We start from the raw sequence: 112,070 nt of genomic DNA on the forward strand, positions 1-112,070 counted from the left end.
CAGAGCCCTCGCTCTTCACGCCGCCTGCGCCGCCTTCTTGCGCAGGAGCATGCCGTAGAGGTCGCGAGGATCGTCGGGGTCGGCGATCATGTCGAGATCCTCGCTGAACTTCAGGCTCTTCGGCAGGGCCTTCAGCTGGCCGAGCACATAGCGCAGCGCCGAAAAATCCTCGATCGCGAAACCGACAGAATCGAAAAGCGTGATCGCGCGTCCGTCTTCGCGGCCCCGGATCGCGCCGGTCATCACCTGCCACAATTCCTTCACCGGATAGTCGGCGGCAAGCTGCTGGATCTCGCCCTCGATCCGGGTCTGAGGAGGATATTCCACGAAAATATCGGACCTTAGCAGGATATCCTTATGCAGCTCGGTCTTGCCCGGGCAATCGCCGCCGACCGCGTTGATATGAACGCCCGAACCGACCATGTTGTCGCTGAGGATCGTCGCATATTGCTTGTCGGCGGTGACGGTCGTGATGATCTGCGCCCCGAGGATCGCCTCTTCGGCACTCTTGCAGGAAACGACCTTCAGTTTCGATCCCGCAAGGTTCGCCGCGCATTTCTTCGTCGCCGCCGGGTCGATATCGTAAAGGCGAACCTCGGCGACCCCGCAGATGGCCTGGAAGGCCAGGGCCTGGAATTCCGCCTGCGCGCCATTGCCGATCAGCGCCATCACGGTTGATCCTTCGGGCGCCAGCCATTTCGCGGCGAGCGCCGACATCGCGGCGGTGCGGAGCGCGGTCAGGATCGTCATTTCGGTCAGCAGGACCGGGTAGCCGGTGTTGACGTCGGCCAGAAGCCCAAAGGCGGTAACGGTTTGCAGGCCTTCCTTCATGTTCTTCGGATGGCCGTTCACATATTTGAACCCATACATCTCGCCGTCCGAGGTCGGCATCAGCTCGATCACGCCGACGTCGGAATGGGAGGCGACGCGCGGGGTCTTGTCGAACAGGGGCCAGCGGCGGAAATCGGCCTCGATCTCATCCGCTATATCTTTCATCACCCGCTCGACGCCTAGGTGAAGAACGAGCCGCATCATGTTGTCCACGCTGACAAACGGGACGATGTTCAAATTCTGCTTCATCATTTCAGTAGCTCCGCGTCGGCCGGTCGAAGACCTTGCGGCCCATGAGAGAGCCCACAAGCTCAACCATCAGTTTGGCGGTCCGGCCGCGTTCGTCGAGGAACGGGTTCAGCTCGACCAGGTCGAGCGACGTGACGAGAGCGCTTTCGTGCAAGAGCTCCATCACCAGATGCGCTTCGCGGAAGGTGGTGCCGCCGGGAACCGTCGTGCCGACGGCGGGCGCGATCGACGGGTCGAGGAAATCGACGTCGAGCGAGACATGCAGCAGGCCGTTCTCGGCCCGAACCCGCTCCAGGAATTCGCGCAAGGGCGCGACGATGCCGCGCTCGTCAAGGACGCGCATGTCGCAGATCACCATGTCGGTCTTCAGAAGCGAGGCATGTTCGGCCGGATCGACCGAACGGATGCCATAAAGGCAGATATGGTCCTCGGGCACCGGATCGGGGAAGGGCGGGAAGGCGTCGAAGCCGCTGTGGCCGGCGATATAGGCTACGGGCGTTCCATGCAGGTTGCCGGACTGGGTGGTCAGCGGCGTGTGAATGTCGGAATGGGCGTCGAGCCAGAGGACGAAGAGCGGGCGGCCCTCGGACCGGGCATGGCGCGCAGCGCCCGAGACCGAGCCGAGCGCCAGCGAATGGTCGCCGCCGAGGATGATCGGGAAGGCGCCGGTCGCCAGCGCCTCGGCGGTGCGGTCGGCGAGCGCTGCGGTCCAGCCCACGGTTTCGGCAAGCGAATGGACGGCGGGGTTCGGGCAGGAGACCGGCGCGAGCGTCGGCAGCGCCACATCGCCCCAGTCGGCGACCGTGTGGCCGAGGTCGGTAATCGAGGCGCCGAGCCCTGCGACGCGGTAGGCGGCGGGGCCCATCAGGCAGCCCGCGCGTTTCTGGCCGCTGTCGATGGGTGCGCCGATGAGAATGCAGTTCGTCATGGTCGGTCCTTGGTCATTTTCGCCATGATGCCGCCCTCTTGCGTCAGCCTGAAAGCGATTTATTGTCGGTTTGCGCGAGGCTTTGATCGAAATGGCGGGAAGAATGACCGATTTGGACGATACCGACCAGCGGCTGGTGGCGGAGTTGCGCCGGGACGGGCGTGCCGCGCTTTCCGATCTTGCCGACCGTCTGGGGCTGGCGCGTGCGACGGTCAGGGCGCGGCTCGAACGACTGCAGGCGCGCGGCGAGATCATCGGCTTCACCGTGCTGACGCGCGGCGATGTCAGCGCTTCGCCGGTGCGCGGGCTGATGATGATCGCGATCGAGGGGCGCGGGCAGGAGCGGATCACCGCGCGCATCCTTGGCCTGCCTGAGGTTCAGGCGGTCCATTCGACCAATGGCCGCTGGGATCTCGTGTGCGAACTGGGGACGAGGACTCTGGAGGAGCTGGATGCGCTGATACTCAAGGTGCGCGGCTATGAGGGTGTGCTGGCGAGCGAGACCAACCTGCTTCTGTCGACCAAACGGCCCGGTCGGCGTTAGCCCCGCCGCGTGGCGGCCCGGACCCAGATCGCCGCGAGGCTGAGCGAGAGGAGCGCGTTCCAGGACGCCATCGACAGGCCGAATAGCGACCAGGCGACCTCGTCGCAGCGAATGAGCGGCGCGTTGAGGATCTGGTTCATCAGATCGTCCGCTGACAGGCCGCCGACATCGCCCGACGTGCAGGTCGTCGGCCCGAGCCAGAAGCCGCGCTCGACGCCCGTATGATAGATGCCGACCCCGGCGGTGGCGAGGGCCGCAACAGCGCCGAGCCAGGCGAGTTCCGCGCGCCGCGTGGAAAGGCAAAGCGCACCGATCACGATGGCGGCGGCATGCGGCCAGCGCTGCCACAGGCAAAGCTTGCAGGGGGCATAGCCAAACGCCTGAAAGATGAAGGCTCCGGCCAGAAGGGCAAGCGATCCGCCTGCGGCGAGAAGGACGAGACGGTTCCGGGTCATAGGTATTTCACCAAGGCAAATCCACCGACGAGCAGCAGCATGAACAAGCTGAACAGGAGCCCCAGCCGAGCCTCGATGAAGGTCCGTATCGGCGCCCCAAACCGCCACAGAAGACCCGCGACAACAAAGAACCGCAGGCCGCGGGCGATGACAGAGGCGAGGATGAACACCGGAAGTGACAGCCCCGTCCAGCCCGACATGATGGTGATGACCTTGAAAGGAAAGGGCGTCACCCCCGCGATCAGCACGGCCCAGGCGCCATAGGCGTTGAAACGTTCGGCGAAAAGGTCCGCAGCCTCCGCCTTGCCGTAGAACGTCAGGATCGGCTGGCCGATCGTCTCCCACAGCACGGCGCCGATGAAATAGCCGAAAAGCCCGCCGAGGACCGACGTTACCAGCGCGATCGTGGCGATCAGCCAGGCGCGGGATGGCCGCGCGATGATCATGGGGATCATCAGGACATCCGGCGGGATGGGGAAGAACGAGCTCTCGACGAAGGAAACCGTGCCAAGCGCCCAAAGCGCCTTGGGGTGGTCCGCAAGGCGGATCGTCCAGTCATACAAAGCTCTGATCATTCTTCCTGTCCGGAACTGCCGGTGTCCTTAGGCCACGGCGCAAATGCGCCGTCAAGACGACTGGTCCTTTCGCGCCCGCCATAGTTCGGGCTATCCTTGAGCAGAAAGGGCGCCCATAGGTGCGCCAAGGGGGTCTCATGAAGTGGCAGGGTCGGCGCGGCAGCGACAATATCGAGGACCGGCGGCGCATGTCGGCCGGTGGCGCCATCGGCGGTGGCGGGCTGGGCCTCGTGGTCGTGGCGCTGCTGGTGTGGGCGCTTGGCGGCGATCCGATCGCGGTCCTGCAGCAGGGGATGGGCGCCCAGCAGATCGGCGGCACCGGCGGCGGAGAGGTCACCGAAGCCGACGAGCGGGCCGCCCAGTTCGTTTCGGTGACGCTTGCCGATACCGAGGCAATCTGGAGCCAGATATTCGAACAGGAGCTGGGCAGGGCCTATCGGCCGGTGACGCTCGTCCTCTTCAAGGGCGGCACCCAGTCGGGCTGCGGCGGCGCCTCGGCGATGACCGGGCCGTTCTATTGCCCGCTCGACAAGAAGGTCTATCTCGACACCGATTTCTTCGCGACCCTCTCGCAGCGGCTTGGCGCCAAGGGCGATTTCGCCGCCGCCTATGTCGTGGCACACGAGATCGGGCATGCGGTGCAGGATCAGCTTGGCATCCTTGCGAAGACCACGCAGATCCGCAAGCAATCGAGCGAGGCCGACAGCAATGCGATTTCGGTGCGGGTCGAGCTGCAGGCCGACTGTTTCTCGGGCGTCTGGGCGCGTTACGCGGCCGATCAGCTTGGCACGCTTGAACAGGGCGATATTCAGGAGGCGGTGAATGCCGCAGCGCAGATCGGCGACGATACGCTGCAACGGAACGCGGGTCAGCGCCCGATGCCCGACAGCTTTACCCATGGCACATCGGACCAGCGTCAGAAGTGGCTTGCGACCGGATATCAGCAGGGCACGATCCGCGCCTGCGATACATTTTCGGCGAGCGCGCCCTGAACCTTGAATGGCGCTTGAAAGCGTGATCCGGGACGGCTAAGGGTCGTTCCGGTGGCCCGAGTGGCGGAATGGTAGACGCAGCGGATTCAAAATCCGTCGCCGCAAGGTATGCGAGTTCGAGTCTCGCCTCGGGCACCAGATTTCCAGCGAATCGCCAAGGCCGATGATGGCGACAAAGCAGGTGCGGTGTGCTCACGATCTCGAGACGCGCGATCGCCATCGTTGCCGCGGACCGTCTGCCTTTCGGCAGCCCGTCATCCCTATTGTTGGGGTTTTGGCGACTATATACCGCGTCTCCGTCGTGCGGTATGCGATAGTGTGCAGCGAGCGGGCTTTTCGGCGGGGATTTGTCCGCCTGGTGGAAATAATACCTGTCCCCATGTGACGCTACGTCAGGGATGGATGGGAGTGTCTGCCCAAATTCCGCCACAATTAGAGTGGAATAAATAACCTATTCGTAAGTATAAATTCTCTATTCTCTTTCAGACGACCCTTCGGGGATTTTGTAACTGGCCCGTGTGATTGATGGCCGCTTTTGTTGGAACCGCGACATTGCCTTGTCTGACCTCAGGTACATTCATCACGACACTCAGGGGCGAAAAGCCGGTGGAACAGCTTGTTCCCGGTGACCGTGTCGTGACCCGCGATGACGGATTGCAGACCGTACGCTCGGTGCGCCGTCGCGATTTCGATTATGGCCAGCTTGCCTCTGCGCCGCACATGCAGCCGGTGCTCGTCACGGTTGGCGCCGTCTCGCGCGGGTTGCCGGAACGGGAGCTGCTGGTCAGCCCGTCGCTGCGCATCCTGACCCAGACCGCAGGCCGCGACCACCTGGTGGCGGCAAGCGAGATGACTGACGGCCATGCGATCCGCAGCTGCTCGGTCCTCGGCGTGCGCTATGTCCATGTCGGCTTCGACCGCGACGAGGTGATCCTCGCCAACGGTATCTGGCTCGAGGCCTTTCAGCTGGCCGACCGGCAGGGCGATGTACCGCCGTCGGCGCAAACGGAGGAATATCTGGCGCTGTTTGCCCCGGGGCAGGACAGCGAAACGGTCGTGGCGCGTCAGGATTGGATCTGACGCGCGGGGATGGAACGGTGGTCCGATTTTGGGCGGCCGGTAACGAGTAAGGTCGAGGAGTTGCGAATGATGACGGTTCTGGTACTTCTGTCCTGCGGTCTTCTGGGGCTGTCGTACCCGGTGTTTGCGGCTCTGCCGCAACGTTGCCGCGTCGCGGATCGGTCTTCGATCTGACGGTTCCGATGCCGGGCGGTGTGCCCGGTGTCCTGGGTGATATTGAGTAGAGGGTTAAAGGTCGATGAAGCACACTTTCTTTCAGACTGAGCGAGACAAGGCGGATCAGATTTCCGACCTCACCGAGACGCGCCTTGAGGGCGCGGCGGGCGAGGAGCGGTTGGTCGGGGCCAAGGGACGCGACGGTCAGGCGAGCGATGTCGCCGACTATTCCGACGCCGCCCCCTGCTTCACGCCGGAAAGCGAGATTCTGACCGACCGCGGGCCGGTTGCCGCGAAGCTTCTGAAAGTCGGCGACCGGGTCATGACCCGCGATCACGGCCTTCAGACGGTGCGCCGGATCGGCCGTCGCCAGTTCGGATGGCGCGCGCTTGGCCTGATCCCCCTCCTGCGTCCGGTTGTGATCGAGGCAGGCGCGCTCGGCCATGGCCTGCCCGCGCGTCAGATCGCCCTGTCGCCAGAGCATGGTATCGCGAGCGCCAGCGCCAACGGTCTTGGCATCCAGATCGTTCAGGCGAAGCGCTATGTCGGCATCGCGGGTGTCGAACGGGGCGCCTTCCACAATGTGACCTACATCCAGATCGCGCTCGACCAGCCCGCCCTCGTGAACGTTTCCGGGCTTTGGTGCGAGACTCGGGCGGCTGCGGATACTGCAATCGGGGCCGTCGCGAAGGCGATCGTCGACGCCTGCGCGGCGCCCGCAACCGCCACCAAGAACAAGGGCGCGGTCGGCTTCGCCGCCTGAAGGCTCTTGGCCACTACATCCTGTGTTCCGCCGGTAACGCCAGACAGCTATCTGGCGTTATTTGGTTTTTTCATGCACGACGCGTCTGAAAGCTGATATTGCAATGCGACCTATTCGTTGATCGGTATTCAGGTGTGCAGTAAGGGCGGACTTGCGGCTAAATGCAGCCGTAAGCAGCCTTAGAAATAGCCAATTTGGACGGCATTAACCTTTCCGAAGGGCGGAGAGCGGCGGTTGTTCGCGACATGCTCGGACGGAAGCGGACATAGACGACTGACAGTAATACCTCATGGCGACGATCCTCGGCACTGCCGGAAATGACACGACGCTTACAGGCACCGGTGCGAGCGATCTCGTCAGCCTGTACGGCGGCAGTGACTCCTTCATCGCGAACGCCGGCAGTGACACCGTCTTTGCCGGAACCGGCGACGACACCATATTCGGTGGCTCGGGCGCGGATTCGCTTCTTGGCGAGGCCGGCAATGACAACCTGTTTGGCGGCAGCGGCGCGGACTCGATCTATGGCGGGTTCGGCAACGATTCCATAGATGCGGGCAGCAACAATGACCTGGTCTTTGGTGGTGCGGGCGCCGATACGATCCTCGGCGGCGCCGGGCTCGATACGATCATCGCCGGCGATGGCGCGGATTCTGTGGACGCGGGCGACGGCGCAGACCGCGTGGAGGCTGGCGCGGGCGGCGACACGGTCCTGGGGGGCCTTGGCGACGACACGATCCTGGGCGGCGGCGGTTCGGATTCGATCTCTGGCGGCGACGGGAATGATGTGCTCTACGGCGACGCCCCTTCGGTCGCGAGCGCCACCAACGAAGCACTGCAATGGAGCCTTGCGGGGGCAGACGAATCCAGCATTACCAATGGCTTCGTCCAGGACACCGGCCTCATGGATGTCCGGGTCAGCTTTGCCACCACGGGCCTCGCCTCGACCCAGACCGTAGAATCGAGCGACACGGTCTTCATCGGCGGCGGCGAGCCGATGAGCACGACGTCGAACCTGAGCCTGACCGGCACCGGCACCGGCACGACCTCGACGACCTACATCGACTTCGCCGCCTCTGCCGGCAGCGGCGTGACCGACGCGGTCAGCGATGTGCAGTTCCGGCTGAACGACATCGACGCCAGCACCGGCAACTGGCAGGACATCGTCACCGTCAATGCCTATGACGCGGACGGCAACCTGATCCCTGTCACGATCACGCTCAGCGGCAATGATTCGCTGTCGGGCAACACGATCACCGCCGCGAATACCGCCGACAGCGCCAATTCGGCCCAGGGCTCGGCGCTGGTCAATATCGCCGGACCGGTCGCACGGATAGAGATCATCTATGCAAACGTCGGCACGTCGAGCCAGGCCCTCTGGGTCAGCGATGTCCATTTCACCACCATCCCGCAGACCGGCGGCGCCGACACGATCGACGCCGGTATCGGCGATGATCAGGTCTTTGGTGGCGTCGGCGCGGATTCCCTGCTTGGCGGCGATGGCAATGACTCGCTCTTCGGCGGCGACGGCGATGACACGCTGAGCGGTGGCGCAGGCACCGACTCGCTTACCGGTGGCCTCGGCTCGGACCTGTTCACGGGCGTCGGGATTGGCGACGTCATCGACGGATCGGAAGACACGCCCTCGAACGAGGTGGATGTCCTTGATCTGTTTGGCTCGGGCTGGACGAAGGCCAATACCAACATCCTTTATGCCGGCGGCAATGACGAAGCGGGCACCGTCCAGTTCCTGGACAATCTCGGCAATGTCGTCGGTTCCCTGACCTTCTCGAACATCGAGAAGATCATTCCCTGTTTCGCCGCCGGAACCCTGATCGAGACGGTTCGCGGCGCGGTCGCGATAGAGGACATTGTCGCGGGCGACCTCGTTCTGACGCGCGACAGCGGCTATCAGCCGGTCCTGTGGATCGGCAGCAGGAGCCTTACGGCGCTGGACCTGGTGATCAAGCCGCAGCTTGCGCCCATCCGGATCGAGGCGGGGGCGCTCGGGCGGGTCGCACCGGAGCGGGCGCTCGTCGTCTCGCCGCAGCATCGCCTCCTGGTCAGCGGCAGCCGTGCCGAACTGATCGCGGGCGAGACCGAGGTTCTTGTCGCCGCGAGCCATCTTTGCGGCATGCCCGGGATCGAGAGGATGGCGCCCGATCTGGGCGTGACCTACTTCCACATGCTGTTCCGGCAGCACGAGATTGTCCTGTCCGAAGGTCTCTGGACCGAGAGCTTCCAGCCGGGCGCAGCCACGCTCGCGGGCATAGACGATGCGCAGCGCCGCGAGATTTTCGCGCTGTTCCCAGAGCTTGCGGGCGATGCCGTCTGGGAGGCCTACGGGCCAGCGCGCGCCAGCCTCAGGGAGCATGAGGCGCGGGCGCTTGCCGCCGCCTGACCGCTACAACGTCGGCGCCTGCCAGCTGTTCCAGTCTTCGGGCGTATCGAGGTCGGTCAGGGCATGGCGGTCGGGCAGCAGCACGAGCTGGACCGGCAGCCCTTCCAGTACCTTCCGCGCGCCATGGTCGCCGGTCAGAACCGCAAGGTCGGCAAAAAGGCGGCGTGGCAGGATGACGGGATGGCCGGGCGTTCCATCCGCACTCGCGCCACGGGCCGGGTGCGCGGGGTCGAGCGCGAAGGCCTCGGCCACGCGGGCGATATCCTCTCCGGTCACCTCCGGCATGTCCGGCAGAAGGATCATCAACCCTTCCGACATGGCCGCCGCCCGTGCGCCCGCGCGGATCGAGGCCGACATGCCGTCGTGGTAATCCGAGATGGCAATCACCTCGGCGCCCGTGCCGCGCAGGACCGCCGCGCGCGGGGCGGAAAATGGCCCGCCGTCGGGAATCGTCGCCACCACATGGGAGGCCACGCCGCGCGCAAGGCGCACCGTGCGGGCAAGCATGGTCTCGGGACCGATACGTTCCATGAGCTTGTCGCGCCCCCGCATCCGGGATGACGCCCCGGCCGCGGGAACGAGGATTGTGAGCGTCGCAGCCATTGTCCGATTGAAGGACGATGCGCGCGTTTCGTCAAGAACGAGGTGAATGCCCCTCAGCCCCGCATCCGCGCCCCGTCGGCGTCCCACAGCGGCTGGGTCACCAGGCGCGCCTTGCGGCGTTCGCCGAGGATCTCGATCTCACCTTCCAGCCCCTCGCGGATCCGCTCGACCGGCACGAAGGCCTGCGCGACCGATTGGCCGGTCCAGTGCGAATAGCCCCCCGATGTGCAAAAGCCCACGACCTTGTCGCCGACCCACAGCGGCTCGTAGCCCACGACATCTGCGTCAACCGCGTCGATGACGAAATTGCACAGCCTGCGCTTGGAGCCAGCGGCTTTTTCCGCCATGGCCGGGGCTTTGCCGATCCATTCCACCGGCTTGTTCCAGCGGATGAAGCGGTCGATGCCGGTTTCACCGGGGAAATAGTCCGGGCTGAATTCGCGCGTCCAGGAGCCGAACCATTTGTCGAGGCGCAAGGACATCATCGCCCGCATGCCGAACGGCTTCAGCCCAAGGTCCTGCCCGGCGGTCCACAGAGTGTGCCAGAGCGAACGTTCCTTCATGAAGTCGCAGAAGATCTCGTAGCCGAGATCACCGGTGTAGCTGACGCGCTGCACGAGGCAATCGACCATGCCGACCGTGATCTGGCGCGCGTCCATGAACCTGAACGCCTCGCCCGAGACATCGGCACGGGTCACGCGCTGCAGAAGCTCGCGTGCCTTCGGTCCGGCGATCTGGAAGCCGGTGATCCGGTCGGACATGTTCTCGACCGCGACGCCCGGTTCGAGGTTCTTTTCGAACCAGCGCAGGTGCTGGTCCTGCGCGCCGTACGACCCGGTGATCTGGAATTCGGTTTCAGAGATGCAGGTCACGGTGAAATCGCCGATGATCTTGCCCTTCGGGCTCAGCATCGGGGTCAGCGACAGGCGACCGGGCTTCGGAATCGCGCCCGCCATGATCCGGTCGAGCCAGGCGCGGGCGTTGGGGCCCTTCACCCGGAACTTGCCGAAATTCTGCACCTCGTTGATGCCCACCGCCTCGCGCACGGCGAAGACCTCGCGGCGCGTCGCCTCCCAGGCGTTCGATCGCTTGAAGGTCGGGGTCTCGTAGCGCGGCTCGCCCTCGGCCGCGAAGTAGTTCGGAACCTCAAGCCCGTATTGCTGGCCCCAGACCGCGCCCATCCGGTCGAAAATGTCGTACATGGGCGTCGTGCGGAAGGGGCGGGCGGCGGGGCGTTCCTCGTTCGGGTAGCTGACCGAGAAGCGCATCTGGTAGTTTTCGATCACCTTGGGGACGGTGTAGCCCGGCGTCGTCCATTTGCCGAAGCGCGCTACGTCGAAGCCGCGCGGGTCGCATTCCGTCTCGCCATGGATCATCCATTCGGCCAGCGACTTGCCCATGCCGCCGCCCTGGCTGAAGCCTGCCATCACCGCGCAGGCCGACCAGTAGTTCCTGAGGCCGGGGACCGGCCCGATCAGCGGGTTGCCGTCGGGCGCGAAGGTGAAGGGGCCGTGGATCACCCGCTTCACGCCGGTCCGTTCGAGGACCGGGAAGCGGCGGTAGGCGAAGGCGACTGAATCTTCGATCTTGTCGAACTGCTCGTTCAGAAGCTCGTGTCCGAAAGTCCACGGCGTGCCATCGACCGACCATGGCTCGCAGGGTTTTTCGTAGAAGCCGATGCAAAGCCCGCGGCCTTCCTGCCGCAGATAGCTTTCGCCGCCCGGGTCCATCACATGGGGGAATTCGCGACCCGATTTCAGGATATCCATGATCTCGGGGATGTCGTCGGTCACCAGATACTGGTGCGCCATCGGCAGAAGCGGCAGATAGACGCCCGCCATTGCCCCCACCTCGCGTGCCCAGAGGCCGCCCGCGTTCACCACATGCTCGGCGTGGATCGTACCCTTTTCGGTCACCACGTCCCATGTGCCGTCAGGGCGCGGGTTGGTTTCCAGCACCTTGTTGTGCTCGACGACCTCGGCGCCCTGCATCTTTGCGGCGCGGGCATAGGCGTGGGTAGTGCCCGACGGGTCAAGGTGGCCGTCCAGCGGATCGTAAAGCGCGCCGATGATGCCATCGGTATTCACCATCCCGTCGGTGAATTTCGCCACCTCTTCCGGGCCGAGGATCTCGGTATGCAGGCCCATGTAGCGGTGCTTCGCGCGCTCGGCCTTCAGCATCTCGAACCGCGCCATATTGTCGGCCAGAGTGATGCCGCCCACATGGTGCAGGCCGCAGGACATGCCGGTGATCTTCTCCAGCTCCTTGTAAAGCTGGATCGTATAGCCCTGCAGCGCCGCCATGTTCGTGTCGCCGTTCAGGGTGTGGAACCCGCCTGCCGCATGCCAGGTCGAGCCGGAGGTCAGCGTCGACCGCTCGATCAGCATCACGTCTTTCCAGCCGTATTTCGTCAGATGGTAGAGAACCGAACAGCCGACGACTCCGCCCCCGATGACGACGACCTGAACCTGTTCCTTCATGATGTGCTCCCGCTGGACCCTTGGGTCATCTTTGCGGCTCTTCGATCCGGGTCATGTCACTTTTCGACAAAATATGTCGCATACGAAAGGCGGCATCCGTCAACCGCGCCATCGGTGACCAAGGACAGCGCCGGAGGGCGTGCCTACAACCAAGGTTGATTGAGGGCGTCGCGAGCCGGGCGTAGCGCTTGGCGAGCACCTCCCTGCATGATCGGATGCACTCTTGTCCCGTCTGAACCCTGGCCCGTTGCTGGGCCTCTACTTTCTGCTGCTCGCGCTTCTTGTCTGGGCGCGCCCCCTCTTGCCGGTCGACGAGACCCGCTATCTAGCCGTGGCGTGGGAGATGCATCTGTCGGGCGACCCCTTTCACCTCACGCGGAACTTCGCGCCCTATGCCGACAAGCCGCCGCTTCTCTTCTGGCTGATCAACCTCGTCTGGATGGTCACGGGCGTGAACGAATTTGCCGCGCGGCTGGTGGGCCCGGCCTTCGCCGTGGCGATGATCGGCGTGACGGCGGCTTTCGCCGCGCGGCTCTGGCGCAGCCAGCCTTCGGTTCCGCGTGACAGCGCCATCATCCTCGGCAGCATGCTGGGTTTTCTGCTGTTCGGCGGCGCGACGATGTTCGACACGATGCTCGGGCTTGCCGTCCTTCTGTCGCTCGGCCAGCTCTGGCGGATCGGCGTCGAGGGGCAGGTTGGCTGGCGACCGTGGGCGGGGCTGGGCCTGGCCCTGGCGTTCGGTTTCTACGCCAAGGGACCGGTCATCTTCCTGCATCTCGCCGCGCCGCTTCTCTTCTACCGGTGGTGGGCGGTCGAACGGCCCGGTGCGCGCGCCTTCGGTCGCGGGCTCGCCGTGGCGCTTCTCATCGTCGTTTCCGCAGCTCTGCTCTGGCTCATACCGGCACTTGTGACGGCAAGCCCGGACATGCGCTATGAATTGCTCTGGCGTCAGTCTGCCGAACGGCTGGGCGGCGGGCTCGCGCATGATCGTCCGATCTGGTTCTTTCTGCCGGTCCTGCCGGTCCTGCTTTACCCGTGGAGCCTGTCGCGTCCGTTCTGGAGGGGACTGGCAACTGCCGCGACAGCCCGCGATCCGGGGCTCCGGCTCTGCCTTGTCTGGCTTGCCGGGGCGTTCGTGCTTTTTTCGCTCACGGCCAGCAAGCAGGCGCACTATCTGCTGCCGGAACTGCCTGCGGCCGCCCTGCTGACCGCGCACGCGCTGGCGTCCGGGCGCAGACCGGTCGCTTCGCTGGCCTCATGGCTCTGCCTGACCTGCGGTCTGGCGGTTCTGGCGGTAGCACTCCTTGACCTGTCAGGCGCTGCCGCCGCACCTTTGTTGCCCGCGCTCCTGCCCTCCCGCCTCTGGGCGCTGGGGGCGCTCTTGCTGATGGCGCTTGGCCCGCTGTCGGCGCGGCTGGGATTCGTGCCGGGGCAGGCGAGCCTAGGGCTCGGCCTTGTCGCGATCCTCTATCTGGCGGCGCAGTCCGGCGGGCTTTTCGACGCCTATGACGGCGCGGCCCTGCGGCTGGCGCTTGTGCAGACAGGTGGGGGTCCCTGGGCCGTGACAGGCCGAAAGTACGAGGCGCAGCTGAATTTCACCGCGCGTCTTGCAGAGCCCGTTCCGTCACTTGCAGACAGGAGGGCGATCGAAGACTGGGCCGCCGCAACGCCGGCGGGCGTGCTCTTCGGGCCGGTTGACCATGTCTCCATCGATGTCGCGCCAGAGCGCCGGGCGCGATATGGAGGCGACGAGTTCGGCATCTGGTCCGCCCGTGCCATCGCGGCCGCGAAAGCGGCTAGGGTGTCTGCGCCCGCCGCCGCGGCATCCTTTGCAGCAGCCGCAATGCCTTCCTCTCGCTGAACCTGTAAAAACCATCGAGCGCGAAGCCGAGGCCGAAGCAGATGACGAGGACGAGGATCGAGGAGACGAAGGGGCCGAGCCGGTCATAAGCCGGGCTCGCGACCTTGAAGGCCCAGACGACGCCATTGTGGACGAGATAGACGAAGAGCGTCGCCGAGGCCGCCCGCCGGAGGAAGCGGTTGGCACGGGCGGGCAGGCTGATGGCGATCGGCAGGCAGAGAAGCGCGGTGCCGAGCGCCATCATCGTGAGGAAGCCGGGCTGGCGCACCGGGAAGACCGCGAGCGCGAGCACGAGAAGCACGACGGAATAAAGACGCTGCCGGTCGTCGCGCGCCGCCTGCATCGCCCAGCCGATGAAGAGGAACGGCAGGCAAAGCGGTAGCGTCCGCTCGTTCAGCGGCAGGGCGCGCAGTGCCGCCTCGCAGTCCGTGCCGTTGCAGCCGAGTAGCACGAGTTGCATCAGCGCCGAGGCACCGGTGGCGATGAAACCGGCTATCAGCCCGAAATTGAAACTGTCGCGTGTGATGGCCCGGCGCACGAATGGCAGAAGGCCGAGCATCGCGGCGAACAGCGCGATCTGGGCATAGAGGCTGATGAACCAATAGGGCGCGATAAGGGGCGGCGGATCGTGCGGCAAGTTATTTGCCACAAGCAAGTACATCTCCGGCGGCACGTCATGGCGCAGCTGATGATAGACGAGAAGGATCGCGAAATAGATAGGCAGGATCGGCCAGAGCATGTTGCGCAGGACATCCGCCGCTGCCCCCCGGCTGATCGCGCCGCTCTGGAAACGGGCGAGCGAATAGCCCGCGAGCAGGATCAGAAGCCAGGTGCCACCCTGGATCGGCCAGAGATTGAGGTGGAAGAGAATGACGCAGGCAATCGCTCCAAGCCGCGTGATCACCGCCGGGTCGGCGGGCTGCGGGGCAGGGCGGCCGTGCGCCGCCCGGGCCAGCGCCATCCTGTCAAGCTCCGCCACGCTCATCCGGTCCCAGTCGGGCGGCACATGGCCGAGCCGGTCCTCGATGGCGAGCGTGAGGTGAAGATAGGCAAGGGAATCGCCCCCGAGGCTGGCGAACGTGTCCTCCGGCGCAATCCGGCGGCGCCGTGTGGCGGCAGCGTAGTCGGCGGCGAGGGAGGCGTCACGGCTTGCCGCAGGCGTTGCGGCCGGTCTGGCTTCGGCGGCAACCGCCGCCAGCCGCTCGATCTCGCGGTAGTCGGTCTTGCCGTTGCCGAGGCGCGGAAGCGATTGCACCGACCCTACGAAGATATCGGCAAGGGGCAGGCCGCACCGCGCGGCGATCAGTGCCGCGATATCGTCACCCTCTTCCGGGCGGTCGGTCATCACCGCGAGCCGGTCGCCAAGGCCCACGGCCCGGCCGCTGAGGCCCGCACCGTCGATCATCGCGTCGATCTGGTCGAGGTTGAGACGCAGACCGTAGAGCTTCACGAACCGCTTCACGCGGCCAACAAGACGGATCAAGCCGTCGCCGTTCCATTCCGCGATGTCGCCGGTCCGCAAATCGCTGATAGTGCGGCCATCCGCCAGCGCCTCGCGCCGTTCGGCATAGCCCATCATGACGTTCGGGCCTTGGTAGACCAGTTCGCCCTTCCGCCCGGCGCCGGTGATCTCGGCGCCGCCCTCGTCCTCGATCCGGAACCGGCCGCCGGGGATGGCGCGGCCGATGGTGTCGGGCGCGGCGATCGCCTCGGCGGGCGGCAGGTAGGCCATGCGGGGTGCGGCCTCGGTCTGGCCGTACATGACGACGAAGTCCCAGCCCGCGCGCCGCCCGGCCCCAGCCCAGGCGCGGACCTTCTCGGGCGCGAACCGCCCGCCCGCCTGGGTGACGAAGCGCAGGCCCGGCAAGTCCGACAGGTCGCTGCCGCGTGCCTCGAGGAGGTCCAGCTGATGCGGCACGAAGGCAAGGTTGGTGATGCCGCCCTCGCGGCACAGACGTTCGAACCCGGGGTCCGACGCCCCGGCCGTATCGAGCCTGAGGCTTGCGCCGGCCACGAGGTGGCTGTGCAGGACGGAAAGCCCGTAGGAATAATGCAAGGGCAGTGTCGTCAGCCCACGGTCGGCGGGGCGGAGCGAGAGATAGTCGGCGATGGCGCGCGCGTTGCTGTCGATGTTCTCTTCCGACAACCGCACGAGCTTGGGGTCGCCGGTGCTGCCGGAGGTGGACAGAAGCAGGCGCAGATCGGGATGCGGGTGCGCGGGTTCGTCGCTGCCGGGATCAAGGGTGATGGCGCCCTCGCGAAGCCTCACAACCATATTGGGCCGGTAGGCCCGGGCCAGGGCGGTCCCGTCGCCGATCTCGCCCGGCGCGGCCAGAAGCACCGCGTGGCCGCCCGAAAGCGCGCCGAGATAGGCGGCGATCATCTCTGTGTCAGGCGCGATCTCGATCCCGATCAGCAGGCGGCAGCCGATATCCCCCGCGCGGCGCTCGTACCTTGCCTGCCAGAGGTCGGCGCGCGCGGCGAGGTTTTCGTAGGTGACAGGCGCGCCGGAGGCACCGAGCAATGCAGTGGCCCGGCCATGGCGGCGCAGTTCGTGAAAGAATGCCATAGGAAACCCGCAAGACCGGTCAGGACGCACCGCCAATCTAGCGGCGCACCCCGCCGGGGCGGAGCGCACGAGACCGGCTGATCACCTCATAGAGACAATCACGCCAAAAGCGAGTCACTTCTCCGGAATCAGGCCCTTCGGTGCGAAGCGCAACACCAGCAGCAGGATCAGCCCCATGGTGATCGTCCGCATCTGCGCGGCGGAATCGATCAGATAATGCTTCAGCTCGGATCCTTCCGGCATGCCCGCGGTGATCGTGTACATCAGCGCATTGCCCCAGGGATCGACCTTGATCCAGAGGAACCAGATCAGGAAGGCGCCGAGGATCGCGCCCCAGTTGTTGCCCGATCCGCCGACGATCACCATCAGCCAGATGGTGAAGGTGAAGCGCAGGGGCGTGTAGCTGCCGGGGGTGAGCTGGCCGTCGAGCGTGACCAGCATCGCGCCTGCGATGCCGCAGATCGCCGAGCCGAGGATGAATATCTGCAGATGGCGGCGGGTCACATCCTTGCCCATCGCCCGCGCGGCGGTTTCATTGTCGCGGATCGCGCGCATCATCCGGCCCCAGGGGCTTTTCAGTGCCAGTTCCGAGGCGACGAGGATCAGCGCCAGAACGGCGAGGAAGAGCGAACCGTAGAGAAGCTTCACCAGGATGGTCGAGGCTGTCACGGTGCTCGTGCCGAGGGTCGCCGCCAGCTCCTGAAACCAGCTTGCGCCCTGAAGCTTGATCTCTTCGGGGACCGGCCAGGGGCGGGGAATCGTGATGACGTTCTTGACCCCGCGATCCAGCCAGTCTTCGTTCTTCAAGATCGCCACGATGATTTCGCCGATGCCAAGCGTGGCAATGGCGAGGTAATCGGAGCGCAAACCCAGCGCGGTCTTGCCGATCACCCAGGCCGCACCTGCCGCGAAAAGTCCGCCCACCGGCCAGGAGATGAGCGCTGGCAGTGCAAGCCCGCCGATATTGCCATAGGTAGCGGGGTTGTTCGCTTCGATGAAGATGACGGCAGGATCAAGGACGGACCGGTAGAGGAAGAAGCCGACGATTGCGATCGCGATGATGGCGAGGGTGCGGGTGCGCCCTTTGGTGCGGCCATAGGCATAGACCGCGGCGGCCACCGCGCCAGCACCAAGTGCAAGTCCGGCCATCAGCCGGTAAAGGCCCGGGCCGGTCCATATTTCCGGTACGACCGGGGATGATACCAGCACCGGCGCAAGCCCGCCGATGGCGACGAAACCGACGATCCCGGTATTGAAAAGGCCCGCATAGCCCCACTGGATATTCACCCCCAGGGCCATGATCGCAGAGATCAGGCACAAGTTCAGGATGACGAGCGAGGAGTTCCAGGTGCCCGCGAAGATCGTATAGCTGCCCGACGGGCCGATCTTCCACTCGACCACCGCCTCAAGCACGAAGAAGACCGCGATAATGGCGAAGAGGGCGATGTTGCGCAGGTTCAGGCTCATACCGCTTTCCCCTTGAAGATGCCGGTCGGTTTGAAGAGGAGGACAAGGATCAGGATCGCGAAGGAGACCGAGAATTTGTAATCGGTCGACAGGATCTGCAGAAGCCCGTCCGGGGCGAGGCCCTCAGGCATCACGTACCCCGCGACCTTCTTCCAGGCATAGGTCACGCCCACTTCCGAGAAGGCGACGAGGAAGCCGCCCGCGATCGCGCCAAGGGGATTGCCGAGCCCGCCCACCACGGCGGCGGCGAAGATCGGCAAGAGAAGCGAGAAATAGTTGAAGGCCTTGTAAGCCTTGTCGAGCCCGTAGAGCGTGCCCGCGATCACCGCGAGCGCCGAAGCGATGATCCAGGTGATCGCCACGACCCTCTCGGGGTTGATGCCCGACAGAAGCGCCAGATCCTCATTGTCCGAATAGGCGCGCATCGACTTGCCGGTGCGGGTGCTGTTGAGGAACCAGAAGAGCGCCGCCACGACCAGCGCCGCCGTGACCATCGTCAGAAGTTGGGTCGAGCGCAGTGCCAGACCTTCGGCCAAGCCGGTCGCCTGCTTGAAACTGTTGGCCTCGATCACGAACTTGGTGCCGTCGACGAAGCGGATCTCCTCGACCCCGATCACGAAACGGGTGATGCCCGACATGACGAACATCACCCCCATCGAGGCGATGACGACGATCACGGGTTTCGCCCGCACCTGCCGGTAATAGCGATAGACCACCCGGTCGGTGGCGAGCGCCAAGGCAGCCGTCACCGCGATGCCGAAGGGCAGGGCAAGAAGCGCGGTCGGCAGGATGCCAAAACTCACGCCGTGTGACTGCAGCCACCAGGTGCCGAGAATGGTGATCGCGGTGCCGAAGGCCATCGTATCGCCAAGCGCGAAGTTCGAAAACCTGAGGACGCCATAGACCAGCGTCGCCCCGAGCGCCCCGAGCGCCAGCTGCGCGCCGTAGGCCGCCGCCGGAATGATGACGAAATTCAGCAGCGCGACGATTGCGTTGAGGAAATCCATGTCTCAGCCCCCCAGGAAGGTGCGACGCACTTCGGGGTCGGCCATCAGGGCCTTGCCGGTGTCGGTATAGCGGTTGGCGCCTTGGACGAGCACATAGCCCTGATCGGCGATCTCGAGCGCCTGGCGGGCGTTCTGTTCGACCATGAGGATGGAAATCCCGGTGCGGGCGACCTCGATGATCCGGTCGAAAAGTTCGTCCATCACGATGGGCGAGACGCCTGCGGTGGGTTCGTCCAGCATCAGAAGTTTCGGCTGGGTCATCAGCGCGCGGCCGACCGCGACCTGCTGGCGCTGGCCGCCGGACAGCTCGCCCGCCGCCTGCCGGCGCTTGTCCCTCAGGATCGGGAAGAGGTCGTAGACCTGTTCCATCGTCGCCTTGAAATCGTCCTTGCGGATGAAGGCGCCCATTTCGAGGTTTTCCTCGACCGACATGGACGGAAAGACATTGTTGACCTGCGGCACGAAGCCCATGCCCTTGGCCACCCGGTCCTGCGGGGAAAGCTGCGTGATATCCTCGCCGTCAAGCCTCACATGGCCGCCGCGCAGCTTCAGCATGCCGAAGACCGCCTTCATCGCGGTGGATTTGCCCGCGCCGTTGGGTCCGACGATCACCGCGATCTGGCCCTTTTCGACCCTCAAGGTGCAATCGTGAAGGATGTCGGCGGCGCCGTAGCCGCCTGTCATGTTCTCTGCCGCAAGAAAGCTCATGCAGCACCTCCCTGACCGGCTTCGTCGCCAAGGCCGGGCTGGGCGCCGTGATGCTCGTGCTTCGCGGCCTCCGCTGCAGCCTCCGCCTTGACCTTGTTCTTCAGTCCGCGCCCCAGATAGGCCTCGATCACCGCCTCGTTCTCCATGATATGGGCGGCCGAGCCCGTGGCCAGCACCTTGCCCTCGGCCATCACGATCACCGGGTCGCAGAGGCGGCCGATGAAATCCATGTCATGCTCGATCACGCAGAACGTATAGCCGCGTTCCTTGTTCAGCCGCACGATCGCGTCGCCGATCGTGTTGAGAAGCGTGCGGTTCACGCCCGCGCCGACCTCGTCGAGGAAGACGATCTTGGCCTCGACCATCATCGTGCGGCCCAGTTCCAGAAGCTTTTTCTGGCCACCGGACAGGTTGCCCGCGCGTTCGTCGGCGAGATGGGAAATCGTCAGGAAGTCAAGGACTTCGTCGGCTTTCCTCGCAAGCGCGCGCTCTTCGTCGCGGATGCGGGCGCGGTGGAACCAGCTGTTCCAGAGCGTCTCGCCCGACTGGCCACCCGGAACCATCATCAGGTTCTCGCGCACCGTCATCGAGGAAAATTCATGCGCAATCTGGAAGGTGCGCAGAAGGCCCTTGTGGAAAAGCTCGTGCGGCGGCAGGCCGGTGATGTCCTCGCCGTCCATCAGGACGCGGCCGGAGGTCGGCGCATGAACCCCGGCGATCACGTTGAAGAGCGTGGATTTGCCCGCGCCGTTCGGGCCGATCAGCCCGGTGATCGAGCCTTTGGCGATTTCGATTGAGGCACCGTCAACGGCGTGAAACCCGCCGAAATGCTTGTGCAGGTCCTCGACCACTATCATGCGCTTCCCCCGGGGTGCCCGCCTTTGGGGCCTGTCGCCCCGGCAGGTCGTTATGCACAAAGGCGGCCCGGATGCACCGGGCCGCCCCATGGATCAAGAACGATCAGCGATATTTCACCGTTTCGATCTTGTTGTCCTTCACCTCGATCTCGCGGTAGTTGCCGGCCGATTCACCCGGTCCGATCAGTTCCACCGCCGAGCCGCCGACATAGTCGATGTCGCCGCCTGCGTTGATGATCTCGAGCGCCTTCTTCAGTTCGCCCGGGTAGATCTTTTCGCCCGGCGCGTTGGCCAGATCCATGATCTTCGGCGCGTAGTCGGCCGAGTTGGTCGAGTTGGCCGCAGCCATGGCGAGGAGCATGAGCGCCGCTGCATCATAGCTTTCGGGCGTGTAGGGCGAGGAGACGTCGAACGCGCCGCCCGACATGTCGCCGAGCGTTTTGAGGCCCGGCGAGTCGTTGCCCGGAACCTGGCCGAACGAGCCGTTCAGACCTTCAGGCACGTTCTGGGTGAGTGTGTCGGAGATCATGCCGCCCGGCAGTTCGAAGAGCGAGAAGGCCCCGGTGTCGACGGCGGCACGCAGGATGCCCGAACCGCCCTGGTCGACATAACCGGCGACGACGAGGATATCGCCGCCCGCAGCAGCAAGTGCGGCGACCTCGGCCGAGTAGTCGGCCTTGCCGTCTTCATGCGCCGCATTGATGGTGATCGTGCCGCCCTGCGCCTCGAAGCCTTTCTGGATCGCTTCGGCAAGACCCTTGCCGTAGTCGGAGTTGGAGTAGGTCAGCGCAGCCGACTTGATGCCGCGCTCGGCCATGATCATGCCGGCAATCTCGCCTTCGCGCGCGTCCGAGGGCGCGGTGCGGAAGAAGAGGCCATTGTCCTCTGCCGTCGAAAGCGCGGGCGAGGTCGCCGAGGGCGAGATCATCGCGATGCCGTTCGGAACGGCGACGTTGGACAGGACGGCGCCGGTCACACCCGAGCAGTCGGCGCCGACAAGACCGGCGACCTTGTCCGAAGTGACAAGCTTTTCGGCGGCAGCGGTGGCGGCGGCACTGTCGATGCAGGTCGAATCGGCGCGGATGCTGGTAACGGTCGAACCACCCATGAAGAGGCCCGAATCCGACACTTCCTTCATCGCGGCTTCGGCAGCCGTCGCCATCGAACCGGTCAGCGATTCAATCGGGCCGGTGAAGCCGAGGAGAACGCCGATCTTGACCTCGTCCGCCGAAGCCACACCGGCAAAAAGTGCGCTCGCCGCCGTGGCAGCAAGAAGTTTTTTCATTTGATCACTCCCATATTGGACCAATGTCCTGCGTCAGAACCTAATCCGGGATTCCCGAAAAGCAATCGGAATATCCCCCGGAACTCCCCTCCCTTGGCGGCACCTTGCAGTGCGCTTCCGGCGTTTTTTATTTTGAACTTAAAATATATACACGGCGAAATCAAGCATGAAGATTGCCGGTCTAACTCAGATGGACAGACGGGTGGCGCCAGGTTTGCCGAAGCTGCCACGCTCGCGGTAGGGCGTGGTCTGGTAATGCGCGCGGTAGCATTTCGAGAAATGCGATGGGCTGGCAAAACCGCAAGCAAGCGCCACGTTGATGACGCTCATGTCGGTCTGCATCAGCAGGTTGCGGGCCTTTTGCAGGCGCAGCTCCATGTAATAGCGCTTGGGCGAGCGGTTCAGGTAGCGGCGGAACAGCCGTTCGAGTTGCCGCGTCGACATGCCGACATCGTCGGCAAGCGTCGCCGGGCTGATCGGGTCCTCGATATTGGCCTCCATGATCTGGATGACCTGGCTAAGCTTGGGGTGACGCACGCCGATCCGGGTCGGGACCGACAGGCGCTGGGTGTCCTGATCGGTGCGGATCGAACTGTAGATCAGCTGGTCGGCGACCGAATTTGCGAGGTCCTCGCCATGGTCCTGGGCGATGATCTTCAGCATCAGGTCGAGCGAGGAAGTGCCGCCTGCGGTCGTCATCCGGTTGCCGTCGATCACGAAGACCGACTTGGTCAGCTTGACCTCCTCGAATTCCTCTATGAAGGCATCCTGGTTTTCCCAGTGGATTGTCGCCCTCTTGCCGTCAAGAAGCCCGGCCTTGGCCATCGTGTAGCTGCCGGTGCAGATGCCGCCGATGCTGACGCCGCGCCGCGCCTCGCGGCGCAGCCAGTTGAGCACCGGCTTGGTCGTCGCCTTCTGCACGTCGATGCCGCCGCAGACCAGAAGCGCATCCTCGCGGTCGATCTCCTCGAGCCCCATGTCGAGATGGAACGAGGCGCCGTTCGAACAGGAGACGTCGCGCCCGTTCTCGCCCGCGAGGCGCCAGCTGTAGGCCGCGGTGCCGAGCATGCGGTTGGCAAGGCGCAAAGGCTCGATTGCGCCCGCGAAGGAGATCATGGTGAAGCGATCGAGAAGCAGGAAGACGAAGCGACGCGTCGGCACGCCGTCACTTGTTTCCTTCTTGGCGCGGGACGTGGCCACCTGCATAATGCGACCTGTTTGTGTCGTTTCGCGCACCTAACACCTGAACGGGTCCGCGCGCAAGGATGTTTCGCGGCGTTTTATGGTCGGTTTTCGATTATTTTATGCGGCTATCTGTTTGCGTCTCTTCCTGCCCCTCTCTATAAGGCAAGGCCGTTATCGCTAAAGCATGTCGAGGATTGAGATGACGAAGGGCTGGACCAAATCCGACTGGCGCACGAAGCCCCGGGTGCAGATGCCCGATTACCTGGATCAGGCCGCGCTGACCTCGGTCGAGGCGACGCTGTCGCAGATGCCGCCGCTGGTCTTCGCGGGCGAGGCGCGCAAGCTGAAGCGCGCGCTTGGCGAGGTGGCGGCGGGCCGGGCGTTCCTGTTGCAGGGCGGCGATTGCGCCGAAAGCTTCTCGGAGTTTTCCGCCGACAATATCCGCGACACGTTCAAGGTCATCCTGCAGATGGCGATCGTGCTGACCTGGGGCGCGAAAGTGCCGGTCATCAAGATCGGCCGGGTCGCGGGCCAGTTCGCCAAGCCGCGCTCGGCGCCCACCGAAGTGATGGGTGGCGTGGAACTGCCCTCCTACCGGGGCGACATTATCAACGGTTTCGATTTCACCGAGGCGGCGCGGGTGCCCGACCCGTCGCGCATGCTTCAGGCCTATACCCAGGCCGCCGCTTCGCTGAACCTTCTGCGCGCTTTCTCGACCGGGGGTTATGCCGATATCCACCGGGTGCAGAGCTGGATTTCCTCCTTCACCGATGAGGCGGACGCCAAACGCTATCGCGAGATCGCGGTGCGCATCCAGGATGCGATGGATTTCATGGCCGCCGCCGGTGTGACGTCGGAAACCGCGCACGAGCTTGGCACGGTCGATTTCTACACCAGCCACGAGGCGCTGCTTCTGGAATATGAAGAGGCGCTGTGCCGGATCGATTCGACGACCGGCCTGCCGGTCGCGGGCTCGGGTCACATGATCTGGATCGGCGACCGCACGCGGCAGCCCGACGGGGCGCATGTCGAATTCTGCCGGGGCGTGCAGAACCCGGTCGGGCTGAAATGCGGGCCCTCGACCACGGCGGACGATCTGAAAGTGCTGATGGCCAAGCTGAACCCGGACAACGAGGCCGGGCGCCTGACGCTGATCGCGCGGTTCGGCGCGGGCAAGGTTGGCGACCACCTGCCGCGCCTCATCCGCGCGGTGCAGGAGGAGGGCGCGACTGTCGTCTGGTCCTGCGACCCGATGCACGGCAACACGATCAAGTCGGCCTCGGGCTACAAGACCCGGCCGTTCGAAAGCGTGCTGCGCGAGGTGCGGGAATTCTTCGGCGTGCACAAGGCCGAGGGCACGATCCCGGGCGGGGTGCATTTCGAGATGACCGGCAAGGATGTGACCGAATGCACCGGCGGGGTGCGGGCGGTGACCGACGAGGATCTGTCGGACCGCTATCACACCGCCTGCGACCCGCGCCTCAATGCCAGCCAGTCGCTGGAACTGGCCTTCCTTGTCGCCGAGGAACTGCAGGACCGCCGCGCCATGGCCCGCGCCGCCGGAATGTAAGGCGGGCATCCTCCTCCAGCACTTTGTGCACGCGTCGGGTCATCGTCGCGAGGAGTGCATGAAATGCTCGACGAGCCGCTCCGGCGAGAGGCGGCTATTCGCCCGACGTCACCAGCCGCAGATGGCTCCGGTCGCGCCCCGTCCGGGGCACATAGGGGATCTGGCTTTCGGCAAAACCGCGGGCAAGGGCCGGGGCGGGGCCGGGACGCTCGGTCGGGCGCCCTTCGACGATCGGCGTGACCCGCGCTGCCGAAATGTCGAACCGGCGCGGCGCGCGGCCGACAGAGCCTTCAGCGACCAGACAGCCAAGCGCGCGGCTGATGTCGCCAAGATCGCTTTGCAAGGGCAGAAGCACGAGCCGCGCCGTCAGCGGCGGCCGGCCGAAGCCGCTTTCGCCGGTCAGGTCCAGTTCGGCGATCTGCGGCAGGCGGAAGACGCCTTCGATCACCTCGGCCAGTTCGGCCCGCCCTCCCGGCGTGAAGAGCGCCGAGAAGGGCATGCCGCGCACTTCCATCCCCATCAGTTCGCTGAGCGCCATCCCCGAGAGGCGGAAGCGCGCCACCTGTGGCGCGATCCGTTCAAGGATGAAGGCCCGTTCCAGCGCGCGTTCGATGCCGCGCGGGTCGATCTCGGACCGCAAGGGCACCTTGCGGCCATTGCGCAGTGCCTCCCAATAGGCCCTCACTTCGGAAATCGGGGCGTACTGCATCTCGGTCCTGACATGCGCGAAGGGAACGATATTTTCCTGATCCATGACCAATCCATGTGCCGTGCGGTGTCTCGAATGATCCGGTCCGCGTTGCCCAGGAAGTCAGGCTTTGTTAACCCTAGGACCGGAAAGCTTACTCAAGTGTTAATCTACACAATTTTAGCGAGCATGGGGGCGCGAAAGTGTTAAATGGTTAAGGGCACGCTCAATTCGATGACCGGCTTTGCCGCGCGGCGCGGCGAAGGGGCAGGCGCAGGCTGGACCTGGGATATCCGGTCGGTGAACGGCAAGGGGTTCGATCTGCGCCCGCGCCTGCCGGACGGGATCGAGGGGCTGGAGGCGGCGGTGCGCGCGGCGGTATCGGCCCGCGTGGCGCGCGGCAATGTCAGCGTCACCCTGCGCCTGGCGCAGGAAGTCTCGGCCGACAGCTACCGGGTGAATGAGCCCGCGCTGCATGCGGCGCTTTTCGCGCTTGGCCGTGCGGAGGCAGCGGCGCGCGCCGCGGGGTTCGAGACGCGCCCGATGTCACCGGCAGAGATACTGGGGCTGAAAGGCGTTCTCGACACCAACGGCGGCGCGGACGATCAGTCGGCCCTGCTTCCCGCGCTGCTCGCCGATCTTGGCCTTGCCCTTGATGACTTCATCGCCATGCGCGCAGAGGAAGGCGCGGCGCTCGCCAGCGTTATCTCGGGTCAGACCGAGCGGATCGCGGCGCTGGTTGCCGAGGCGGCACAGGCGGCCGAGGCGCGGCGCGCGCAGATGGAAGCGACCCTCAGTGACAATCTGGCGCGTGTCCTTTCGGGCGCGGGCGAGGCCGACCCGAACCGCGTCGCGCAGGAACTGGCGCTATTGGTGGTGAAGGCCGACGTGACCGAGGAACTGGACCGGCTATCGGCGCATGTCGCGGCGGCGCGCAAGCTTCTGGCCGGGGGCGGGGCGGTCGGCAAGAGGTTCGATTTCCTCATGCAGGAATTCATGCGCGAGGCCAATACGCTCTGCTCCAAGTCCGGCAATGTAGAGCTGACGCGGATCGGGCTTGACCTCAAGACGGTCATCGACCAGATGCGCGAGCAGGTTCAGAACGTGGAATGACGATGCGACGCCAGATGCAAAGGCGGGGACTCCTGCTTATCCTCTCCTCGCCGTCGGGCGCGGGCAAGTCGACCCTGTCGAAACGGCTGATGGCCTGGGACCCGACGCTGAGATTTTCGGTCTCCGCCACCACCCGCGCGGCACGGCCGGGCGAGGTGGACGGGAAAGACTATTATTTCAAGAGCCGGGCGGAGTTCGAGGCGCTGGTCGCCGAGAACCAGATGCTGGAACATGCCGAGGTCTTCGGCAATCTCTACGGCTCGCCGCGCGCCCCGGTGGAACAGGCGATGCGCGAGGGGCGCGACACGCTCTTTGACATCGACTGGCAGGGCGGCCAGCAGATCCGGCAGGCGATGGCGGGCGACGTCGTGTCGATCTTCATCCTGCCGCCGTCGATTGCGGAACTGGAACGCCGCCTGCGCACGCGCGGGCAGGACAGCGACGAGGTGATCCGCGGCAGGATGGCGAAAAGCGAGGCCGAGATCAGCCATTGGGCCGAATATGACTATGTGCTGGTCAATGACGATCTGGACCGGGCCGAGGCAGAGTTGAAGATGATCGTCGCTGCCGAGCGTCTGCGCCGCGACCGCCAGCCGGGTCTGTCGGATTTCGTGCGCGGCCTGAACAGGGAGTTTGGCGCCAGATGATCTATGAACTGGACGGTATCCGCCCCGAGATCGGTCGCGATGTCTGGATCGCGCCGGGCGCCCATGTGATGGGCAAGGTGGCGCTGGAGGACGAGGTCGGCATCTGGTTCGGCGTCACCATGCGCGGCGACAATGAGCTGATCCGCATCGGGCGCGGTTCGAATGTGCAGGAAAACTGTGTGCTGCACACCGACATGGGTTTTCCGCTGACGGTCGGCGCCGATTGCACCATCGGCCACAAGGCGATGCTGCATGGCTGCACCATCGGTGACGGCACACTGATCGGCATGGGCGCCACGATCCTCAATGGCGCGGTGATCGGGTCTGGTTGCCTGATCGGGGCGGGCGCGCTGGTGACCGAGGGCAAGCATATCCCCGACGGCAGCCTGGTGATGGGGGCGCCGGGCCGGGTGGTGCGCGAACTGGACGCGGAGGCGCGGGCACGGCTTCTGAAATCGGCCGAAGGCTACCGCGCCAATGCTCGCCGCTTCGCGGCGGGCTTGCGCGAAGTCTGACGGGCGTGACCCGGGGCCGCTCGTCGAGCCCTTGCGTGCTCTCCTCGCTGTGCTGCGACCTATCCGCCCGACGGTGTCAGGCGGGTGATCCCGGTCGCCGCCGCCCGCGCGAGCGCGGGGTCGAGCGACATGGGCACATAATCGCCGCGCCGCCACAGCTCGCTCAGGTCGTCGTAGTGGCGTGACAGCGGATGGCCCGACTGGCCGGTCGAGATGACGAAGACCGAACTGTCGGGATCGGCGAAATCATAGACGCCGCGATAGACCGGGCCGTTGACGTTCAGGAACGGATCGGCCGGGTCGAGGCCCGTCATGCCGCGCATCAGCGTATGATCGCCGCCCGAGGTCGACTGCCGCAGGTTGACGATCCAGGAGAGGAACGGCGCGAGGCCGAGCGTCGGGTGATCCTGCCGCGCCTCGTGCGCATCGCCCCAGCGCCAGCTTTCGATCTTCGGCCCGAAGCGGTCCTTCAGCTCCAGAAGCGCATCGTCAAGCGCCAGCCGTGCGATGTCGGTGCAGCTTTCGACCGGGGCAGACTGCATGATGTCGCACCAGTGCGCCGCCCCGCCCACATCCTTGTAGACCCGTTCGATGAAAAGCGGCTCCACCCGCCGGAAGGCATCGGCCAGGGGGCCAAGCTCGTCGCGGATGAGCCGCATCTGCAGGGCCTGCGACCAGGCGGCATAGATCAGGGGTTCGGGCAGATGTTCGTTCATGTCGCCGTCCCAGGCGGCAAGCAGGTCGAGCGCCTTCTGGCGCAGCCGTTCGGGCGTGCCCTCGGGCGCCGCCTCGCCGGTGAACCACAGGTCGCGGCCGATGAGCGGCAGGATGGTGCGGGCATCGGTGGCGTTGGTGTCGAGCTGGGCAGCAATGAAGCTTTCGCGGGTATGGACCTCGCGTTCCTGCATCAGCCGCGACCAGCGCTGCACGCGCTGGCTGTCGCCCCAGTCGAAGGAGACATGGTCGGGGAAGGGCAGGTCGACGAGCTTGCTGTTGGTGGTGCCGACGATGCCGCCCGCCGGGTCGATGAAGCGGGGATTGTCGTCGGCCGGGCGGATACCGGCCCAGCGATTGGCCAGGCGCCATCCGGGCGAGGGCAGGCGACCCTGTGACTGACTTTGCGGATCGCGCACGGGCAGCGCGCCGAAAAGCGCCATGCCGACGCGGGTCCTGTCGGCCAGCGTCACGGTCAGGGCCGGCGCGATCTGGCGTGCCCCCGCCTCCATCCCCTGGTCGATCGTCCTTGACTGCATGAGCGCGATGGCCGCGCTCATCGTCGTGTCAGCCCCGGACAGACCGGTCCAGGCCAGCGCCATGACATGGCCCTTCGGCGTCACCGACTGCAGATCGTAATGGCTGCCGGGCAGCACCGGGCCATTTGCCGACCAGCGCAGCGTCAGCGTCACCGGCGCCGCGTCCTTGACGGTGACGATGGTCTTCTTCGTGTCGAACGGCGCCCAGCCCTCGGGCGTGCGGTAGCGCGCGGCATCGGCGGGGTCCAGTTCTTCGACGAACAGGTCCTGATCGTCCGCGTAGGAGGCGGCTATCCCCCAGCCGAAAGCCTCGTTCCGTCCGGCGAGGATGGCGGGAATGCCGGGAATGGTCGCGCCGATGACGCCGCCCGAGGCAAGTTCGAGCCGCGCGAGGTAGAAGGGCGCGGGCGCGGTGAAGGCCATGTGGGGATCGTTGGCCAGAAGCGCACCCCCCGCCGCCGACCGGGCGGGGGCCGCCGCCCAGGCGTTCGAGGCGCCCGCCATGTCGCGTGGCCGCATCGCCTGAAGCGGATCGCGCGCATCATCGTCACCCGCATAGCGCAGCGCGGGGTCCGGCAGAAGCCCGGGCGCAAGCGCCGCATAGGGCGGTAGGGCCGCGACCGGCGTACCGGGGACGGCGGGCAGCAGATCGTCCGCCCAGTCGGCGGACAGAAGCGAGAGCCGCGCGCGCAGGACCTCGTTTTGCAGCTGCGAGCTTTCCTGAAAGGCGAAAAGCTTCATCAGCGCGATGGAATCGGCAGGCTGCCAGACGGCAATCTCGGCGGGAAAGAGGAACAGCTCCGGCGCGCCGCGTCCGCGCGCCTCGCGGTTCACCGTCTCGATCCAGGCATTCACGCCGCGCGCATAGGCATCGAGCGCCCCCCGCGTCGCCTCGTCCTGCGCCACGACGGATTTCACCGAAAGCCCGTAGAGATCGAGCCGCCGCATCAGTTCGTCGCTTTTCACCGTCCGCTCGCCGAACACTTCGGAAAGCCGCCCCTGCACCGTCCAGCGCGCCACCAGCATCTGCCAGAGCCGGTCCTGCGCATGAACATAGCCGAGGGCAAAGAAGACATCCGTGTCCGTCGCACCGAAGATATGCGGCACATCCGCCGTATCGCGCACGATCTCGACCTGCGCCGTGATCCCGGCGACGGTGCGCGCCTCGTCATAGTCGGGCAGCGAGCGCGCGGCGAAATAATAGCCGCCTGTCGCGGCGAGGATCACCGCGAGGATCATCAGGGCGACAAGGCGGACGAGCCAGCGGAAGACAGAAACCATGGAAACCGGCCGGTTTGAGTGCGGCGCCCGAACCGGCGGGGTTGACGGAAGGGGCAGGGCGGTTAACTACGGCCTTTGAGGCCGATGCGCAATCGGGCGCGGCCAATGGATGGGAAGGACGGCGCGCAATGGCCAAGGTTGCATTCCTCGGGCTCGGGGTCATGGGCTTTCCGATGGCGGGGCATCTTGTCGCCAAGGGCCATGAGGTGACGGTCTGGAACCGCACCGCCGCGAAGGCAGAGGCATGGGTTGCAAAGCACGGTGGGCGCGCGGCCCACACGGCGCGCGCGGCGGCTCAGGGCGCGGATTTCGTGATGGCCTGCGTCGGCAATGACGATGACCTGCGCGCGGTCTGCACCGGCGCGGACGGCGCCTTTGCCGGAATGGCCGGGGGCGCGATCTTCGTTGATCACACCACCGTATCCGCCGCCGTGACACGGGAGCTTGCGGGCGAGGCTGCCGCGCTTGGCCTCGGCTTCGTCGATGCCCCGGTCTCCGGCGGGCAGGCCGGCGCGGAAAACGGCGTCCTTTCGGTGATGTGCGGCGGCGAGGAAGCCGCTTATGCGGCCGCCGAGCCGGTGGTAGCGGCTTACGCCCGCATCTGCCGCCGTCTCGGCCCCTCGGGGGCGGGCCAGCTTGCGAAGATGGTCAACCAGATCTGTATCGCCGGTCTCGTCCAGGGCCTCTCCGAGGGCCTGCACTTCGCCGAAAAGGCCGGGCTCGACATCGAGGAACTGGTCGAGGTGATCAGCCAGGGCGCGGCAGGCAGCTGGCAGATGGTCAACCGCCACAAGACGATGAAACAAGGCAAGTTCGACTATGGCTTCGCCGTCGACTGGATGCGCAAGGACCTCGGCATCTGCCTGCGCACCGCCGAGGAAAACGGCGCCAGCCTGCCGGTCACCGCGCTCATCGACCAGTTCTACAAGGATGTGCAGAAACTGGGTGGCGGGCGCTGGGACACATCCAGCCTGATCGCGCGGCTTCGCGCCATCGGCTGACCCCGTCCAATACCGTCTGCTCCGCTTCCGTCGACAAATATCCTCGGGAGAGCGCGAGAGGGCAGACAGCCCTCTCGCTCTGCCGTTCAGGGAATGATCCGGGTATATTTCGTGCCCTTGAGCGAGACGCCCGCGATGATGCCTGCCTGGCCGAAGACATAGGCAATGACCGGGGCGGTCGCCGTCGCGGTGCTGAGACCGGCACTCTTGCCGCCGTCGGGGAAGGCATATTGCACATCCGCGCCGGCCGTCCAGCCGGGCGAGGCGCGGAAATTCGCCAGCGCGTCCGGCGTCATGAACAAGAGCACATGCGCATATTGCTGCGCGCCCGCCTGCAGGCCCCAGCTCGCCTGGGCGGCCGTATAGTAATCCACCGTCACGTCATTGATGCGCAGCGCGCCGCGCCCGTAGGCGCCGCCGAAGATGAAGCCTGCTTCGGTCACGAGCGGCATGTAGAGGATACCGAGCGCCCTGCCCATGTTTGCGGCCGCATCGGGGAAATTCGCGCGCATATAGTCGCGCGTCGCATCGACACGCGCGTCGATCGTTGCGCCGCCCCTGCTGCCCACGCCATTGCCGCAGGAAGCGAGGCCCAGGGCCGCGCCGCCCAGTACGAGTTCGCGTCGGGAAAAATTCATCATGCTCGTGCCCACCTGTTGTCATTGTCCCGCGCTGCTTCCTTCAGGGGCGCCGCGCTGGATGTGCGAAAAGTATAAGCTACCGCAAGCGGCCTGTCACCCCGGGCCGGATACCCGGTTCAGCCACCGGCCAACATCCGCGCGGCCGCGGGCGCAAAATAAGTGAGGATGCCGTCGCAGCCCGCGCGGCGGAAAGCAAGAAGGCTTTCGAGGATGACCTCCTCCTTCACCCAGCCGTTCCCGATCGCGCCCTTCAGCATCGCATATTCGCCCGACACCTGATAGGCGAAGGTCGGCGCGCCGAAGGCGTCCTTCACCTCGCGGCAGATATCGAGGTAGGGCATGCCGGGTTTGACCATCACCATGTCCGCGCCCTCGTCAAGGTCGCGCCCGACAAGCCGCAGTGCCTCTGCGCGGTTGGCCGGGTCCATCTGATAGGTCTTCTTGTCACCCTTGAGCGCGCCCGATGCCCCCACCGCGTCGCGGAACGGGCCGTAGAAGGCGGAGGCATATTTCGCGGCGTAGGAGAGGATCGCCACATCCTTGTGACCGGCCGTCTCCAGCGCCATGCGGATTGCGCCGATCCTTCCATCCATCATGTCGGAGGGCCCGAGGATGTCGGCGCCGCTCTCGGCCTGCGCCAGCGCCATGCGCACCAGCGCCTCGACCGTCTCGTCATTCAGGATCACGCCATCCTTCACCAAACCGTCGTGGCCGTTGGCATTGTAGGGATCAAGCGCCACATCGGTCATCACCGCGACCTCCGGCACCGCCGCCTTGATCGCCCGGATCGCCCGGTTGGTCAGGTTGCCCGGGTTCCAGGCCTCCTTGCAGGCTTCGGTCTTCAGTGCGGGGTCGGTGTAGGGAAAGAGACAGACAGCGGGAATGCCAAGCCGCGCCGCTTCCTCCGCTGCGCGTACCGCGCCGTCGACACTCAGACGGCGGACGCCGGGCATGGAGGGCACCTCGACATCGGCGCCGGGCACATCGGTGATGAACAAGGGCCAGATGAAATCGGCCGCCGACAGCCGGGTTTCCGAGACGAGGGCGCGCAAGGCGCCCGTCCGGCGCAGGCGGCGGAAGCGATGGGTCATCTGAAGACCGGTCACGGGCGGTTCTCCTTAGGAAGGGCTGCGGCTTTCCCTTTCCGCTGCCACGCTTTTTCCGCGATCACAAGGGTGGAAACCGTCGCAGGGCGCGGCTAGCATGCCGGGACGGGGCAGGACCCGGCGATTTGGAACGGAGATTCGCTTGAAACTGACGCAGCTTCTGCTCGATCTCATCGACCTGCGTTCATTCTCCAATCTCTGGTACTGGATCGCCCTCGCCGTCACCTGGTCCACCGCTTCGCACTGGGTCCTGGGAATTCCGTTCGACATGGTGATCCGGGCACGGCGGCAAGGCGGCGCAGCGATGGAAGATCTGATGGCGCTCGCCCGGATCAACACAAACCGCATCCAGTTCATCGTGAGAGAGGCCGGGACAGTGCTCGCGGCGCTCGCCGCCTGCGTTCACACGATGCTTGCCCTTCTCGGTTTCTGGTACGGGGTCGAGTTCTGTCAGGCGGTGTTCCTTCTGCTCTTTCCCATCACCATCGTCGGCATCTTCACTGCCCGTACCGCCCGGCGCATCCGCGACGAGGCGGGAGACGGCGAGCAGCTATGCCACCGGCTGCACTGGCACCGGATTCTCGTGCAGGCGATCGGCGTTCTGACGATCACCGTCACGGCGACCTGGGGGATGCTGGTCAATTTCAACGTCTCGCCGCTTGGCTGATGGCGCGGGGCCTGCGACGGCTTGACACGACCGTCCGGGCGGCTAGGTCAGGCGCATGACGACCACCGGCCAGATCATCCTTTCCGGCGCGCCCGAAGGTTTCGACGCCCGCCTTGTCGCCCGCGAGCTTGACCGCGGCGCGACCGTCCTGTTCGTTGCCCGCGACGACAAGCGGATGGAGGCGATGCGGGCCGCCCTTGCCTTCTTCGCGCCCTCAGCCCCGGTCATGACCTTTCCGGCCTGGGATTGCCTGCCCTATGACCGGGTCTCGCCCAATGCCGATATTGCCGCCGCGCGCATGGCCGCACTCGCGACGCTCGCACGCGGGCTTGCGGCGCCGGTCGTTCTGCTGACGACGCTCAATGCCGCGACCCAACGCCTGCCGGCCCGCGCGGTCGTGCGCGAGGCCGCTTTCGCGGCCAAGGTCGGCAGCCGGATCGACGAGGCGGGGCTGCGGTCCTACCTCGTCCGCATGGGCTTTTCCCAGACCTCGACGGTGTCGGAGCCCGGTGATTACGCGGTGCGCGGCGGCATCATCGATATCTATCCGCCGGGGCAGGGCGGGCCGGTCAGGCTCGACCTTTTCGGCGATGTGCTCGACGGCGCCCGGCGCTTCGATGCCGCGAGCCAGCGCACCATCGAAAAGCTGGACCGGGTTGAGCTGGCGCCGGTCTCCGAGGTCATCCTTGACGAGGCGGCGATCACCCGCTTCCGCCAGAATTACCGGATCGAGTTCGGCGCGGCGGGCACCGACGATCCTTTGTACGAGGCAGTAAGCGCGGGCCGAAAGCACTCGGGGATGGAACATTGGCTGCCCTATTTCCACGAACGCCTGGAGACTTTGTTCGACTATCTCCCCGGCGCTTCGGTGATGATGGACGATCAGCTGACGCCCGCGCGGCTTTCCCGCTGGGAGGGGATAGAGGACCAGTATGACAGCCGCGCCGAGGCGCTCAAGCGCAAGGACCGGGTCGACACGATCTACAAGCCCTGTCCGCCGCATCTGCTCTATCTGGATGACAAGGGGTGGGAGGCCGCCATCGCGGGCCACCGCACCATCCAGCTCGTCGCGCTGCCGCAACCGACCGGACCGGGCGTTCTGGACGCGGGTGGCAGGATCGGCCGCAATTTCGCGCCCGAGCGGCAGCTGGAAAATGTGAGCCTCTTCGGTGCGCTGTCCGATCATCTGAAGGTACGGTTGAAGGAGGGGCAGGTCATCGTCGCCTCCTATTCCGAGGGGGCGCGCGAGCGTCTGAAGGGCCTGCTGGAGGACGAAGGCGTCAAGGGCGCGCATCTTGTCCGTGACATCCGCGAGGTGCCCGACGGAAAGGGTGCGCTGCATCTGGCCGTATGGGCGCTGGAACACGGGTTCGAGGCCTCTGGCCTCACGGTGATTTCCGAACAGGACGTGCTGGGCGACAGGCTGATCCGGGGCGCGAAGAAGCGGCGGCGGGCGGAGAATTTCCTGACCGAGGCGCAATCGCTGTCGCCCGGCGATCTGGTTGTCCATGTCGAACATGGTGTCGGGCGCTACAAGGGCCTTGAAACCATCACGGCGCTCGGCGCGCCGCACGAATGCGTGCACCTCGAATATGCCGAAGGCGCGCGGCTTTACCTGCCGGTCGAGAATATCGAGCTTCTGAGCCGCTATGGCCATGAGGAGGGACTGCTCGACAAGCTGGGCGGCGGGGCCTGGCAGGCCAAGAAAGCGAAGCTCAAGGAGCGTATCCGCCAGATCGCCGAACGGCTGATGCGGGTCGCGGCCGAACGCGCGCTTCGTCATGCGCCGATCCTAGAGGCGCCGCACCACGAATGGGACACGTTCGCCGCGCGCTTCCCCTACCAGGAAACCGACGACCAGCTTGCGGCCATCGGCGACGTGATCGCCGACCTTGAGGCCGGATCGCCGATGGACCGGCTGATCGTCGGCGACGTGGGTTTCGGCAAGACCGAGGTCGCGATGCGCGCGGCTTTCGTCGCGGCCATGTCGGGCGTGCAGGTGGCGGTCATCGCGCCGACGACATTGCTCGCCCGCCAGCATTTCAAGACCTTCGCCGAACGGTTCCGGGGGACGGCGATCACCGTCAGGCCGCTCTCTCGCTTCGTTTCGGCGAAGGATGCCGCCCTGACCCGCGACGGGCTGGCCGACGGCACGGTCGATATCGTCATCGGCACACATGCGGTGCTGGCGAAGGCGGTGAAGTTCCGCAATCTCGGGCTTCTGGTGATCGACGAGGAGCAGCATTTCGGCGTTCAACACAAGGAACGGCTGAAGGAAATGCGGTCGGAAATCCACGTCCTGACCCTGACCGCGACGCCCATTCCCCGTACCTTGCAACTGTCGCTCACCGGTGTGCGCGACCTCTCGATCATCGGAACGCCGCCCGTCGACCGGCTGGCGATCCGCACCTATGTCAGCGAGTTTGACGCGGTGACGGTGCGCGAGGCACTTCTGCGCGAACGCTACAGGGGCGGGCAGTCGTTCTATGTGGTGCCGCGCATCGCCGATCTGCCTGAAATCGAGGATTTCCTTAAGAACCACGTGCCGGAGGTCAGCTATATCGTCGCCCACGGCCAGCTGGCGGCAGGCGACCTCGACGAACGGATGAACGAATTCTACGACGGCAAGTATGACGTGCTGCTGGCCACGACCATCGTCGAGTCCGGCCTCGACATCCCGACCGCGAACACGATGATCGTCCACCGGGCCGACATGTTCGGCCTCTCGCAGCTTTACCAGATCAGGGGAAGGGTCGGGCGCGCCAAGACCCGCGCCTATGCCTACCTCACGACCAAGCCCCGCGCGCCGCTGACGCCCGCCGCGCAGAAGCGGCTGAGGCTGCTCGGCTCGCTCGACAGCCTAGGGGCGGGTTTCTCGCTTGCGTCGCAGGATCTTGACCTTAGGGGCGCAGGCAACCTGCTGGGCGAGGAACAGTCCGGCCATATCCGCGAGGTGGGATATGAACTCTATCAGGCGATGCTGGAAGAAACGATCGCCAAGCTCAAGTCGGGCGCGTTGCAGGGGGCGGATGCCGACGACGGCCAGTGGGCGCCGCAGATCAACCTCGGCGTGCCGGTGCTGATCCCCGAAGACTATGTGCCCGACCTCGACGTGCGCCTCGGCCTTTACCGGCGCCTGTCGCATCTGACCACGAAGGCCGAGCTTGAGGGGTTCGCGGCCGAACTGATCGACCGGTTCGGCGCCCTGCCGCGCGAGGTGAACACGCTTCTGCTGGTGGTGCGGATCAAGGGCACCTGCAAGCGGGCGGGCATTGCCAAGCTTGACGCCGGGCCGAAGGGCGTCACGGTGCAGTTCCATAATGACAAGTTCGCCAATCCGGCGGGGTTGGTGGAATTCCTGCAGGCGCAGGGCGGCGCGGCGCGGGTCAAGGACAACAAGATCGTTGTAACGGGTGATTTCCCGCGCGAGGGCGAGCGGATCAAGGCCGCCTTCGGTGTGGCGCGCGATCTGGCGGAAAAGGTTGCAGCAAAGGCCAAGGCGGGCTGACGGGGCCGCTCATCGGGCCTTGCAGCCCTCATTGCGGTCGGGCGCCTACTGCGCCGCGAGCGACGGCTTCGCCGCTTCGGGCTCGGGCCGGTCCTTGCCATCAAGCCGGTCGGCATCGCGCAGTTCGGGGAACCATTTCGCCCAGAGCCCGGTGACGACAAGCGTGCCGACGCCCCCGAAGATCGCCGCGCCCACCGGGCCGAGCAGGCGGGCCGCGACGCCGCTTTCGAACTCGCCCAGCTCGTTCGAGGCGGAGATAAAGAGGCCCGACACGGCAGAGACCCGGCCGCGCATATGGTCTGGAGTGACGATCTGTACGAGCGTCTGGCGAACATAGACCGAGATCATGTCGGCGGCGCCAAGGACGGCGAGGGCCGCGACCGACAGGATCATGGACCGTGAAACCGCGAAGACCAGCGTCGCTATGCCGAAAAGCGCCACCGCCCACAGCATCCGTCGTCCGGCATGGCGTACCATCGGCCGCCGCACCAGCAGGTAGGCGGCGACCGCCGCCCCGAGCGCCGGGCCGGAGCGGAGAAGCCCGAATCCCTCCGGGCCGACATGCAGCACGTCGGCGGCAAAGGCGGGCAGAAGTGCTACAACGCTACCCAGAAGCACCGCGAAGAGGTCAAGCGACATGGCGCCGAGGATGATCTTGTTGGTCCAGACATAGACGAGCCCCTCGCGGATCTGGCGAAGCGCGCCGCCCGCCTGCCGGACTGGGGTGGTCGAGAGGCGGATCGCAAGGCAGATGGCGATGCCGGTCAGATACAGGCAGGCGACGATCACGTAGGCAACGGTTGGCGAAGCCTGGGCGATGATCAGCCCGCCGATCCAGGGGCCGAGGATCACTGCGAACTGCCAGGCCAGCGAACTGAGCGAGATCGCGCGCGGCATCTCGGCGCGCGGCACCAGCATCGGTTTCATCGCGGTCGAGGCCGGTTGCAGGAAGGCGCGCGCGGCACCGAAGAGCGCGATGCTGGCGAAGATCGGCAGGAAGGTTTCGTCGCCGCGGAGCGCAAAGAGGCCAAGGAGGATCGCGGTCACAGTCTCGACCCCGAGCGCGCCGATCACGATCGCCCGGCGGCTCATCCGGTCGGCGAGCGATCCGCCGATGAGTGCCAGGCAGAAGAGCGGCAGGAACTGCGCGAGCCCCGCCATGCCCACGAGGAAAGCGCTTTCCTTCACGCCCATCGTGCGGCGGGCAATATCGTAGATCTGCCAGGCGATGGTCACCGCCTGGATCTGACCGCCGATGTTGACGAAGATCATCGCCCAGAAGAAGCGCGCGAAATCGGGGTAACGGGCGAGGAAACGCAACGGGCTCGATGACATGGGGGCGCCTTCAGGATGCGCGGCACTCTGGCGCCGGGCCGCGTCGGGCGCAAGGGGCAAACGCCCTGTTCCGCCCCGGTGCGACGGGATCAGCCCTCTTCCTCTTCCTCCGAAACGATCATCACCAGTTCGCCCGCCGCCTCAAGGTCACGGATCGCGATGACGACGGCGGTCTGCGCCGCCTCGACGTCCTTCTCCTTCAGGCGGCCGAGCGCTGCCATCTCCTCGCGCAGGCCTCCGGCCATGCGCTGGGACATGTTCGCGAGCAGGAACTCGGCGGCCTCCGCCGCCTCGCCCTTCGCCCCGGCAAGCGCCTTGATCAGCACCTCCTGCTCGACCTCCTTGATGATCTTCGGCACATCGCGGGTCAGGATGCGCGCAGGGATATGGGCAAAGGTGAAGATGGTCTTGCGCACTTCCGCCGCCAGCACGCTGTCCTCTTCCTCCAGCGCCTGCAGGACATCGTCGCGCGTCGCGGCGGGCGAGACATTGAGGATCGCGCCCACCCGGTCGGCGGGGCTTTTCTCGAAAGCGGGGGTCCTGACCACCTCGATCTGGCCAAGGATCGCATGACCGATCCGCTTCACCGTCTCAGGCTCGATATCGGCGGTTCTCGACATGGAAAAGGCAATGCGCCGCGCCCGGTCGCCGGGCAGCAGCCCGAGAAGTTCGGCCGCGCGCGGCACGGCGATCTTCGACAGGATCACGGCGGCCACTTCGGTGCTTTCCTCGGCGACGATGGGCAGAAGGCGCTCGACCTCCACCCCCCTGATCTTTTCCCAGGGGTCGAGCTTCGAGGCACCGCCCGCCAGCCGTCTCATGCGACCGGCCGCGGCATCGGAGATATGCCCGTCCAGCACCTTCAGCGCGCCGTCAAGGCCGCCGGGGAAGGAAAGGCCCATCCTTTCCAGCGTATCGCAAAACTCCTCGACCACGGCGGCGAGCGTGTCGCGGTCGATGGCGCGCATCGCCGCCATCTGTTCGGTCAGCGCCGCCTGCTGATCCTCGGGCATCGCGGCGAGCGGCACGCTTGCGCCCTGCGCGATCAGCAGCCGCACGATCACCGCCGCCTTCTGGCGACCGGTCAGCGCATGCGCGGGCTGAAAGACCGCACTGTCCGAGAGGGGCGCGGAACGCGGGATCGGGGCGACGGCGGGCATGGCGACCTCGGGGGCAGGGGACATGCTCCAGCGTCGCAAGTCAGGGTAAAGCCCGGGTTAAGCGCCGCCCAGATTCTCAGCTGTCGAGCACGACGCAGCGCGCTTCCTTGGCGTCCCAGACCTGGCCCTCGGCGCAGCTGATCTCGGCCGATTGCTGGCGGGCATGGGTGCAGCCCTCGGCCAGTGCGAAGGCCGGGCCGAGCCCGCCCAACAGGGCCACGAAAACGGCGATGGTGCGCATTCCTGCCTCCCTCAGTAGCTGTAGGTTACGCCGGTGGCGATCGCCTCACGCAGCGAGCGTTCCGGCCAGGTCCCGGCGCCGCCGCGCGCGACGATCTCGTCAAGCTCAAGGCTCGCCAGTTCCATCTCTCTCATCTCGACAAAGGCCTGCCCCATGTACGACCGCGCCAGAAGATTGTCGGGGTTCTGCGCAAGTGCCGCCTGATAATAGCTCATGCCTTCCTCGACATGGCCCGCCTTGCGGCTGGCGAAGCCGAGATAGGTGAGCACCCGGTCGGTCCGCCCTTCGGTCATCGCCGACAGGACGACGAGCGCATCGTCGGGGCGGCCCGCATAGGCCAGTTCCCGCGCGCCTTCGAAAAGCGTGTCATTGTCCAGAAGGCCCGACTGCGCATCGACGCATGTCTGGGTCTTTTCGTCCCAGACCTCGGACTTCTTGCATTTGGTCGAGGTCTCGGTCGGTTTCGGCTCCGACCCGCTGTCCGATCCGGCCGCAAGCGCCAAGCCCGGCAACATCAGTCCCATGGCGAGCGCGAGCGGCGCGAGAATGGTCATGCTTGCCTCCCTCAAGGCTGTCCTTGCGGGATTTGGCCAGTCTTGGCGGCGTCTGGCAAATCACAAAGCCATGAGGGGGCAGGGTCGGCGGTCAGCCGCCGAAGACCCGGGCGAAGATCGTGTCGACATGCTTGGTGTGATAGCCGAGGTCGAACTTTTCCTCGATCTCGGCGGGGGAGAGGGCGGCGGTCACCTCGGCGTCGGCAAGAAGTTCGGTCTTGAAATCCGCGCCCTTCTCCCAAACCTTCATCGCGTTCCTTTGCACCAGCCGGTAGGCATCCTCGCGGGAAACACCGGCCTGGGTCAACGCCAAGAGGACGCGCTGCGACATCACAAGGCCTTTGAACTTGTTCATGTTTTTCAGCATGTTCTCGGGGTAGATCACCAGTTTCTCGACCACACCCGCCAGCCGGTTCAGCGCGAAATCGAGCGTGACAGTGGCGTCGGGGCCGATGCCGCGCTCGACGCTTGAATGGCTGATGTCGCGCTCGTGCCAGAGCGCCACATTCTCCATCGCCGGAACCACGGCCATGCGGACAAGGCGCGCAAGGCCAGTAAGATTCTCCGTCAGCACAGGATTGCGCTTGTGCGGCATGGCCGAGGAGCCCTTCTGGCCCGGAGAGAAATATTCCTCGGCCTCCAGCACTTCGGTGCGCTGCATGTGGCGGATCTCGATGGCCACATTTTCAATGGAACTGGCGATGACGCCAAGGGTCGCGAAGAACATCGCATGGCGGTCGCGCGGGATGACCTGGGTCGAAATCGGTTCGGGGCGGAGGCCGAGCTTCTCGCAGACATGCTCCTCGACCGCCGGGTCGATGTTGGCGAACGTGCCTACCGCGCCCGAAATGGCGCCGGTCGCCACTTCCCAGCGCGCCTTTTCCAACCGGTTCTTGTTGCGGTCCATCTCGGCATAGAACCGCGCGAATGTCAGGCCCATGGTCGTCGGTTCGGCATGGATGCCGTGCGACCGGCCGATTCGCACCGTGTCCTTGTGCTCATAGGCGCGTTTCTTCAGCGCGGCGAGCAGGCGGTCCATGTCGGCAAGCAGGATGTCGGCGGCGCGGACGAGCTGGATGTTGAACGTCGTGTCGAGTACGTCGGACGAGGTCATGCCCTGATGGACAAAGCGCGCCTCCTCGGCGCCGATATGCTCGGCCAGATGGGTGAGGAAGGCGATCACGTCATGCTTGGTCACCGCCTCGATCTCGTCGATGCGGGCCACGTCGAATTCCACGTCCTTCGCCCGCCAGACCGCCGCGGCATTGGCCTCGGGGATCACGCCCAGTGCCGCCTGCGCGTCGCAGGCATGGGCCTCGATCTCGTACCAGATGCGGAACTTGGTTTCCGGCGACCAGATGGCAACCATTTCGGGGCGGGCGTACCGGGGGATCATCGCGGCCTCTTGATTGTTCGGAAATTCGCGGCTGTCCTAGACTGCATGACGCGGGGTGACAATGGGCGAGGCGTGATGAAACGGTTGATTGCGGCGGTTCTTCTGTCTGCCGTCCCTTTGGGGGCGGTGGCGGAAGACTGGACGCTCCTCAAGGGCAGCGATGTGACCAATGCCCTCAATGCCCGGCATCTGGTCTATGAGAGCGGCGCGACGCAGGACTTCGGCGAGGACGGCAGCACACGCTATACCGGCGGCGGGCCGACGATGGGGCAATGGCGGGTCAGGGACGACCAGTATTGTTCGGTCTGGCCGCCGGCCGGCACCTGGACCTGTTACGATGTCGAGCGGAGCGCCGACGGCAAGTCCCTGCGCTTCACGGGTCCCGGCGGTGATCAGTCAGTCGGGCTATACGACAGGTGAAGATGCGCGTGCAGCTATCTGATTTCGAAGGATTATGGCGGATCGAACGGCAGATCGACGACCGGCTGGGCGGAAAGCCGGGCCGGTTTTCCGGGACCGCGAGCTTCACGCCGGATGGCCCGCTTCTGCGCTATCGCGAGACCGGGCTTCTGACCTATGGCGATGCCGCTCCGTTTCAGGCGATGCGCGACTACATCTGGTCGGCGGATGCCGAGGGGATCGTCGTCGCCCACGGCGACGGGCGGCCGTTCCATCGGTTCGATACGGCCCACCCCATGCCCGAGGCCGACCATCTCTGCGCCCCGGACCTCTACCGCGTGCGCTATGATTTCACCCGCTGGCCCGACTGGCAGGCGGAATGGCACGTCAGCGGCCCGCGCAAGGACTACCGGATGGTGTCGCGGTACTGCCGGGCCTGACGCTCACGCCTCGCCCGTCAGTCGGGGGTCGAACGGATAGGACGTCAGGTTTTCGCAGCCTGTTTCAGTGATCAGCACCTGATCCTCGAGCTTGATCGAAAAATCGCCGCCCTCGGGCGAAACCAAAGCCTCGACGCAGAGGACCATCCCCGGCTCCAGCGCCACCTCGAAGGCGCCATCGACCCAACCGTCGGGGTAGGGGACGAAGGGCCATTCGTCGCACAGCCCGACCCCGTGCATCTTGCAGGAATATTTCTGCTTCCAGTATCGGGCGTCCAGCTGGTGGCCGCCATGCGTCAGCTCGCGAATCGTGACGCCCGGTTTCAGCCGCGCCTGATGGTCGCGGATATGGTCGAGCCCGTGGTTCATCGCGCTGATCATCGCATTGGTCGGGCGCCGGTCGCCGATCCACCAGCTGCGGGAGATGTCGATACAGATGCCATAGGCGCCGATCAGGTCGGTGTCGAAGGCGACGATTTCGTTGTTCTGAACAATCCGTGGCCCGCATTCCTGAAACCAGGGATTCGTCCTCGGCCCCGAGGCGAGCAGGCGCGTCTCGATCCATTCGCCGCCGCGCTTGATATTGCCGCGATGCAGTTCCGCCCAGATATCGTCCTCGCTGACATTGCCATTGGGCACTTCTGTGCGGGCAAAATCCTCCATCCCGGCGATTGCCGCCTCGCAGGCATGGTGGGCACACTTCATCGCGAGGATCTCGTCCGGCCCCTTGATCGAGCGCGCCCGCTCGGTCAGCTCCTCGCCCTCCATCACCTCGAACCCGGCGCGTTCCAGCGCGCGAAGTCCGTGGATCATGATCTTGTCGACCGCGATCCTGCGGTTCGCGCCCGCATGCGCCGCCATGACCTCCCGGACCTGAGAAACGAAAGCCGCCGCGTCCCGTTCCGTCCCGTCGCCGCACACATTGTAGAAGAACGAGGCGCCCGAGCGCAGTTCCTTCACCAGCGGGTTGAAGGTCACGAGGAAGGGGGAGTTCTTGTATTCCCAGACGACCATATGACCGTCGGCGCAGACCATGCAGGCGCGAAACGGGTTGTGGCTGTTCCAGAGCTGCATGTTGGTCGTATCGGTCGCATAGCGGATGTTCAGAGGGTCGAACATCAGGACGGCGCCATAGTCGCGTGCGACCAGCGCATCGACCAGCCGCCGCCAGCGGTATTCCCGCATCCGCTCGAGGTTCGGAAGGGTCAGCCCCGCCGCCTCCCACTCGCGGAAGGCAAGCTGCGTCGGCCCGATCTCGACCCGGTCATTGTCATTGGGCGTGCCGTCACCAAGCCGGTCCCCCCTGGCGGGGTCGATCTTGCGGCGGGTCCGGGCGTAGGGTTCGGTCATCGCTCTCTCCCTCTTTCCCGGCAGTTGGCGGTAAGAAACGCATGAATTGCCGTCCATTTACGACGAACGCAGCCGCATTCTTGCTTTGCCGCCCGATCGCGAGGCTTCGCAGAACGTGCCCAGCCGGTGCGCGCTGCGGCTTAGCCGTTGTACCAGAGCCAGCCGCCGACGGCCGCACTGGTGAGAAGCATGGCTATCGCCACCCGCTGAACGAACTTCAAGATCGCCCACGTCAGACGGGACACGCCGCTCGGGCGGCCCGTGTTCCATGCCGAAGCGGCTGCCGCAGTGCTTTCGTGGCGTTCGGCCGGGGCTCCAGTCTCCTCTACAATCACCGCGATGGCGCCATCGGGAAACTGACCAGATGGCGGTTTATGCCGCACGGTAAATGCATATTGCTCGTTGCAAGACCCGCTTTTCCCGTCTTCGAGCATCTGGACTTCGATGATATGCCCCAAGAGCAGAACCGTCATCATGGTTATGACGCTATTTGGATCGAGCGTGGTCGCGTCACAGACGAAGGCCTTGCCGCAGAAGATATCCGCGCCCACCATGATTGTGGCGGTGCGCTGCCTGCCTGTTACGTCCTCGCCAGCATCGTAGAATTCGGGCCGCGTAACCAGAGTGACGGGGAAAGGCACTGCTTTGGTGAGGTCTGGGATCTTATTTGGCGTGACCAATATATCGGATTGGCACCAGTGGATCGCCGTGGGTGCAGCTCTGACCTCGCTCAGGATCGTTTGAACAGTCGCGTGAAGCATGTAGATCTTGTCTCGGACATCGACCGGCCCAGCGCCTGTCGGGACGCCATATCGTTCGGTCATTTCCCGTAATTCAGGCGTAAGATGTGTCTTTCCGTCGCCGACCGTGATGAAAATGTTGCACGTGTGCTTTGCGACCCGAAGGGCAGCATCAGGGAGCGTATTATGGGTGAACGAAGCCTCAAGCACACTCTTGAACCCGTCAGGTGCGAGCGGCGTCCGGTTGAACGAGATCAGGACATACATGCGATCGGTACGGAAGGTAACGTAACCCTCTCCACTCGCATTGGTTTGGACCAAACTTGCGCCGAATGCAGCAGCCTTTGCGTTGAGCGCTTCCAGAAGGTTTGCATAGAAAGGCGCTGCATAGGGCTGGTCGTAGAGGATTGCAGCTTCAACCAGCGGGAGATGTTTCGTCATATCCGGTCTCGTATCTTGTCCGTCTGGTCGATCTGGAATTCGATTGCGGCATCACTAAGGCTGAGCGGCGGATTTCTCGGTGGCGCGGTGCGAACCATTTTGGAAACAATGAACGCTGTTCTGCAGTCGCTACTGCCAGGGGAGTTGCTGCTGACGGATGAAAGCTCGATCCTGCCGGACGACGCGACGCGCCGCCACCCGGGTTGGTACCGGATGAATGGTTGCTATTGGTGCAGCCGTGCGTGTCAGACGACTTGACGCGGGCTGCCCGCTGCCGTGAGACCGAAACATGAGCGCAGCTTCTGTGTAGTTAGTCGCTCATCAAGAAAACATCGGGCGATATGTCGCCCGATGTACCCGCAAGCAGATCGGGGATCTCTGCCCCTTAGATCAATTGCCCAAGCGGCGCGACAGATCCGAGAGGAAACCATCGCGCTTCGCGATATCGACGACACTTGGCAGTTCACAGGGACGGCGCGTCGCCTCGGCCCAGCGGCTCACATCCTGGCTGTCCAGAAGCGCCTTCCAGGCCAGAAGCTGCGAGAGCGTCGCCTCCTGCCCGGGCATGGTCATCGAACGGTGATGGCTTTTCATGATTCCGCCCCTCCGGTCCCATTCATCCACATTCCGGTTACCGAAGGATTTAGACCGGAATGCGAAACGTTCGGGACGCTTTGTCGTTCAAATGGCGGCGAATGAAAAGGGGCGCCCGACGGCGCCCCTTCCGGTTGAGTGATGCAGCGATCCATGAAGATCAGCAGGAATAATACATCGCATATTCGACGGGGTGGGGCGTATGCTCGTAGGCATAGACCTCTTCCCATTTCAGCGCCATGTAGCCTTCCAGCTGGTCGCGGGTGAAGACGTCGCCTGCGAGAAGGAAGTCCATGTCCTTTTCCAGCTCCTCGAGCGCCTCGCGCAAGCTGCCGCAGACGGTCGGGATCTCGGCCAGTTCCTCGGGCGGCAGATCGTAAAGGTCCTTGTCGGACGCAGGACCCGGGTCGATCTTGTTCTTGATCCCGTCAAGACCGGCCATCAGCAGGGCCGCGAAAGCCAGATAGGGGTTGGCCGCCGGATCGGGGAAGCGGGCCTCGACGCGCTTGGCCTTCGGGCTTTCGGTCCACGGAATACGGACGCAGCCCGACCGGTTGCGGGCCGAATAGGCGCGCAGCACCGGCGCCTCGAAACCCGGGATCAGGCGCTTGTAGCTGTTGGTCGAGGGGTTCGTCAGCGCGTTGAGCGCCTTGGCATGCTTCAGGATGCCGCCGATGAACCACAGCGCTTCCTGGCTGAGGTCGGCGTACTTGTCGCCCGCGAACAGCGGCTTGCCGCCCTTCCAGATCGACATGTTCACATGCATGCCCGAGCCGTTGTCGCCCTTCATCGGCTTCGGCATGAAGGTCACCGACTTGCCGTAGGCGTGCGCCACATTGTGGATCACATACTTGTATTTCTGGATATTGTCGGCCTGCTCGACGAGGCCGCCGAAGATCAGGCCAAGCTCGTGCTGGGCGGTCGCCACCTCGTGGTGGTGCTTGTCGACCTTCATGCCCATCCGCTTCATGGTCGAGAGCATCTCGCCGCGGATGTCTTGGGCCGCGTCGACCGGATTGACCGGAAAATAGCCGCCCTTGTGGGCCGCGCGGTGCGCCTGGTTGCCGCTTTCGTACTCCGTGTCGGTGTTCCAGGCGGCGTCATGGGCGTCGATCTGGTAGGCGACCTTCTGCGGCGTGACCGAATAGCGCACGTCGTCAAACAGGAAGAATTCGGCTTCCGGGCCGAAATAGGCAGCGTCTCCGATACCGGAGGCCTTGAGGTAGGCCTCGGCCTTGGCGGCGGTGCCGCGCGGGTCGCGGCTGTAGGGCTCGCCGGTGTCGGGCTCGACCACGTTGCAATGCACGCACATGGTCTTTTCGGCATAGAACGGGTCGATATAGACCGAACCTGCGTCGGGGATCAGCTTCATGTCGGACTGGTCGATCGACTTCCAGCCGGCAATCGAGGAGCCGTCGAACATGAAGCCTTCCTCGAAGAAATCCTCGTCGACGAGATCGACGTCCAGCGTCACATGCTGCAGCTTGCCTTTGGGGTCGGTGAAGCGGATGTCCACATAGGCCACCTCTTCATCCTTCATCAGCTTCAGAGCATCCTTCACCTTGCTCATGGTTCATCCTTTCGGGGCGGTTGAGGGGGAGGCCCCGGGTCAAGCCCGGGGCGCGGGGTTCAGATCGCGTCCTCGCCGGTCTCGCCGGTGCGGATGCGGATGACCTGTTCGACGGGGGTGACGAAGATCTTGCCGTCGCCGATCTTGTCGGTGCGCGCGGCCGAGATGATCGCTTCGATCGCCTGCTCGACCATGTCGTCGGCCAGGACGACCTCGACCTTCACCTTGGGCAGGAAGTCGACGACATATTCGGCGCCGCGATACAGCTCGGTATGGCCCTTCTGGCGGCCGAAGCCCTTGACCTCGGTCACCGACAGGCCCTGCACGCCCACTTCCTGAAGCGCTTCCTTCACCTCGTCGAGCTTGAAGGGCTTGATGATGGCTTCGATCTTCTTCATGGGCGACTCCTTACCCTCGTCTCGGCGCCAGTCAGCACTTCCCGATTGCCGGGACAATTGGTTAGGGTCGCGGGGCAGGGCGCTCGCCGGGGATTCTGGCGGTTGTGCCCAAAATTTGTGCAATGAGCCCGAAATCCGGGCGCTTTGTTAATCCGAAGGGCCGGACCATGACCGAACTCCTGACCGCCGCGCAGATGCGGGCCATCGAACAGGCGGCGATCGCCTCGGGCGAGGTCACGGGGCTGGAACTGATGGAACGCGCCGGCCGGGGCGTCGTGGAGGCGATCTTCGAGGAATGGCCGGAGCTTCAGAAGACCTCGCACCGGGCGGTTGTCCTGTGCGGGCCGGGCAACAATGGCGGCGACGGGTTCGTGGTGGCGCGGCTGTTGAAGGAGTGGGGCTGGGAGGTGGAAGTGTTTCTCTACGGCGACGCAGAGAAGCTGCCGCCGGACGCGCGGACGAATTACGAGCGGTGGTGCGAGTTGGGGTCAGTCACGATGACGGGTTTTCCGCAAGTCACAGCAGACGCGACGGAAAAACTCTGGCCCAGTATCACGGGGCGTGGGTTCGATGGACCAACTCCTAAGCCGGACGTCGTGATTGATGCTCTCTTCGGGACCGGGTTGTCTCGCCCGATATCCGGACTTGGTCCGGTATTTGATGTCCGCTCCGAGTGCTGGCCCATGGAATACGGGGGAACGACGCGTTGGGTTGCGGTGGATATTCCTAGCGGATTGTGCGCCGATAGCGGCAGGTGTCTTGGCCTTGAAAATGAAGTTCTTCGACGCGATCAACTTCTTTGTGTTGATTTGACCGTGACTTTTCACCTTGAGAAACAAGGTCACCGACTGTTCAAGGGGCCTGGCGCTTCAGGGCGGTTAGTCGTGGCGTCTATTGGCTTGCGGGATTTGGACGTTGATGATCTGGACGATCTCACTGAGGGAGCAGGCGTCGGCTCAACGACATATCTAACAGACCCTCTTCACGGCTTAGCCAAGGTTGAATCACACAAATACACCCACGGCCACGCCCTGATCCTCTCCGGCCCGCCCGGCCAGACCGGGGCCGCGCGCCTCGCGGCGAGGGGCGCGCTCCGGATCGGGTCAGGATTGGTCACGATCGGCGCGATGCCCGAGGCGATCCCTGAACATGCGGCCCAACTGACTGCGATCATGCTCAGGCCGGTCGCCGAGGCCGGGGCTTTGGTCGGCGTTCTGGAGGACAGGCGGATCAATGCGCTCTGCCTCGGCCCGGGCCTTGGTCTCGACGAGCGGGCGCGGGGGCTGGTGGCTGCGGCGCTGGGTGTTTCGCCGAACGCCCCCCCACCCCCATCCCCTCCCCACGAGGGGGAGGGGAGGCACGACGGCCGGCCGTCGTGCCCAGGTGGCGCAGTGAAGGCGCTTCCCCTCCCCCTCGTGGGGAGGGGAGAGGGGCGGGGGGCGCGTCGGATCGTTCTTGATGCGGACGCACTGACGCTTATCGCGCGGGACCCCGCGCTCTTCGCCGCGCTGCACGAAGACTGCATTGTCACCCCCCATGCGGGCGAGTTCGCCAGGCTCTTCCCCGACCTCGCCGCGAAACTGGCCGCCCCCGCCACCAAAGGCCCGGCCTACTCCAAGGTCGACGCCACGCGTGAAGCGGCGAAGCGGGCAGGGTGCGTCGTGCTCTACAAGGGGCCGGATACGGTGATCGCCGACCCGCAAGGCCGGTGCAGCATCAACTCCGCCCATTACGACCGCGCCGCGCCGTGGCTGGCGACGGCCGGGTCGGGAGATGTGCTGGCAGGCTTCATCACCGGGCTTCTGGCGCGCGGCTTCGCGCCCATGGCCGCCGCCGAAACCGCCGCCTGGCTGCATGTGGAATGCGCGCTGTCCTTTGGCCCGGGCCTCATCGCCGAGGACCTGCCGGAGGAATTGCCGAAAGTGTTCCGGAAGCTCGGGCTCTGAGCGTTATGCTCAGGCCTCGACCTCGACATCCGCCTCGACCGCGTCGCAGCAAAGCTCCACGCCCTCGGCATAGACCACCTGCGGCGTGTCGAAGAGCACCTCGTAGAGGCGCAGGCTCTTCACCTCGGTCATCGCCACGAACTCGCCGTCGACCAGCCGCTCGGCCGGGACAATGGCGCGGTCGGCGCCGTAAAGCGCACCCGCCCGCCAGTCGCGGATCAGGATGCGGGTCTGGGCCGGAAGGGTCAGGTCCTGTTCGGGACGGTCATGGCCAAGCGCGGAGGCGGAGATGCGCACCGCAGGGCCGGAATAACGGTGGACGCGGACGGCACGCACGATACGCATGCCGTCCCGCGTCACCACCCGATCGCCGGGCTCGACGAAATCGATCGGCAGAAAGCCATCCAATGTGGCCAGGACCGTTCCCGAAGCGATTCCCTTCGGGCCCGTACCCCTTTGCGCCGCCGCCGCAACGCCCAAGGCCATACTGGTTTCCTCCTGCATCGAGCCTCCCTCGTCAGACCTCTCATTCTCGTAAGGATTGTGGCGGAAGTTCGTCCTTCGCGTGCGGAAAGGTGGGCGGTTGCAAAATACTTTTCCGCTCGCATCCCCGAAACCTTCTTGATAGAAGGGCGCGGATTTCAGGGGCCGTCCCTCAGGGCGTGCGGCCCTTGGGGATATTGCGGGTGTGGCGGAATTGGCAGACGCACCGGATTTAGGTTCCGGCGCCTCACGGCGTGGGGGTTCAAGTCCCTCCACCCGCACCAGGATGGATATGAAGGACGAAAAGATGCAGGTCACCGAGACCCTGAAGGACGGACTGAAGCGCGGCTACACCATCACCGTCACGGCGGCGGAACTGGATGCGAAAGTGACCGAGAAGCTTCTGGAGGCGCAGCCGGAAGTCGAGATCAAGGGCTTCCGTAAGGGCAAGGTGCCGATGGCGATGCTGCGCAAGCAGTTCGGCCAGCGCATCATGGGCGATGCGATGCAGGATGCGATCGATGGTGCGATGAAGGGCCATTTCGATGCGTCCGGCGACCGCCCCGCGATGCAGCCCAAGGTCGAGATGAAGAATGGCGAGACCTGGAAAGAAGGCCAGGATGTCGTGGTCGAGATGACCTACGAGGCGCTGCCGGAGATCCCGGATGTGGACCTCTCGAAGGTCAAGCTCGAGAAGCTCGTCGTGAAGGCCGAGGACAAGGCCGTGACCGAGGCGCTGGAAAACCTCGCCAAGTCCGCCCAGAACTTCGAGGATAAGAAGAAGGGCACCAAGGCCAAGGACGGCGATCAGGTGGTGATCGACTTCAAGGGCTCGGTCGACGGCGACTATTTCGAAGGCGGCTCGGGCGAGGATTATCCGCTGGTCCTCGGCTCCAAGTCGTTCATCCCCGGCTTCGAGGAACAACTTGTCGGTGCCAAGGCGGGCGACGAGGTGAAGGTCGAAGTGACTTTCCCTGAAAGCTATGGCGCGAGCCATCTCGCCGGCAAGGCCGCGATCTTCGAATGCACGGTCAAGGCGGTCAAGGGCGCGAAAGCGGCCGAGATCGACGACGAGCTTGCCAAGAAATTCGGCGCCGAAAGCCTTGAGGCGCTGAAGGGCCAGATCGCCGAGCGTCTGGAAGCCGAGTACAAGGGTGCCGCCCGCGCCGTGATGAAGCGCGCGCTTCTCGACCAGCTTGACGGCCTGGTGAAGTTCGACCTGCCGCCGACCCTGGTCGAGGCCGAAGCCCACCAGATCGCCCACCAGCTCTGGCATGACGAGAACCCCGACCATCATGGCCATGACCATGGTGCGATCGAGGCGACCGACGAGCACAAGAAGCTCGCCGAGCGCCGGGTGCGCCTTGGCCTTCTGCTCGCCGAGGTTGGCCGCAAGGAGAAGGTCGAGGTTTCCGACGCCGAGATGACGCAGGCCGTCCTCAATCAGGCCCGGCAATATCCGGGCCAGGAACGCGCCTTCTTCGAATATGTGCAGAAGAATCCGCAGATGCAGCAGCAGCTGCGCGCGCCGATCTTCGAGGACAAGGTCGTCGACCTGATCTTCGCGGGTGCCAAGGTGACCGAGAAGGAAGTCTCGAAGGACAAGCTTCAGAAGGCCGTCGAGGCGCTGGACGAAATGTAAGCGCGGGCGCGCCGGATTGCCTGCGTGAGGGCCGCCCGCGAGGGCGGCCTTTTTGCATGGCGAGGAGCGCCGCCAGGCCGCGAGGAGCCGCTCCTCCGCCCGGGGACACGGGCGTCCTTGCTGGTGCGGACGGATGCACGGACCCGGCGGCTTGACTTCGCCGCACGAAACCTGTCCGGTCGGCGAGGCAACAGCAGGGCGGGCGGATGCGCAAGGACCATATGGATGCGTTCGGGGCGGTTTCGCTCACGCTCTTCGGCGTCTTCCTGGCCTTCAACCAGATCATCATCAAACTCGTGAACCAGGGCATACAGCCGGTCTTCTTCGCCGGGCTGCGCTCGGCGCTGGCGATCCTGTGCCTCTGGGCATGGCTTGTCTGGAAAGGCCGTCCGCCCCGGTTCGAGCGGCGCTACCTGCTGCCCGGTATCGCGGTCGGGCTGGCCTTTGCGGGCGAGTTCCTGTGCCTCTTCCTCGCGCTCGACCTGACAACGGTCACGCGCACGTCGATCATCCTCTATTCGATGCCGGTCTGGCTGGCGATTGCGGCGCATTTCTTCCTGCCCGGCGAACGGATCACGGCCCTGAAGGCGTTCGGGCTCACGCTCGCCTTTGCGGGCGTCGCCTGGGCGATCCTCGACCGGTCGTCCGCGAAGGGGCAGGCGAGCCTAGTGGGCGATCTCTGTGCGCTTTTCGCCGCCTGGGGATGGGCGGCAATCGCGCTCATCGCGCGCGGCACGCGGCTGAGGGAAATGCGCCCCGAGATGCAGCTGTTCTGGCAGGTCACGATCTCTGCCCCGGTCCTGATCCTTGCCGCGCCGCTCTTCGGTCCGCTCCTGCGGGACTTCCAGCCGATCCATCTTGCCGGGCTGATCTTTCAGGCCGCGGCCGTCGTCTCGGCGGGGTTCGTCTTCTGGCTCTGGCTTCTGTCGATCTATCCGGCGGCGTCGGTCGCGAGCTTTTCCTTCCTCACGCCGATCTTCGGCGTGGCGCTTGGCTGGCTTCTCCTCGGCGAGCATGTCGGGCCTGTGACCGTCGCAGCCGCCGCGCTGGTCGCCCTAGGCATCATCCTGATCAATCGCCCGCAGCGGCGCTGACGCCTGCGTCATCGCCCTAAATGACGCGACCTCACTTCTCTTGAGACCCATCCCGGCTCATATGGTTCAGAAGCGCCGATTCCAGATCGCGGTTCAGTTCTTTCACACGCGCGATATAGTCGGGGTTCTTGTCCATCGGCACGCCGGGGCGCCAGACGCTTGCCAGTTCGCGGACCGACGCGCGGTCGAGATCGAAGAAGAGCTTCTGCACCTCATTGGCCTCATATTCCGACAGACCCATGTTCTCGAGCACATAGCGCGCGACGCGCAGGCTGGAATCGAAATATTCCCGCACGATGTCATTGGCACCGGCCTGATAGAGCTGGAAGACATGTTCACGGTCATGGGCGCGGGCGATGATATGGATGTCGGGCCTGAGGCGCCGGGCGTACTTCGTCAGTTGCAGCGCCTTCTTCGGATCGTCGAAGCAGATGACAAGAACCTTGGCCGTATCGAACCCCGCCGCCTTCAGAAGGTCGGGCCGCGTCGGATCGCCGACGAAGCCCTTGAAGCCGAAGGTCCGCATCACCTCGATGGTTTTCAGATCGGGGTCGAGCACCGTGGTGCGGAAGCCCGACTGCGTGACCATCCGGTTCACCACCTGGCCGAACCGCCCGACACCGGCGATGATGATCGGCTGCTGGTCGTCGATCTCGTCGGCCTCAGTCGCGGCGTGATCCTCCAGCCGCCGGGTGAAGCGGTCATAGGCCAGGAAGAAGAGCGGGGTCAGAAGCATCGACAGCGTGATGACCAGAACCAGCGTCTGCGCCGTTGGCACCGGCAGGATACGCTGTGCCACCGCGAAGGAGGTCAGGACGAAGCCGAACTCCCCCGCCTGGGCGATCGAGAGGGTGAAGAGCCAGCGGTTGCGACCCTTGATCGAGAAGAGCCAGCCGAGCGCATAGAGGATCGCGCCTTTGAAGAACATGAGCGCGAGGGTCAGGAGCAAGACCTTCAGCGGCTTGTCGAGAAGAAGGTCGAGGTCCATGCCGCTGCCGACCGTGACGAAGAAGAGGCCCAGGAGCAGCCCCTTGAAGGGCGCGATGTCGGATTCCAGCTCATGCCGGAACTCGGAATTGGCGAGGATGACGCCCGCAAGGAAGGTGCCGAGCGCGGGCGAGAGGCCGACGAGCGTCATGAGTGCCGCGATGGCGACCACGATCAGCAGCGCGAAGGCGGTCTGGATTTCGCGCAGCCGCGCGGAATGGACGAAGCGGTAGGCGGGGCGGACCAGGAAATGCCCGGCGAGCACCACGATGGCGACGGCGGCGAGGGTAACGAGCGTCACGCCCCAGCCGGGCAGGTCCTGCAGGAAGCTCATCGCCGAATGGTCGCCCTGCATCGCCTCGGCGATGGCGCGCGCCGCAGGAAGGGCGAGCAGCGGCAGAAGCGCGAGGATCGGGATGACCGCGATATCCTGCATGAGAAGCACCGCAAAGGCACCGCGCCCGCCGGAAGTTTGCATGAGCTGCTTTTCGGTAAGCGTCTGCAGCACGATCGCGGTCGAGGAGAGTGAGAGGACGAGGCCCGAGGTGAGCGCCACTTGCCAGCTCAGATGCAGCGCGAGCCCGATGGAAAAGATCACTGCCGTCGTCAACACGATCTGCAGCCCGCCAAGGCCCAGAAGCTTCTTGCGCATGTTCCACAGCGCGCGCGGGTCAAGCTCCAGCCCGATGAGGAACAGCATCAGGACGACGCCGAACTCCGCCACATGCTGAAGATCGTCGCTTTCGGAACCCACAAGCCCGAAGACCGGGCCGATAAGGATGCCCGCCGCCAGGTAGCCCAGCACCGAGCCGAGCCCGAGCCGCGAGGCGACCGGAACCGCCACGACCATCGCGAGAAGATAAAGCGTCGCCTGAAACAGCAACGGGGCCATCCTTGATCTGACAGCGCCGTCAGGTCGGCAACGGCGCGTCCGGTTTGAACTGGTCCATGACGATCTGGCTTTGCACGCGCGCAACTGTCGGATGCGCCAGAAGAACCTGATGAATCAGTCTGTTCAGATCGGCGAGGCTTTCGCAATAGACCCGGAGGAGATAGTCGGCCTCGCCGGTCAGGGTCCAGGCGCTGACGATCTCGGGCTGCAGCGCGGTCAGGCGTGCGAAGGCCGCCGTCGTCTCGGCGCCATGGCGGGCCATCTGCACCTGCACGAAGGCCTGAACCGCAAGGCCCAGCCGCGCAGGGTTGAGCCGGGCCGCGTAGGAGGTGATGAGCCCCTCGGCCTCCAGCCGTTGCCGCCGCCGCCCGGCCTGGCTGGCGGAAAGGTTCAACTCCTCGCCGAGTTCCTGCGCGGTCAGATGGGCGTTGCGCTGCAACAGCGACAGAAGGCGCTTGTCGGTCTCGTCAATTGCAATGCGGGTTTCATGCATGATTTCGGATGATAACGGAATATTCGGGCGTCATCATGTGAAATATCCGTGACTATGCGCAAAGACCGCGCGCTTCATGCGTCATACTGTCGCTGATACGCGCACAGGAGAGTTTCATGGGTCCCTTCCCGCATTCCGCCCCGAAATCGGTGATCTCTGCCGCCAACCCGGCGGGGACCGACGGTTTCGAGTTCGTCGAATTCGCCCATCCCGATCCGCAGGCCCTGCGAGAGATTTTCACCCGGATGGGCTATGCGCTGACCGGTCGGCACAAGACCAGGGATATCGAGCTGTGGCAGCAGGGCGACATCACCTATCTGCTGAACGCCGAACCGGGCACCCATGGCACCGATTTCGTCGCCGAACACGGCCCCTGCGCCCCCTCGATGGGCTGGCGCGTCGTCGATGCAGGGAAGGCCTTCGCCCATGCGGTTTCCAAGGGTGCGGAACCCTATGAAGGTCCGGGCAAGGTCATGGACGTGCCCGCGATCCGCGGCATCGGCGGCTCGCTCATCTACTTCATCGACCGCTATTATGAAACCTCGCCCTACAACGAGGAATTCGACTGGCTGGCGCAATCGAAACCCCGGGGTGTCGGTTTCTATTACCTCGATCACCTCACCCACAATGTCCACAAGGGCAATATGGACAAGTGGTTCCGCTTCTACGGCGATCTCTTCGGCTTCAAGGAAATCCGCTTCTTCGATATCGAGGGCAAGTTCACCGGGCTTCTCAGCCGGGCGCTGACCTCGCCCTGCGGCCGCATCCGCATTCCAATCAACGAGGACCGGGGCGAAAAGGGCCAGATCGTCGAATATCTCAAGCGCTACAACGGCGAGGGCATCCAGCATATCGCGGTCGGGACCGAGGATATCTATGGCGCGACCGACGCGATCCATGACCGGGGCCTGCGCTTCATGCCGAAGCCGCCGCTGAGCTATTACGAGATGAGCCGCGCGCGGGTGCATGACCACGACGAACCGCTCGACAAGCTGGAAAGGCACGGGATCCTGATCGACGGCGAAGGCGTGGTCGATGGCGGCGAAACGCGGATCCTTTTGCAGATCTTCTCGAAGACCGTGATCGGGCCGATCTTTTTTGAATTCATCCAGAGGAAGGGCGACGACGGCTTCGGCGAGGGCAATTTCAAGGCTTTGTTCGAATCGATCGAGGCCGACCAGATCGCGCGCGGTGTGCTGAAGGGCAGCGACGCCGCCTGATCACGGCCAGATAAGATGCGCTGCCTTCGACCCCGAGGGCGGCGCATCACCCCTTGTCCATGATCCTCAGGACAAGCGTCTTGCCCTTCTTCACATAACGCAGTTCCGTGTCGCCGATCGCGGCAACCTGGCCGCCATCCAGCCGGTCGCCGACCTTCACCTTGACATAGCGCCCGCTTGGCAGCCGCACCAGCGCGCGGCGTGCCGCAGACGAGCCATAGACGCCGATCAGGTTGATATCGCCAAGGTCGATGGCATTAGCGAAGGTGGATTTCTTGGCAACCGTCCGGGTCGTCGGCAGCGTGGCGATGCCCTCGGTTGGTTCGGGTTCATCAATATCTGCGGTGGCGGGCGCACTTGCCGGTTCGGGTTCCGCACCGGCCTGCGCTTCGGCCAGGGCGGCCTCGACCGCACCCGAATCGACCGGTGCCGGGGCTGGCGTGGTCTCTGCCAGCCGGGCCGCTGCCGCGGCCGACACGGCGGCGGCGCTGCGCTCTGCGGGTTTGCGGGAACTTGCGACAGCAAGCGGGCTGGCCGACGCCAGCGCCTTTTCTGCCGCTTCGGCCTCGGCCCGGGCGGCTGACGCCGCAGCCTCGGCGATTGCCTCGTCGGCGCTGCGCTTGGCTTCGGCGGCTGCGACGATCCTGTCGGGCCGGGCAGATGGCTTCCGCGCGGCATGGCGCGGATCGACGGGCGGAGAGAGCGGCGGCAGCGCGGTCTGGTCGTCGGGCACGGGCGATGCATCCGGCGTATTCTCGGGCGTGGCTGGCGTTGTCTCCTCGACGGGTGGCGTGGGCACGACGAGCGTGGCTGGGCGCGCGCGCGGTGCCTTGCCGACGACACGCGGATCGGGCGGCGCGACGGTTTCGGGCGCTGCCGTCGGGTCGGCCGGCGTCTCGGTCTCGGGCGCGGGCTGCGGCTGCGCGGCGGCACTGATGCTTTCGGGGCGGGCGGCAGGCAGACGGGGCGGGCGCCCGGCGAAGAGCGTGAAGCCGCCGGGTGTCGCGACGCCTTCCGGTGTCGCGATGATGCTGCCATCGGCACTGTAGCGCAGCAGCGTGCCGAAGGGCGGCGGCACCGGTTGCGGTGGCAGGGCCGAATCGCCGGTGAGCGCCGCCGTGTCAGCCGGATCGGCCTTGGCGCGCGCGACCGATGTATCTGCGCCAAGGTCGGCCGCGCCGCTCGTATCGGCGGCTCCGCTGCCCGTCGGGGCCGGTGCCGCATCACTGATCGCGGGTCTGGGCAAATCGGGCACCGCGCGCGGCACGGGGGCAGGCGCTGGGGCCGGGTCGGTGCCGGTCGCCACCGCCGGGGCGGTCTTCGAAACGGCACCGGCCGCCACTTCCGGAGCGCCGGCACCTTCGACCGCCGCCGGTTCGCGCAGGAAAAGCGCCCAGGCGCCGAGTGCGGTCACTGCTACAGCCGCGGCCAGTCCGGCGGGCAGTGCCCAGTTTGGAAGGCCCGCGCGCGCTGCGCCGGGGCGCGCGGGCGTCAGGCCCAGATCGGGGGTGCCGCCGCTGCGCTTCTCGACGACAAGCCGCGCAACCCGCGCCGTCGAACTTTCGGCCTCCGGCAGGGACGCGGCACCGCCAAGTCGCGGTACGATCGTCGCGAGGCGGCTTCCCGCGCCGTCCTGAGGCTCGCCGCCGGCTTCGGCAGGGTCGCGGTGGCTATGGAAGATGAGTACGGGGGTTGCAGGCTCCTCGGTGGCGTCAGTACCGTTTTCCGCTTCCGCTTCCGCTTCCGCTTCCGCTTCCGCTTCCGCTTCCGCTTCCGCTTCCGCTTCCGCTTCCGCGTCGTCCTCCGCTACCGTCGGACCATCGCCGCCATCGGACGGGACGGGGTCTGTCCCGATTTCCGCGTCCGAAGGCGCATCCGGCAGCACCGGTTCGTCCACTGTCGCCGGTACGACGAGGGGCTCGGGGTCCGGCGACGGAGCGATGGCCTCGTCCTCCTCCCCCTCCATGACCGCGATGAATGGCGCCTCGTCCTCCGCCGGATCGGTGGCCGTCGCGTTCGCGGTGTCAGCCTCGTCGTCCAGATGCGGACCGGTGAGCGGGGCGCCTGCATCGATGCCGGCCGCCTCTGCGACCGGAGCGTCGGCCTCCGGCTCTTCTGCTGGCGGCTCCTCGGGGCCGGTCTCAGGCGCGATTGCGGCGGATGACTGATCGGCGATCACGCGGACCGGATCCTGATCGCGGTCGAGCCGGATGCCGTCGGGCAGATGGTTCGATATGACCGAGGTCGGTCCGAAGAAGGGCTCGCCTGCGAACCGGTCGGGCTCGGGTGCGGCCACGAAGGCCACCGGGTTGAAGCCTGCCGCCTCGGCAAAGGCCTCGGCCTCGTCGAGCGTCACGCCCGCGACCACGGCCACCCGCGCCCGGTTGCCCGAACGTGAGAAATCGAAGACCAGTTCGCTCAGCGGATAGGGGGTGCGCCCGTCGAGTGCCGCCCGGATCTCGGCCCGCCGCGTCGCCTGGTCGGGGCCGGTCACCTGACAGTCGAAATAGAGAATCTGCGAATTGGGCAGGATGAGTTTGGAGGTGAAGCCTTCGGGCGCGCGGTCCTGCGCCATCCCTCTCAGCATCGCCAGACGGGCGTCGAAATCCTCGGCCTCGAAAGCGGCCTCGCCCAACCGGACCCAACCATCCGGGCCGCGCTCCAGAAGCGCCACCGCCTCGTTCGTCAGGTCGAGAGCGAAACGTGGTTTCATTGCCCGCACTTAACATGGCCAGGGCAGCCACCCCAGCAACCCTTTCCTCACCTTCGGTCCTAGAGCAGAATTTCGCCTATTGGAAGATCAAGCGCCAAGGAATGGCTTGCGACAGACGTCATACATCCGAAAGTTGACGCGCACCTTTGGAGGATTCCCATGCGTATGATGACCGCCCTCGCCACTGTCGCCTGCCTCGCGACCCCGCTTCTGGCCGAGGAGCAGAGACCGATGATCACCGTGACCGGCGAGGGCGCGGTCGAGGTTGCGCCCGACATGGCGACGATCTCGCTTGGCGTGATGGTCACCGGCGAGACGGCGAAGGCCGCGCTCGACGCCAACAGCGCCGCCCTTGCCACGGTGATCGGCCAACTGAAGGCGTCGGGCATCGCCGACAAGGACATCCAGACCTCGAACCTGTCGCTGGGACCCGTCTATGACTACTCGTCCTCGGGCGGCGCGCAGAATGTGACCGGCTATTCCGCTTCGAACATGGTGACGGTCCAGGTGCGCGATATCACGAGCGTCGGTGCGGTGCTGGATGCGTCGGTGACCGACGGCGCGAATACGCTGAACGGCATCACCTTCGGCCTGCAGGAACCGGCGCCGCACATGGACGAGGCGCGCGCGCGGGCGGTCGCCGAGGCCCGGCGAAAAGCGGAACTGCTGGCGACGGCGGCGGGCACGAGCCTTGGGCCTGTCATCTCCATCAGCGAAAGCGGCAGCTACATGCCACCGATCCCGATGGCGGGCATGGCGTTCGAGAAATCGGACGCGGTGCCGGTCCAGGCCGGGCAACTGGCGATCACTGCGGCGGTTTCGGTGACTTACGCGCTTGGGCAATGACGGGGAAGGGCGCCGGTTTCCCGGCGCCCGCTCCTTCAGCCCGTCGCCTTCGCAAGCGCCTGATCCAGATCGGCGATGATGTCGTCGGCATCCTCGATCCCGATCGACACACGCACCACATTCGGCGCCGCCCCCGCCGCGACCTGCTGTTCGGGCGTGAGCTGGCGGTGGGTGGTCGAGGCGGAATGGATGACGAGCGAGCGGGTATCGCCGAGGTTCGCGACATGGCTGAAAAGCGCGAGATTATCGACAAGCTTCACGCAGGCCTCGTAGCCGCCCTTGACCGCGAAGGTGAAAAGCGCGCCCGCGCCCTTCGGCGTGATCTTCCTGGCCCGCTTGTAATAGGGCGAGGATTTCAGACCCGCGTAGGTCACGAATTCGACGCGGGGATCTTTCTCAAGCCATTCAGCGACTTGTCTGGCGTTCTTGACGTGCCGCTCCATGCGCAGCGACAGGGTCTCGATCCCCATCAGCGTGTAATGCGCGCCCTGCGGGTTCATGGTCATGCCGAGGTCGCGCAGCCCGACGGCGATGGAATGGAAGGTGAAGGCGAGCCCGCCGAGTGTCGGGTGGAAGGTCAGGCCGTGGTAGGCGGGCTCGGGCTGGCTGAGCGAGGGGAACTTGTCGGAGGCCGACCAGTCGAACTTGCCCGAATCCACCACGATGCCGCCCGTCACCGTGCCGTTGCCGGTGAGGTACTTGGTCGCCGAATGAACGACCAGCGTCGCGCCCATCTCGATCGGGCGGCAGAGCCAGGGGGTGGCGGTCGTATTGTCGACGATCAGCGGGATGCCCTTCTGGTCGGCGATTTTCGCAAGAGCCGGAATGTCGGAGACATAGCCGCCGGGGTTGGCGATCGTCTCGCAGAAGATCGCGCGGGTGTTCTTGTCGCAGGCCTTGCGCACGGCAGCCAGATCGTCGGTATCGACGAACTTGGCCGACCAGCCGAACCGCTTGATCGTCTGGCTGAACTGCGTGATCGTCCCGCCGTAAAGCCTTGATGAGGCAACGATATTCTTTCCAGGACCCATCAGCGGGAACAAAGCCATGATCTGCGCCGCATGGCCCGAGGAACAGCAGATCGCGCCCGCACCGCCTTCCAGCGCGCAGACCCGCTCGGCCAGGGCCGAAACGGTCGGATTGGTCAGGCGGGAATAGATATAGCCCACTTCCTGCAGGTTGAAGAGCCGCGCGGCATGGTCTGCATCTTTGAAGACATAGGCCGTCGTCTGATAGATCGGTACCTGCCGCGCCCCGGTTGCAGGATCGGGTTTGGCGCCCGCATGTATCTGCAACGTATCGAACCCCAAGCTCTTCGTCATCCGGCCCTCCTTCGGCAATGTTCGGGGCGACGTTAGGGCAAGTGTGGCGTGCAGGCAATCGGGCGGGCCGCTCATCCGGCCTTGCGGCCCTCTTCGCTGGGCCGTCCCCGCCGAAGAGCGCCCGCCCGGGCGCGATGAGGTGCCGGTCAGCGCGCGGGCGGGCGCCCGTAATAATGGCTCACCACATGCTCGGCCTCTGCGAAGAACAGCCAGCGCTGGACGAGGGTGCCGGTCAGGTGACTTGCGAAGGCCGTGACGGTCGTGACCGGGCCAGGCGGCAGGAGGGCGAGGAGCAGAGCAGGCAGCAGGCACGCGAGGACGAGCGCGATCAGCCGGAGTTTCCGGGCGTGCTTGCGGCCGACATGGAAGATCATCTCGCGCGTCACATAGCTTGCCGCAGTATGGGCCGCGAAAGGGCGTACCTGCCCCGTCAGGCCGGTGGCGGCGTTGATGCCCGATCCCGCAGCGGCGAAGCGCCGGTCGCCCACGCGCCAGGCAACAACCATGACCATCGCGAGGGCGAGGCAGATGAGCGCCGCACCCCATCCCCAGCCCGCGAGGATCGCGCCACCGGCGAGCGCAAAGGCGGCATAGGTGACCGGTGTCGTCCAGTGGTTCCAGCGAGGCACGGTTTTCAGTTGCGCGTAGATCATCGCGGTTGACAGGATCGTCGCGGCGGCAAGCAGCGCGGCGGCAGCGCCGAGAAGACCCGGTCCCGCGCCGCCCATCCGGCCGAGCGCGACGGGCGCGCTGAGGATCAGCGCGCCGGTGGCACACCAGGCCTCGCGCGACAGCCAGCTGGTGCGCCATTGGGTAAAGGCGCGCAGCGCCCGCGCGGGCCTTCCCAGATGGAAGGTCGAGGCGAGGAGGCCGGCAACGGCCAACGAGCCGCCCAGCAGAGAGGCGGCAAGCGCGCCAGGGCCGGTGCCGCCTGCGAGACCGAGGTTCAGGAGGAACAGAAAGCCGAAGCCCGCGCCGGACAGCGTGGTGAAGAGGATGACGGAGGCAGCCGGATGCATCAGAGCCGCTCCAGCAGCCTGTCGAGCCATCCGGCGAAGCCGCTGGCCCTGATGTCGAGAAGCGGCGCGAGCGGCGCGGCATCCGCCCCGCCCTTGGGCCGTGGCGGCAGATAGCGGTTGACCGGCTTCGTGCCAAGGTCCGGCATCAGTTCATAGCCGCCGCGCGCCGCGACAAGCTGGCTGACCGCGCTCGCCGGGTCGCCAAGATCGCCGAAATGGCGCGCGCCGGTCGGGCAGGTGCGGACGCAGGCGGGCACACGGTCTTCTTCCGGCAGAGTGTCGTTGTAAATGCGGTCGACGCACAATGTGCATTTCTTCATCACCCCTGCCTGGGCATCGAGCTCGCGCGCACCGTAGGGGCAGGCCCAGGCACAGAGACCGCAACCGATGCAGGCATCCTCGTTCACCAGCACGATTCCATCCTCGGCCCGCTTGTAAGAGGCGCCGGTGGGGCAGACGGTGACGCAGGGGGCGGTTTCGCAGTGCAGGCACGATCGCGGGAAGTTGACGATCTGGGCGGGACCCTCGGCGGGCGCAACCTCATAGCTATGAACGCGGTTGAGGAACGTCCCGCAAGGGTCTGATCCGTAAGCATCATCATCCGACAAGGGCGCGCCGTAGCCCTGATCGTTCCAGCCCTTGCAGGCGGTGACGCAGGCCTGACAGCCGACGCAGGTGTCAAGGTCGATGACGAGGCCGAGTTTCTTTTGCGGAGGCGGCGGAAGAGAGGTCATGCCGCTCCTTTCCCGTCAGATGCCAAGGATTTTCGAAAATCCTTGGCAAAATCCTTCGAAGGATTTTGCCCGGGCAGAACCGGAAACTGCGGCTCGGCCATGTCCTTCGGCTCCACCCGCTCGACCCGCACCCGCAGGTCGAACCAAGCGGCCTGGCCAGTCACGGGGTCGGAATTCGACCAGCGCCGCCCGTCGCCGCGGTCTGGAAGAAGTTCGTCTATCAGGTGATTGAGAAGAAAGCCTTTTGTCGCCTCTGTCGCATCCTCGGACAGGGCCCATGCCCCCTTGCGCTTGCCGATCGCGTTCCAGGTCCAGACCGTATGATCATTCAGCGCCGCCATATGGGCGACCGGGACCACGATTTCGCCGGACGGCGAGGTCACCCGCGCCCAGTCTCCATCCTGAAAGCCCTGGGCCGACCAGACCGAAGTCGGCAGGTACAGGGGATTATGACCATGGATCTGGCGGAGCCAGGCATTCTGCGAGCCCCAGGAATGATACATCGCCATCGGTCTTTGGGTGATGGCGTGAAGGGGAAAGCTCGCGTCCCTTTCGGCGGCGGGATACCAGGTCGGAAGCGGATCCATCGTCGCGCGGATGCGGGTGCGCAGATGGTCGGGCGGCTGGCGCTCGTGATAACCTTCGGCGGCGAGTTGAAAGCGCCGCATCGGTTCGCAATACAGCTGGAAGAGGTAGGGTTGCGGCACATCGTAGAAGCCCATCCTCACAGCCCAATCCTGATAGGCCTTGTTCCAGGGCTTGAAGAAACGCGCCTCATGAGGAATTTCGGCTGCGTGGAAGCCGCCGCTCGCGATATAGGCGTTCAACTGGTTGGGGTTGGCTGCGCCGCGCCCCACCGCCCCGCCGTCGCCGCGCCAGCCGATCAAGGCGCCGATGCCGGGGCGGCGTTCGTGGCGCACGATATAATCGGCATAATCGCGGTACTTCGGCCGCCCGTCCTCGGTCACGAAGCCGGGCAGGCCAAGCCGCCCGCCGAGGTCGATCAGCACCGACTGGAAGCCGCGCACGTCCCTGTCCGGTTCGCTGACCGGCCAGCGGATCGCGTCGGCGGCATGGTCGGCCTCCGAAATCGGCCGGTCGAGAAGCGAGATGCAGTCGTGGCGTTCCAGATAGGTCGTGTCGGGCAGGACAAGGTCGGCATAGGCCACCATCTCGCTCGCGTAGGCGTCGGAATAGATGATACGCGGGATCTTGTAGTCGCCGTTGCCGTCCCTGGCGGTCAGCATCGCCATGGTCTCGGCCGTGTTCATCGACGAATTCCAGGCCATGTTGGCCATGTAAAGCATCAATGTGTCGATCGGATAGGGATCGCCCGCTACCGCGTTCGAGATGACCATATGCATCATGCCATGGCAGGACAGCGGGTTTTCCCAGGTGAAGCCCTTGTCGATGCGGGCGGGCGTCTGGTCGTCGAGCTTCAGCGCCAGATGTTCGGGGCCCTGCGGAAAGCCCAGGTGCGGGCCATCGAGCGGGCGGCCGGGCATGAAATAGCTGTGCGGCGTGGGATGGGCATGGGCGGGCTTGGGGTAGGGCGGCTTGAAGCGGAAGCCGCCCGGCACCTCGACGGACCCCAGAAGGATCTGCAGGACATGCAGCGCGCGCGCCGTCTGAAAGCCGTTGGCATGGGCCGAAATGCCGCGCATCGCATGGAAGCTGACGGGGCGGCCGACCATCCTTTCGTGCCGCTCGCCGCGGAAGTCGGTCCAGGGCTGGTCGATGGTGACGGGATGGTTGAAGGCGGCGTCGGCGATCTCGGCGGCAAGCGCGCGAATGCGCGGGGCGGGAATGCCGCAGCGCTCGGCCACCGCCTCCGGCGCATGTTCGGGGGCAAGGTAGCGTTCCGCCATATGCTGAAAGACGGTCCGGCAACCTTTCCAGGTGGCGCCCAGATCAGGCCGCGCGCCCGGCTGGTCGTAGGGCGCGGGCTGGCCGGTCGCGCGGTCGATGACGATGGGCTTTCCCAGTTCGTCGCGGATCAGAAGGCCTTTCTCCTCGCCCTCGGTCTCGTCGATCAGGCAGGGGGCGTTCGTGTAACGAGCGAGGTAGTCGAGGTCGATCTGGCCTGCCAGAAGAAGCTCGTGGATGAGCGCGAGGATCAGGAGGCCGTCGGTGCCCGGCGTGATCCCGTACCAGTCGTCGGCCACCGCGCTATAGCCGGTGCGGACCGGATTGACCGACAGGAAGCGCCCGCCCTGGGCCTTCAGCTTGCCGATGCCCATCTTGATCGGGTTCGAATCATGATCCTCGGCCACACCGAACATCACGTAAAGCCGCGTCCGGTCCCAGTCGGTCTGGCCGAATTCCCAGAAGGCGCCGCCCATCGTGTAGATGCCCGCCGCCGCCATGTTGACCGAACAGAAACCGCCGTGCGCGGCATAGTTCGGCGTGCCGAAATTCTGTGCCCAGAAGCTGGTGAAGCTCTGGCTCTGGTCGCGGCCGGTGAAGAAGGCGAGCTTTTCCGGCGCCGTGGCGCGCAGGGGGCCGAGCCACTGGACGGCAAGGCCAAGCGCCTCGTCCCAGGAAATCTCCTCGAAGGCCCCCGATCCTCGGGGGCCAACGCGTCGTAAGGGCGCGCGGAGCCGCGAGGGCGCGGTCACCTGCATGATGCCGGACGCGCCTTTGGCGCAAAGTACGCCCCTGTTCACCGGATGGTCGCGGTTGCCCTCGATATAGCTGACCTTGCCCGACTTCAGATGCACATTGATCCCGCAGCGGCAGGCACACATGTAACAGGTCGTCTGGCGGACCTCGTCGGAGACCTTCGGCGACCTGTCCAGTTCCGGTTCCCGCAGAATCATGCCTGTCCCCATTCGCCTCACTCTGATGTTCGGCGCGGCGGGGGCGCAATGCAATGGTTATGTCTGGACATATGGGCCGCTCGTCAAGCCTTGCGGCTTTCCTCGCTTTGGTTGCCCGGCGAAGAGCCCTGCAAGGGGCGATGAGCCGCCCCTCCCGTCAGCCTTTCGCCCGGGTAAGGCGGCTCGACAGAAGGTCGCCGGTTTCCGACAGGATCGGATAGGCGACTTGGGTGAAGGAAGTGTTCACCTGCTTGAGCGCGCGGAGCGTTTCCTGATGGATGTTCGAGGTTTCGATCGACTCGGTGCGGCCCTCCTTCAGCCGTTCGAGGTGCGAGCGTTGCAGCGCCTGTTCGATGTCGCGCACATGGTCCTTTTCCTCGACCAGCGCGCGGGCTGCGTCGGGATTGAGCGTCATCAGCACGTTGAGCGCCGCCTGCGCGTTCGACAGGACACGGTCGTGGAAATCGGCGATCTCTCGCTGGCCGGTTTCGGAGAAGCTCAGGCCATCCTGATCCAGTCGTTGGGCGAGTGTGAGCATGGTCTGGCTGATCACGTTGCCTGCGGTTTCAAGGTTGACCGCCATTTCGGCGAGGTCGAGCGCCTTGTGGCGCATCTCGTCGCTGATGTCGGCGCGCTGCAGCTTGGCCAGGTAGAGCTTGGCATCAAGGTGGATTCGGTCGACCTCCTCTTCCTTGCGGCGGATCGCTTCGGCGGCGATTGCGTCCCAGGCGGAATAAAGGCCGGTGACCGCGCGCAGCATCGCCTCGACCTGTTCGCCCATCTGAAGGATCTCACGCGCGGCGCAGGCGAGCGCGCGGCCGGGGGTGGCGAGAGCGGCGGGGTCGAGTGCGCTGACACGGTCGAGGTGCGCGGGCTGGGCGGGCGGCGCGACCAGCCGGTCGGCGATCTTCATCAGCGGGCCGGTGAAGGGAAGGGCCAGAAGCAGGATGGCGAGGTTGAAAAGGAGGTGCAGGTTGATGACCTGCCGCGCGGGGCTGGCGCCGATCGCGTCGAGCGGCAGTTGCAGCATCGACAGGGCGAGAAGCGCCAGAAGCGCGCCGCCCCCGCGCACGATCAGGTTCGCCATCACCACCCGCCGCGCCGCGATGTCGGAGCCGAGCGTCAGCATGAAGGCGATGAAGGAGCCGCCGAGATTGGCGCCAAGCACCATCGCCGCCCCGGCGCTGACCGGCAGGACATGCGAGGCCGAAAGCGTCACGAAGAGAAGGACGGCCGCGACCGAGGAATGGACCGCCCAGGCGAAAAGCGCGCCGAGCGCGAAGGCAGTCAGGGGATCGCCGCCCAGATAGGCAAGCGCCGCCATCACGCCCTTGGCCTCGCGCAGGGGCTCGGTTGCGTCGCGGATCATCGAGAGCGAGACGAAGATCAGCGCAAGCCCGATCAGCACCCGACCCGCCATCCGCCATTCGCGCGCGGTGGACTTCTGGAATATCGCGACACCGCCGACCAGAAGGACGGGTACAAGCCAGTCGGCGCGAGCGACAAGGAGCTGGGCGACGATGGCCGAGCCGAGATCGCCGCCGAGAAGGACGGCGAGGCCCGCCGTCGCTGCAAGCGTTCCGGCCGCGACGAAATTCGAGGTGAGGATCGCGACCGCCGTCGAACTTTGCAGCACCACCGCCGCGCCGGTTCCGGCGAGCGCCGCCGCAATCCGGTTCTGGCCGCCCCGTCTCAGCCAGGCGCGCAGCTGGACGGCCCAGCCCCGCTCGACCCCCGTCCTGACCAGCCGGACCGCCCAGATGAGAAGGGCGGCGGCCCCGGCGACATGGAGTACGAAGAGCAGCGGCGAGGTTTCGGGCATGGGGCGCGGATCCTTTCGACTCAGTGGGTCACCGGAAATGTCATAAAACTGTTACAATCACGGACCGCTGCCCGGCGCAACGGAGCGCGGGCGGAAATTCGTGGTAACCTACAGATATCCCGCCCGGTTGACAGCGGCGCAACAGCGGTCAATCTCGGCGCATGTCGGACCTTGCCCAGGACTTTGAGAAAACCGGACGGCTGTGGCTGCGCGCCGCGCTGTCGGCTTCGGAGGTCGAATCGTTCGTTCGCTGTTTCGCACAGGATGGCAGGCCCGGCGCGCGGCTTGATCTGGACGAGGCCTTCGCGCCCGGCGCGCCGCTTGCCCGGGCGCTTGCACCCGTGGTGGGTAAGGCACGGGCGGTGCGTGCGGTCGCCTTCGACAAAGGCGCGAAGGCAAACTGGGGCGCGCCCTGGCATCAGGACCGAATAATTGCCGTCAGGGGGCGGCATGAGGTGCCGGGCTATGGCAACTGGTCCTGCAAGGGTGGCACTTGGCATTGCGAGCCGCCGCTGGCGCTTCTGCAGGGCATGTTCTTTGTGCGGCTGCACGTCGATCCGGCTCATGCCGACAATGGCCCGATGGAGATCGCGGTCGGCAGCCATCTGGCGGGGGCCGTGCGCGACAGCGAGGCGGAAGCGCGCGCGGCGGACCATGCGCAGGAGTCTGCCTTGGCGCGCCTGGCGACATTCTGGTGCTTCACATGCTGACGCTCCATCGCTCGCGCCCGGCGCGCGTGGCGACCACGAGGCGTGTCCTGAGGATCGACTATGCCGCGGGTGGGCTGCCCGCGCCCCTCGACTGGGCGGCGTGACCGATGGCCTTCACGCTCCGCCAGTTGCAGTTCTTCGTCGCCGCCGCCGGACAGGCCTCGGTCTCGGGTGCTGCGCGGGCGCTGTCGATCTCTCAATCCTCGGTGACCGAGGCGATCCAGGCGCTGGAGGACGATCTGGGCGTCACGCTTTTCGAGAGGAAGGCGCGGGGGCTGGAACTGACGCACAAGGGGTCGCTCTTCCTGCGTCACGCCACCCAGATCCTTGCCGATGTCTCGACCGCGCGCATGGCCTTTCGCGAGGAAACCGGCGATCTGGGCGGCGCTTTGTCGCTGGGCGTCACCTCGCTGGTCGCGGGCTATGTTCTGTCTGACATTCTCTCGCGTTTCCGCCGCGCCTTCCCCAAGGTCGAGGTCACGGCGGTCGAGGACAATGCCGACTATCTGCAGCATCTTCTGATCGGCGGCGAACTGGATGTGGCGGTCGTCCTGACCTCTTCCATCCGTGACCGGGCGGCGATGCAGGTGGAATCGCTTCTGGTCTCGCCCTATCGGCTGTGGCTGCCCACGGGGCACCGGCTGAACGAGGCAGAAGCGATCACGCTTGACGATCTGGCGGGCGAGCAGCTGATCGTGCTGACCGTGGACGAGATCGAGGAATCGACGCGGCGACTGATGGCGGCCCTGTCGGTCAAGCCCGACATCGCCTTCCGCACCCGGTCGGTCGAGGCGGTGCGGTCGCTGGTCGCGACCGGGGCGGGGGTGGCGCTTCTGCCCTCGCTCGTCTACCGGCCCTGGTCTCTGGAGGGCGACCGGATCGAAATCCGCGACGTGTCGGGCGATCTGCCGTCGGTGCAGGTGGGGCTGGTCTGGCGCAAGGGCGCGCCGCTGTCGCAGGTGGCACGGAATTTCATCCGTGCGGCGCAAAGCGCGGTGCCGGAGCGCTGAGGCGCCGCGGGCAGGCCGCTCGTCGAGCCCTGCGCGCTCTCCTCGCTTATGCAAGGCGCCCGCACCCATCGGAAAAACCGATTTCTCCGTTCTTTGTTTTGATATTGCGATTGATCCTTGGCGGGCGCAGACTTTCGGCGATGTCTGGGGGCGCCAGATGCGCCCGTTACATCCTGGGGGAAAAGATGAGCTTCATTTCGCAGTCGTTCCGCGCCGCCGCTGTCGTCGGCGCCTGCCTGTTGTCCACCGGCGCCTTCGCGCAGGATGCGCTGTCGGTCGTCACCGGCTATCTCGCCGCCTGGAATGCCCATGACGGTGCGGCGGCGGCGGAATTCTTCGCCGACAACGGCAGCTATTACGACGCCTCGGTCGGTACGCCGGTCGAGGGCAGGGAAGCGGCGAAAACCCAGGTGATCGACGCTTTCCTGAACGCCGCGCCGGATGCGGTCTGGGCGATGGACGGCGATCCGATCGTCGCGGGCGATGCGGTCGCCTTCGAATGGACTTTCTCGGGTACCAACAGCGGTGCCTGGGCGGACGGCACTGAGGCAACCGGCAAGAGCTTCAGTTTCCACGGCGCCTCGGTCTTCCGGATCGAGGGCGGCAAGATCGCGCACCAGGCGGATTACTACGACGCGCTTGGTTTCTACAAACAGCTCGGGCTTATGTGAGCGACCCGGGCAAACAGGGAGACGGCTGATGAAAAAGATCCTGATTTCCACCACGATCCTTGCGTTTGCGGCATCAAATGCCGCTGTCGCACAGATGACGGCGGTGGGCGACGGCGAGGGTGAACTCTCCATCGTCGCCTGGCCGGGCTATATCGAGCGGGGCGAGACAGACAAGGCCTATGACTGGGTGACGAAGTTCGAGGAGGCGACGGGCTGCAAGGTCTCGGTCAAGACGGCGAATACGTCCGACGAGATGGTCGCGCTGATGAACGAGGGGGGCTTCGACCTTGTCACCGCCTCGGGCGACGCCTCGCTCAGGCTGGTTGCGGGCGGGCGCGTTCAGGCGGTCAACACCGACCTCATCCCTTCCTGGTCGAAGATCGACGAGCGGCTGCAGAACGGCGCCTGGTTCACAGTGGATGGCACGCATTATGGCGTGCCCTACCAGTGGGGGCCGAACGTGCTGATGTACAATACCCAGACCTTCCCCGAGGCGCCGAAGAGCTGGTCGGTGGTGTTCGAGGAGCAGACCCTGCCGGACGGCAAGTCGAACAAGGGCCGCGTGCAGGCCTATGACGGGCCGATCCATATCGCCGACGCCGCGCAGTACCTGATGGCGCACAAGCCGGAACTCGGCATCACCTCGCCTTACGAGCTGAACGAGGATCAGTACAAGGCGGCGCTCGACCTTCTGCGTCAGCAGCGCGAACTGGTCGGCCGCTACTGGCATGACGCCTTCATCCAGATCGACGATTTCAAGAACGAGGGCGTCGTCGCCTCCGGCTCCTGGCCGTTCCAGGTCGGGCTTCTGGCGGGCGAGGGCCAGCCGGTCGCCTCGACGATCCCGGAAGAGGGTGCGACGGGCTGGGCCGACACGACGATGCTGGCGACCGACGCCAAGCATCCGAACTGCGCCTACAAGTGGATGGAACATACGTTGTCCTCGAATCTGCAATCCGACCTGTCGGTCTGGTTCGGGTCGGTCCCGGTGACGCCCGCCTCCTGCACCGACGGGTCGGGCATGCAGACCGTCGAGGGCTGCACGGCGAACGGTCTGGATGATTTCGACAAGATCCGCTTCTGGACAACGCCGGTCGCCAATTGCAGCCAGGGCGAGGGCGCCTGCGTGCCCTACTATCGCTGGGTGTCGGACTATATCGGCGTGATCGGCGGACGCTGAGCTTTGAACCCGTAGGATGGGCAATATTGCCCATCCTACAGCCTGACGCGCCGGACGCGGTCCGGGGCGCTTTTTTCCTGCATCCGGACCGTGCCCATGATCCCTGCCGTCGAATTCCGCTCCGTCTCGCGCCATTTCGGTGCGGTGAAGGCCGTCGACAAGGTCGACCTCACGATCGAGGAAGGCTCGTTCTTCGCCATGCTCGGGCCGTCGGGGTCGGGCAAGACCACCTGCCTCAGGCTGATTTCGGGGTTCGAGAGCCCGACGGCGGGCGAGATCCGCATCTTCGGTGAGGCGAGCGGCGCGGTGCCGCCGAACCGGCGCAATGTGAACACGGTCTTTCAGGACTACGCGCTCTTTCCCCACATGAACGTGCGCGACAATGTAGCCTACGGGCTGATGGTCAAGGGCGTGGGACGATCCGCCCGCCATGCCAAGGCGGAAGAGATGCTGGCGCTTGTCCATCTCGACGGGTTCGGCGAGCGCAAGCCCGCGCAGCTTTCCGGCGGCCAGCGCCAGCGGGTGGCGCTTGCCCGGGCGCTGGTGAACGAGCCGAAGGTGCTGCTTCTCGACGAACCTCTCGGTGCGCTCGACCTGAAGCTGCGCGAGGCGATGCAGGACGAACTGAAAAGCCTGCAGCAAAGGCTTGGCATCACTTTCGTCTTCGTCACCCATGATCAGGGCGAGGCGCTTTCCATGGCCGACCGGGTCGCGGTCTTCGCCGATGGCCGGGTGGCGCAGGTCGGCACGCCCGCCGAGATATACGAACAGCCCGCCAACCGGTTCGTCGCCGATTTCGTCGGCTGCTCGAACGTCCTGCCGCCCGATCAGACCCAACGGTTCGGCGGCCCGGCCCGCTGGGCGAGCCTCAGGCCCGAGGCGATCCGGCTGGACCCCGGGCAGGGCGGCACGGTGCGCGGCCGCGTCACCGGCTTGCGATACCTCGGCGCCGCGACACGGGTTGTACTTGATTGCGGCGGCCACGAACTGGCCGCCCAGATCCCCGCCGGGGCCGCCGTCCCGGCCGTGGGCGAGGAGGTGGGCCTCGGCTGGCAGGTCCAGTCCCTTCACCTGATGGAGAAGGAATGATGCCCGCCTCCTCGCAGCCCACCCCCGCGCGAGAGATTGCCGAACGGCTGACGGCGCTTTTCTGGAAGCGGCCGGGCATCCTGCTCGCGCTGCTTCTGGCGCCGCCGCTTCTGTGGCTTGGCGTTGTCTATGTCGGCTCGCTCATCGCGCTTCTGTGGCAGAGCTTCTATTCGATCGACCCGTTCTCGGGCGTGGTCGTGCGGGAATTCACGCTGAAGACCTATGGCGAGCTGCTGCTTCCCCAGAACTACGACATCATACTGCGCACCGTGACCATGGCAGCGGCCGTGACGCTGGCGTCGGCCGTGTTGGCATTTCCCATTGCCTTCTATGCCGCACGCTTCGCAAAAGGCCGCTGGAAGGCAGTCTTCTATCTCGGCGTCATGCTGCCCTTGTGGTCCTCCTATCTGGTCAAGGTCTACGCGTGGAAGCTGATCCTCGCAAAGGAAGGGATCGTTACCTGGGCGGCGAACGGCATCGGCGCGGGCAGTCTGCTTGACGCGGTCCTTTCGATCCCGGTCATCGGTGGCAATTCGCTCTCCACTTCCTTCATCGGCACCTTCACCGTCTTCGTCTATGTCTGGCTGCCCTACATGATCCTGCCGATGCAGGCTTCGCTGGAGCGGGTGCCGAAATCGATGCTGGAAGCCTCGGCCGATCTCGGCGCCGGGGGCCTCCGCACGCTCTGGAGCGTCACTCTGCCGCTCGCGCTGCCGGGCATCATCGCGGGCTCGATCTTCACCTTCTCGCTGACCTTGGGCGATTACATCATCCCTCAGATCATCGGCAATTCGGCAAATTTCATCGGCATGGCGGTCTATTCGCTGCAAGGTACCGCCGGGAACATCCCGCTCGCCGCCGCCTTCGCGGTAATTCCGATCCTGATCATGCTCGTCTATCTGGCCATCGCGCGCCGTCTGGGGGCCTTCGATGCGCTCTGACCGTCCTCCCTTTATCCTCACCGCGGGTGCCATCGGCGGCTTGCTGTTCCTCCACCTGCCGATCCTTCTGATCTTCCTCTATGCCTTCACGACCGAGGAGAAGAGCTACCAGTTCCCGCCGCCCGGCCTGACCACCGAATGGTTCGGCGTCGCCTGGAACCGTGCCGACATCTGGCCGCCGCTCTGGCTGTCCGTCAAGGTCGCCACGATCGCCTCTTGCCTCGCGCTCATTCTCGGCACGCTCTGTGCCGCCGCGATGGCGCGGGCCAGGTTCTTCGGCCGCGACACGATCTCGCTTCTCGTCATCCTGCCCATAGCCCTTCCCGGCATCATCACCGGCATGTCGCTGCGCTCGGCCTTCGCCGTCGCCGACATTCCCTTCTCGATGTGGACGATCATGCTCGGCCACGCGACCTTCTGCATCGTCATCGTCTATAACAACGCCGTCGCGCGCTTTCGTCGCCTGGGCTCCTCGATGCTGGAAGCATCCGCCGACCTCGGCGCCAACGCCTTCCAGACCTTCCGCTTCGTGATCCTGCCCAATCTCGGCACCGCGCTTCTCGCGGGGGGCATGCTCGCCTTCGCGCTTTCCTTCGACGAGGTGATCGTCACCACCTTCACCGCAGGCACCGGCAACGCGGCCAAGACCCTGCCGATCTGGATGCTGGACGAGCTTGTCCGCCCGCGCCAGCGCCCCGTCACCAATGTCGTCGCCATCGTCGTCTTCATGGCGACCTTCCTGCCCATCCTCGCAGCCTATTACCTGACCTCCGGCGCCGAAGAGACGGCGGGCGGCGGCAAATGAAAGGACCCCGACCCATGACCAGGGATTTCGATACGTCGCTTCTGATCGGCGCCGCGCTGGAGGCGGGGCATGAGACAGCGGAAAAGGTGCTGAACCCGCGGACCGGCGCCCTGATCCTCGAGGTGCCCGAGGCCTCGACCGACCAGATCGACCGGGCGGTCGCCGCCGCGCGCAGGGCCTTCGAGACCTGGTCGCGCACGACGCCTGCAGACCGGTCGGCCGCGCTCCACAGGATCGCCGACGCGATCGAGGCCGACGCCGACGCTTTCGCGGCGCTCGAGGCCCTGAACTGCGGCAAGCCGATCAATGCCGCGCGGGGTGACGAGATCCCGGCCGTCGTCGATTGCTTCCGCTTCTTCGCGGGCGCCGTCCGCGTCCAGCATGGGGCGGTGGCGGGCGAATATCTCGCGGGCCACACCTCGATGATCCGCCGCGATGCGGTGGGTGTCGTCGCCTCGATCGCGCCCTGGAACTATCCCCTGATGATGATGGCCTGGAAGCTTGCCCCGGCCATCGGCGCGGGCAACACCATCGTCTTCAAGCCATCCGAACAGACGCCGCTGACCGCGCTGAAACTCGCCCGCACGCTTGCGGGCCTGCTGCCCGAGGGCGTCGTGAACATCGTCCCGGGCCGGGGCGAGACGGTGGGGAGTTACCTCATCAACCATCCCGGCGTCGACATGATCTCGCTGACCGGCGATGTGGCCACCGGCAAGAAGATGCTGGTCGCCGCGTCGAAATCGGTCAAGCGCACCCATCTGGAACTCGGCGGCAAGGCACCGGTCGTCGTCTTCGACGATGCCGACCTGGGCGCGGTCGTCGAGGGGCTGCGCGCCTTCGGCTATTACAACGCCGGGCAGGACTGCACCGCGGCTTGCCGGGTCTACGCAGGCAAGAAGGTCTATGACAAGCTCGTCGCCGACCTGACGTCCGCCGTCGGCACCATCGCCATCGGTCAGGACGACGACACGGTGAACGAGATCGGCCCGCTCATTTCGATGCGCCAGCGCGACCGGGTGGCGAGCTTCGTCGAACGCGCCCGCGAACTGTCGCATGTCGAGATCACTACCGGCGGGGCCGCGATGGGGCAGGGCGGCTTCTATTACCAGCCCACCGTCATCGCCGGCGCCCGCCAGGAAGACGAGATCGTGCGGCGCGAGGTCTTCGGCCCCGTCGTGTCGGTCACGCCCTTTTCGGACGTCGATCAGGCGGTGGCCTGGGCGAACGAGGGCGACTATGGCCTCGCCTCCTCGGTCTGGACCCGCGACGTGGGTCGCGCGATGGAGACGGCGGCACGGCTCCGCTATGGCTGCACCTGGATCAACACCCATTTCATGCTGGTCAATGAAATGCCGCATGGCGGACTGAAGCAGTCGGGCTACGGCAAGGACCTGTCGACCTATGCGATCGAGGATTATTCGGTCGTCCGCCATGTGATGGTCAGGCACTGAGCCGGGGATCCCTCCTTCTTCTTTGCCCAAATACTCCGGAGGGGTCCGGGGAGGCAGAGCCTCCCCGGCGGGTCGGCGCCGAAGGCGACGAAATCAGCCCTGCCTCCCGTCCAGCCAGCCGAGGATCGCCGCGCGGTCGCCGTCGAGCCGTGGCGCGGCCGCGCGTGCGGCGGGCTCGGGCACTCCTGACATCTTCACCGGATTGCCCGCCGCCACGAAGCCGGGCCTGCCCGGCTCCGCGGCGACCGGAAGGACCATGTTGCGCGCCAGAACCTGCGGATCGGCCAACGCCTCGGCCATGTCCTGCACGCGCCCCGTCGGCACGCCCGCCGCCTCCAGCGCCGCGATCCACTGGGCGCTGGTGCGTTCCAGCGTGATCGCCTCGATCCGGCGCTTCAGAAGATGGACATTCTCGCAGCGCGCCGCGTTGGTGGCAAAGCGCGGGTCCGCGGCCAGCACCGGATCGCCGAGCACCGCAGCCAGACGGGCAAAGAGCGCATCGTTCCCCGCCGCGATCACGAAGAACCCGTCCGATGCGCGGAAGGTCGAGAAGGGCGTGATCGTCGGATGGCGCGCACCGGTGCGGCCGGGGGCCGTTCCGGTCGCGGTGGTGATCGCAAGCGCATGTTCCTGAATGGCGATCTGGGCGTCGAGCATGGAAATATCGATCTTGGCGCCCCGGCCGGTCTTGAGGCGCGCGAGGAGGGCGGCCAGCACGCCCTGCACCAGATACATCCCCGCCACGATATCGCCGATCGAGGCGCCGACGCGCACCGGCGGGCCGTTTTCCTCGCCGGTGATCGACATGACCCCGCCGCGCGCCTGCACGACCATGTCATAGGCAGGCTTGCCCGCCTCCGGCCCAGTATGGCCAAAGCCCGAGACCGCGCCATAGATCAGGCGGGGATGGCGACTGTGCAATGTCTCCCAGCCGTAGCCGAGGCCTTCCATCGTGCCGGGCCGGAAGTTCTCAAGCACCACGTCCGCCCGCGCCAGAAGCCGCTCGAAGATCGCGCGGTCGGCGTCGGCCTTCAGGTCGAGCGCGATCGACTGCTTGCCGTGGTTCAGCGCGGCGAAATAGGCGCTTTCGCCCTGGAGGAAGGGCGGAAAGGCCCGCGTATCGTCACCGGTGCCCGGCCGCTCGACCTTGATCACCCGTGCGCCGAAATCCTGCAGCTGCGTCGAGGCGAACGGCCCGGCAAGTACATGCGTGAGGTCGAGGATGATGACGCCGTCGAGCGGAGAAGGCATGCGGGCACCTCAGAAGCGGACTATCCGAGCCTAGGACCAGACTGCAACCCCGGCAAGGCGGGCAGATTCATCGGCAGTCTCGGCTTTCAGTGACGGCTCAAGCTTCCGCCGCCTCCAGCTTCTCGGCTGCTTTCATCCACAGGTCCTCGGCCCGGTCGAGCCCCTCCATCACCTCGGCATATTTCTTCTGCCAGACAACGGCCTCGTCCGGGCGCTCGTAGAGCGCGGGATCTGCGAGTTTCACCGCCAGCCGGTCGCGCATCTCGTTCAGCTTCGCGAGCCGTTCCTCGCATTTCCGCACTTCGGCCTTCAGCGCCAGAAGCGCCTCGCGTGACGGTTTGAGCGCCTTTTCCTTCGGCTTCTCGGCGGGCTTTTCCGTCTCGTCGCCCGCCAGAAGCTCCTTGCGGTAGTCTTCAAGATCGCGCGCATAGGGCGCGACCGCGCCCCCCTTCACCAGCCACAGCCGGTCGGCGACCAGGCCCAGAAGATGCATGTCGTGGCTCACAAGGATCACCGCGCCGGAATATTCGGTCAGCGCCGTCACCAGGGCCTCGCGGCTTTCGATGTCGAGGTGGTTCGTGGGTTCATCGAGGATAAGCAGGTGGGGGGCGTCAAGCGTCGCCAGCAGGAGCGACAGCCGCGCCTTCTGGCCGCCCGAGAGGCGCCCGACCAGAGTCTCCGCCTGGTCCGCGCCAAGCCCGAAACCCGCAAGCCGCGCGCGCAGCTTCGCCTGCCCCTCGTCGGGCCGCTGGCGCTGGATATGCTGCAGCGGCGTTTCGTCGAGGTGCAGTTCGTCGACCTGATGCTGGGCGAAATAGCCGATTCGCAGCTTCGAGGAGCGGGTGAAGGTTCCGCCCTGCGCGGGGAGTTTCCCTGCGAGGAGTTTCGAGAGCGTCGACTTGCCCTCGCCATTGCGGCCCAGCAGCGCGATCCGGTCGTCCTGGTCGATCCTGAGCGAGAGGCGTCGCAGAACGGGCGGGCCGTCATAGCCGACCGAGGTACCCTCCATCGTTATGATCGGCGGCGACAGTTTTTCGGGCTCGGGGAATGAAAAGACCACCTTCTTCGCTTCTTCGGGCGCAAGGATCGGCTGCATCTTTTCCAGCATCTTCACGCGGCTTTGCGCCTGCACCGCCTTCGAGGCCTTGGCCTTGAACCGATCGACGAAGCTCTGCAGATGCGCCCGCCGCGCCTCCTGCTTCTTCGCCTCTGCCGCCTGCACCGCGCGCAGTTCGGCGCGCTGGCGGGCGAACTGGTCGTAGGGGCCCGACCAGTAGGTCAGCTTGCGGTTCTCAAGATGCAGGATCGAGCCGACGGCGCGGTTCAGAAGGCCGCGGTCGTGGCTGATGATGATGACCGTATGGGGATATTTCGCGAGATAGCTTTCCAGCCACAAGGCGCCTTCAAGGTCGAGGTAGTTGGTCGGTTCGTCCAGCAACAGCAGGTCGGGCTGGGCGAAGAGAACGCCAGCGAGCGCCACCCGCATCCGCCAGCCGCCGGAGAAATCCGAACAGGGGCGCAGCTGGTCCTCGGGCTCGAACCCGAGGCCCCGGAGGATCGCGGATGCCCGGCCCTCTGCCGACCAGGCGTCGATATCGGCCAGCCGGTGCTGAATTTCAGCGATCCGGTGGGGATCGGTCGCATGGTCGGCTTCGGCTATGAGCGCCGCGCGCTCGGTGTCTGCCGCCAGAACCGTATCGAGAAGCGAGGTCGAAGAGGATGGCACCTCCTGCGCCACGCCGCCGATCTTGGCGCGCGAGGGCAGGGCGATCTCGCCGCCCTCCAGCGCAAGGTCGCCCCGGATCAGCCGGAAGAGCGTGGTCTTGCCCGTGCCGTTCTGGCCGACGAGCCCCACCTTGTGACCGGTCGGGATGGTGGCCGAGGCGCCCTCGAACAAAGGGCGCCCCTCGACCGAATAGCTGATGTCGGAAATCCTGAGCATGGGCGCGCCTTAGCAGAGGCGGGCGGACCCGAAAAGCTCTGCCCTTTCATTCTGACGCAAATATCCCGGGGGTTTGGGGGCGGCGCCCCCAAGCGGCTTCCCTTCCAGCCCGACCCGTGCTAGGGCGCGCGCCATCCAAGTCCCGGGCCGCCGCGCCCCCAATCAGATGAGACCGACATGGCCACCGAACGCACCCTCTCCATCATCAAGCCCGACGCCACCAAGCGCAACCTGACCGGCGCCATCGTCGCCAAGTTCGAGGACGCGGGCCTGCGCGTCGTCGCTTCGAAGCGCATCCATCTGTCGATGGCGCAGGCGGGCGCCTTTTATGCCGAGCACAAGGAACGCCCCTTCTATGGCGAACTGTGCGCGTTCATGGCGTCCGAGCCGGTCGTCGTGCAGGTGCTGGAAGGCGAGGGCGCGATCGCCAGGAACCGCGAAGTGATGGGCGCGACCGATCCCGCACAGGCCGCCGACGGCACGATCCGCAAGCTCTTCGCCCTGTCGAAGGGCGAGAACTCGGTCCACGGCTCCGACAGCCCGGCTTCGGCCGCGCGCGAGATCGGCTTCTTCTTCTCGGGCCTTGAGCTGGTCGGCTGAGCCTTTCAGCTGCGAGGACTATCGGAACGGGCCGCCCTTGCGCGGCCCGTTTTGTTTTTGCGTCCGGGTTGGGGATGGTAACGATGCGGACGAAGCTGCCGTTCGGCTCAGCTGGTTTCCTCTTGGCGCTTTGGCAGTCGTCGCTTTTGAAAACCGGTTCTCGATTGTTCGAAACCTGCGCTTTCATAGAAAGACAAGGTGGCAGGCCGTGTCGATCCTGTACTCAGCATGACTTTGTAGCACTCATAGTTCCAAGCGCGTTCACACGCCGCATCGAGAATAGCCTTGCCAAGCCCTTTTCCTCGGTGGTTACGATGCGTGACCACATTCTCAATGACCGCATAGGGCCTTCCGCCCCTTGATAAATTTGGAACTACGATAAGCGTGCATGTCGTCAAAGCCACGCCGTTAATCTCGCCCAAAAGCACAGCACTGCCATCAATCCGGCTGATCTTGGAGATATTCGCTTTCGCTAGTTCGAGCGGGCATCTCTCATTGTCAGATGACAGAAAATCATAGGGCGTCAGCAATGCCTCAGCGTCATCGGCCGATGCTTCGCGAGTTCGGATATCACAGTTCATACACCAATTTTGACTGGGATTCTGCGTCTGCACAATCATGCACCTTGGACTCAAAGCCGACACGCATAGCTGGGCCGAAGCGGTTTCAAGGTAAATTCCATCTTTCCATTTCGGCCCTACCGCTCCTGCGCCCCCTTGCCCGCAATGATCCTCTCGCGCCACGACAGAATGCGGGCGCGGCGGGTCTCGGGGCGTTTGGCGGAGGCGAGGGCGATGACGTAGCTTTTCTGCCGGCCGGGCGTGAGGGCCTGGAAGGCTTCGGCCAGTGCGGGGTCGGCGTCGAGCGCCTCGAGCAGGTCTTCGGGCAGGTCGGGCGTGCTTGTATCGCGGGGTGGCTTCAAGCCTGCTTCGGCATAGCTCATCGCCTCCTTCAGATACGCGGCGATGATGGCGGCGCGGGCGTCGGGTTCACCGTTCTCGGTGAAGCGGATCAGGTCGGGGTGGCGGCTGTTCGGGCCGGAGGGTTCCAGCACCCGCTCGGGGTCCTTCATCAGGGCGGCGTTGAAGAAGGTCAGGCGGAAGTCGCCGCGAAAGGCGCCGATCAGCGCGATGTTGCGGCGCGCGTGCATGTAGCAGGGATGGCCCCATTTGACCCGTTCCTCCAGCCCCGCTGCAAGGCAGAGGCGCCGTAGCACGGCAAGGCCCGGCGCCCAGTGGCGGGTCGAACAGTCGGGTGTCGCAAAGCGCGGGCAGCGGCCGCAGCCTTTCGCGAAGAAATCCTCGATCTCGGTGATCATCGACTCATGCCTCCGGCCGGTCGCCCCGGACGATCATCTTGCGGAACGAATTCGATGGAAAGCCGTTCCTTGCCTCGCCGTGCCGCAGTGCGGAAAACGCCGTGGACAGGGGGAAAGGCGGGCGCTAAACCGGCAAGGCTAAGGACTTTGCCCGAAGGACCGCCCGCCCATGGCCTCGCTGAACGACATCCGCTCGACCTTCCTCGACTTCTTCAAGCGCAACGGGCATGAGGTCGTCGCCTCCTCGCCGCTGGTGCCGCGGAACGACCCGACGCTCATGTTCACCAACTCGGGCATGGTGCAGTTCAAGAACCTTTTCACCGGGGTCGAGACGCGGGATTACAAGCGCGCGACCACCTCGCAAAAGTGCGTGCGCGCGGGCGGCAAGCACAATGACCTCGACAATGTGGGCTATACCGCGCGGCATCATACATTCTTCGAGATGCTGGGGAATTTTTCCTTCGGTGACTATTTCAAGGAAAGCGCCATCCCCTTCGCCTGGGAACTGCTGACCAAGGATTTTGGCCTCGACAAGTCGCGGCTGCTGGTCACCGTCTATCACACCGATGACGAGGCGGCGTCGATCTGGAAGAAGGTGGCGGGCCTGCCCGACGACCGCATCATCCGCATCGCCACGGACGACAATTTCTGGCGCATGGGCCCCACGGGGCCCTGCGGCCCCTGCACCGAGATCTTCTATGACCACGGCCCCTCGATCTGGGGCGGCCCGCCCGGCTCGGCCGAGGAGGATGGCGATAGGTTCATCGAGATCTGGAACAACGTCTTCATGCAGAACGAGCAGTTGCCGGACGGCAGCCTGCGCGTTCTCGACATGCAGTCGATCGACACCGGCATGGGGCTGGAACGGATCGGCGCGCTTTTGCAGGGCAAGCATGACAATTACGACACCGACCTGATGCGGTCGCTGATCGAGGCCTCGGCGCATGCCACGTCGAGCGACCCCGACGGGCCGGGCAAGGTTCATCACAGGGTCATCGCCGACCATCTGCGCTCGACCTCGTTCCTGATCGCCGACGGGGTGATGCCGTCGAACGAGGGCCGGGGCTATGTGCTGCGCCGGATCATGCGCCGCGCCATGCGGCATGCGCATATGCTGGGTGCGGCCGATCCGGTGATGCACCGGCTGGTGCCCGCGCTCGTGCGCCAGATGGGTGGCGCCTATCCGGAACTGGTGCAGGCCCAGGCTTTGATCGAGGAAACGCAACGGCTGGAAGAGACGCGTTTCCGCCAGACGCTGGACCGCGGCCTTGGCCTTCTGGCCGAGGAGGTCGGGAAGCTTGGCGAAGGCCAGCCTCTGCCGGGTGCGGCGGCCTTCAAGCTTTATGACACTTACGGCTTCCCGCTGGACCTGACGCAGGACGCGCTGCGCGAACAGGGCCGCGAGGTCGATGTCGCGGGTTTCGATCATGCGATGGCCGAACAGAAGGCCAAGGCCCGCGCCGCCTGGGCGGGCTCGGGCGAGGCCAAGGATGCCGCGATCTGGTTCGAGCTGGCCGACAAGCATGGCGCGACCGAATTCCTCGGCTATGACACGGAGACGGCGGAGGGCCAGATTGCGGCGCTTGTCGCCGACGGCAAGGAAGTGGGCAGCGCCGCGACCGGCGAAAAGCTGCAGATCGTCGTGAACCAGACGCCCTTCTATGCCGAGAGCGGCGGGCAGGTCGGCGACAGGGGCCTCATCCGCACCGACACTGGCCTTGCGACCGTGACCGATACGAAGAAGGCGCAGGGCGTCTTCATTCACCTGGCCGAAGTGACCGAAGGCCAGATCGCGCGCGGCCAGCCCGCGAAGCTGGAGGTCGCGCATGGCCGCCGCAGCGCGATCCGCGCCAACCATTCGGCGACGCACCTGTTGCACGAGGCATTGCGCCGGGCACTGGGCGATCACGTCGCGCAGAAGGGATCGCTCAATGCCGAAGACCGGCTGCGCTTCGACTTTTCCCATTCCAAGGGGCTGACGGGCGAGGAGCTGGCCACGGTCGAGGCCGAGGTGAATGCGTTCATTCGCCAGAATTCGACGGTCGAGACGCGGATCATGACGCCGGACGATGCGCGCGGCCTGGGGGCGCAGGCGCTCTTTGGCGAGAAATACGGCGACGAGGTGAGGGTTGTATCGATGGGTCGTTTGTCGGGTTCGGGAAAGGGCCTGGATGGAGCGACCTATTCGTTGGAGCTGTGCGGCGGCACCCATGTGGCGCGGACGGGCGACATCGGCGCCTTCGTGGCGCTGGGCGACAGCGCGTCGTCGGCCGGCGTGCGGCGGATCGAGGCGCTGACGGGCCAAGCGGCGCTGGACCATCTGCGCGGACAGGACCGGCGGCTTTCTGATGTAGCCTCGACCTTGAAGGCCCAACCGCAGGATGTGGCCGACCGGGTGAAGGCGCTGATGGACGAACGGCGCAGCCTGCAGAACGAGGTCGCGCAACTGCGCCGCGAGCTGGCGATGGGTGGTGGCGGTAGCGGTCCGGATGCTAAAGAGATCAACGGGGTGAAGTTCATTCCTCAAGTGGTTTCTGGCGTCTCCGGCAAGGACCTGCCCGCGCTGGTCGACGAGCTGAAGGCGCGGATCGGGTCGGGTGCCGTGCTCGTCGTGGCCGACACCGGTGGCAAGGCGGCGGTGGCGGCGGGCGTGACCGCCGACCTGACGGCGCGGCTTTCGGCCGTCGATCTGGTCAAGGCGGCTGCCGAGGCGCTGGGTGGCAAGGGCGGCGGTGGTCGCCCCGACATGGCGCAGGCGGGTGGTGCGAGTGCCGAGAATGCCGAAGGCGCGATCCGGGCCGCCGAGGCGGTGATCGGAGGGATGAAATGAGCGAAACCAAGGGAGCCTTCTGGATCGCCCATGTAAAGGTGCTGGATGCCGAGCGCTATGGCAAGTATGCCGCACTTGCGGGTCCGGCCATTGCCAAACATGGTGGCACCTTCCTGGCCCGTGGCGGGCGCTATGTGCAGCTTGAAGGCAATGACAGGCCGCGCAATGTGGTCGCGCGCTTCCCCTCGCTGGAGGCGGCGGTCGCCTGCTATCACAGCCCTGAATATCAAGAGGCGCTGAGCCACGCCAAGGGCGCGTCGGAACGCGACCTGATGGTGGTCGAGGAAGGCTGATGGAAGGAGCACTCGCCCGGCTGCTGGCGACCCTTGCCGGGCCGGGGCGGGTGGTCTGGATCGGGCTCAGGCCCGCGCGCCGGGCGGCGATGGCCGCCGTGGAGGCAGCCGATATCGGGCCGGAGGGCCTTGCGGGCGATCATGCGCGGCCGGGCCGGCGGGCGCTGACGCTTTTGCAGGCCGAGCATCTGCCGGTGATCGCGGCGCTGGCGCAGCGAGGCGAGGTCGCGCCCGAGACGCTGCGGCGCAACCTGCTGATTTCCGGCCTGAACCTTTCGGCGCTGAACGGACAACTCGTGCGGGTCGGAGCCGCCCTGATCCGCCTGACCGGCCCCTGTGCGCCCTGTTCCAGGATGGAAGAGGCGCTGGGCAGGGGCGGCTACACGGCGATGCGGGGTCATGGCGGCTGGTGCGCCGAGGTCATCGCGCCGTGCAGGGTGGCGCGCGGCGATGTGGTCGTTCCGGAGGGCTGATGCACAGGCTTTCCGGGGAATTTCTGAAAAACGTCCTGGTGAACTGAACAAGTGTGGAAAATAGTTCTGATAGTCTGAAAGATTGCAGAACGCCTTACCTTTACAGTCAGGCCGCCCATGCTATTTTCGCCATAATCCCGGCGAAAGGGTCTGGTAAGACCCCTGTGCAAGACTGGGGCGGGCAGCGCGCGACTGGCGCGAAGTGAAGGGTGAAGGCCATGTGCAGATGGGCCGCCTATATCGGGCAACCGATCTTTATCGAGGATATCGTCAGCCGTCCGGGCCATTCGCTCGTCCAGCAAAGCCATTGTGCGAGCGAATGCAAGACGGCGATCAATGCCGATGGGTTCGGGCTCGCCTGGTATGGCGACCATCCTGAACCGGGCCTTTTCCGCGACATCCTGCCCGCCTGGTCGGACCCGAACCTCGCCTCGATCACCCGTCAGGTGAAGTCGCGCCTGTTCCTGGCGCATGTCCGCGCTTCGACAGGCACCGCGACCAGCCGCAACAACTGCCATCCGTTCGCGGTCGGGCGCTGGTCCTTCATGCACAACGGCCAGATCGGCGGCTATGACCGCTTTCGCCGCGATGCCGAGATGATGATCCCCGATGAGTTGTACCCCCACCGCAAGGGCGCGACCGACAGCGAGGCGCTGTTTCTGATCGCCCTGGCCGAAGGTTTGGACAACGACCCGAAAGGCGCGCTGGAGCGCGCCACCGCGCGGATGGAGGCGCTATCGCGCCACAAGGGCACGACGCCGCATTTCCGCATGACGGCGGCCTTCACCGACGGCCAAACGCTCTACGCGGTGCGTTATGCCTCGGACGATCACGCACCCACGCTCTATCATCGATGGTCCGACACGCGCGGGGGCAGGGCGGTCGTGTCCGAGCCGCTGGAGGCCGGCGAATGCTGGGAGGCGGTGCCTGCGGGGTCGTTCTGCACGTTCGAAGGTCCGGATGTGCAGGTGGCGGCGTTCCGTCCGGCATCGGAAGCCGCTTTGGCGGCCGAATAGGCCGGACGGGCGGCGGCTCGTTGCTGGACTTCCTCTGTTGGACCTGGCGTCCGATCTCACAATTCCGCCACATTGGTCTTCTAGCAGAAATCATCCTATGATTGTGGTGAAAGAATGCGAAATTTGCTGAAGGCGCTTGCGTTCAGTTGCCTTTCTGCCGCCGGGGCTGAAGCGGCGACCTTGCAGGCCGTGATCACCGGCCAGGTGGCCGACGGTTACGACAGCAGCCTCTTGTTTGGTACGGCGCCGACAGCGCTGGACGGGCAGGATTTCACCCTGACCCTGAGTTACGACACGACCCTTGGTCAGACCGTGCCGTCTGGCGGCTATACGGTTCTTCAGGGTGGATCGAGAATCTCGCTGTCGTCGCCGGTAGACGCTTTTCTGACCGTGAGTGGCGTTACCGCGAGGCTGGCAGGGGGCTATTATGGCGGCTTGGCGGCCTGTGTGGATCCGGCTTCGGGCTGTAGCCTCGGAATGTTCGTGTTCAACATGCAGCAGTATGATCCGCTTGGCCCGCCCGATGCGCCCAGGTCGATCATCAACGGCAACCTCGATTTCGCCGATCTCCTGGCCGGGCAAAGCTATCTGACCGGTCTTGGCCAACCTTACGCGGCGCTCGTCGGGCCTGCGGGGTTCGATATTTTCTTTTCCTACACGTTGGGCGATCCGAATGGCGGTGGCCCGACATCATACGGAAACCTGATCGGGCGCAGCTTCTCGATCACGACCGCGCCCCTTGCCCCGGTGCCGCTACCGGCGACCGGTGGGGCCTTGTTTGTCGCACTCTGCGCGGTCGGCGCCCTGCGGGGCAGGCGCACAAGCAAGGCCTGAACGAAAAGGCCGGGCGCTTGGCCCGGCCTTGTCTCATGCGCTGCGCGACTGGCGCTTGCGCTCGTGGGGGTCCAGGAAGCGCTTCCTCAGCCGCACGATCTTTGGCGTGACCTCGACCAGTTCGTCATCCTCGACATAGGCGATGGCCTCTTCGAGGCTCATGCGCACCGGGGGGGTCAGGCGGACGGCTTCGTCGGTGCCACTGGCGCGGACGTTCGTCAGCTTCTTGCCCTTCAGCGGGTTCACTTCCAGATCATTGTCGCGGGAATGTTCGCCGATGATCATCCCCTCGTAGACCTGCTCCTGCGCGCCGATGAAGAGCTTGCCGCGTTCTTCGAGGTTCCAGAGCGCATAGGCCACCGACACGCCGTTTTCCATCGAGATCAGAACGCCCACCCGGCGGCCCTGGATCGGGCCCTTGTGCGGCGCCCAGCCATGGAAGATGCGGTTGAGGACGCCCGTGCCGCGGGTGTCGGTCAGGAACTGGCCGTGGTAGCCGATGAGCCCGCGCGAGGGCACATGGGCGACGATCCTTGTCTTGCCGACGCCTGCGGGGCGCATCTCGACCAGATCGCCCTTGCGCTCGCCGGTCAGCTTGTCGATGACCGCGCCGGTATAGTCGTCGTCGACATCGACGATCACTTCCTCGATCGGCTCCATCCGCTGGCCGTTCTCGTCGCGGAAGATCACGCGCGGGCGCGAGATCGAGAGTTCAAAGCCCTCGCGGCGCATGTTCTCGATCAGGACGCCCATCTGCAACTCGCCGCGCCCCGAGACGATGAAAGCCTCGCCGCCCGGAGTGTCTTCGATCTTGATGGCGACGTTGCTTTCAGCCTCCTTCAAGAGGCGTTCGCGGATGACACGGGACTGGACCTTGTTGCCGTCCTTGCCCGCAAGCGGGCTGTCGTTGATGCCGAAGGTGACGGAAATCGTCGGCGGGTCGATCGGTTGCGCGGGGAGTGCGGTATCGACGTCCAGCGCGCACAGCGTGTCAGCGACGGTCGCCTTGGACATGCCCGCGATCGTGACGATGTCGCCCGCCTCGGCCGCGTCGACCGAGGTCTGGGCGAGGCCGCGGAAGGCGAGGATCTTGGTGATGCGGAACTGTTCGATCCGTTCGCCCGTGCGGCTGAGTGCCTTGACCTGATCGCCGACCCTCGCGGTGCCGCTTTCGATACGGCCGGTCAGGATGCGGCCGATGAACGGGTCGGCAGAGAGGGTAGTCGCCAGCATGCGGAAGGGCTCGGCCGCTGCCGCGATCTGTTTCGGTGCTGGCACATGGCGGGTGATAAGGTCGAACAAAGCCGACAGGTCCTTGCGCGGCCCGTCAAGCTCGTTGTCGGCCCAGCCGGAGCGGCCCGAGGCATAGACATGGGGGAAGTCGAGCTGTTCGTCCGAGGCGCCGAGGTTGGCGAAAAGGTCAAAGACCTCGTTCAATGCCCGGTCGGGTTCGGCGTCGGGCTTGTCGACCTTGTTCAGGACGACAATGGGACGCAGGCCAAGCGCGAGCGCCTTTGACGTCACGAACTTGGTCTGCGGCATCGGGCCTTCGGCGGCATCGACCAACAGGCAGACACCGTCGACCATGTTCAGGATCCGCTCCACCTCGCCGCCGAAATCGGCGTGGCCGGGCGTGTCGACGATGTTGATCCGCGTGCCCTTCCATTCGACGGAGGTGCATTTGGCCAGGATGGTGATCCCGCGCTCGCGCTCGATATCGTTCGAATCCATCGCGCGCTCCGCCACAGCCTGGTTTTCGCGGAAGGCGCCCGATTGCTTCAGTAGCTCGTCGACCAGCGTCGTCTTGCCGTGGTCGACGTGCGCGATGATCGCGATGTTGCGAATGTCCATTTAAGTCCGCCGTATCTAGGGTTGGCGGCGGGATAGTGGAAAAGCCCCCGATTGGCCAGAGCCAATCAGGGCGCGTTGCTTGGCGGCATTGTGCTGAGGACGGGGCCGAACTGGGTGATCGTGGTGTCCTGCAGCGTCTCGGTTCCTGCCAGAAGCCCCCGCAGCCGATCTGCCGTCCCGCCGATGCGGATCGCGGGATAGTGAATCGGCGCAACGAGCAGGCCTGCGGCGCAGATCAGGGCGAGCACGCCCGCCGGGAGGTTCCTTTCAACTCTGGCCTCGCCGGACCGGGCGCGCGCCAGCATCACGAAGCCGAAACTCGTGACCTGCATCGACAGCCAGCGCCCCCAATCCACCGCAACGATGAAGAGCGGCAGCATAGCGATCCAGAGCCCTATAAGGATCAAGGCTTCGCGAAGACCCCGCCTGTGGCGCAGGCAGAGTGCCAACAGGACCATCTGGACTGTGAATGCGAGCGCCAGGAACGCGATGCCGTTTGGCTGCACCGCCATCGCCCGGGCGATCTCTGACCAGGTGGCGGCGCCCGTGTCCATCTTGGCGATGATGCCGCCACAGATCACGGGATCCAGACCGCGATCAAGAAGGGGGCGGCACAGGGCGACCGGATCCGCACTGGATCGTATCAGGGCGAACAACATGGCGGACGCCGTGACCAGAAGCACCGCCGCCGTTGCCGCTGCGGGCAAAGGTCTGTGGGTGCGCCACAAGAGCCACATGGCGGGCGCGAGAAAGAGATTGGCTTCGTGCGCGACGATCGCGACGACATAGAGTGCTGCCGCAAGGCGTGGATGTCGTCCGGCGAGCGCGAGCGCCAGGAAACCCAGTAGTTCCTTGCGCAGACCGAAGAGCGGATCAGCAGTCCAGGCGAGCAGGAAAAAGGCGGGCGAGAAGAAGATGAGCAGATAGTGCGCGTCGGCCGTTGCGAAGGCGCGCGCGGTGAGAAGGAAGAGCGTGGCAGCGAGAAGGCCCTGTGCGAGAACAACCAGCAAGAGCGGTGAAGCACCGGTCAGGTCGGAAAGCAGCAAGAACAGGCTGCCGAGCGGGCCGCGCCGGACGCCCAGGCCCGAGATCAGCCAATCTCCCTGCTGCCAGCTGTCGCCGCCGATGCGCCAGTCATCCCAGAGCCCCCACAGAACCGGACAGAGTGCCACAATTGCGGCCGTCCAGACCACTATTCCCTGTAGCCTTGCTGCTGGCATTACCGACCATCCCCGCCGGGACGCGGCCGCTCGCGCCGCCGTTGACTCGCGGCCGTGTCGCGTGCGCCCGAAAAGGATCGAGATGCCATCAACAGTTGCATTACATCTACAGAAAACGACTTAAGGTGACGGGCTGGATAGATCAGACGGGCCAGTTTGGCCAGAGCCAATCAGGCCGCGACGTAGCGGTCGCGGCGATGGTTCACGGCAATCGTCAGGTTGACGATCAGCGCGCCGAGGGCCGAGATCGCCACCGTGGGCACATCGCGCAGCGTCAGCGCCACCGCGAAGAGGGTCGCGTCGAATAGAAGCTGCGTCCAGCCCGCGCGAAAGCCGGTCCGGTCCTGCAGGTAAAGCGCCACGATCCCGATGCCGCCTAGGCTCGCCCCGTGGCGGAAAAGCGCCAGCAGTGCCGAGCCGGAGATGGCGCCGAACAGGAGCGCGCCGACGATTGGATCGAGGGTCGCAAAGCTGACCCAGCGTGGCATCAGCATAGACAGGGCGGACATGAGCGTGACCGCCGCGAGGGTCTTTGCCACGAACCGCGCGCCCATGCGCCGGAAGCCGAGCCAGTAGAAGGGCAGGTTGATCGCGAAGAAGACCGGGCCGAACCCCCAGCCGGTCGCGTAGGAAACGAGGACGGCAAGCCCCGCCGTCTGGCCGGTGACGAGGCCGAGATGCGTGAGGATCGTTATGGCGAAGGCCGCCATGCAAGCGCCATAGGCGATGCCCTGCGCGTCTTCGAGAAAGCTGTGATGCACGGGATCGGTCATGGTGCTGCCATGCGACGGCAAACGTCAGACGTCGAGTGGCCAGCTTGTCGCAGGGGGGGCTGCACCCGGGCGCGGGTCGCGCCGGATGCAGCCGGGATCGTCAGCCTTTCAGGGCCTTGTTCAGATACTCGTCGACCTTTTCCAGATAACCCATCGTCGTCAGCCATTTCTGGTCCGGCCCGACGAGAAGTGCCAGGTCCTTGGTCATGTGGCCGTCCTCGACCGTCTGTACGGTGACCTTTTCCAGCGTGTGGGCGAAATTGGCGAGCGCCGCGTTGCTGTCGAGCTTCGCGCGGTGCTTCAGGCCGCCGGTCCAGGCGTAGATCGAAGCGACGGAGTTGGTCGAGGTTTCCTTGCCCTGCTGGTGCTGGCGGTAATGGCGGGTGACGGTGCCGTGGGCGGCCTCGGCCTCGACCGTCTGGCCATCGGGCGTCATCAGGACGGACGTCATGAGGCCGAGCGAGCCGAAGCCCTGCGCCACCGTGTCGGACTGCACGTCGCCGTCATAGTTCTTGCAGGCCCAGACATAGCCGCCCGACCATTTCAGCGCCGAGGCGACCATATCGTCGATCAGCCTATGTTCGTAAGTGATGCCCGCTGCCTTGAACTTGTCGGCGAACTCCTCGTCGAACACCTTCTGGAACAGGTCCTTGAAGCGGCCGTCATAGGCCTTGAGGATGGTGTTCTTGGTGGAGAGATAGACCGGCCAGCCTTTCACCAGACCGTAGTTCATCGAGGCGCGGGCGAAATCGATGATCGACTGGTCGAGGTTGTACATCGCCATCGTGACACCGGCGCCCGGCGCGTCGAAGACGTCCTTCTCGATCACCGTGCCGTCCTCGCCCACGAACTTGATCGTGAGTTTCCCCTTGCCGGGGAAGCGGAAGTCGGTGGCGCGGTACTGATCGCCGAAGGCATGACGTCCGACGACGATGGGCTTGGTCCAGCCCGGCACCAGGCGCGGCACGTTCTTGCAGATGATCGGCTCGCGGAAGATGACGCCGCCCAGGATGTTGCGGATCGTGCCGTTCGGCGATTTCCACATCTGCTTCAGGCCGAACTCTTCCACGCGGGCTTCATCCGGGGTGATCGTCGCGCATTTGACGCCCACACCGTACTTCTTGATGGCTTCTGCGCTGTCGATGGTGATCTGGTCGTTGGTGCGGTCGCGCTCCTCTATGCCGAGGTCGTAATATTTCAGATCGATGTCGAGATAGGGCAGGATCAGCTTCTTCTTGATGAAGTCCCAGATGATCCGGGTCATCTCGTCGCCGTCAAGCTCGACGACGGGGTTGGCGACTTTGATCTTGCTCATCGAAAACTCCCTTGGGCAGGTGGCGCTTGCGGCGTCCATAGCCGATAATCGCCGGTCAGGAAAGATGGTATGCGACTGTATACCAAAATATTTCGCGTTGAGTGACCTATGTCAGAAGCCGGAAGAGGCGCGTGGATTGCTGCAATCGGCCCACCAGCGCGGTCACGGCGAGCACGAGGACCCCGAGGAGCGGCGATCCGAGCTGCAGGTCGGTCAGGCGAAGCAGGATTGCCATCACCAGCGGGTGCGCCAGATAGATCCACAGCGACAGTTCGGCGAGGCGCAAGGTAAGCTTGTCTGACGGCGAAGGCATGGCCAGCACCGCCGCGACGATCGGCAGGCCGACAAGGATCTGCGTCGACGCGGGGATGCCCGTCAGGCTCAGACAGGTGCCGAGCAGGACGAAGGCCGCGCCCGCGCGGACGTGCTGACCCGGCTCTGCGGGAAGGATCGCGAGCATGAGGCCAAGCAGGGCCGACGGCACGTAGAGCCCGAGCACATATAGGCCCTGCGCAGGCGCCGCCCGGTCCCAAAGCAGTATCCAGCCCGTCGCCGCCACCAGAAGAAGCGTTGGACCCAGCCATCCGCCTGGACCCGCGCGCAGGACCGCCGCCAGACGCGGCGAAAGCCAGGCGACCACCGCGGCAAATGGCAGAAACCACAGGTGATGCATCGTTCCGGCCGGCGGAATCCAGATCAGAAGCGTCTGGCCGACATTTTCGCCGCTGATGATCGCATCCGCGCTGCGAAGCACGACGAATATGAGCGCCCAGATCGCGAACGGGCGCAGATATCTTCGGGCCACGTGGACTGGTCTCGCCGCCGCCGGCCGCGCGCTTCTGGCGGCGAAATAGGCGACGAGAGCGGTGAAAATGCCGACCGCGGGGGTCATGAGCAATCCGCCGGGGGCGCGCGCATGGAACAGGACGACGATGCTTGCCGCAACCAGGCGCAACAGGTCGACGGAGCCGTTTCTGCATGACACGCGAGGCGGGGAAAGGCGGGGCGCGGCAGCAGGTGGTGACATTCTATCTTGACTTGTCCGGCAGATCTCGGCGCAACTAAGACACTATCGCGCGGGTGTTTTCCAGTGGCGCGCGTGACGAAGTCGGTCGTGCGCTACGCGTCAGCGAAGAACCGCCGCACATGGCCCCGGACATAGGACCAGAGCCGCGGCGCCCCGCGCGCGACCTTCGCGCCCACCCGCGCTTCAAGCTGTTCGAGCGTGACGCTGTACTCGGTCCAGCTGCCGCCGCCCGTGGCGATATTGTGCAGGACCGGCTGCACCCGGTCGATCGACTTGGCAAAGACCGCGTCGGGGCTTTCGTTGGCCTCGAACTCTTCCCAGAGCGCGCGCAGCGGGGCGCCGACGTCGGGCGGCAGAAGGCCGAAGATACGGTCGGCGGCGCGGGCTTCGGCCTCGGCGATGGCGGCGGATCCATGCGCCTCGCCGTTCTGGGAGTGGATCGGCACGTCGCCCACGTCGATCTCCACCAGATCATGCAGGATCAGCATCTTCACCACCCGGTCGATATTCACGCCCGGGCCGGCATGATCGGCCAGCACCAGCGCATAAAGCGCCAGATGCCAACTGTGCTCGCCGGAGTTCTCGCGCCGCGATCCGTCGACGATGGGCGTAGCGCGGATGACCTGCTTCAGCCGGTCGGCCTCCATCAGGAAAGCGAACTGCCGGTCAAGCCGCGCGGTCATCGGGATCAGTGGGAGGCGGTGTCGCGGGGCACTTCCGGCGCCGCGCCGCCCTCGCGCTTGGCCTTCAGGACCGCCTCGACGAAGTCGAATCCCCGCGCCGAAGCCATGCGGATACGGATCGAGGTCATGAAGGCCTCCTGCATCGAGGGCGACAGCGCGCCAATGACCTTGGCCACATCATTGTAGAACCGGTCATTGCCCAGTTCCTCCATCGCCTTCAGCGTCTCGACCGCGAGCTTGTCGCCCAGTTCGTCGACGATGCTCATCTTCCTACCTCGTCTGCTCGCCAAGGCGGCGCTGGACATACTCCTGCACCGTCTGGATCATCGGCGCCATCTGGCTTTCCTCATCCTCGAAGAAATGGCCCGCACCCTCGACCTGGTGGTGGGTGATGGTGATGCCTTTCTGGTCGCGGAGCTTGCCCACGAGGTTCGCGGTGTCCTTCGGCGGCGCGACCCGGTCGGCGGTGCCGTTGATGATCAGGCCGGACGAGGGGCAGGGGGCGAGGAAGGAGAAGTCATACATGTTGGCGGGGGGCGCCACCGAGATGAAGCCGGTGATCTCGGGCCGCCGCATCAGAAGCTGCATGCCGATCCAGGCACCGAAGGAAAAGCCCGCGACCCAGCAGTGCTTGGAGTTGGGGTTGAGCGTCTGCAGATAGTCGAGCGCCGAGGCGGCGTCAGAAAGTTCGCCGATCCCCTGATCATATTCGCCCTGGCTGCGACCGACGCCGCGGAAGTTGAAGCGCAGGACGGTGAAACCCAGTTCATAGAAGGCATAGTGCAGCCGGTGCACGACCCGGTTGTTCATCGTGCCGCCGAACTGCGGGTGCGGATGCAGGATGATGGCGATCGGCGCGTCGGGCGCCTTCTGGGCATGGTAACGGCCTTCGAGGCGTCCGTCGGGGCCGGGGAATATCACTTCGGGCATGTCAGTCGCGCGGCTTCTTCTTTGTTGGGGAAGGTGAGGCAGATGGCGGAGCCATTCTTGACGATTTTTCTCAAGTTCCCTAGAATGGTTCTAAATCGCGGCCGCCCTCCCGGGCAGGTCCAGCGGGCCGGATAGGGTGGAGTTAAGCGTGCCGCCGTCCGGCGTCAATGTTTTTGGGGGCCAGAGGGCGATGAAACTCTCGACGAAGGGACGTTATGCGATGGTTGCGCTGACCGATCTCGCCACGGCGGGACCGGAGACGCTGACCTCGCTGGCCGAAATTTCGCGCAGGCAGGATATTTCGCTGCCCTATCTGGAGCAGCTGTTCGTCAAGCTGCGCCGCGCGGGGCTGGTCGAATCGGCGCGGGGGCCGGGCGGCGGCTACCGGCTGGCCAAGGCGCCGGGCGAGATCAGGGTCAGCGATGTCCTGGGCGCGGTCGATGAGACCGTGAGCGCGCTGCATACCGGCGCGGGCGCCACGGGCGGCGTGTCGGGAAGCCGGGCGCAGTCCTTGACCAACCGGCTGTGGGAAGGGCTGTCGGCGCAGGTCTATGTGTTCCTGCACCAGACGAGCCTTGAGGATGTGATCGGCAACAGCCTGAAGCCCTGCCGGGCGGTGCCCGCGCTTTTCACCGTGGTGGATGAATGAGCGGGCGTGATCCGATTGCGGCGCCTTCGGCGCCACGCCTTTCGTCTCGCCGCCGCGCCGGGGGCGCGGTCGGCTCGGGCTGCCTCCGGCGGGGATATTTGGCGAACGGAAGGGGAGGGGTGTGTTGAGCGCGCGGACCTACCTCGACTGGAATGCGACGGCGCCCCTGAGGGACGAGGCGCGGGCGGCGATGATCGCGGCAATGGATGTCGCGGGCAATCCGTCTTCCGTGCACGCCGAAGGCCGGGCGGCGAAGATGCTGATCGAGCGGTCGCGGGAGGCGATTGCCGCTGTCGTCGGATGCAAGCCGGTGGAGGTGTTCTTCACATCCGGTGCAACCGAGGCGGCGGGGGTTCTGGCCGGGTTCGCGGCGGTCGAGGTCGAGCCTACCGCACATGATTGCCTGATCGCCCATGGCAGGGGCGAGGGTGGACTGCTCGCCATGGGGCTGGCCAACAGCGAGACCGGTGTCATCGCCCAAGCGCCTGAGCGGTCGGATCTGCTTCTGGATGTGGTGCAGGCCGTCGGGCGGATACCCTTTGCCTTCGGTTGGTCGGGCGCTGACTTCGCAATTCTGTCGGCGCACAAGCTTGGCGGACCGAAGGGGGTTGGCGCGCTGATCGCACGGGAAGGCCTGGATTTCGAAACGCTCCGGCCCGGCGGCGGGCAGGAGAGGGGGCGGCGGTCGGGGACCGAGAATGTCGTGGGCATCGCCGGGTTCGCGGCGGCCGCAAAAGCGGCCGAGCGCGATCTTGAGGCGGGCGTCTGGGAGCGGGTGCGCGCCTTGCGCGACGGGCTGGAGGCGCGGCTTCTGGACGGGGCGCCGGGATCGGTGATCGCGGGGGCGGGACGGGAACGTTTGCCCAACACGACGCTTGTTGTCACGCCCGGCTGGAAAGGCGAGACGCAGGTGATGCAGATGGACCTTGCGGGCTTCGCCGTATCTGCCGGATCAGCCTGTTCCTCGGGCAAGGTCAGGCCGAGCCGGGTCCTGACCGCGATGGGGTTTGACGATCTTGCCGCGGCGTCGGGGCTGCGTGTGTCGCTGGGGCCGGTGACGACAGAGGACGATGTGACGCGATTTGCCGATGCCTGGCTTCAGGCGCAGGCCCGGTTCCGGGCGCGGGCCGCTTGAGGAAAGGCGCGGAAGAGATGGAAAAGGATAGGAAAATGTCCCTTGATACCGATCAGGTTCTGGAGGTCCGCGAGGGCGTCGACCGCGAGACGGTCGAGACCGTGCAGAACATGGGCGCCTACAAGTACGGCTGGAACACCGAAATCGAGATGGAATATGCGCCTTTGGGCGTGAACGAGGACATCGTTCGTTTGATCTCGGCCAAGAACGGCGAACCGGAATGGATGACGGACTGGCGGCTTCAGGCCTTCCGGCGCTGGCAGGCGATGGAGGAACCCCGCTGGGCGATGCTCCATTACCCGGAGATCGACTATCAGTCGCAATATTACTACGCCCGGCCCAAGAGCATGGATGAGAAGCCGAAGTCGCTCGACGAGGTCGATCCGAAGCTGCTGGCCACTTACGAAAAGCTTGGCATCCCTTTGAAGGAACAGATGATTCTGGCGGGCGTCGAAGGCGCGGACGGCGTGCCTTCGGAGGGGCGCAAGGTCGCGGTCGATGCGGTGTTCGACTCGGTCTCGGTCGGCACGACTTTCAAGGAAGAGCTGAAGAAGGCGGGCGTCATCTTCTGTTCGATCTCGGAGGCGATCCGCGAATATCCCGATCTGGTGAAGCAATATCTTGGCTCGGTCGTCCCGCAGTCGGACAATTTCTTCGCGACGCTGAATTCGGCGGTCTTTTCCGACGGGTCCTTCGTCTACATCCCGCCGAACACCCGCTGCCCGATGGAGCTTTCCACCTATTTCCGCATCAATGCTGAAAACACCGGCCAGTTCGAGCGGACGCTGATCATCGCCGACAAGGGGTCCTACGTCAGTTACCTTGAGGGCTGCACGGCGCCGAAGCGCGACGTGGCACAGCTGCATGCGGCGGTCGTGGAAATCGTCATCCTCGAGGATGCCGAAGTGAAATACTCGACCGTCCAGAACTGGTTCCCCGGCGACGAGGAAGGCAAGGGTGGCATCTACAATTTTGTCACCAAGCGCGCCGACTGCCGCGGCGACCGGGCCAAGGTGATGTGGACGCAGGTAGAGACCGGCAGCGCGATCACCTGGAAATACCCCTCCTGCATCCTGCGCGGCGAGGCGAGCCAGGGCGAGTTCTATTCGATCGCCATCGCCAACAACATGCAGCAGGCCGATACCGGCACCAAGATGGTGCATCTGGGCAAGAATTCCCGCTCGCGGATCGTTTCCAAGGGCATTTCGGCGGGCAAGGCGCAGAATACGTATCGGGGGCTTGTCTCGATGCACCCGAAGGCGAAAAACAGCCGCAACTATACCCAGTGCGACAGCCTGCTCATTGGCGACAAATGCGGGGCGCATACGGTGCCCTACATCGAAGTGAAGAACAACTCGAGCCGCGTGGAACATGAGGCCACGACCTCGAAAGTCGATGACGACCAGCTGTTCTATTGCCGCTCGCGCGGGATGGACGAGGAGGAGGCGGTGGCGTTGGTGGTGAACGGCTTCTGCCGCGAGGTGCTGCAGGCGCTGCCGATGGAATTTGCGATGGAAGCGCAGAGCCTTGTGGCGATTTCTCTGGAAGGGAGCGTGGGGTGATCATAACCACCTGCCCCTCTCTCGACCGCCACCGGATCACCCGCTACCACGGGATCGTCACCGGCGGGTCGCGGCGTCTTCATCCCGGCAAGTCCGACGGCAGAGCACATGACCTTGCGTAAGATCCTGACCTTTCTGCCCGAATTGTGGCAAGGCTCGTCCAGAAGCGCCACAAAGATTAGCGCTTTCGATCCTGAATTCCGACATGAATCTTTCGCACAGTCCTGCCCAACGACAAGACGGTGGCGACGGGATGACGGTGGCTGTGCTCGATCAGAAGGCAGCATTTGCGGACAGGCTGAAGCGGATAGGCTCCGGTCAGCAGTTCGAGCATGCCGATGTGGTGGGCTATCAGACGCAGAAGGCCTGGAACCGCAAATATGGCGAGAAGGCGAAACGGCCGAAACGGTCCTTCGCCGACCGTCTGATGATCCTCGTCGCTTTCCTGTGCGGCGCGTCCGCGGTTCTGTCCGGCAAACTCGGCTATTTCTATCTGACCAAACTGTCTGGACTGCCGGAGGCCTTCTATGGGCTGAACGGACGCGGCATGGCCTTGTTCGCCTTCGTGATGGCGCTGATCCTGATCGTCGTCTTCCAGCTTTTCACGCGCGGGCGGCTGCAGTCGCTGGCGCTTGGTTGCGCGCTGATGCATTTCGGCGAGGCGGCAGTGGCACAGACGGTGCCCGAGTTGTACGCCGAGATATTCTCGGCGGATTATGTGGCGACAGTGGCCGAAATGTCGGCCGGTACGCCCCACAGCTGATCCAGTCCAATCCCGTGAACCCCGCGGCCCGGGCTTGCGCCCGCCTGGCCGCCATCTGCGTTTGTGAAAGAGGCTCCGATGCTTGAGATCAAGAACCTGCATGTGAAACTGGAAGAAGAGGACAAGCCGATCCTCAAGGGGCTCGACCTGACGGTCGGGGCGGGCGAGGTACATGCGATCATGGGGCCGAACGGGTCGGGCAAGTCGACGCTCTCCTATGTGCTTTCGGGCCGGGATGGCTATGAGGTGACGGATGGCGCGGCCTCGCTCGATGGCGAGAGCCTTCTGGAGATGGAACCAGAAGAGCGCGCGGCGGCGGGTCTTTTCCTGGCGTTCCAGTATCCGGTCGAGATTCCGGGCGTGGGCAACATGACCTTTCTGCGCACGGCGCTGAATGCGCAGCGCAAGGCGCGCGGCGAGGCGGAACTGAGCGCGGGCGACTTCCTGAAACTGGTGCGCGAAAAGGCAAAGGCGCTGAAGATCGACGCCGAGATGCTGAAGCGGCCGGTGAATGTGGGCTTTTCGGGCGGCGAGAAGAAGCGCAACGAGATCCTGCAGATGGCGATGCTGGAGCCGCGCATGTGCATTCTTGACGAGACGGACTCGGGCCTTGATGTCGATGCGATGAAGCTGGTGGCGGACGGGGTGAATGCGCTCAGGTCAAAGGACCGGTCCTTCCTGGTGATCACCCACTACCAGCGGCTTCTGGACCATATCGTTCCCGACGTCGTCCATATCATGGCCGATGGCCGGATCGTGAAGACCGGCGGGCCGGAACTGGCGCTTGAGGTCGAGCAGAACGGCTATGCCGACATTCTGGCCGGGGCGAACTGATGGCGGCCCCGATGCGCAAGGATGCCGCGCGCGCGGGCGCGACGGCGGAGCGGATTGCCGCGCTTGACCTGCCGAAGGGTGGTTTCACGGCGCCCGCGCGGGCGGCGGCCTTGTCCCGACTGAGGGAGATGGGCCTGCCGGGGCGCCGGGACGAATACTGGCGCTTCACCGATCCTGCGCCGTTGAACGCCGCAACGGCGCCCGAGGCGGCGCTTTTCACCGGCGTGGTGGAGCCGCAGCTTTTCGGTAGCCGAGACCGGATCGTCCTGACCTTCGTCGACGGGCGTTTCGACGCGGCGCAATCCTCGCCGGACTTCGCCGTCGCGGGCCTTGAAATCTCGCGTCTCGCCGAGGCCGATCGCGCTGATCTTCACTGGGCGCAAGGCCTTTACGGCCTATTGGAGGCGGCTGGCCAGACCCCCGTCGCGCGCCCCTTCGCGGCGCTGAACACCGCAGCGGCGACGGACGGCGTCCTGATCCGCGCCACGGGCAAGGTCAGCCGTCCGGTTCACCTGGTCTATGTGCATGCCGACACAGGCTCGGATGCCGTCCTGCATCATTGCGTCCGGGTCGAGGCCGGAGCCGAACTGACGCTACTGGAAACCGGCCCGGCGGCGGCGCGGTTCAACAAGGTGATGGAGGTCGATGTCGCCGATGGTGGCCGGTTCCACCATGTCCGCGCTCAGGGCCGCGACCATTCCCGCCGCGCGATCACCCATATCTTCGCGCGTCTTGGGGCCGAAGCCCTGTTCAAGAGCTTCACCCTGACCGCGAATGGCGTCCTGACCCGCAACGAGGCGGTCATCACACTGTCGGGCGCGGGCGCTATCGCCCATGTCGCTGGTGCAGCGCTTGGTGACGGGGCAAGCGGGCCTTTCCTGCATGACGATACGGTCTTTGTCACGCACGAGGCAGAGGGCTGCGAAAGCCGCCAGGTGTTCAAGAAAGTGCTGCGGAACGGCGCGATAGGCGTCTTCCAAGGCAAGATCCTTGTCCGGCAGGGCGCCCAGAAGACCGACGGCTACCAGATCAGCCAGTCGCTGCTTCTGGACGAGGACAGCCAGTTTCTGGCGAAGCCCGAACTGGAAATCTATGCCGATGACGTGAAATGCTCGCATGGGTCCACCACCGGCGCCATCGACGAGACCGCGCTTTTCTACCTGCGCTCGCGCGGCGTTCCGCGTGAAGAGGCGCAGTCGCTTCTGGTCCTCTCGTTCCTCGCCGATGCGATCGCCGAGATCGAAGATGAGGGCCTGCAGGCCGAGATCGTGGAACGCCTGGAGAACTGGCTCGCCCGCAGGCGCAAGGGATGACGGTCACGGCCGAAATCCTCGCCACCTGGCGCGATCCCGCGGGGCCGGTGGGGCGGCTCGTTGCCACTGGCCCGCGAGAGGACCGTTCGCTCGCCATCCTGATGGCGGCGGCGGTCCTGATGTTCGTGGCGCGCGCGCCCTCGCTTGCGCGCGCTGCCCAGATCGATCCGTCGGCGCCCTTGGACGCGCGGCTCGGCATCACCCTTTTCGCGATGCTCTTCATCCTGCCGCTTTTGGCCTACGGGCTGGCGCTGATCCTGCATCTGGTTCTGCGCGCCATCGGTCGGAAAGGGTCAGCGTCCGGCGCGCGGATCGCGCTTTTCTGGTCGCTCCTCGCGCTCAGCCCGGCGCTTCTGTTGCAAGGGCTTGCCGAAGGCATGGTCGGCCAGACCGGCGCGGTCCGGGTGCTTGGCCTTCTGGTCTTCGCGGCCTTTCTCTGGTTTCTCGCGCGCGGCCTTGCCACCGCCTATCCGCGCGCGGAGTGAAGGACAAAATGTACGACGTCGAACAGATCCGCGCCGATTTCCCGATCCTCTCGCGTCAGGTGAACGGTCGCCCGCTCGTTTATCTCGACAATGGCGCCTCGGCCCAGAAGCCGCGGGTGGTGATCGATGCGATGACCCGCGCCTACAGCGAGGAATATGCCAACGTCCATCGCGGGCTCCATTACCTGTCGACCCTCGCGACCGAGAAATATGAAGGTGTGCGCGGCATCGTCGCCCGGTTCCTCGGCGTCAGGGACGAAAGCGAGATCGTCTTCACCACCGGCACGACCGAAGGGATCAACCTCGTCTCCTACGCCTGGGCCGCGCCGCGTCTGCAGGCGGCGGACGAGATCGTGCTGTCGGTCCTCGAGCATCACGCCAATATCGTTCCCTGGCATTTCCTGCGCGAACGGCAGGGCGTGGTGCTGAAATGGGTGGGACCGGAGGCGGACGGCGGGCTTGACCCGCAGAAGGTGATCGACGCCATCGGGCCGAAGACAAGGCTCGTCGCCGTCACCCAGATGTCGAACGTCACCGGAGCGCGCGTCGATGTGGCGGCGATAGGCCGGGCCTGCAAGGCGCGCGGCGTGGCCCTTCTGGTTGACGGCTCGCAAGGGTCGGTCCATGCGCCGGTGTCGGTGCCCGACCTTCACTGCGACTTCTACGCGATCACCGGCCACAAGCTTTACGGCCCCTCGGGATCCGGTGCCATCTGGATCGCCAAGGAGCGGATGGCAGAGATGCGCCCCTTCCTCGGCGGCGGCGACATGATCCGCGAGGTCTATCGCGACAAGGTGACCTATGCCGACCCGCCGATGAAGTTCGAGGCAGGCACCCCCGGCATCGTCCAGCAGATCGGCATGGGCGTGGCGCTCGACTATCTCATGGCCCTCGGAATGGAGAATGTGGCGGCGCATGAGGCGGGGCTTCGCGATTATGCGATCGAGCGGTTCAAGGGTCTGAACTGGCTGAACATTCAGGGCACGAGCAGGGACAAGGGTGCGATCTTCTCCTTCACGCTTCAAGGTGCCGCGCACGCTCATGACCTGTCGACCGTCCTCGACAAGAAGGGGATCGCGGTGCGCGCCGGCACCCATTGCGCGATGCCGCTTCTGCAGCATTTCGGCGTCAGCGCCACCTGCCGCGCCTCCTTCGGCCTCTACAACACCCGCGCCGAGGTCGATGCGCTGGTCGAGGCGCTGGAGTTCTGCCACGAGCTTTTCGGCTGAGCCCGCCGGCCACCGGCGACGAACTATTTTCCATAGGCCGTTGAAACCCGCCCCGGCACTGGCTATAGACGCCACACCGGCACCCGTAGCTCAGCTGGATAGAGTGCTGCCCTCCGAAGGCAGAGGTCACAGGTTCGAATCCTGTCGGGTGCGCCAATCTTTTCAGAAACTTACCCAGCACTATTGCCGCGCCTTCTTGGGGTTCGCCCAAGAAACGCCCAAGAAACTCGTGATTCCGAAGCCAATGCGGCGCTAGCCCCGGCCCGTCAGCCAGTTGCCAAGCGCTGCGAGACGTGAGGGGCCGCCCTGGGTGCGCGCCTCGTTGCGGTCGGCGGCGTTCAGAAGGGCGTACATGCCGGTGACGCCGAGCCAGCGCAGCGGTTCCGGTTCCCATTTGCGGACGCGGCGGTTGACCCAGGGCAGGCGGGTCAGGTCGCTGTCCACCCCTCGCGCCAGATCGGCGAGCGTGCGGCCCGCGAGGTTCGAGGTCGAGACGCCGACGCCGACATAGCCACCGGCCCAGCCGATACCGGTTGCGCGGTCAAACCCCACTGTCGCGCACCAGTCGCGCGGCACGCCGAGGACGCCGCACCAGGCGTGGGCGATGGGCACCGCCTTCGCTGCCGGAAAATGACCATGCAGAATCGCGACGAGGCGTCGCACGGTTTCCGGGTCCGGGGCGCCCGAACGGTCCAGCGAGGAACCGTACCGGTAGGGCACGCCGCGTGCGCCTACGGTGATCCGGCCTTCGCGCGTGCGCTGGCAATAGCAGTAGGCGTTCTTGAAATCTCCAAATATTTCATGGCCCTGCCAGCCGATCTTCGCCCAGATGTCATCGGGCAGCGGTTCCGTTGCTATCTGCGCCGAATTGAGAGGCAGCCAGTCCCGCTTCAGACCCTTGAGTGTCGCGGTGAAACCCTCGGTCGCCCGCAGGATCACCGGCGCGCGGACGGCTCCCTGCGCTGTCGCTACGCGCCCGGGCGCGATCTCCAGTGCCTCGGTTCCCTCGGCGATCACGACGCCAAGCCCTTCGACCACGGCGGCGAGCCCGCGCACCAGTTTCGCGGGCTGCACCCGCGCCACGCCCTTCACGATCATGCCCCCCAGCGTTCCCGGGACGTTTACCCGTGCCAACGCCTCGTCGCGGCCGATCTCGAAGACCCGTTCTTCTTCTCCCCAGCCGCGCCGGTGCGTGACCTCGGCCTTCATACGGGCGACCTGGGCGGGGTTCTTCGCGATCATAAGCTCGTCGGTCGGCAATATGTCGGCCTCGATCCCCTCGAGCGCCGCCACACGCATCACCTCGGCCACCGTGCCATTCATTGCGCCGACCATCGCCCGCACCGCCTCGGGCCCATGGGTCGCCGCATATTTCTCGTGGCTCCAGGCAAAGCCGCCGGTCAGCCAGCCGCCGTTGCGGCCAGAGGCGCCGAAACCGGCGAAATGCTTCTCGACGACGATGATCCTGAGGCCCGGATCGGCCTTCTTCAGGTAATAGGCGGTCCAGAGACCGGTATAGCCCGCGCCGACGATGCAGACATCGGCATCGCGGTCGCCCGGCAGGGGCGGGCGCGGTTCCGGCAGGCCGATATCGGCATACCAGAAGGACACATCGCCCAGCCGGCGTGGCTTGGTCATGATCGCTCTCCCCGTTGCGGGGCGAGGCTAGCGCAAAGGCCCCCGGCTCGCCAAGTCCGGCTCAGCGCGACAGAACCAGCCTGTCGCCCTCGATGCTCATCGAGAAGTATCGCAGGTAGCTCATGCCGAGGAGCGACTCCGTCAGTTCGCCGCCGTTCACCCGCGCCCTGACCGCGCTGTCGCTGTAGGGGCCGAGACGGATTTCACCGATCCGCACGCGGGCGGTCGGCACCGGACCGTTGGCCGTATCGGCGATGCCGTCGAAGCTGAGCATCGCCGGGTCGATGCCGATGCGCGCTGCATCTGCCCGGGTCAGAACGATATCGCTTGCGCCCGTGTCGATCAGGAAGGTGATCGGGTGGCCGTTCACCTCGGCATCGACATAGAAATGCCCGTCGCGTGCGCGGGAAAGTTCCAGACTTCCGTCGCGCGACACGGCGCTGCGCGGGTTGAGCGCGCGCTGGATGTCGGGCCAGAGGCCGTAGCCCGCCACAAGACCCGCGAAGAGGAAAGCCCAGATCAGCACCTGTTGCAGCGTCTGGCTGGTGCGCTGCCTCAGGCCAGAAAAGAGCGCGCCCGAGACGGCCAGGAGCAGGAGGCTCAGATAGATGAGCCGCGCGGTCGTATCGCCATCCATCACAGAAGCCCTGTGCCCTTGATACCGTCGAGCACGAACTGGACCGAAAGCGCGGCCAGAAGCATGCCCAACAGGCGCGTCACCACGATGATGCCGGTCCGGCCGAGCAGCTTCTCGATGAAACCGGCCATTTCGAACAGCAGGAAGGTCACGACGATGACCAGCGCCATGATCGCCATGATGGCGAGCGTATGCGGCACGCCGGTCGCGGGCGTGTTGTTGATCAAGAGGATCATGGTGGTAAAGGCGCCGGGGCCTGCGATCAGGGGCGTCGCCAGCGGAAAGACCGACGGATCGTGATTGGGATCGGCCTGCTGGCCCTCGCGCCTTTGGGTGCGGCGCTCGAAGAGCATATCGAGCGCGGTGATGAAGAGAAGAAGCCCGCCCGAGATGCGGAAGGCAGGCATGGAAATGCCGGTCACCTGCAGAAGCTTGTTGCCGACCAGCCCGAAGACGGCAAGCAGGAAGGCCGCGATCAGACAGGCGCGCAGCGCCAGCGTGCGCCTGTGGCCGCGGTCCATGCCGCGCGTCAGCGCGATGAAAAGCGGCACCAGGGCGATCGGGTCGACGATCACGAAGAGCGTGACGAAGGTCGTCAGGTAGAATTGCGGCTCCATCATTCCTCCGGGGCGCCCGTTGTCTGACCTTGGTCGCCTGTTAGCACGCGCGATGCAAGCCTCCTTGCGCGCGGGTCGAGACGCGAGCCTAGCGCAAGCGCCGCTGGTAGTCGGCCAGAACGAAGAGCCGGATCGCGGTGGCAAGGCCGCAATCGGCAGGGCGGTTCTCATCCACCTCGGCCGCCAATGCGTTGATCGCAAGGCCGCGCGCGGCGGCGATGTCGGTGAAAGCCTGCCAGAAAGGCCGTTCGAGCGAAACCGAGGTGCGGTGGCCGCGGAGGGTAAGGGAGTGTTTCTGGGGGCGCGTTGTCATTGGCCGATCGTAGCGCGTGTCGGCTGAAGTTGTCACCGGAGTTTTCGAAAACTCCGGTCCGGACCCTTCAAAGGGTCCGGTGCGATTTCTTCGAAGAAATCGCGTCAGGCGACCCGGCGTATGGGTTCCCGATTGCAGAAGATCACGAACTGCCCCGCGTTCTCGAGCACAGGGAATCCGCGCCGTCGCATCTCCTCCAGAAAGACCTCGCGCCCCACGAAACGCTCGACGTCGCGCACCTTGCGGCGCACCACACTGCCTTCGCGGGCTGCCTGCGACGAGAAGAGATGTGAAATCCAGTGATCGGATGAAAGAAACCCTGGCATGGCCGTCATCGCGCACCTCCCGCGCCAGACTGCCCAACCAGGGTTAAGCGAAGGTTAATCCGTTTCCCGCCGATGCGCATCGAGATCGCGGGCGGACTTCTCCGCCCGCGCCTCTTCGAGTTCACGCTCGGCCCTGGTCCGGCCTGACCTGGCAGCGCTTTCGCCGGCGGTCTTGCGGGCGGCCGCGCGGGCCGCCTGCTTGCGCTTGGTGCGAAGGTTGACGACCTCTGCCATCAGCCTTTCGGACCGATCATATCTTCGGGCCGCACGATGCGGTCGAAGGTCTCGCCGTCGACGAAGCCAAGGGCGATGGCTTCCTCGCGCAGCGTCGTGCCGTTCTTGTGGGCGGTCTTGGCGACCTTCGTCGCATTGTCATAGCCGATGGTGGGCGCCAGAGCCGTCACCAGCATCAGGCTTTCCTTCATCAGCTTGTCGATGCGCGCGGTATTGGCCTTGGTCCCCACCACCATATTGTCGGTGAAGGATCCCGCCGCGTCGCCCAGCAGCTGCATCGACTGCAGGACGTTGTAGGACATCATCGGGTTGTAGACATTCAGCTCGAAGTGACCCTGGCTGCCGGCAAAGCCCACGGCGGCGTCATTGCCCATGACATGGGCGCAGACCATGGTCAGGGCTTCCGCCTGCGTCGGGTTGACCTTGCCCGGCATGATCGAGGAGCCCGGTTCGTTTTCCGGCAGGATCAGCTCGCCCAGCCCCGAGCGCGGGCCGGACCCCAGAAGGCGCAGGTCATTGGCGATCTTGAAGAGCGCCGCCGCGACGGTTTTGAGCGCGCCCGAAAACATGACCATCGCGTCATGCGCCGCGAGCGCCTCGAACTTGTTCGGCGCGGTGACGAAGGGCAGGCCGGTGATCCTGGCGATCTCTGCCGCCACCCGCACATCCCAGCCAACACGCGTATTCAGCCCCGTACCAACCGCCGTGCCGCCCTGTGCCAGCTCGTAGATGTCGGGAAGGCAGGCCTTGACCCGCGCGATGCCCTTGTCGACCTGGGTCGCGTAGCCGGAAAACTCCTGCCCCAAAGTCAGGGGCGTCGCATCCTGGGTATGCGTGCGCCCGATCTTGATGATGCCCTTGAACTCGGCCGACTTGGCCCAGAGCGCCTTGGACAGCTTCTCGAGCCCCGGGATCAGCACATCGCGGGCCATCATGCCGATGGCCACATGCATGGCGGTCGGGAACGTATCGTTCGACGATTGGCCCATATTGCAGTGATCGTTCGGATGGACCGGCTTTTTCGAGCCCTTCACCCCGCCCAGCATCTCGATCGCGCGGTTCGAGATCACCTCGTTCGCATTCATGTTCGACTGGGTGCCGGAGCCTGTCTGCCAGACGACCAGCGGGAAATTGTCGTCGAACTTGCCGTCGATCACTTCCTGCGCCGCCGCAGCGATGGTTTCGCCCAGCTTCGGGTCGATGTCGCCCTGCGCAATGTTGACCAGCGCGCAGGCCTTCTTGATGACGCCAAGCGCCCGGATGATGGCGACCGGCTGCTTTTCCCAGCCGATCGGAAAGTTCATGATCGAGCGCTGGGTCTGCGCCCCCCAGTATTTGTCGGCGGGAACCTCGAGCGGGCCGAAGCTGTCGGTCTCGGTGCGGGTGGCGGTCATCGTGCGTCTCCGGCAGTAAGGGTCGCGCCCGTCATAGGCGCGCGCCGGTTGTGTTTCAATTGAAATGGCCAGCCGGTCCGGCAGGTTCGCGCTATTTCCGCGTGAAACTGTGGACACGGGCGGGCGGCAGGTTTGCCCAGACGAAAGCCGTCTGTTCGACCGCAAGGCCGAACTCCTCGATCACGGCGGGCGGGACGGAGGGTTTGGGCCCATAGGTGAACTGGATATAGGGCGCGCCGGGCGCGAGGATGCGGAAGGCAGAGGCGACGATGGCGCGGCTGACAGGGGCGGGCATCGACAGGAGCGGCAGGCCCGAGACCACCGCGCCCACACCCGGCGCGACATGCTCATGCGCGCGGTCGGCGGGCTGGTTCAGAACCCGCAGGCCGGGAAAGGCGGCGGTCAGGCTTGCGGAAAAAGTCGGGTCAAGCTCGAACAAGGTGAGCTGGGAGGGTGCGACACCTGCCGCGAGGATCGCGCGGGTCAGGCTTCCGGTGCCGGGGCCGAACTCCACCACGCGCCCGGTCTGTGGCCCGAGGCCGCGCGCCATTGCCCGGCCGAGATAGCGCGACGAGGGCGCGATGGCCGACACTTGTTTGGGATTGCGGATCAGTCGGCGAAGGAAGAGGGTCTTGTCCGCAAGCATGTTCTTCTCGGATCGGAAGGCAGGGGTCAGGTCTTGCGGAACTTGTCGAGGCTCACGACCTCGGCCTCGCGCGGGGCCGGTTCGCCTTCTTCGGCGTCTTCGGCCATCGGTGCGCCGTCCTCCTCGTCCTCGTCGTCATCCTCGGCATCATGGGTTTCAAACCTCAGGCCGAATTCCACCGCCGGATCGACGAAGGTGCGGATCGCATCGAAGGGGATATAGAGCGGTTCCGGCTGGTCGCCAAAATTCAGCGTAACCGAAAAACCGCCCTCGTCGACATGCAGCCCCTCGAACCAGTGCTGCATCACGACCGTCATATCCTCTGGGTAGCGCTCGCGCAGCCAGTCGGCGAGTTCGGCCTCGGGATGGGACGTGTCGAAGGTGATGAAGAAATGGTGGTTTCCCGGCAGTCCGTTCGCCTCGACATCCTTCAGCACCTGAATGATCAGGCCGCGCATGGCGCGGTGCATCAGGTTGCCATAGTCGATCTTGCGGGCCATGCCTCATCTCCTTCGCCGGTCAGCATAGGGCTTTTGACCCCGAAAGGAAGGGGGGCGCAAGCCCGGGCAGGGGGGAAAGTTTTCACAAGGCGGCAAGTCCGTGCCGGAGGAGCCCGACAAGCGCGCTGAGTAGGAGTACCAGCGGCAGCGGCCAGTGCCGCCGGATCAGCAGCCAGCCACTGGCAAGCGCTAGAGAAAATGCTGCGAAGTCAAGGCTTTCGGGGCGAGGGGCGGGAAGCGTCAGAGGGCCAGCCTGCCATGTGCCCACCTCGGTGAAGACCACATGCAGCGCAAACCAGAGCGTCAGGCTGGCGATGGTGCCGACCACGGCCGCGCTGATGCCTGCAAGCGCGCCCTTCAGGCGGGGCCGCGCGGTGATTGCCTCGATCTGCGGCGCGAAGGCGAAGATCCACAGGAAACAGGGCAGGAAGGTGACCCAGAGGCAGAGAAGCCCCGCCGCAAGGCCAAGCGTCGCGCCGCCTTGCTGATAGGCCGCCATGATTGCCACGAACTGGGTGACCAGAATCAGCGGGCCCGGCGTGGTTTCGGCCAGCCCGAGCGCATCCATCATCTGCGCCGTCGTAAGCCAGCCTTTGTCGGCGACCACGGCCTGCGCCATGTAGGTCAGCACCGCATAGGCGCCCCCGAAGGTGACGAGCGCAAGCTTCGAGAAAAAGAGGCCCAGGTCGAACAGGAACCGCTCGCCCGCCGCCCAAAGAAGCGCGAGCGGCCCGCCCCAGAGAAGCGCGCCGGGCAGGAAAGTGCGCCGGATGCGACCGAAGGACAGGGGTTTCGGGGCAGGGGCCTGTCCGGCGCGGGTTGTCAATGACCACATCCCGACCGTTCCGCCCGCGATCAGAACCAGCGGGAAGGGCAGGGCGAAAGCGAAGACGGCGAAGAAGGCCATGGCGGCGATCCAGCGTTCCGTCCGGCCTTCCAGTGCCCGCCTTGCCACCCGCATGAGCGCCTGCAGCACGATCGCCGCGACCGAGGCCTTCACCCCCCAGAACAGCGCCGCGACCGGGCCGGCGGCGGCCCAGAGCGCGTACAGAAACGCAAGAAGGAAGATCACGGCCGCCCCGGGCAGAACGAACAGAAGCCCGGCGAGAAGGCCGCCGCGCGTGCCTTTCAGCCGCCAGCCGCAATAGGTGGCAAGCTGCATCGCCTCCGGTCCCGGCAGGAGCATGCAGAAGGAAAGCGCGCGCAGGTAATCCTGCTCGCCGAGCCAGCGCTTTTCATCGACAAGCACGCGGTGCATCAGGGCGATCTGGCCTGCCGGGCCGCCGAAGGACAGAAGTCCGATCCGCCCGAAGGTGCGCCAGAGTTCGGCCCAGCCGGGCGCGGCTGCCGCGCTCATTCCCGCCGCCCGGCGGGCCAGTCATGCCCCTCGTCGACCCCGTCACGCGCCCAGCGATAGAGCGCATCGCAAAGCGCCATGCCAGCGTCGAGCTGCGCGAGATCGTCGCGAGATTGCCGCGAGAGGCCGGCCGACAGCGCGAGAAGCCCCGCCGCCTGGGGCGCCAGGTCGTGGCGGTCGGTGTCGGCGGCGCGCACCACCAGCGCCAGCCGGTCGAGTGCGGGAGTGTGCAGGCCGAAATCGTCGATGAAGGCATCAATACTGCACATCTTGCCCGGGTGGGAACAGGTGATGCCTTCGATGTCGAACGGTGCTGCGCCAAACCTCTCGGCGAGCGTCCTCACCTCCTCATGTCGGGCACGAAGACTGCAAGGCAGGAGGTGCGGGTCGAGGGCGAAATCCTCTTCCGTTCGCAGATCGAGCAGGACCGGCGCCTCCGGCGTCGCGATCAGGCGGGAGAGTTGAACAGGCGTCATGAAGTTGAAACCGGGCATGGCATCCTCATTCATACGGGATGCGTCGCTTGGGCCGAGGCCTCACGGGGCGCGCCGCCTAGCCCACCTGCAGATGGCATCGCACCGGATTTCCGGCCCGTCAAGTCATCGCGGCGGCCTGCGCGCCAAGCCGCCCGCCTCGCCGCCCGCCGCGCTGCCCGCCAGGCCGCTCGTCGAGCCCTTGCGCGCTCTCCTCGCTCTGTCCCCGAAGAGAGCCTGCAAGGGCTCGATGAGGGGCCGCGCGGTCCGCTCAACCGATAGGGCGGACAAGCTCGCGCATGATCTTCAGCCGGATCGCGCGCGGGTAATCGAGATGCCCGCCCGCCGTCACCACGAAGCCGCCCCTGGTGATGACCATGCGGTGGTAGAATTCGGTGATCGCGAAACCCACGCCCTCGATGGCGATCGCATTGATCGAGATGCCTGCATCGATGGCGCGCTGGCGCGCGACGGCAAGCGGGCCGCCGGCGTTCTGTACACCATCGCCCGAAATGTCGATCACCCTGCGCGGACAATCCGGAACGGCATTGAATTGATCGACGGCGAAGGCGATGGCGTCGCCCACGGCTGTATCGGCCTTGCCGAAGGCGCGTTCCTGGGCCTTGGCAGCGCGGGCGAAGGCTGCCGCATCGCCCTCGTTGCGGATCCGCCGCCAGGGCTGGACCATCTTCTGCATCCCGACCGAGGACCATTGCATCACGCTGAGCGCCACTTCGCCCTGCACCAAGGCATCGATGATCACCGGATCTTCAAGCGCCGCCGCCGTGCCTTCGACCTGCAAGAGGTATTCCGCGTCATCGACCGACCCGGATATGTCGATGGCCAGAAGAAGCGCCATGCGGCAGGCGGCAGTCGCTGGCGTCGCCAGCATGATGAGAGCCGAGAAAAGCCAAATGCAGCGGTGTCGCATGGCCGGATCATGGCCTGCCTGCCCATGCCGGGCAAGGATTCTGTCAGCCGAGCCGTTCGCCCGACAGGAGAAGGAGAAACACATCCTCCGGCAAGAGGCCCGCGGTGGAGAAGAAGGTGAGGAAATCAAACGAATTGTAAGCCTCGACGATCTTTCCCCCCTGGAACCGCATGGCGACATGGCCAGTGGTGCGCACCTCGCGCATGTCATGGGCGCCGAGCGCCTTGACCGAGACCTGCGCCCAGAGCCAGTCTTCCGTCTCGAATGATTTGTCGAAGGTGAATTCAAGATCGCGCACGAGGGAGGTGAGCGCGGGCACAAGCGCCCGGAAATCCTCAGGCCCGACCTGGCCATCGGGCATCAGCCCGTCGGCACCGACATGGGGGGCGAAATAGTCATCGATCGCGGCCAGATCCTGTTCGATCCAGACGCGGTGGTACCAGTCCTTCAGGATGTCGAGATGACCCATCACACGTTCGCTTTCCAGTCAGCGCCGGACGGGAAAGAAGCGGCCGGTAAGAAGCACCCTGACCCTTGACACTCGCACCGTTTCGCCCGGCCGCCCGCACCGCATACCCGTCGCAGGACAACAGTATCCTGCAGGACCGACCCTAGGGCCCAGGGATTGAGGAAACATGAAAGGGCGCGGGAAAGTGCAGGTTTCTGTTGCCAGGTACCTGCGAACCCCGCCTTACGCGGCTAAGCGCAAGGGCTTGGTTTCGGCGACCCGAACTGCTTACGCAGCCAGAGCCATTGCCGGAGCACGGTTGTTATTGGCAACTGTACTTTGCGGACCGATAACGGTGGCACCCCGCCGAGACAAAGCAAACCCCTTTAGGCGTTCGTCGATCCTGTTTCGGCCCCATGACCCGCCAATACGGGGTTGTGGTGGAGCCGCCGGGTACCGCCCCCGGGTCCGATCCGATTATTACGAGCGCGTTTATGTCCATAGTCCGGGCGAACCCTGACGGGGGGAATATAGGTGGCCCCTGAGGCGGGGGCAAGTGGCGGCCGACCCGCGATCGGGGCGGAAAATCCTTCGCGAAGGATTTTCCGCGGCACCGTCGCTATTCGAGCTCGATCGTCCCAGGCGGCTTCGAGGTCACATCATAGAAGACGCGGTTCACGCCCTTCACCTCGTTGATGATCCGGGTCGCGGTTTCGCCGAGGAACTCGTGGGTGAAGGGG

At 65.4% G+C, this 112,070-nt stretch carries 105 protein-coding genes, 3 tRNA genes and 1 other RNA gene (1 of these 109 running past the window's edge); 46 read left to right on the forward strand and 63 right to left on the reverse strand.

The genetic code is table 11. The features are described 5' to 3' along the window. Positions 1 to 15 precede the first annotated feature (15 nt). Positions 16 to 1,083 (reverse strand): ornithine cyclodeaminase, encoded by a 1,068-nt coding sequence (gene ocd, locus P0645_RS03260; protein ID WP_284163123.1) that lies wholly within the window; start codon positions 1,081 to 1,083, stop codon positions 16 to 18. A gap of 1 nt (position 1,084) precedes the next feature. Then, on the reverse strand, positions 1,085 to 2,008 hold the full coding sequence (rocF, locus tag P0645_RS03265; RefSeq protein WP_284163124.1) for an arginase: 924 nt from the start codon (positions 2,006 to 2,008) through the stop codon (positions 1,085 to 1,087). 112 nt (positions 2,009 to 2,120) lie between these two features. On the opposite strand from rocF, the gene P0645_RS03270 reads away from it, so the two are divergent. After that, positions 2,121 to 2,552, forward strand: a complete 432-nt coding sequence (locus tag P0645_RS03270) for an Lrp/AsnC family transcriptional regulator (protein WP_284163367.1) — start codon at positions 2,121 to 2,123, stop codon at positions 2,550 to 2,552. Here the strand turns inward: P0645_RS03270 and P0645_RS03275 are convergent. Both P0645_RS03275 and P0645_RS03280 read right to left on the reverse strand, forming a co-directional pair. Continuing rightward, positions 2,549 to 3,007 carry a disulfide bond formation protein B gene (locus P0645_RS03275; RefSeq protein ID WP_284163125.1) on the reverse strand — a complete coding sequence of 153 codons (459 nt, stop codon included), beginning with the start codon at positions 3,005 to 3,007 and terminating at the stop codon, positions 2,549 to 2,551. The two genes, P0645_RS03270 and P0645_RS03275, sit on opposite strands and share 4 nt — an antisense overlap. Further along, complete coding sequence (locus P0645_RS03280; RefSeq protein ID WP_284163126.1) at positions 3,004 to 3,582, reverse strand: YqaA family protein; 579 nt, start codon at positions 3,580 to 3,582, stop codon at positions 3,004 to 3,006. Before P0645_RS03280 ends, P0645_RS03275 begins: the two co-directional genes overlap by 4 nt. 137 nt (positions 3,583 to 3,719) lie before the next feature. Between P0645_RS03280 and ypfJ the strand changes: the two genes are divergently transcribed. The 5 genes from ypfJ to P0645_RS03305 all read left to right on the forward strand — a co-directional run bounded on the left by ypfJ (position 3,720) and on the right by P0645_RS03305 (position 8,971). After that, positions 3,720 to 4,574, forward strand: coding sequence for a KPN_02809 family neutral zinc metallopeptidase (ypfJ, locus tag P0645_RS03285; protein WP_284163127.1), 855 nt, complete (start codon positions 3,720 to 3,722; stop codon positions 4,572 to 4,574). A 54-nt stretch (positions 4,575 to 4,628) separates the two neighbouring features. After that, positions 4,629 to 4,712: transfer RNA gene (locus P0645_RS03290), tRNA-Leu, on the forward strand. Between the two features lie 414 nt (positions 4,713 to 5,126). After that, a complete protein-coding gene (locus P0645_RS03295; RefSeq protein WP_284163128.1) occupies positions 5,127 to 5,654 on the forward strand; it encodes a Hint domain-containing protein in 528 nt (175 codons plus the stop codon). A 238-nt stretch (positions 5,655 to 5,892) separates the two neighbouring features. Beyond that, a complete protein-coding gene (locus tag P0645_RS03300; protein ID WP_284163129.1) occupies positions 5,893 to 6,573 on the forward strand; it encodes a Hint domain-containing protein in 681 nt (226 codons plus the stop codon). 289 nt (positions 6,574 to 6,862) lie between these two features. Then, the gene (locus P0645_RS03305; protein WP_284163130.1) at positions 6,863 to 8,971 is read left to right on the forward strand and encodes a Hint domain-containing protein; all 2,109 of its coding nucleotides are present in this window, start codon (positions 6,863 to 6,865) and stop codon (positions 8,969 to 8,971) included. A gap of 3 nt (positions 8,972 to 8,974) precedes the next feature. Here the strand turns inward: P0645_RS03305 and P0645_RS03310 are convergent, their stop codons facing one another. After that, positions 8,975 to 9,574, reverse strand: a complete 600-nt coding sequence (locus P0645_RS03310; RefSeq protein WP_284163131.1) for a nucleotidyltransferase family protein — start codon at positions 9,572 to 9,574, stop codon at positions 8,975 to 8,977. Between the two features lie 53 nt (positions 9,575 to 9,627). Next, positions 9,628 to 12,054 (reverse strand): GcvT family protein, encoded by a 2,427-nt coding sequence (locus P0645_RS03315; RefSeq protein ID WP_284163132.1) that lies wholly within the window; start codon positions 12,052 to 12,054, stop codon positions 9,628 to 9,630. A gap of 223 nt (positions 12,055 to 12,277) precedes the next feature. On the opposite strand from P0645_RS03315, the gene P0645_RS03320 reads away from it, so the two are divergent. Beyond that, on the forward strand, positions 12,278 to 13,915 hold the full coding sequence (locus tag P0645_RS03320; protein WP_284163133.1) for an ArnT family glycosyltransferase: 1,638 nt from the start codon (positions 12,278 to 12,280) through the stop codon (positions 13,913 to 13,915). Here the strand turns inward: P0645_RS03320 and P0645_RS03325 are convergent. The 7 genes from P0645_RS03325 to P0645_RS03355 form a co-directional block, all read right to left on the reverse strand. After that, positions 13,851 to 16,484 (reverse strand): AMP-binding protein, encoded by a 2,634-nt coding sequence (locus tag P0645_RS03325; protein WP_284163134.1) that lies wholly within the window; start codon positions 16,482 to 16,484, stop codon positions 13,851 to 13,853. The genes P0645_RS03320 and P0645_RS03325 overlap by 65 nt on opposite strands. A gap of 114 nt (positions 16,485 to 16,598) precedes the next feature. Then, entirely contained in the window at positions 16,599 to 17,951 is a 1,353-nt protein-coding gene (locus P0645_RS03330; RefSeq protein ID WP_284163135.1) for a branched-chain amino acid ABC transporter permease, read from the reverse strand. After that, a complete protein-coding gene (locus P0645_RS03335) occupies positions 17,948 to 18,958 on the reverse strand; it encodes a branched-chain amino acid ABC transporter permease (protein WP_284163136.1) in 1,011 nt (336 codons plus the stop codon). The genes P0645_RS03330 and P0645_RS03335 overlap by 4 nt, the downstream gene beginning before the upstream one ends. Before the next feature lie 3 nt (positions 18,959 to 18,961). Then, positions 18,962 to 19,666 (reverse strand): ABC transporter ATP-binding protein, encoded by a 705-nt coding sequence (locus P0645_RS03340; RefSeq protein WP_284163137.1) that lies wholly within the window; start codon positions 19,664 to 19,666, stop codon positions 18,962 to 18,964. Further along, positions 19,663 to 20,523 (reverse strand): ABC transporter ATP-binding protein, encoded by an 861-nt coding sequence (locus P0645_RS03345; protein WP_284163138.1) that lies wholly within the window; start codon positions 20,521 to 20,523, stop codon positions 19,663 to 19,665. Before P0645_RS03345 ends, P0645_RS03340 begins: the two co-directional genes overlap by 4 nt. 103 nt (positions 20,524 to 20,626) lie before the next feature. Further along, complete coding sequence (locus P0645_RS03350) at positions 20,627 to 21,808, reverse strand: ABC transporter substrate-binding protein (protein ID WP_284163139.1); 1,182 nt, start codon at positions 21,806 to 21,808, stop codon at positions 20,627 to 20,629. Between the two features lie 186 nt (positions 21,809 to 21,994). Continuing rightward, the gene (locus P0645_RS03355) at positions 21,995 to 23,014 is read right to left on the reverse strand and encodes a GlxA family transcriptional regulator (protein ID WP_284163140.1); all 1,020 of its coding nucleotides are present in this window, start codon (positions 23,012 to 23,014) and stop codon (positions 21,995 to 21,997) included. 178 nt (positions 23,015 to 23,192) lie between these two features. Here P0645_RS03355 and P0645_RS03360 point away from each other — a divergent pair, with 178 nt between their 5' ends. After that, positions 23,193 to 24,563 carry a class II 3-deoxy-7-phosphoheptulonate synthase gene (locus P0645_RS03360; protein WP_284163141.1) on the forward strand — a complete coding sequence of 457 codons (1,371 nt, stop codon included), beginning with the start codon at positions 23,193 to 23,195 and terminating at the stop codon, positions 24,561 to 24,563. Between the two features lie 94 nt (positions 24,564 to 24,657). On the opposite strand, the gene P0645_RS03365 is transcribed toward P0645_RS03360, so the two are convergent. Further along, positions 24,658 to 25,317, reverse strand: a complete 660-nt coding sequence (locus P0645_RS03365) for a PAS domain-containing protein (protein WP_284163142.1) — start codon at positions 25,315 to 25,317, stop codon at positions 24,658 to 24,660. Between the two features lie 144 nt (positions 25,318 to 25,461). Here P0645_RS03365 and P0645_RS03370 point away from each other — a divergent pair, with 144 nt between their 5' ends. Genes P0645_RS03370 through P0645_RS03380 form a run of 3 tightly spaced genes read left to right on the forward strand, consistent with a single transcriptional unit; the run spans position 25,462 to position 27,526 of the window. After that, entirely contained in the window at positions 25,462 to 26,364 is a 903-nt protein-coding gene (locus tag P0645_RS03370; RefSeq protein WP_284163143.1) for a YicC/YloC family endoribonuclease, read from the forward strand. 14 nt (positions 26,365 to 26,378) lie between these two features. Then, positions 26,379 to 27,011 carry a guanylate kinase gene (gene gmk, locus P0645_RS03375; protein WP_284163368.1) on the forward strand — a complete coding sequence of 211 codons (633 nt, stop codon included), beginning with the start codon at positions 26,379 to 26,381 and terminating at the stop codon, positions 27,009 to 27,011. After that, complete coding sequence (locus P0645_RS03380) at positions 27,008 to 27,526, forward strand: gamma carbonic anhydrase family protein (RefSeq protein ID WP_284163144.1); 519 nt, start codon at positions 27,008 to 27,010, stop codon at positions 27,524 to 27,526. The genes gmk and P0645_RS03380 overlap by 4 nt, the downstream gene beginning before the upstream one ends. A gap of 59 nt (positions 27,527 to 27,585) precedes the next feature. Here P0645_RS03380 and P0645_RS03385 read toward each other — a convergent pair whose 3' ends face one another. Beyond that, entirely contained in the window at positions 27,586 to 30,060 is a 2,475-nt protein-coding gene (locus P0645_RS03385; protein ID WP_284163145.1) for a penicillin acylase family protein, read from the reverse strand. A 128-nt stretch (positions 30,061 to 30,188) separates the two neighbouring features. Here P0645_RS03385 and P0645_RS03390 point away from each other — a divergent pair, with 128 nt between their 5' ends. Then, the gene (locus P0645_RS03390; RefSeq protein WP_284163146.1) at positions 30,189 to 31,061 is read left to right on the forward strand and encodes an NAD(P)-dependent oxidoreductase; all 873 of its coding nucleotides are present in this window, start codon (positions 30,189 to 30,191) and stop codon (positions 31,059 to 31,061) included. 86 nt (positions 31,062 to 31,147) lie between these two features. Here P0645_RS03390 and P0645_RS03395 read toward each other — a convergent pair whose 3' ends face one another. Together P0645_RS03395 and hemB are read right to left on the reverse strand one after the other, a co-directional pair. Further along, a complete protein-coding gene (locus P0645_RS03395; protein WP_284163147.1) occupies positions 31,148 to 31,702 on the reverse strand; it encodes a lipid-binding SYLF domain-containing protein in 555 nt (184 codons plus the stop codon). A 116-nt stretch (positions 31,703 to 31,818) separates the two neighbouring features. Continuing rightward, complete coding sequence (gene hemB / locus P0645_RS03400) at positions 31,819 to 32,793, reverse strand: porphobilinogen synthase (protein WP_284163369.1); 975 nt, start codon at positions 32,791 to 32,793, stop codon at positions 31,819 to 31,821. Between the two features lie 157 nt (positions 32,794 to 32,950). Between hemB and P0645_RS03405 the strand changes: the two genes are divergently transcribed. Continuing rightward, a complete protein-coding gene (locus P0645_RS03405) occupies positions 32,951 to 33,475 on the forward strand; it encodes a component of SufBCD complex (RefSeq protein WP_284163148.1) in 525 nt (174 codons plus the stop codon). Between the two features lie 55 nt (positions 33,476 to 33,530). Then, on the forward strand, positions 33,531 to 36,983 hold the full coding sequence (mfd, locus tag P0645_RS03410; protein ID WP_284163149.1) for a transcription-repair coupling factor: 3,453 nt from the start codon (positions 33,531 to 33,533) through the stop codon (positions 36,981 to 36,983). Positions 36,984 to 37,028: 45 nt separating this feature from the next. On the opposite strand, the gene P0645_RS03415 is transcribed toward mfd, so the two are convergent. The 5 genes from P0645_RS03415 to purB form a co-directional block, all read right to left on the reverse strand. Further along, positions 37,029 to 38,318: an MFS transporter gene (locus P0645_RS03415; protein WP_284163150.1), complete on the reverse strand. Its 1,290-nt coding sequence runs from the start codon at positions 38,316 to 38,318 to the stop codon at positions 37,029 to 37,031. Between the two features lie 89 nt (positions 38,319 to 38,407). Next, positions 38,408 to 39,478: a flagellar motor switch protein FliG gene (locus P0645_RS03420; RefSeq protein WP_284163151.1), complete on the reverse strand. Its 1,071-nt coding sequence runs from the start codon at positions 39,476 to 39,478 to the stop codon at positions 38,408 to 38,410. Positions 39,479 to 39,554: 76 nt separating this feature from the next. Next, entirely contained in the window at positions 39,555 to 39,719 is a 165-nt protein-coding gene (locus P0645_RS03425) for a hypothetical protein (RefSeq protein ID WP_284163152.1), read from the reverse strand. 11 nt (positions 39,720 to 39,730) lie between these two features. Continuing rightward, positions 39,731 to 40,273, reverse strand: coding sequence for a tetratricopeptide repeat protein (locus P0645_RS03430; RefSeq protein WP_284163153.1), 543 nt, complete (start codon positions 40,271 to 40,273; stop codon positions 39,731 to 39,733). Between the two features lie 91 nt (positions 40,274 to 40,364). After that, positions 40,365 to 41,669: an adenylosuccinate lyase gene (purB, locus tag P0645_RS03435; protein WP_284163154.1), complete on the reverse strand. Its 1,305-nt coding sequence runs from the start codon at positions 41,667 to 41,669 to the stop codon at positions 40,365 to 40,367. Positions 41,670 to 41,744: 75 nt separating this feature from the next. Between purB and P0645_RS03440 the strand changes: the two genes are divergently transcribed. Then, a complete protein-coding gene (locus P0645_RS03440) occupies positions 41,745 to 42,089 on the forward strand; it encodes a hypothetical protein (RefSeq protein ID WP_284163155.1) in 345 nt (114 codons plus the stop codon). 2 nt (positions 42,090 to 42,091) lie between these two features. Next, positions 42,092 to 42,508 (forward strand): DUF6314 family protein, encoded by a 417-nt coding sequence (locus tag P0645_RS03445; protein ID WP_284163156.1) that lies wholly within the window; start codon positions 42,092 to 42,094, stop codon positions 42,506 to 42,508. A gap of 3 nt (positions 42,509 to 42,511) precedes the next feature. Here the strand turns inward: P0645_RS03445 and dddP are convergent, their stop codons facing one another. The 5 genes from dddP to P0645_RS03470 all read right to left on the reverse strand — a co-directional run bounded on the left by dddP (position 42,512) and on the right by P0645_RS03470 (position 47,601). Beyond that, complete coding sequence (dddP, locus tag P0645_RS03450; RefSeq protein ID WP_284163157.1) at positions 42,512 to 43,858, reverse strand: dimethylsulfonioproprionate lyase DddP; 1,347 nt, start codon at positions 43,856 to 43,858, stop codon at positions 42,512 to 42,514. Positions 43,859 to 43,998: 140 nt separating this feature from the next. Then, a complete protein-coding gene (locus P0645_RS03455) occupies positions 43,999 to 45,039 on the reverse strand; it encodes a hypothetical protein (RefSeq protein WP_284163158.1) in 1,041 nt (346 codons plus the stop codon). Between the two features lie 390 nt (positions 45,040 to 45,429). Continuing rightward, positions 45,430 to 45,633, reverse strand: a complete 204-nt coding sequence (locus P0645_RS03460; RefSeq protein WP_284163159.1) for a hypothetical protein — start codon at positions 45,631 to 45,633, stop codon at positions 45,430 to 45,432. Positions 45,634 to 45,793: 160 nt separating this feature from the next. Next, a complete protein-coding gene (glnA, locus tag P0645_RS03465) occupies positions 45,794 to 47,203 on the reverse strand; it encodes a type I glutamate--ammonia ligase (RefSeq protein WP_284163160.1) in 1,410 nt (469 codons plus the stop codon). A gap of 59 nt (positions 47,204 to 47,262) precedes the next feature. Next, the gene (locus tag P0645_RS03470; RefSeq protein ID WP_267632016.1) at positions 47,263 to 47,601 is read right to left on the reverse strand and encodes a P-II family nitrogen regulator; all 339 of its coding nucleotides are present in this window, start codon (positions 47,599 to 47,601) and stop codon (positions 47,263 to 47,265) included. 167 nt (positions 47,602 to 47,768) lie between these two features. Between P0645_RS03470 and P0645_RS03475 the strand changes: the two genes are divergently transcribed. Next, a complete protein-coding gene (locus tag P0645_RS03475) occupies positions 47,769 to 49,547 on the forward strand; it encodes an NAD(P)H-hydrate epimerase (RefSeq protein ID WP_284163161.1) in 1,779 nt (592 codons plus the stop codon). A 9-nt stretch (positions 49,548 to 49,556) separates the two neighbouring features. Here P0645_RS03475 and P0645_RS03480 read toward each other — a convergent pair whose 3' ends face one another. Then, the gene (locus tag P0645_RS03480; protein WP_284163162.1) at positions 49,557 to 50,051 is read right to left on the reverse strand and encodes a Hint domain-containing protein; all 495 of its coding nucleotides are present in this window, start codon (positions 50,049 to 50,051) and stop codon (positions 49,557 to 49,559) included. A 178-nt stretch (positions 50,052 to 50,229) separates the two neighbouring features. Here P0645_RS03480 and P0645_RS03485 point away from each other — a divergent pair. The 3 genes from P0645_RS03485 to P0645_RS03495 all read left to right on the forward strand — a co-directional run bounded on the left by P0645_RS03485 (position 50,230) and on the right by P0645_RS03495 (position 52,766). Then, a tRNA-Leu gene (locus P0645_RS03485) sits at positions 50,230 to 50,314 on the forward strand. 23 nt (positions 50,315 to 50,337) lie between these two features. Further along, complete coding sequence (tig, locus tag P0645_RS03490; RefSeq protein ID WP_284163163.1) at positions 50,338 to 51,672, forward strand: trigger factor; 1,335 nt, start codon at positions 50,338 to 50,340, stop codon at positions 51,670 to 51,672. Positions 51,673 to 51,878: 206 nt separating this feature from the next. Continuing rightward, the gene (locus P0645_RS03495) at positions 51,879 to 52,766 is read left to right on the forward strand and encodes a DMT family transporter (protein ID WP_284163164.1); all 888 of its coding nucleotides are present in this window, start codon (positions 51,879 to 51,881) and stop codon (positions 52,764 to 52,766) included. A gap of 31 nt (positions 52,767 to 52,797) precedes the next feature. On the opposite strand, the gene P0645_RS03500 is transcribed toward P0645_RS03495, so the two are convergent. Together P0645_RS03500 and P0645_RS03505 are read right to left on the reverse strand one after the other, a co-directional pair. Further along, positions 52,798 to 54,645 carry a monovalent cation:proton antiporter-2 (CPA2) family protein gene (locus tag P0645_RS03500; protein ID WP_284163165.1) on the reverse strand — a complete coding sequence of 616 codons (1,848 nt, stop codon included), beginning with the start codon at positions 54,643 to 54,645 and terminating at the stop codon, positions 52,798 to 52,800. A gap of 19 nt (positions 54,646 to 54,664) precedes the next feature. After that, the gene (locus P0645_RS03505; RefSeq protein ID WP_284163166.1) at positions 54,665 to 55,138 is read right to left on the reverse strand and encodes an Lrp/AsnC family transcriptional regulator; all 474 of its coding nucleotides are present in this window, start codon (positions 55,136 to 55,138) and stop codon (positions 54,665 to 54,667) included. Between the two features lie 116 nt (positions 55,139 to 55,254). On the opposite strand from P0645_RS03505, the gene hppD reads away from it, so the two are divergent. After that, the gene (gene hppD / locus P0645_RS03510; protein WP_284163167.1) at positions 55,255 to 56,358 is read left to right on the forward strand and encodes a 4-hydroxyphenylpyruvate dioxygenase; all 1,104 of its coding nucleotides are present in this window, start codon (positions 55,255 to 55,257) and stop codon (positions 56,356 to 56,358) included. A 46-nt stretch (positions 56,359 to 56,404) separates the two neighbouring features. Here the strand turns inward: hppD and P0645_RS03515 are convergent, their stop codons facing one another. Beyond that, on the reverse strand, positions 56,405 to 59,071 hold the full coding sequence (locus P0645_RS03515; protein WP_284163168.1) for a hypothetical protein: 2,667 nt from the start codon (positions 59,069 to 59,071) through the stop codon (positions 56,405 to 56,407). Positions 59,072 to 59,230: 159 nt separating this feature from the next. Between P0645_RS03515 and P0645_RS03520 the strand changes: the two genes are divergently transcribed. Further along, on the forward strand, positions 59,231 to 59,917 hold the full coding sequence (locus P0645_RS03520; protein WP_284163169.1) for an SIMPL domain-containing protein: 687 nt from the start codon (positions 59,231 to 59,233) through the stop codon (positions 59,915 to 59,917). Between the two features lie 35 nt (positions 59,918 to 59,952). Here P0645_RS03520 and P0645_RS03525 read toward each other — a convergent pair whose 3' ends face one another. From P0645_RS03525 to P0645_RS03545, 5 genes are all read right to left on the reverse strand, one after another. After that, a complete protein-coding gene (locus tag P0645_RS03525) occupies positions 59,953 to 61,239 on the reverse strand; it encodes an O-acetylhomoserine aminocarboxypropyltransferase/cysteine synthase family protein (protein ID WP_284163170.1) in 1,287 nt (428 codons plus the stop codon). A gap of 146 nt (positions 61,240 to 61,385) precedes the next feature. Further along, on the reverse strand, positions 61,386 to 62,258 hold the full coding sequence (locus P0645_RS03530) for a dimethyl sulfoxide reductase anchor subunit family protein (RefSeq protein WP_284163171.1): 873 nt from the start codon (positions 62,256 to 62,258) through the stop codon (positions 61,386 to 61,388). Further along, positions 62,258 to 62,992 carry a 4Fe-4S dicluster domain-containing protein gene (locus P0645_RS03535; protein WP_284163172.1) on the reverse strand — a complete coding sequence of 245 codons (735 nt, stop codon included), beginning with the start codon at positions 62,990 to 62,992 and terminating at the stop codon, positions 62,258 to 62,260. Before P0645_RS03535 ends, P0645_RS03530 begins: the two co-directional genes overlap by 1 nt. Next, positions 62,989 to 65,811 carry a molybdopterin oxidoreductase family protein gene (locus tag P0645_RS03540; RefSeq protein WP_284163173.1) on the reverse strand — a complete coding sequence of 941 codons (2,823 nt, stop codon included), beginning with the start codon at positions 65,809 to 65,811 and terminating at the stop codon, positions 62,989 to 62,991. Before P0645_RS03540 ends, P0645_RS03535 begins: the two co-directional genes overlap by 4 nt. 157 nt (positions 65,812 to 65,968) lie before the next feature. Continuing rightward, the gene (locus P0645_RS03545) at positions 65,969 to 67,633 is read right to left on the reverse strand and encodes a Na/Pi cotransporter family protein (protein WP_284163174.1); all 1,665 of its coding nucleotides are present in this window, start codon (positions 67,631 to 67,633) and stop codon (positions 65,969 to 65,971) included. 161 nt (positions 67,634 to 67,794) lie between these two features. On the opposite strand from P0645_RS03545, the gene P0645_RS03550 reads away from it, so the two are divergent. The 8 genes from P0645_RS03550 (at position 67,795) to P0645_RS03585 (ending at position 75,490) form a co-directional block, all read left to right on the forward strand. Continuing rightward, positions 67,795 to 68,343 (forward strand): phytanoyl-CoA dioxygenase family protein, encoded by a 549-nt coding sequence (locus tag P0645_RS03550; protein ID WP_284163175.1) that lies wholly within the window; start codon positions 67,795 to 67,797, stop codon positions 68,341 to 68,343. Between the two features lie 107 nt (positions 68,344 to 68,450). Further along, on the forward strand, positions 68,451 to 69,353 hold the full coding sequence (locus tag P0645_RS03555) for a LysR family transcriptional regulator (RefSeq protein ID WP_284163176.1): 903 nt from the start codon (positions 68,451 to 68,453) through the stop codon (positions 69,351 to 69,353). Positions 69,354 to 69,538: 185 nt separating this feature from the next. Continuing rightward, complete coding sequence (locus P0645_RS03560) at positions 69,539 to 70,024, forward strand: ester cyclase (protein WP_284163177.1); 486 nt, start codon at positions 69,539 to 69,541, stop codon at positions 70,022 to 70,024. 28 nt (positions 70,025 to 70,052) lie between these two features. Then, on the forward strand, positions 70,053 to 71,204 hold the full coding sequence (locus P0645_RS03565; RefSeq protein WP_284163178.1) for an ABC transporter substrate-binding protein: 1,152 nt from the start codon (positions 70,053 to 70,055) through the stop codon (positions 71,202 to 71,204). A 96-nt stretch (positions 71,205 to 71,300) separates the two neighbouring features. After that, positions 71,301 to 72,293, forward strand: a complete 993-nt coding sequence (locus tag P0645_RS03570; RefSeq protein ID WP_284163179.1) for an ABC transporter ATP-binding protein — start codon at positions 71,301 to 71,303, stop codon at positions 72,291 to 72,293. Further along, positions 72,290 to 73,234, forward strand: a complete 945-nt coding sequence (locus P0645_RS03575; protein WP_284163180.1) for an ABC transporter permease — start codon at positions 72,290 to 72,292, stop codon at positions 73,232 to 73,234. Before P0645_RS03570 ends, P0645_RS03575 begins: the two co-directional genes overlap by 4 nt. Continuing rightward, positions 73,224 to 74,039, forward strand: coding sequence for an ABC transporter permease (locus tag P0645_RS03580; RefSeq protein ID WP_284163181.1), 816 nt, complete (start codon positions 73,224 to 73,226; stop codon positions 74,037 to 74,039). Before P0645_RS03575 ends, P0645_RS03580 begins: the two co-directional genes overlap by 11 nt. A gap of 14 nt (positions 74,040 to 74,053) precedes the next feature. After that, positions 74,054 to 75,490 carry a gamma-aminobutyraldehyde dehydrogenase gene (locus P0645_RS03585; protein WP_284163182.1) on the forward strand — a complete coding sequence of 479 codons (1,437 nt, stop codon included), beginning with the start codon at positions 74,054 to 74,056 and terminating at the stop codon, positions 75,488 to 75,490. A 93-nt stretch (positions 75,491 to 75,583) separates the two neighbouring features. On the opposite strand, the gene P0645_RS03590 is transcribed toward P0645_RS03585, so the two are convergent. Continuing rightward, positions 75,584 to 76,741: a CaiB/BaiF CoA transferase family protein gene (locus P0645_RS03590; RefSeq protein WP_284163183.1), complete on the reverse strand. Its 1,158-nt coding sequence runs from the start codon at positions 76,739 to 76,741 to the stop codon at positions 75,584 to 75,586. Positions 76,742 to 76,838: 97 nt separating this feature from the next. Next, complete coding sequence (locus tag P0645_RS03595; protein ID WP_284163184.1) at positions 76,839 to 78,683, reverse strand: ABC-F family ATP-binding cassette domain-containing protein; 1,845 nt, start codon at positions 78,681 to 78,683, stop codon at positions 76,839 to 76,841. 177 nt (positions 78,684 to 78,860) lie between these two features. Here P0645_RS03595 and ndk point away from each other — a divergent pair, with 177 nt between their 5' ends. Next, positions 78,861 to 79,283: a nucleoside-diphosphate kinase gene (ndk, locus tag P0645_RS03600; RefSeq protein WP_284163185.1), complete on the forward strand. Its 423-nt coding sequence runs from the start codon at positions 78,861 to 78,863 to the stop codon at positions 79,281 to 79,283. A gap of 107 nt (positions 79,284 to 79,390) precedes the next feature. Here the strand turns inward: ndk and P0645_RS03605 are convergent, their stop codons facing one another. Both P0645_RS03605 and P0645_RS03610 read right to left on the reverse strand, forming a co-directional pair. After that, positions 79,391 to 79,864, reverse strand: a complete 474-nt coding sequence (locus P0645_RS03605) for a GNAT family N-acetyltransferase (RefSeq protein WP_284163186.1) — start codon at positions 79,862 to 79,864, stop codon at positions 79,391 to 79,393. 116 nt (positions 79,865 to 79,980) lie between these two features. Continuing rightward, complete coding sequence (locus P0645_RS03610; RefSeq protein ID WP_284163187.1) at positions 79,981 to 80,601, reverse strand: YdeI/OmpD-associated family protein; 621 nt, start codon at positions 80,599 to 80,601, stop codon at positions 79,981 to 79,983. A 169-nt stretch (positions 80,602 to 80,770) separates the two neighbouring features. Between P0645_RS03610 and alaS the strand changes: the two genes are divergently transcribed. The 5 genes from alaS to P0645_RS03635 all read left to right on the forward strand — a co-directional run bounded on the left by alaS (position 80,771) and on the right by P0645_RS03635 (position 86,047). Next, positions 80,771 to 83,431 (forward strand): alanine--tRNA ligase, encoded by a 2,661-nt coding sequence (gene alaS, locus P0645_RS03615; protein ID WP_284163188.1) that lies wholly within the window; start codon positions 80,771 to 80,773, stop codon positions 83,429 to 83,431. After that, positions 83,428 to 83,724: a DUF1330 domain-containing protein gene (locus tag P0645_RS03620; protein WP_284163189.1), complete on the forward strand. Its 297-nt coding sequence runs from the start codon at positions 83,428 to 83,430 to the stop codon at positions 83,722 to 83,724. The genes alaS and P0645_RS03620 overlap by 4 nt, the downstream gene beginning before the upstream one ends. Further along, positions 83,724 to 84,197: an MOSC domain-containing protein gene (locus P0645_RS03625; RefSeq protein WP_284163190.1), complete on the forward strand. Its 474-nt coding sequence runs from the start codon at positions 83,724 to 83,726 to the stop codon at positions 84,195 to 84,197. The genes P0645_RS03620 and P0645_RS03625 overlap by 1 nt, the downstream gene beginning before the upstream one ends. A gap of 218 nt (positions 84,198 to 84,415) precedes the next feature. Further along, positions 84,416 to 85,213: a class II glutamine amidotransferase gene (locus P0645_RS03630; RefSeq protein ID WP_284163191.1), complete on the forward strand. Its 798-nt coding sequence runs from the start codon at positions 84,416 to 84,418 to the stop codon at positions 85,211 to 85,213. A gap of 114 nt (positions 85,214 to 85,327) precedes the next feature. Next, entirely contained in the window at positions 85,328 to 86,047 is a 720-nt protein-coding gene (locus P0645_RS03635; RefSeq protein ID WP_284163192.1) for a hypothetical protein, read from the forward strand. A gap of 33 nt (positions 86,048 to 86,080) precedes the next feature. Here P0645_RS03635 and typA read toward each other — a convergent pair whose 3' ends face one another. The 8 genes from typA to P0645_RS03675 form a co-directional block, all read right to left on the reverse strand. Beyond that, a complete protein-coding gene (gene typA, locus P0645_RS03640; protein ID WP_284163193.1) occupies positions 86,081 to 87,898 on the reverse strand; it encodes a translational GTPase TypA in 1,818 nt (605 codons plus the stop codon). A gap of 65 nt (positions 87,899 to 87,963) precedes the next feature. Further along, positions 87,964 to 89,118, reverse strand: a complete 1,155-nt coding sequence (locus P0645_RS03645; protein ID WP_284163194.1) for a hypothetical protein — start codon at positions 89,116 to 89,118, stop codon at positions 87,964 to 87,966. A gap of 170 nt (positions 89,119 to 89,288) precedes the next feature. Beyond that, on the reverse strand, positions 89,289 to 89,891 hold the full coding sequence (locus P0645_RS03650; RefSeq protein WP_284163195.1) for a YitT family protein: 603 nt from the start codon (positions 89,889 to 89,891) through the stop codon (positions 89,289 to 89,291). Between the two features lie 100 nt (positions 89,892 to 89,991). Then, the gene (locus tag P0645_RS03655) at positions 89,992 to 91,206 is read right to left on the reverse strand and encodes an NADP-dependent isocitrate dehydrogenase (RefSeq protein WP_284163196.1); all 1,215 of its coding nucleotides are present in this window, start codon (positions 91,204 to 91,206) and stop codon (positions 89,992 to 89,994) included. Positions 91,207 to 91,312: 106 nt separating this feature from the next. Then, positions 91,313 to 92,233 carry an acyltransferase family protein gene (locus P0645_RS03660; protein WP_284163197.1) on the reverse strand — a complete coding sequence of 307 codons (921 nt, stop codon included), beginning with the start codon at positions 92,231 to 92,233 and terminating at the stop codon, positions 91,313 to 91,315. A 92-nt stretch (positions 92,234 to 92,325) separates the two neighbouring features. Then, positions 92,326 to 92,916 carry an HD domain-containing protein gene (locus tag P0645_RS03665; protein WP_284163198.1) on the reverse strand — a complete coding sequence of 197 codons (591 nt, stop codon included), beginning with the start codon at positions 92,914 to 92,916 and terminating at the stop codon, positions 92,326 to 92,328. 5 nt (positions 92,917 to 92,921) lie between these two features. Then, a complete protein-coding gene (locus tag P0645_RS03670; protein ID WP_284163199.1) occupies positions 92,922 to 93,182 on the reverse strand; it encodes a hypothetical protein in 261 nt (86 codons plus the stop codon). 4 nt (positions 93,183 to 93,186) lie between these two features. Further along, positions 93,187 to 93,846 carry an alpha/beta hydrolase gene (locus tag P0645_RS03675; RefSeq protein ID WP_284163200.1) on the reverse strand — a complete coding sequence of 220 codons (660 nt, stop codon included), beginning with the start codon at positions 93,844 to 93,846 and terminating at the stop codon, positions 93,187 to 93,189. 190 nt (positions 93,847 to 94,036) lie between these two features. Here P0645_RS03675 and iscR point away from each other — a divergent pair, with 190 nt between their 5' ends. From iscR to P0645_RS03725, 10 genes are all read left to right on the forward strand, one after another. After that, positions 94,037 to 94,495 (forward strand): Fe-S cluster assembly transcriptional regulator IscR, encoded by a 459-nt coding sequence (gene iscR, locus P0645_RS03680; RefSeq protein ID WP_284163201.1) that lies wholly within the window; start codon positions 94,037 to 94,039, stop codon positions 94,493 to 94,495. Positions 94,496 to 94,619: 124 nt separating this feature from the next. After that, complete coding sequence (locus P0645_RS03685) at positions 94,620 to 95,630, forward strand: cysteine desulfurase family protein (RefSeq protein WP_284163202.1); 1,011 nt, start codon at positions 94,620 to 94,622, stop codon at positions 95,628 to 95,630. A gap of 35 nt (positions 95,631 to 95,665) precedes the next feature. Next, positions 95,666 to 97,192 carry a Fe-S cluster assembly protein SufB gene (gene sufB / locus P0645_RS03690; protein ID WP_284163203.1) on the forward strand — a complete coding sequence of 509 codons (1,527 nt, stop codon included), beginning with the start codon at positions 95,666 to 95,668 and terminating at the stop codon, positions 97,190 to 97,192. Then, positions 97,189 to 97,314: a YbjQ family protein gene (locus tag P0645_RS03695; RefSeq protein WP_284163204.1), complete on the forward strand. Its 126-nt coding sequence runs from the start codon at positions 97,189 to 97,191 to the stop codon at positions 97,312 to 97,314. Before sufB ends, P0645_RS03695 begins: the two co-directional genes overlap by 4 nt. 131 nt (positions 97,315 to 97,445) lie before the next feature. Continuing rightward, positions 97,446 to 97,955, forward strand: a complete 510-nt coding sequence (locus P0645_RS03700; RefSeq protein ID WP_284163205.1) for a hypothetical protein — start codon at positions 97,446 to 97,448, stop codon at positions 97,953 to 97,955. 78 nt (positions 97,956 to 98,033) lie between these two features. Beyond that, entirely contained in the window at positions 98,034 to 98,789 is a 756-nt protein-coding gene (gene sufC, locus P0645_RS03705) for a Fe-S cluster assembly ATPase SufC (protein ID WP_284163206.1), read from the forward strand. After that, positions 98,789 to 100,102: a SufB/SufD family protein gene (locus P0645_RS03710; protein ID WP_284163207.1), complete on the forward strand. Its 1,314-nt coding sequence runs from the start codon at positions 98,789 to 98,791 to the stop codon at positions 100,100 to 100,102. Before sufC ends, P0645_RS03710 begins: the two co-directional genes overlap by 1 nt. After that, positions 100,099 to 100,587 (forward strand): YIP1 family protein, encoded by a 489-nt coding sequence (locus P0645_RS03715; RefSeq protein ID WP_284163208.1) that lies wholly within the window; start codon positions 100,099 to 100,101, stop codon positions 100,585 to 100,587. Before P0645_RS03710 ends, P0645_RS03715 begins: the two co-directional genes overlap by 4 nt. 8 nt (positions 100,588 to 100,595) lie before the next feature. Next, entirely contained in the window at positions 100,596 to 101,816 is a 1,221-nt protein-coding gene (locus P0645_RS03720) for a cysteine desulfurase (protein WP_284163209.1), read from the forward strand. Positions 101,817 to 101,895: 79 nt separating this feature from the next. After that, positions 101,896 to 101,972: transfer RNA gene (locus P0645_RS03725), tRNA-Arg, on the forward strand. Positions 101,973 to 102,068: 96 nt separating this feature from the next. Here the strand turns inward: P0645_RS03725 and P0645_RS03730 are convergent. From P0645_RS03730 to guaA, 15 genes are all read right to left on the reverse strand, one after another. Further along, on the reverse strand, positions 102,069 to 103,457 hold the full coding sequence (locus P0645_RS03730; protein WP_284163370.1) for an NAD(P)/FAD-dependent oxidoreductase: 1,389 nt from the start codon (positions 103,455 to 103,457) through the stop codon (positions 102,069 to 102,071). A 58-nt stretch (positions 103,458 to 103,515) separates the two neighbouring features. After that, entirely contained in the window at positions 103,516 to 104,091 is a 576-nt protein-coding gene (locus P0645_RS03735; protein WP_284163210.1) for a retropepsin-like aspartic protease family protein, read from the reverse strand. Further along, on the reverse strand, positions 104,091 to 104,711 hold the full coding sequence (locus tag P0645_RS03740) for a MarC family protein (protein ID WP_284163211.1): 621 nt from the start codon (positions 104,709 to 104,711) through the stop codon (positions 104,091 to 104,093). The genes P0645_RS03735 and P0645_RS03740 overlap by 1 nt, the downstream gene beginning before the upstream one ends. A gap of 85 nt (positions 104,712 to 104,796) precedes the next feature. Beyond that, positions 104,797 to 105,021, reverse strand: coding sequence for a ribbon-helix-helix domain-containing protein (locus P0645_RS03745; RefSeq protein ID WP_284163212.1), 225 nt, complete (start codon positions 105,019 to 105,021; stop codon positions 104,797 to 104,799). Between the two features lie 104 nt (positions 105,022 to 105,125). Further along, entirely contained in the window at positions 105,126 to 105,356 is a 231-nt protein-coding gene (locus tag P0645_RS03750) for an N-(5'-phosphoribosyl)anthranilate isomerase (RefSeq protein ID WP_284163213.1), read from the reverse strand. 45 nt (positions 105,357 to 105,401) lie between these two features. After that, positions 105,402 to 105,581: a DUF4169 family protein gene (locus P0645_RS03755; protein WP_284163214.1), complete on the reverse strand. Its 180-nt coding sequence runs from the start codon at positions 105,579 to 105,581 to the stop codon at positions 105,402 to 105,404. Continuing rightward, complete coding sequence (fumC, locus tag P0645_RS03760; RefSeq protein WP_284163215.1) at positions 105,581 to 106,975, reverse strand: class II fumarate hydratase; 1,395 nt, start codon at positions 106,973 to 106,975, stop codon at positions 105,581 to 105,583. Before fumC ends, P0645_RS03755 begins: the two co-directional genes overlap by 1 nt. A gap of 91 nt (positions 106,976 to 107,066) precedes the next feature. Further along, the gene (locus P0645_RS03765; RefSeq protein WP_284163216.1) at positions 107,067 to 107,621 is read right to left on the reverse strand and encodes a class I SAM-dependent methyltransferase; all 555 of its coding nucleotides are present in this window, start codon (positions 107,619 to 107,621) and stop codon (positions 107,067 to 107,069) included. Between the two features lie 26 nt (positions 107,622 to 107,647). Then, the gene (locus P0645_RS03770) at positions 107,648 to 108,121 is read right to left on the reverse strand and encodes an SspB family protein (protein WP_284163217.1); all 474 of its coding nucleotides are present in this window, start codon (positions 108,119 to 108,121) and stop codon (positions 107,648 to 107,650) included. Positions 108,122 to 108,203: 82 nt separating this feature from the next. Further along, positions 108,204 to 109,478 (reverse strand): chromate efflux transporter, encoded by a 1,275-nt coding sequence (gene chrA / locus P0645_RS03775; protein WP_284163218.1) that lies wholly within the window; start codon positions 109,476 to 109,478, stop codon positions 108,204 to 108,206. Beyond that, positions 109,475 to 109,972 (reverse strand): chromate resistance protein ChrB domain-containing protein, encoded by a 498-nt coding sequence (locus tag P0645_RS03780; RefSeq protein WP_284163219.1) that lies wholly within the window; start codon positions 109,970 to 109,972, stop codon positions 109,475 to 109,477. Before P0645_RS03780 ends, chrA begins: the two co-directional genes overlap by 4 nt. Positions 109,973 to 110,222: 250 nt before the next feature. Beyond that, positions 110,223 to 110,843, reverse strand: coding sequence for a DUF1194 domain-containing protein (locus P0645_RS03785; RefSeq protein ID WP_284163220.1), 621 nt, complete (start codon positions 110,841 to 110,843; stop codon positions 110,223 to 110,225). An 82-nt stretch (positions 110,844 to 110,925) separates the two neighbouring features. After that, positions 110,926 to 111,351, reverse strand: coding sequence for an ester cyclase (locus tag P0645_RS03790; protein ID WP_284163221.1), 426 nt, complete (start codon positions 111,349 to 111,351; stop codon positions 110,926 to 110,928). A gap of 183 nt (positions 111,352 to 111,534) precedes the next feature. Next, positions 111,535 to 111,890, reverse strand: a transfer-messenger RNA (tmRNA) gene (gene ssrA / locus P0645_RS03795). Positions 111,891 to 111,949: 59 nt separating this feature from the next. Then, positions 111,950 to 112,070, reverse strand: partial view of a glutamine-hydrolyzing GMP synthase gene (guaA, locus tag P0645_RS03800; protein WP_284163222.1) — the 3' end only. 1,436 nt of this gene lie beyond the right edge of the window; only the last 121 of its 1,557 coding nucleotides appear in the window; its start codon lies beyond the right edge, outside the window — the gene reads right to left on this strand; the stop codon is at positions 111,950 to 111,952.

It is taken from the genome of Frigidibacter sp. SD6-1 (assembly GCF_030143255.1).
In the GTDB taxonomy this organism is placed as follows: Bacteria; Pseudomonadota; Alphaproteobacteria; order Rhodobacterales; family Rhodobacteraceae; genus TMP-24.

Coding starts and splice junctions, on each gene's coding strand:
- ocd (WP_284163123.1), bottom strand. CDS start 1,083: ATGATGAAGCAGAATTTGAACATCGTCCCGTTTGTCAGCGTGGACAAC.
- rocF (WP_284163124.1), bottom strand. CDS start 2,008: ATGACGAACTGCATTCTCATCGGCGCACCCATCGACAGCGGCCAGAAA.
- P0645_RS03275 (WP_284163125.1), bottom strand. CDS start 3,007: ATGACCCGGAACCGTCTCGTCCTTCTCGCCGCAGGCGGATCGCTTGCC.
- P0645_RS03280 (WP_284163126.1), bottom strand. CDS start 3,582: ATGATCAGAGCTTTGTATGACTGGACGATCCGCCTTGCGGACCACCCC.
- ypfJ (WP_284163127.1), top strand. CDS start 3,720: ATGAAGTGGCAGGGTCGGCGCGGCAGCGACAATATCGAGGACCGGCGG.
- P0645_RS03300 (WP_284163129.1), top strand. CDS start 5,893: ATGAAGCACACTTTCTTTCAGACTGAGCGAGACAAGGCGGATCAGATT.
- P0645_RS03305 (WP_284163130.1), top strand. CDS start 6,863: ATGGCGACGATCCTCGGCACTGCCGGAAATGACACGACGCTTACAGGC.
- P0645_RS03310 (WP_284163131.1), bottom strand. CDS start 9,574: ATGGCTGCGACGCTCACAATCCTCGTTCCCGCGGCCGGGGCGTCATCC.
- P0645_RS03315 (WP_284163132.1), bottom strand. CDS start 12,054: ATGAAGGAACAGGTTCAGGTCGTCGTCATCGGGGGCGGAGTCGTCGGC.
- P0645_RS03325 (WP_284163134.1), bottom strand. CDS start 16,484: ATGGCATTCTTTCACGAACTGCGCCGCCATGGCCGGGCCACTGCATTG.
- P0645_RS03330 (WP_284163135.1), bottom strand. CDS start 17,951: ATGAGCCTGAACCTGCGCAACATCGCCCTCTTCGCCATTATCGCGGTC.
- P0645_RS03335 (WP_284163136.1), bottom strand. CDS start 18,958: ATGGATTTCCTCAACGCAATCGTCGCGCTGCTGAATTTCGTCATCATT.
- P0645_RS03340 (WP_284163137.1), bottom strand. CDS start 19,666: ATGAGCTTTCTTGCGGCAGAGAACATGACAGGCGGCTACGGCGCCGCC.
- P0645_RS03345 (WP_284163138.1), bottom strand. CDS start 20,523: ATGATAGTGGTCGAGGACCTGCACAAGCATTTCGGCGGGTTTCACGCC.
- P0645_RS03350 (WP_284163139.1), bottom strand. CDS start 21,808: ATGAAAAAACTTCTTGCTGCCACGGCGGCGAGCGCACTTTTTGCCGGT.
- P0645_RS03355 (WP_284163140.1), bottom strand. CDS start 23,014: ATGCAGGTGGCCACGTCCCGCGCCAAGAAGGAAACAAGTGACGGCGTG.
- P0645_RS03360 (WP_284163141.1), top strand. CDS start 23,193: ATGACGAAGGGCTGGACCAAATCCGACTGGCGCACGAAGCCCCGGGTG.
- P0645_RS03365 (WP_284163142.1), bottom strand. CDS start 25,317: ATGGATCAGGAAAATATCGTTCCCTTCGCGCATGTCAGGACCGAGATG.
- P0645_RS03370 (WP_284163143.1), top strand. CDS start 25,462: ATGGTTAAGGGCACGCTCAATTCGATGACCGGCTTTGCCGCGCGGCGC.
- gmk (WP_284163368.1), top strand. CDS start 26,379: ATGCAAAGGCGGGGACTCCTGCTTATCCTCTCCTCGCCGTCGGGCGCG.
- P0645_RS03380 (WP_284163144.1), top strand. CDS start 27,008: ATGATCTATGAACTGGACGGTATCCGCCCCGAGATCGGTCGCGATGTC.
- P0645_RS03385 (WP_284163145.1), bottom strand. CDS start 30,060: ATGGTTTCTGTCTTCCGCTGGCTCGTCCGCCTTGTCGCCCTGATGATC.
- P0645_RS03390 (WP_284163146.1), top strand. CDS start 30,189: ATGGCCAAGGTTGCATTCCTCGGGCTCGGGGTCATGGGCTTTCCGATG.
- P0645_RS03395 (WP_284163147.1), bottom strand. CDS start 31,702: ATGATGAATTTTTCCCGACGCGAACTCGTACTGGGCGGCGCGGCCCTG.
- hemB (WP_284163369.1), bottom strand. CDS start 32,793: ATGACCCATCGCTTCCGCCGCCTGCGCCGGACGGGCGCCTTGCGCGCC.
- mfd (WP_284163149.1), top strand. CDS start 33,531: ATGACGACCACCGGCCAGATCATCCTTTCCGGCGCGCCCGAAGGTTTC.
- P0645_RS03415 (WP_284163150.1), bottom strand. CDS start 38,318: ATGTCATCGAGCCCGTTGCGTTTCCTCGCCCGTTACCCCGATTTCGCG.
- P0645_RS03420 (WP_284163151.1), bottom strand. CDS start 39,478: ATGCCCGCCGTCGCCCCGATCCCGCGTTCCGCGCCCCTCTCGGACAGT.
- P0645_RS03425 (WP_284163152.1), bottom strand. CDS start 39,719: ATGCGCACCATCGCCGTTTTCGTGGCCCTGTTGGGCGGGCTCGGCCCG.
- P0645_RS03430 (WP_284163153.1), bottom strand. CDS start 40,273: ATGACCATTCTCGCGCCGCTCGCGCTCGCCATGGGACTGATGTTGCCG.
- purB (WP_284163154.1), bottom strand. CDS start 41,669: ATGATCCCCCGGTACGCCCGCCCCGAAATGGTTGCCATCTGGTCGCCG.
- P0645_RS03440 (WP_284163155.1), top strand. CDS start 41,745: ATGAAACGGTTGATTGCGGCGGTTCTTCTGTCTGCCGTCCCTTTGGGG.
- P0645_RS03445 (WP_284163156.1), top strand. CDS start 42,092: ATGCGCGTGCAGCTATCTGATTTCGAAGGATTATGGCGGATCGAACGG.
- dddP (WP_284163157.1), bottom strand. CDS start 43,858: ATGACCGAACCCTACGCCCGGACCCGCCGCAAGATCGACCCCGCCAGG.
- P0645_RS03455 (WP_284163158.1), bottom strand. CDS start 45,039: ATGACGAAACATCTCCCGCTGGTTGAAGCTGCAATCCTCTACGACCAG.
- P0645_RS03460 (WP_284163159.1), bottom strand. CDS start 45,633: ATGAAAAGCCATCACCGTTCGATGACCATGCCCGGGCAGGAGGCGACG.
- glnA (WP_284163160.1), bottom strand. CDS start 47,203: ATGAGCAAGGTGAAGGATGCTCTGAAGCTGATGAAGGATGAAGAGGTG.
- P0645_RS03470 (WP_267632016.1), bottom strand. CDS start 47,601: ATGAAGAAGATCGAAGCCATCATCAAGCCCTTCAAGCTCGACGAGGTG.
- P0645_RS03475 (WP_284163161.1), top strand. CDS start 47,769: ATGACCGAACTCCTGACCGCCGCGCAGATGCGGGCCATCGAACAGGCG.
- P0645_RS03480 (WP_284163162.1), bottom strand. CDS start 50,051: ATGCAGGAGGAAACCAGTATGGCCTTGGGCGTTGCGGCGGCGGCGCAA.
- tig (WP_284163163.1), top strand. CDS start 50,338: ATGCAGGTCACCGAGACCCTGAAGGACGGACTGAAGCGCGGCTACACC.
- P0645_RS03495 (WP_284163164.1), top strand. CDS start 51,879: ATGCGCAAGGACCATATGGATGCGTTCGGGGCGGTTTCGCTCACGCTC.
- P0645_RS03500 (WP_284163165.1), bottom strand. CDS start 54,645: ATGGCCCCGTTGCTGTTTCAGGCGACGCTTTATCTTCTCGCGATGGTC.
- P0645_RS03505 (WP_284163166.1), bottom strand. CDS start 55,138: ATGCATGAAACCCGCATTGCAATTGACGAGACCGACAAGCGCCTTCTG.
- hppD (WP_284163167.1), top strand. CDS start 55,255: ATGGGTCCCTTCCCGCATTCCGCCCCGAAATCGGTGATCTCTGCCGCC.
- P0645_RS03515 (WP_284163168.1), bottom strand. CDS start 59,071: ATGAAACCACGTTTCGCTCTCGACCTGACGAACGAGGCGGTGGCGCTT.
- P0645_RS03520 (WP_284163169.1), top strand. CDS start 59,231: ATGCGTATGATGACCGCCCTCGCCACTGTCGCCTGCCTCGCGACCCCG.
- P0645_RS03525 (WP_284163170.1), bottom strand. CDS start 61,239: ATGACGAAGAGCTTGGGGTTCGATACGTTGCAGATACATGCGGGCGCC.
- P0645_RS03530 (WP_284163171.1), bottom strand. CDS start 62,258: ATGCATCCGGCTGCCTCCGTCATCCTCTTCACCACGCTGTCCGGCGCG.
- P0645_RS03535 (WP_284163172.1), bottom strand. CDS start 62,992: ATGACCTCTCTTCCGCCGCCTCCGCAAAAGAAACTCGGCCTCGTCATC.
- P0645_RS03540 (WP_284163173.1), bottom strand. CDS start 65,811: ATGATTCTGCGGGAACCGGAACTGGACAGGTCGCCGAAGGTCTCCGAC.
- P0645_RS03545 (WP_284163174.1), bottom strand. CDS start 67,633: ATGCCCGAAACCTCGCCGCTGCTCTTCGTACTCCATGTCGCCGGGGCC.
- P0645_RS03550 (WP_284163175.1), top strand. CDS start 67,795: ATGTCGGACCTTGCCCAGGACTTTGAGAAAACCGGACGGCTGTGGCTG.
- P0645_RS03555 (WP_284163176.1), top strand. CDS start 68,451: ATGGCCTTCACGCTCCGCCAGTTGCAGTTCTTCGTCGCCGCCGCCGGA.
- P0645_RS03560 (WP_284163177.1), top strand. CDS start 69,539: ATGAGCTTCATTTCGCAGTCGTTCCGCGCCGCCGCTGTCGTCGGCGCC.
- P0645_RS03565 (WP_284163178.1), top strand. CDS start 70,053: ATGAAAAAGATCCTGATTTCCACCACGATCCTTGCGTTTGCGGCATCA.
- P0645_RS03570 (WP_284163179.1), top strand. CDS start 71,301: ATGATCCCTGCCGTCGAATTCCGCTCCGTCTCGCGCCATTTCGGTGCG.
- P0645_RS03575 (WP_284163180.1), top strand. CDS start 72,290: ATGATGCCCGCCTCCTCGCAGCCCACCCCCGCGCGAGAGATTGCCGAA.
- P0645_RS03580 (WP_284163181.1), top strand. CDS start 73,224: ATGCGCTCTGACCGTCCTCCCTTTATCCTCACCGCGGGTGCCATCGGC.
- P0645_RS03585 (WP_284163182.1), top strand. CDS start 74,054: ATGACCAGGGATTTCGATACGTCGCTTCTGATCGGCGCCGCGCTGGAG.
- P0645_RS03590 (WP_284163183.1), bottom strand. CDS start 76,741: ATGCCTTCTCCGCTCGACGGCGTCATCATCCTCGACCTCACGCATGTA.
- P0645_RS03595 (WP_284163184.1), bottom strand. CDS start 78,683: ATGCTCAGGATTTCCGACATCAGCTATTCGGTCGAGGGGCGCCCTTTG.
- ndk (WP_284163185.1), top strand. CDS start 78,861: ATGGCCACCGAACGCACCCTCTCCATCATCAAGCCCGACGCCACCAAG.
- P0645_RS03605 (WP_284163186.1), bottom strand. CDS start 79,864: ATGAACTGTGATATCCGAACTCGCGAAGCATCGGCCGATGACGCTGAG.
- P0645_RS03610 (WP_284163187.1), bottom strand. CDS start 80,601: ATGATCACCGAGATCGAGGATTTCTTCGCGAAAGGCTGCGGCCGCTGC.
- alaS (WP_284163188.1), top strand. CDS start 80,771: ATGGCCTCGCTGAACGACATCCGCTCGACCTTCCTCGACTTCTTCAAG.
- P0645_RS03620 (WP_284163189.1), top strand. CDS start 83,428: ATGAGCGAAACCAAGGGAGCCTTCTGGATCGCCCATGTAAAGGTGCTG.
- P0645_RS03625 (WP_284163190.1), top strand. CDS start 83,724: ATGGAAGGAGCACTCGCCCGGCTGCTGGCGACCCTTGCCGGGCCGGGG.
- P0645_RS03630 (WP_284163191.1), top strand. CDS start 84,416: ATGTGCAGATGGGCCGCCTATATCGGGCAACCGATCTTTATCGAGGAT.
- P0645_RS03635 (WP_284163192.1), top strand. CDS start 85,328: ATGCGAAATTTGCTGAAGGCGCTTGCGTTCAGTTGCCTTTCTGCCGCC.
- typA (WP_284163193.1), bottom strand. CDS start 87,898: ATGGACATTCGCAACATCGCGATCATCGCGCACGTCGACCACGGCAAG.
- P0645_RS03645 (WP_284163194.1), bottom strand. CDS start 89,118: ATGCCAGCAGCAAGGCTACAGGGAATAGTGGTCTGGACGGCCGCAATT.
- P0645_RS03650 (WP_284163195.1), bottom strand. CDS start 89,891: ATGACCGATCCCGTGCATCACAGCTTTCTCGAAGACGCGCAGGGCATC.
- P0645_RS03655 (WP_284163196.1), bottom strand. CDS start 91,206: ATGAGCAAGATCAAAGTCGCCAACCCCGTCGTCGAGCTTGACGGCGAC.
- P0645_RS03660 (WP_284163197.1), bottom strand. CDS start 92,233: ATGTCACCACCTGCTGCCGCGCCCCGCCTTTCCCCGCCTCGCGTGTCA.
- P0645_RS03665 (WP_284163198.1), bottom strand. CDS start 92,916: ATGACCGCGCGGCTTGACCGGCAGTTCGCTTTCCTGATGGAGGCCGAC.
- P0645_RS03670 (WP_284163199.1), bottom strand. CDS start 93,182: ATGAGCATCGTCGACGAACTGGGCGACAAGCTCGCGGTCGAGACGCTG.
- P0645_RS03675 (WP_284163200.1), bottom strand. CDS start 93,846: ATGCCCGAAGTGATATTCCCCGGCCCCGACGGACGCCTCGAAGGCCGT.
- iscR (WP_284163201.1), top strand. CDS start 94,037: ATGAAACTCTCGACGAAGGGACGTTATGCGATGGTTGCGCTGACCGAT.
- sufB (WP_284163203.1), top strand. CDS start 95,666: ATGTCCCTTGATACCGATCAGGTTCTGGAGGTCCGCGAGGGCGTCGAC.
- P0645_RS03700 (WP_284163205.1), top strand. CDS start 97,446: ATGACGGTGGCTGTGCTCGATCAGAAGGCAGCATTTGCGGACAGGCTG.
- sufC (WP_284163206.1), top strand. CDS start 98,034: ATGCTTGAGATCAAGAACCTGCATGTGAAACTGGAAGAAGAGGACAAG.
- P0645_RS03710 (WP_284163207.1), top strand. CDS start 98,789: ATGGCGGCCCCGATGCGCAAGGATGCCGCGCGCGCGGGCGCGACGGCG.
- P0645_RS03715 (WP_284163208.1), top strand. CDS start 100,099: ATGACGGTCACGGCCGAAATCCTCGCCACCTGGCGCGATCCCGCGGGG.
- P0645_RS03720 (WP_284163209.1), top strand. CDS start 100,596: ATGTACGACGTCGAACAGATCCGCGCCGATTTCCCGATCCTCTCGCGT.
- P0645_RS03735 (WP_284163210.1), bottom strand. CDS start 104,091: ATGGATGGCGATACGACCGCGCGGCTCATCTATCTGAGCCTCCTGCTC.
- P0645_RS03740 (WP_284163211.1), bottom strand. CDS start 104,711: ATGATGGAGCCGCAATTCTACCTGACGACCTTCGTCACGCTCTTCGTG.
- P0645_RS03745 (WP_284163212.1), bottom strand. CDS start 105,021: ATGACAACGCGCCCCCAGAAACACTCCCTTACCCTCCGCGGCCACCGC.
- P0645_RS03750 (WP_284163213.1), bottom strand. CDS start 105,356: ATGACGGCCATGCCAGGGTTTCTTTCATCCGATCACTGGATTTCACAT.
- P0645_RS03755 (WP_284163214.1), bottom strand. CDS start 105,581: ATGGCAGAGGTCGTCAACCTTCGCACCAAGCGCAAGCAGGCGGCCCGC.
- fumC (WP_284163215.1), bottom strand. CDS start 106,975: ATGACCGCCACCCGCACCGAGACCGACAGCTTCGGCCCGCTCGAGGTT.
- P0645_RS03765 (WP_284163216.1), bottom strand. CDS start 107,621: ATGCTTGCGGACAAGACCCTCTTCCTTCGCCGACTGATCCGCAATCCC.
- P0645_RS03770 (WP_284163217.1), bottom strand. CDS start 108,121: ATGGCCCGCAAGATCGACTATGGCAACCTGATGCACCGCGCCATGCGC.
- chrA (WP_284163218.1), bottom strand. CDS start 109,478: ATGAGCGCGGCAGCCGCGCCCGGCTGGGCCGAACTCTGGCGCACCTTC.
- P0645_RS03780 (WP_284163219.1), bottom strand. CDS start 109,972: ATGCCCGGTTTCAACTTCATGACGCCTGTTCAACTCTCCCGCCTGATC.
- P0645_RS03785 (WP_284163220.1), bottom strand. CDS start 110,843: ATGCTGGCGACGCCAGCGACTGCCGCCTGCCGCATGGCGCTTCTTCTG.
- P0645_RS03790 (WP_284163221.1), bottom strand. CDS start 111,351: ATGGGTCATCTCGACATCCTGAAGGACTGGTACCACCGCGTCTGGATC.